The organism is Nonomuraea sp. NPDC059194 (genome assembly GCF_042754765.1).
In the GTDB taxonomy this organism is placed as follows: Bacteria; Actinomycetota; Actinomycetes; order Streptosporangiales; family Streptosporangiaceae; genus Nonomuraea.
Genome location: NZ_JBHZBH010000007.1, coordinates 106,056 through 218,815, shown reverse-complemented (window position 1 = coordinate 218,815; position 112,760 = coordinate 106,056). Strand labels below are relative to the sequence as shown.

The following is a 112,760-nucleotide window of genomic DNA, read 5'->3' as shown; positions in this document are numbered from 1 at the left end:
CGCCTGACGACCTCGGCCGCCGCCTCGGCGAGCGTGCCGGGCCCGGCGAAAGGGTTCCAGTCGAGCGGCGACCTGCCGTAGAAGCCGGGGTCGCGCTCACCCGGCAGCGCGCCCAGGCGCGGCGCGACCACCGTCACGTGGTACGGCCTGCCGGTCTGGGCGGTCGCGAACGCGTTCGGCTGTTCGCGGTAGTCGGGGATGGTCTGGTGGGGCACCTCCACGGTCCTGCCGACCTCGATGATCCGGCGGGCCAGCCACCAGACGCCCTCCTTGTACGCCTCGCGGAAGCGGCGCAGTTTCATGACGCCGTAGATGCCGCTTCTGGCGTACTCCTTGCCGAAGGCCAGGTGCTCGTAGTTGAGAATGCCCGCGCATTCGGGCACCACCGTGTCGTACAGCGGAGCCCACAGCACCGGCAGGATCGCCTCGGAGCCGGGGCCGCAGCGACGGCTGAAGGCGCCCCATTCCTTGCCGCAGTGCTCGCTGTCGAAGTAAGTCATCGAGTAGACCGGCACGAACACCCTGCACGTCGATAACGCCTGGGAGACGTGGGAGGGCCAGATGCCGCCGACGGGCACCTGCCTGTCCATGAAGCCGGGCTGCTCGACGTTGGCGACCGCGCGCACGTCGTCGGACACGTGTTTGAAGAATCGAGCGACCCAGTGGTCGCTCACGTCGTTGCGCCGGTAGCTCAGAAAGAAGTACGGGGATTCGGGCAACCCGCCTCCTTTCTATTTCACGGCAAGCCAATTCACTGCGAAATCCACCGCCGACGCAAGAGGCAGCAGACGACATTCTGCCCGCCCAATGCCGCCTTTCCGGGAGAATCCGGATTTGTCGAGGTCGGCTCCGAGCTCTCCCAGGTGGGCGTCCTGGAGATCGACGTCCTGGTACTCCCACCAGCCTTCCTCCACCACGCACCGGTAGGTCCTGACCGGCGGGTCGGGGCGGCGGTACTCGGCCAGGTGCAGCGCCGTGCACGAGGTGTAGCCGACGCCCATGAGCAGGATCCACGCGTTCGCCGCGTAGAGCCTGGCCAGCGGCGACCGCTCCCCGAGGTGGCAGTCGCGGGCGTGGTCGTCCATCAGCTTGGCGGCCATCGGGCCCAGCGCGGCGAACGAGGTCTGCGGGTGGGCGCTGCGCACGGCGCCCTCGGTGGTCCTGATGTGCTCGGCGAGCCGTCCCATGCCGGTGGAGGGGGTGGTGAGGGGGTCGAAGGGGGGCATCGCCGCGCGGAAGGCGGCGACCTGTGCGCGGGTCATGCCCGCGATCCGCTCCAGGTGCTCGCGGGAGGTGTCGGAGTTGCCGGCCGTCTGCGTGGGCACCACGAGCGTGCCCTCCTGGCCGACCACCTCGCGCAACGCCCACGCCGCCGTCGCCGCCGCGACCTCGCCGACCCTGCTGAGCGAGCTGTGGACGAGCAGCACCTGCCCCGGGGCCACGCCCAGCCGCCTGAGCTGGACGCACAGCTCCCGCCCCGTCATCCGTACCTGCTTCGGTGCGCCGCCCGCGCCGCCTGTGCCGCGCGCTCGGCCTCCTCGGGCACCGGCTCGTCCAGCCACGGTATGACGGCCGCCCGCATGCCCGCCACGAACGCCGCGCCCAGCGGGGTGAGCGTGCCCGCGCCGAGCAGGGTCTCGACGGCCATGGCGGTGTCCGCGCGCCATCGGGCGAAGGCCAGCGGGTCGCGTCCGCGCCAGAAGTCGGTGACGGCCAGGTGCGCGTAGGCGCCCTGCAGCAGCCCCTCCAGCGGGCGCGGGTCGTCGCGCCACGGGGCGTAGAAGAGCCGCGTGTCCCGATCGTCGAACAGGTCGAACAGGTCGAGCACCCCGCCCAGCTTCACGTGCTGGAACTCGTGCATGAGCAGCAGCGCGAGCGTCTCGGGGTCGGGGGGCAGCGTCGTGGCGATCGCGCCGAACGCCTGCCTGGCGGCCGAGCTCGTGGTGCCGGCGGCGGGGTCGAGCGGGGTCAGGGTGGTCAGGCCCGCCCTGATCGCGGGCAGGTAGGCGGGATGCTCGCGCCCGATCACCTCGACGGCCGCGGCGAACCGCTCCTGCCACGCCGCCGCCTGCTCGCCGGTCAGCCGGGAGGCGGGGGTCCACTGGTGGCAGTCGCGGTAGGGGTCGAGGTCCTCCAGCGCCACGTCGACGCCTTCGGCCGTGAGCCGCCGCAGCGGCTCCCACGTCGCCCCCTCCGCCTCGGCGCCGCCGCCTGCGACACGCACCAGGGCGTCGCTCATACCGGTGAGCGCGCCGAGCCCCGGCAGGCAGGCGATGCCGTCGCGGACCTCGACCTCGACCTCGGCCGTGATGCCCGCCCTGACCGCCGCCGCCGCGGCGAGGTTGCCGAGGTGGGCGGGGCCCACCGTACCGGCGATCCTGCCGACCGCCCAGGCCCGCACGTAGGGGTGGTCGAGGACGGCGCCCAGCGCGGCGGGATGCTCCTCGTCGAGCCCGGTCAGCAGCCGCCAGGCGGGGCCGGGCGCGGCGGCCCTCGTCAGCGCCAGCCTGCGCAGGCTGGCCTGCCCGGCGGCCAGCGCCGCCACCGCCTCCGCGCTCCCGTGCCCCGCGGCCAGCTCGCCGAGCTGCCCCGACGTCAACGCGTGCGTACGGCGCAGCCGCGCCCCTGTCGACGCCTCCTCGTCTGTACGGCTCCGCCGCCCCCCAGCCCGCGCTCGCACGTGGGTGATCAGCTTGAGCAGGTCGGCGCAGTAGACGCTGGGGTTGACGAAGCTCCCCTCCCGGTAGCGATGCGGATAGAGCCCGCCGCCGCAACTGTCGACGACCGGGCACCTCCTGCAGCTCTCGGCGAGCCCGTCGATCCCGCGCTGCCGCGCCACGATCCCCGGATGCCGCGCCACCTCGTCGAGGGGCTGGCCGAACACGTCGAGCCCGGTCTCCGGCGCACCGTCGTAGGCCGCCTTCAACGAGTCGACCTGCTCGTAGGCGCCGTCGGTCTCGATGACCACCAGGTCGCTGGGCTCCAGGCCGAGCGCCTCGGTCAGGCTGGGCCCGCCCCGCGACGTCGACTCGATCGAGTCGAACAGCCGCACGGCCATCGGCCTGCCGTCGGCCACCCACCTGTCGAAGACGGCGGTCAGCCAGTCGCCCACCCCGCTGTCCGGGGGCTCGTCCCAGGTGGCGTGCTTGAGCAGGAAGTCGACCCGCGGCGGCGCCTGCTCGACCAGCGCCTCGTAGACGGCGATCGGGTCGTTGGCCACGTCGACCGTGCACAGCAGCCCCGCGTACAGGTGCGGACGCCGCCGCAGCAGAGCCAGGCTGCCGAGCACCCTGGCGTGGCTGCCCCTGCCGTCCGCGTAGCGCCGGTGGCGGTCGTGGGCCGCGCGGTCGCCGTCGAGCGAGACCCCCACCTTGACGCCCTTCTCCTCGAACAGGTCGAGGAAGTCGTCGTCGAGCAGCAGCCCGTTGGTGTGGATGCGCAGGTCGAGACGGCACGCTCCGGCCAGCGCCGCCTCGATCGCCTCGATGACGGCCCGCAGCCTGTCGGGCCCGGCCAGGAGCGGCTCACCGCCGTGGAGCACGACCGTGACCTGGTCGAGGGCGTGGCTCTTGACGTGTTCGGCGATGCGCAGCGCGGTCCAGGCGATCGTCTCCCTCGACATCACCTTGGGCCGTCGTCGCCAGCTCTGGTCGGCGTGCTCGTACACGTAGCAGTGGTCGCAGGCCAGGTCGCACCGGCTGTGGACCTTGATCACGAACTGGCGGAACGGCACCATCGCCGCCTCCCGTCAGATGGAGGAGTTGAACGCCGCCACGGAGACTCTGGGGGTATCGGGGACGACACGGCGCAGCATTCCGGCCAGCTCGGTGTCGCACGGGTCGTCCTCACACAGACTGCTCAGCGGGACGTCACGTACATCCACGACGCCCGAGATCACCGCTGTGGCCTCTTTGTCCATGTCTGATCCATTTCAAAAACCCTGCAGGGATTCAAGGGGAGTCTAATCCTGGCGGCCCCCGCGGCTTCTGATCGCCGGGAGCAAAACTCCTCTCGTGTTTCCGTCTCTGTCTGGGATACGCGGGCTCTGCCTTGGGATACGCGGGAAAGGCGCCGACCGCCTCAGCCGTCTTTCGCCGTGGCGGTGCGCAACTCGGTGAGGTAGCGCTTGACGACCTGCCCGCCGTACCTGGTGGTGATGAGCGAGCCGATGCACGCTAGCAGGTCCGCGCGGGCGGGCAGCGCGCGGTGGTTCGAGTAGGTGGACAGCAGGTCCAGATAGGTCTCGGTGGTGTAGGTCAGCTCCCACTCCCAGCGCTCGAACGCGGGCGCGGCGAAGCCGGGCATCGGTTCCCCGTCGTGCGGGATGGCGGAGGCGGGCGACAGGCGCAGGTCGGGCGGGGTGGCGGGGTCGAACCGCTCGTAGCACTCCTGGACCTCGGCGAAGAACGCCTCGGTGCCGCCCGCCACATGGTGCGTGGCGACGGTGGCGAGCATGCCGCCGGGGCGGAGCGCGGCCCTCGCCTTCGCCACCCTCGTCGCCGGGTCGAGCCAGTGGAAGGCGGTGGCCGCGAACACCACGTCGTACGGCTCGGCAGGCAGCCAGGTCTCGAAGTCGGCGTTGACCACCTCCACGGACGGCATGCGCTCCCGCGCGAGCGCGGCCAGCGAGGGCCCGAGCTCGACCGCGGTGACGCGGCAGCCGCGCGCGAGCAGGCCGCGGGTGGCCTGGCCGGTGCCGCAGCCGATCTCCAGCACGCGCGACCCCACGGGAATGCGTGTGAACAGCTCGGCGGGGTAACCGGGTCTGGCCCTGTCGTAGAGGAGCGCGTCCTCGTCGAAGATTCGCCTCAGCTCCACGCGGCCCACCTCGTCCGATAGCATGTCGTCCATGATCGCGCGTTTCTGGTGGCCCGTCTCCTAGGCGGCTCACGCGCGATGTCCGATGACCGCCCCTCGCGAGGTGGTCATCGACGGCTTGGCCTCCTCGTCACCCACGACCGGAGGCTCCCATGACGACCTGGCCCGCTCTTCTCGGCACGCTGCTCGACGGTGGTTCGCTGCGCGAGCAGGACACCGCCTGGGCCATGGAACAGATCATGGCGGGCGCGGCGACCGACGCGCAGATCGCCGGGCTCGCCCTCGCGTTGCGCGCCAAGGGCGAGACGGTCGAGGAGGTGTCGGGGCTGGCCGCGGCGCTGCTCGGCGGCGCGCCCCGGCTGGAGATCCCCTCGGACGCCGTCGATCTCGTCGGCACCGGCGGCGACCAGGCCCACACCGTGAACATCTCCACGATGGCCGCGATCGTCGCCGCGGCGGCGGGCGCCAGAGTCGTCAAGCACGGCGGCAGGGCGGCCACGTCGTCCTCGGGCGCCGCCGACGTGCTGGAGGCGCTCGGCGTCGTCATCGACCTGTCGCCCGCGGCGGCGGCCAGGGTCGCGGCGGAGGTGGGCATCACGTTTTTGTTCGCCCCGCACTACCACCCGGCCTTCCGGCACACCTCGGGGCCGAGGAGGGAGCTGGGCGTGCCGACGGTGTTCAACTTCCTCGGGCCGCTGGTCAACCCCGCCAGGCCCGCGGCGCAGGCGGTCGGGGTGTTCCATGCCCGGATGGCGCCGGTGATCGCGGGGGTGCTGGCGGCCCGCGGGTGCTCGTCGCTGGTGTTCAGGGGCGACGACGGACTGGACGAGCTGACCACGACGGGCCCTTCCACGATCTGGGACGTCAGGGACGGGGCGGTCACAGAGACTCGCTTCGACCCGCTGTCGCTGGGGATTCCCAGGGCGGATGTGGGCGATCTGAGGGGCGCGGACGCGGCGCACAACGCCAGGGTGGCGCGGGAGGTGCTGGACGGCCGCCGGGGTCCCGTGCGCGACATCGTGTGCCTGAACGCCGCCGCCGCGCTGGTGGCCGCGGGGCGGGAGGGGGTGCCGGGGCTGGCGGCGGCCTACGGCCGGGCGTGCGCCGCGATCGACTCCGGCGCCGCCGCGACCCTCCTGGACCGCTGGGCCACCGCCACTCGGCAGTGATTCCATACATATTTCGGCCAGAAAGTCAAGGATCGGCAAGTGGATCATTACCAATCGGGCTCTGGAACGAGCGAAAAAGCTGATCCCGCAGGTCACCGCAAGCCCCAAAAATACGGGAATTCAGCCGAAATGCCGTAGATCATCACCAGCTGCAAGGGGATGTCAAGCGAGTTGCAGGTGAGATCGTGGACCTTGGACACATGAACAGCACCCCCTTCGCCGCGAGCGTCACTGTGGTGGTCCCCGCACTCAACGAAGCCGACAACCTGCCACATGTCTTCGCGACCCTGCCCACCTGGATCGACGAAGTGATCCTGGTCGACGGCAACTCCACCGACGACACGGTGGCCGTGGCCCGGCGGCTGCGCCCCGATCTGCGGGTGGTGACGCAGACGAGGCGCGGCAAGGGCAACGCGCTCACCGAGGGGTTCGCCGCCGCCAAGGGCGACATCATCGTCATGATCGACGCCGACGGCTCGACCGACGGCCGGGAGATCGCCCTGTTCGTCAAGGCGCTGGTCGACGGCGCGGACTTCGCCAAGGGTTCCCGCTACATCGAGGGCGGCGGCTCGGACGACATCAGCCCGGTCCGCTCCCTCGGCAACCGGGTGCTGACCTTCATCACCAACCGCATGTACGGCACCGGCTACACCGACCTCTGCTACGGCTACAACGCCTTCTGGGCCAAGCACCTGGACGCCATGGCGCTCGATTGCGACGGTTTCGAGATCGAGACGCAGATGAACGTCAGGGCCGCCAAGGCGGGGCTGGACATCCGCGAGGTGCCCAGCCACGAGCGGTCCAGGATCCACGGGGCCAGCAACCTCCACGCCGTCCGCGACGGATGGCGCGTGCTCAAGACGATCTGGCGTGAGCGGGGAAAAGCCGCTCCCGTCCTGAAGGGTGACCTGTTCGACCCGTGCGTCACCCAGTGACCGACGGGTCAGCTCGCCGGTCGCCGGGCGTTCCTCAGCCGGATTCCGCTGAACTCCATCGTGCAGGCCGTGACCTGGTTCCAGAACGGCCAGAGGTTGTCCAGCACACGCAACTGGATCCCGGCCTCCTCGTGCAGCTCGAACAGGTCGGAGACCGGCTCGGGCGGCCCGAGCGGCTCCACCGGCACCTCGGCGACCATGGCGTGCGGGGGCTGGCCTATCGGGACGAAGACGGCGGCCGGCAGCCGGTAGGCGTACAACCGCACGTCCATCATCGACCTGAGCCAGCCGTACTCGATGGCGTGCACGCGCTCGCCGCAGCCGGCGCCGAGGATGCGCTCGGCGTCCTCCGCCCGCGTGGCCGGCCCCTTCCAGGCCATGGCGCGCGGGCACTGGCGCGGAAACCAGTAGTCGGGGCAGCGGTCGGCGTCGACCGCCCACACGTACGGGGCGCTCTGGCGCGAGGTCTTCGCGACGTGGGGGACGAACCTTCTGATCGTCGGATCCTCGGAGAAGTGGAGCACCTGGCCCGCATCTGGTCGCATGAGTCCATCTTTCCGGGGCAGAGGGGGGCGCGTCCCTGAAGAAAGGTGAGCTCAATGATCGTGTTGGGTCTGATCCTGGTCCTGATCGCAGCCGCGGCCATCTACCTGGTCGCGATGGAGCCCGATTCCACCTACACCCTGTTCGGCTACACCTTCGAGCCGTCGCACCTGGAGATGTTCCTGGTCGGCGCGGCGACCGCCGGAGTCCTGCTCCTCGGCCTGTCGATGATCGGCTCGGGTTCGCGCCGGTCGGTCCTGCACCGCCGCAAGCTGCGGGAGGCGCGGGTCCACGCGAACGACCGGGTCGCCAGGCTGGAGGACGAGAAGCGGGCGCTCGAACGCAAGCTGCATGACACCGACAAGAGCACCGACGCCGCCACCGAGCCGCATGCGGTCCCCCGCCAGGCGCCGCACCCCGACGATCACCTGGTCGCGGGTCGCCGTTCGGACGAGCGCTGAACCAGCTTGCCCTCGCGCCACAGCGCGAGGCCGGTGACCAGGGCGCCGAGCCCCTCCCACAGCCCCACCCCGACGAACTCCGCGGGCGCGGCGCCGGTCACCACCAGGGTGGTGAACACCGCGCACGTCAGCAGCCTGAACGGGACGGTCCACCGGAAGAACGGCGTCCAGTCGGAGGCCGCGGCCAGCAGGTAGTAGACCCCCATGTTGACCGCGGCCATCGACGAGGCCGCCAGATACACCTTGGTGTAGTCGCCGGGACCGCGCACCTCGACCACCTGGAACCCCAGCAATCCCAGGAGATCGTCCGGCCTGATCAGCCCGAAAAGCCCCAGGGCGAAGGCCAGGAAGCCGAAGACGGCGATCGTCCAACCGGACATTGATCGGGGCAAGCGCACGGGAAACCTCCCAAAAGGGGTGTGATCTGAGACGATCTCACCATGAAACGGCGCTTCACCCGCCCCGGGCGTCCCATCGCGCTCAAGCTGCTCGTCCTGCTGTCCGTCCCGCTGGTGTCACTGGTCGGGCTCTGGGCGTTCGCGGCCACGCTGACCGGCGGCGACGGGCTGCGCCTTCTGGAGATCAACAACCTGGTCAGCAACCTGGCCGATCCCTCGGAGCAGATCAACATCCAGCTCCAGCGCGAACGGCTGGCCTCGGCCGAGTTCCTCACCTCCGCCAAGCCGTACAGGGAGCTCATCAACCAGCGCAGCAGGACCGACACGGCCGTGTCGGCCTTCCGCAGGCGCGCCAGCCTGCAGGAGAACAAGTCGCCGGAGATGACCGCCCAGCTCAAGGTGCTGAACGGCGAGCTCGACCGCATCCCCGAAGTACGCAGAGGCATCGACGCCCGCTCGATCGACACCATCCAGGTGATCACCACCTACAGCGACATCGTGGACGCCTCCTTCCGCATGTACGACCAGATGATCCTGGTGCCCGACATGGCCCTCTACCGGCTGGCCAGGTCCGTCACCATGCTCGGCGAGGCCAAGGAGCTCCTGTCCAGGGAGCGGGCGATGATCGTGCATTTCCTGGAGGCCCGCGAGGTGGGCCCGGCCGACAGGGCGCTGTTCACCGAGATGTCGGCCACCCGCCGCCTCCTGCACGCCCAGGCACTCACACACCTCGACCCCGAGGTCGCCGCCGCATACCAGCAGCTGACCGGCTCCGCCGGCTACCGCGACTTCATCGCGATCGAGGACGCCATCCGCGGCCAGGCCACCGCCAACGGGCTGCCCGCCACCGCCGGCGCGTGGCTGGCACGCGGCGACAAGCTGGCCGCGGCCGTCGAACGCAACCAGGACGAGGCCGTCCAGAGCCTGGTCGACCGGGTCAACCCGACCGCCACGGCCATCCTGATCAAGATCGGCATCGCCGGCGGCGTCGGCCTGATCGCCGTCGTCGCCTCCGTCGTGCTCTCCCTGCGCTTCCGCGGCAGGCTGGTCCGCGAGCTGGCGGGCCTGCGCGACGCCGCGGCCCACTTCTCCGAGGTACGGCTGGCCGGTGTCGTCGAGCACCTGCGCAAGGGCGGCGCCAAGCCCGAGGTCGAACCGCTCGACACCGGCGCGCAGACCAACGAGGTGCGCGACATCGTCCACGCGTTCAACTCCGTCCAGGCCACGGCGGTCGAGGCGGCCGTCGACCAGGCCGAGCTGCGTGACGGCGTGCGCAGGGTCTTCGTCAGCCTGGCCAGGCGCAACCAGTCGTTGCTGCACCGCCAACTCCGCCAACTGGACGGCATGGAACGGCGCGCCGAGGACCCCGCCATCCTCGCCGACCTGTTCAAGCTCGACCACCTCACCACCCGCATGCGCAGGCACGCCGAGAGCCTGATCATCCTGTCGGACCAGACGCCGGGGCGCGGCTGGCGCAACCCGGTGGCCGCCGTGGACGTGCTCCGCGCCGCCGTGGCCGAGGTCGAGGAGTACGCCAGGGTCGAGGTGGCGCAGCCGCCCGCGCTGGCGATAGCGGGTCCGGTCGTGACCGACGTCGTGCACCTGCTGGCCGAGCTGGTCGAGAACGCCACCCTGTTCTCGCCCCCGCTGACCAGGGTGGACGTGCGGGCGCACCGCGTGGCCGAGGGGCTGCAGGTCGACATCGAGGACCGGGGGCTCGGGCTGCCCGAGGCCGAGCTGGGCCAGCTCAACGCGAGGCTGGCCGAGCCGCCGGAGTTCGACCTGGCCGAGAGCGACAGGATCGGGCTGTTCGTGGTGGCCAGGCTCGCGGCCAGGCACGGGATCAGGGCGCGGCTGCGGCCCTCGCCGTACGGGGGGATCACGGCGTCGGTGACGCTGCCGGCGGCCCTGCTGTCGGATCAGCCCGCGCTGACCGGGGGGAGGTAGCGGCTCCAGCCGCTGGCCCTGGCGGCCGCCGCGGCGGGCACCCGGTCGCCCGCCCACGGCGGGAGCAGCCGCCTGGCCTCCTCCTCGGTGAAGAAGCCGTAGTCGTCGAGCTCCTCCGTCTGCAGGGTGATGGGGGTGTCAGCGGGGATGGTGCCGCAGTCGAACAGGAAGTTGACCAGCGGGTGCGGCCGGGTGTCGAGCGGGCCGACCCACTGGACGACCAGCAGGTCGCCGACGGGTAGCGTGATGCCGAGCTCCTCGACGACCTCGCGGGCGCAGGCCTGCGCGGGGTCCTCGCCCTCGTCGACGTGGCCGCCCGCGAACCCCCAGTGGTCGCGGTAGTTGGGCTTGACCAGCAGTGTCCTGCCCCGCGGGTCGGTGATGTAGGCGCCCGCGCCGGCGAGCACCTTGTTCAGCGACTGCCAGAACTCCATGTCCACGCTCACCCGATCAACCTACCTCCCGCCCAATGGTCCCGGTGATGGGAACATCCTATGAATAAGGTAGGATTTGTCCCCATGACTCGCCGCGCGTTGCTCTTCTGGATGACGGGCGTCCTGGCCTACTTCGTGGCGGTCTTCCACCGCCAGTCCCTCGGTGTCGCCAGCCTGGAGGCCGCGGCCCGCCTGGAACTCGGTGCGTCGGGCCTGGCGACTCTCGCGATGCTCCAGCTCCTCGTCTACGCCGTCATGCAGATCCCCGTGGGCGTGCTGGTCGACCGGCTCGGCTCCAAGCGCATGCTGCTCGTCGGGGCGCTGGTCATGTCGTGCGGCCAGGTCGTCTTCGCCTTCGCAGACGACCTGCTGCTCGGCCTGGCCGCCAGGACGCTGGTGGGCGCGGGCGACGCGATGACGTTCATCAGCGTGATCAGGCTGGTCAACCTCTCCTTCCCGGCCCGCCGCAACCCGGTGATCGTCCAGCTCACCGGCCTTCTCGGCCAGTTCGGCGCGATCGCCTCCACCGTGCCGATCATCGGCTCCCTCCACACGTACGGCTGGACGCCGACCTTCCTCGGCGCCGCCGGGCTCGGCGTGCTGGCCACCATCCTCGTCGCCGCCGTCCTGCGCGACGGACGCCCCTCCGCCGAGCGCCCCGAACCCGGGCTCAAGGCCGCGTGGATGCAGCCGGGCACCAGGCTCGGCATGTGGACCCACGCCGCCACCCAGTGCTCGGCCGCGGCGTTCCTGCTGCTGTGGGGCTACCCGTACCTGGTGCAGGGTCAGGGCCTGGCCCCGGCGACGGCGGGCGTGCTGCTGTCGACGCTGACCGCCGCCGGCATGCTGTGCGGCCCGGTCCTCGGCTACCTGGCGGGCCGCTTCCCGCTGCGCAGGTCGTGGCTGGTGCTGGGCGTCACGGGCGCCACCGCGACCGCGTGGACGGCGGTGCTGCTGTGGCCGGGCGGCACGGCGCCGCTGTGGCTGCTGGTGGTGCTGGTCGTCGTGCTGGCCACGAACGGCCCCGGCTCCATGATCGGCTTCGACTACGCCAGGACGTTCAACCCGGCGGGCCGCATCGGCGCGGCCACCGGCATCGTGAACGGCGGGGGCTTCCTGGCCTCGATGTCGGTGATCGCGCTGATCGGCGTGACGATGGACCTGACCGGCGACTACCACTGGGCGATGGCCGTGCAGTACCCGGTCTGGCTGCTCGGCGTGGTGCAGGTGCTGAGGTACCGGGCCAAGGCCCGCAGGCTGCTAGCCCAGCTCGACGAAGGGCTCGGGGAAGTGGGAGGTGCCCAGCAGCCGGCCCTCCGCGCGCAGTCTGCCGACTAGGTCGAGCCGGGTCTTGGCGGCCAGGTCGGAGTCGCCGTCGTAGACGTAGCGGATCGTCGGGTCGGCGAGCTGCACGGGGTGGTGCAGGACGTCGCCTGCCATGGTGAAGTCGCCCACCTCGACTGCCTGGTGTCCGGGGGTGTGGCCGGGCGTCAGCCGTACGACGACACCGGGGGCGACCTCCGCGTCGCCGTCGACGACGTCCAGCAGCTCCCTGACCGGGTCGAGGACGGAGGCCGCCTCGATCTCGGCGCGCTGGACGATATGGCGCGCGTTGGGAAACACCGGCTGGCCGTCGGCGATCGTGCCGCCGAAGTGGTCGCTGTGCAGGTGGGTGATGATCAGTGTGTCGACGTCGCCGGGCGTGAGCCCCGTGGCGGCCAGTTCGCTCAGGAGCGCTCCTGGGGCGGGGGCCCAACTGGAGGTGGGCCCGATACCGGTGTCGACCAGGGTCACGTGGCCCTTGCGGTCGCGCAGGACGAAGCAGTGGAAGTGGAGGATCCACTCGCCCTCGTCCACCTCCGCGCCGAGGAAGGTTTCGAGGAACGGCAGGCGCAGCGGGGGGCCCATCGGGCCGATGGCATCACACAGCGGGGTGATCTCGACATCGGCCACGATTCTTGACTTATGCGGCATCCGTCAACGCTAGCTGGGGAACGTACTCGTTCTCCAGATCGGCGGCGAAGACGGCGCGGTGGCAGCGCGCGCAGCGGTACATGATCGGACCCTCGTCGAGGGCGGTGTGGCACGTCGGGCACTGGGTCTTTCTCATGACATCCCCCTTGGAACTCGCGACTCCATGAAAGCCTTCACCGATTGCAGCGGCCCTGCAGACCGCTTGACAGATTGCGGAGCGGCGGAATAGAAATCTTGCGCTTCGCGTTTGCCGTGATATCTTGCGAACCAGCGTTGAGCGTCTCCAGCTCCGCTGACTTCCACGAAGGGCCCGTTCTGAGGCCCGCCCCCGTTTTTCACTCACCGCCTGTGTTTTCAGGCGTGCCCTCAAGGAGGGTTTCATCATGTCTGTCCAGACCATCCCCCATCCCCGCACCACCGCACCCGCCCGGCAGGTCACCGGCCTGCTGGAGGTGCGCGACAAGAGCGCGTTCCTGCGCCCCGCCGGCTACCGGCACAGCCCCGACGACGTACGGCTGCCGCTGGACCGAGTCAAGCAACTTGGCCTGCGCGCCGGCGACCAGGTGACCGCCACGGTCGCGGGCGCCAAGCTCGTCTCCGTCGAGCAGGTGAACGGCAGCGCCGCATGGCGTGACCGCCCCCACTTCGCCGATCTGACCCCCATCCATCCCAGCGAGCGCCTGTCCATCGAGACGGAGTCGCTGACCACCAGGGTCGTCGACCTGATCGCGCCCATCGGCAAGGGCCAGCGCGGCCTGATCGTCGCCCCGCCCAAGGCGGGCAAGACCATGGTCCTGCAGGCGCTGGCCGCGGCCGTCTCCCGCAACCACCCCGACGTGCACCTCATGGTCGTCCTGGTCGGCGAACGGCCCGAAGAGGTCACCGAGATGCGCCGGACCATCGCGGGCGAGGTCGCCGCCTCCACCTTCGACCGGCCGGACAAGGAGCACGCCGCGGTCGCCGAGCTGGCGCTCGAACGCGCCAAGCGCCTGGTCGAGCAGGGACGTGACGTCGTCCTGCTGCTCGACTCGCTCACCAGGCTCGGCCGCGCCTACAACAACCTCGCGCCCGCCGGCGGGCGCGTCCTGTCGGGCGGCATCGACGCCGGAGCCATTTACCCGCCCAAGCGGTTCTTCGGCGCCGCCCGCAACGTCCAGGACGGCGGCTCGCTGACCATCCTGGCCACCGCGCTCGTCGAGACGGGCTCGCGCATGGACGACTCGCTGTTCGAGGAGTTCAAGGGCACCGGGAACATGGAACTGCGGCTCAGCCGCGCCCTGGCCGAGCGCCGCCTGTTCCCCGCCGTCGACCTCGAGGCCTCCAGCACGCGCCGCGAGGAGATCCTCCTCCACCCGGACGAGCGGCAGGTGGTGTGGCGGCTGCGCCGCATGCTCGGCGGGCTCGACAAGCAGCAGGGCATGGAACTGCTGGTCGGCCGCCTCCGCGAGACCCCGTCCAACGCCGCCTTCCTCACCCTCGCCGCAGCGTGACCCCCGGACGCGCCCGCGTCGCCGCCAGCATCAGCGCCGCGGAGACCACGTTGAGGTAGTCGCCGTGCCACGCCCACTCCCAGCCGACGGCGAGCGGCACGGCCACGGTCATCACTGCGAGGACGACGGCGAGCACCCTCGCGGCCCCGCGCGGCAGGACGTAACCCACCAGCACGTACGGCACCGCGCCCAGCACGAGCAGAATCTCGAGATCGGCCATCCAGGCCCTGAAGCGCATTCGCTCTCCCCCGGAGAACTGCTGGACCATGCCGTAGATGTCGCCGCTCTCTACGGTTTCCGCGACTCCGCTTTCGGGCCAGGTGAACTCCCGCCAGGCCAGCACCCCGAGCGCCCAGGCCAGGGCGGCGGCCCACAGCCAGCGGTTCACCTTCACGTAGATCTCGGCCTCCTTCGACTCCCCAGGGAAGACCATGATTCACGTCTGCCGTACCGCGCCAGGAGCGGGCCACCGCCATGATGGGGGGATGCTGGCTGACATCGTCGAACACCTCCGCTGCCCGGTCTGCCATGACGGGCTGCGGCTCGGCGCGGAAGGGGTGCGCTGCGGGCGGGGGCACGCGTTCGACGTGGCCAGACAGGGCTACGTGAGCCTGCTGACCGGTTCGCAGGCGCCTGGGACGGCCGACAGTCCCGCGATGGTGGCGGCCAGGGCGGACTTCCTGGCGGCCGGGCACTACGCGCCGCTGGCCCGCGCGCTCGCCGAGACGGTCGGCACCGTGATCCCGCCGACGACAGAACGCCCCGTGGTCGTGGACGCCGGGGCAGGGACGGGCTACTACACCGCGGCCGTGCTCGACGCCGTGCCGACGGCGACCGGCCTGGCGTTCGACATCTCCAAGCACGCGGTGAAGCGGGCGGCGCGGGCGCACGAGCGCGTGGGAGCGTTCGTGGCGGACGTGTGGAAGCCACTGCCGGTCGCCGACGCCGTCGCCGACGTGGTGATGAACGTGTTCGCGCCGCGCAACGGCGCCGAGTTCGCCAGAATCATGCGACCGGGCGGCCACCTCATCGTCGTCACTCCGGCAGGCGACCATCTCAGCCCATTGGTGCGAGAGTTGGGCCTGCTGTCGGTGGACGAGGCGAAGGAGCACCGGGTCGCCGAGAGTCTGAGGGGCTTCGCGGAGACGGACAGGCGGGAGGTGAGGTTCGAGATGGAGCTGACGCGGGAGGATGTGGCCCTGGTGGTGGGCATGGGGCCGAGCGCGTGGCACAAGGACCACGACCACCTCACCCACCAAATCCGGAAATTTCCGGAATGGCGACCCGCAATCGCAAGTTTTCGCCTATCTGTCTTCGCGCATTCAAGGGCCATTCCTTGACGGACATCAGGGACTCGTGTTACAGATGGGGCATTTAGTCCGAAATTCCCTCACATTCCTCAGGTATTTCGACGGCCCAGACGCAATACTGGACGGCAACTGAGGAGGGGGAGGCGGCGGATGAAGGCGGAGGAACGCTGGCAGGCCAGGTTCCGGGCGCCCAGCATGACGCTGCCCGTGTGGGCGCGCCAGGCCCCGAACCGTTCCCTCTACCGCTCGAACGCCTCGGGCGTGTGGGAAATCTACGCGTGGGACCGTACCACCGGCATCACCCGCCAGGTCACCGACCAGCCGTACGGCACCGCCCACGCCGCCCTCGACCCCACAGGAAACTGGATCTACTGGTTCGCCGGCGGCGAGCGCGACGAGCTCGGCGTCTGGATGCGCCAGCGCTTCGTCGGCGGCGAGCACGAGATCATCGCCCCCGACCTGCCGCCCAGCGAGCCTGGCGGCATCGCGCTGTCGGCCACCGGCGTCGCGGCCGTCAGCCTGGCCCGCGCGGGCACGTTCACCGTCCACCTCGTACGGCCAGGCGAGCTCACCCGCCCGCTCTACGAGCACTCCGAGGCCGCCTGGGTCACCGACATGTCGCTCGACGGCGAGCTCATCGCCCTCAACCACAGCGAACACGGCGACTTCCGGCACCCCGCGCTGCGCGTGCTCAAGCAGTGCGGCGACGTCGTCGGCGAACTGCACGACGGCCCCGGCAAGGGCGTGCTCGGCCTGCGCTTCGGCCCCATCTCCGGCGACCGCCGCCTGCTCACCCTGCACGAACGCCGCCAGCGCCACGAGCCGCTGGTCTGGGACCCGAAGACCGGCGAGCAGCGCGAGATCTGGCTGAAGGACCCGGGCGAGCTGACCGCCGAGTGGTACGACGACGGCAGGGCCCTGCTGATCACCAGGGAGGATCGCGCCCGCACCTACCTTCACCGCTACGACCTCGGCGGCGGCGGCCTGACGCTGATCGACACGCCCCACGGCGTGATCGAGGAGGCCAGGCCCAGGCCCGGCGGCCACGTGGAGTACTCCTGGTCGAGCGGCTCCCGCCCGCCGGTGATCAGGTCGAGCAGCGGCCACGTCGTGATGAACGCGATCGGCCCCGCAGCCCCGACCAGCGTCCCCGCGGAGGACATCGACGTCCCAGGGCCCGGCGGTCGCATCCACGCGCTCGTCTCCAGGCCCGAGATCGGCTCGGCCCCCTTCCCCGCCGTCTTCCTCCTGCACAGCGGCCCGCACCTGCACGACTCCGACACCTTCTCCCCCGAGGTCGCCGCCTGGGTCGACGCGGGCTTCGCGGTCGTGCGCGTCAACTACCGGGGATCGAGCGGCTACGGCACGGCCTGGCGTGACGCGCTGCACGGCGAGGTGGGCCACATCGAGCTGGCCGACGTGGCGGCGGTCAGGGAGTGGGTGATCGCCCAGGGCATCGTCGACCAGGACAGGACCGTGCTGGCGGGCACCTCGTGGGGCGGCTACCTCACGCTGCTCGGCCTCGGCCTCCAGCCCAAGCTGTGGGCGGCGGGCATCGCGGCGGCCCCGATCGCCTGCCACGTCACCGCCTACGAGGACCACGTCGAGGGCCTGCGCGCCTACCAGCGCTCGCTGTTCGGCGGCTCCCCCGACGAGCAGCCTGAGCGCTACCGCGACAGCTCGCCGATCACCTACGTCGAGCGGGTCGAGCGGCCGGTGCTGATCCTCGCCGGGGTCAACGACTCGCGCTCGCCGCTGCGGCAGCTCGAGGCGTACGTGAGCCGCCTGGCCGAGCTGGGCCACGAGCACGAGGTCCACTACTACGACGCGGGCCGCGGCGCGCTGGTCGTCGCCGAACGCATCGACCAGATGGCGACCAAGCTCACCTTCATCCGCAAGCACGGGATCACGACCGACACACCGTAAGACGTTGGCCCGTCCGCCAGCTTGCATGTCACCCTCGGCCGCTGCCACCATCGCGCCACTCCCCCAGCCGAAGGGCGCGTATCTGTGCGTACCACCACCGGAACCCCCGGCGTCAGCCGCCTGAAGAAGGACGCCGTCGGTCTCGTCGGCGTCATCTTCATGGCGGTCGCGACCGCCGCCCCCATCACCGCCATGACCGGCAACGTCCCCATCGTCGTCGGGTTCGGCAACGGCCTGGGCGTCCCCGCGGGCTACTTATTCGCCACCGCCGTACTCACCATCTTCTCGGTGGGCTACACGGCGATGTCGAAGCACATCACCGCGGCCGGCGCCTTCTACGGCTACATCTCCCACGGCCTCGGCCAGGTCGTCGGCATGGTGTCGGGCCTGCTGGCCACCATGGCCTACGTGGTCTTCGAGGCCTCGATCATCGGCTTCTTCGCCTACTCGGCCAACGACACGGTCAAGTCCCTGGCCGGGGTGGACGTCCACTGGCTGTGGTTCGCCTTCCTCGGCCTGGCGCTGAACCTGATCCTCACCTACTTCGACATCAACCTGACGGCCAAGGTCCTCGGCGTCTTCCTGATCACCGAGATCCTCATGCTCGGGCTGGTCGCGGTCGTCACGCTCGGCAACGGCGGCGGCCCCGACGGCCTCATGGCGGACACTCTCAACCCCGCCAACGCCTTCCAGACCACGGGCCTGCAGGCGGGCGCGGTCGGTCTCGGCCTGTTCATGTGCTTCTGGTCGTGGGTCGGCTTCGAGTCGACCGCGATGTACGGCGAGGAGTCGCGCGAACCCAAGAAGATCATCCCAATCGCGACGCTGGTCTCGGTGATCGGCATCGGCCTGTTCTACACGTTCGTCTCCTGGATGACGGTCGCGGCCAACGGCGTGAAGGCGCCCGAGATCGCCGCCAAGGAGTTCGCCGGGATCTTCTTCAACCCCACGGAGCAACTGCTCGGCTCGTGGGCCGTCGGCCTGTTCAAGATCCTCATCCTGACCGGGTCGTTCGCCTGCTCGATGGCCTTCCACAACTGCGCCGCCCGCTATCTCTACGCGCTCGGCAGGGAGAACCTCATCCCCGGCACCGGCCGTACCCTCGGCGCCACCCACCCCAGGCACGGCTCGCCGCACATCGCCGGGTTCGCGCAGAGCGCCATCTCGGTGGTGCTGGTCCTGGCCTTCTTCTTCGCCGACATGGACCCCTACGTCCACATCTACACGCTGCTGGCCGTCCTGGGCACGCTGGCGATCCTCATCGTGCAGACCCTCTGCTCGTTCTCCGTCATCGGCTACTTCCACGTCAGGAAGAAGCATCCCGAGACGGCCAACGTCTGGCGCACGCTGCTCGCGCCGCTGGTGGGCGGGCTGGCCATGGCGTACGTGGTGCTGCTGCTGTTCCAGAACCAGGAGGCGGCGGCGGGCGAGGCGGCCAAGAGCACGTTCTTCACCGCGATCCCGTGGATCGTGCTGGGCCTGGCCGTCCTCGGGGCCGCGACCGCCCTCTACCTGAAGGCCCGCAACCCGGACAAGTACGCGCTCATCGGCCGGATCGTGCTGGAAGACACAGTCGAGCGCGACTAGCGGGCGCGCAGGACCAGGATCGCCAGGTCGTCGGCGCTCGGCTCGGGTGCGAAGTCGGCCGCTCCCCTGCGGATGCGCTCGGCGACCGCCCTGGCCGACAGGCCCGCGCACTCGGCCAGCAGCTTGCCCAGGCCGCCGTCGTCGTCGAGCAGGCGCCCGCCGCTGCGCCGCTCGGTGACGCCGTCGGTCACCGCCAGCAGCACGTCGCCCGGGTCGAGGTGGATGGTGTCGGCCTCGAACACCACCTCGGGGAAGACGCCGAGCAGCGACTGCGGGGTGGTGACCGCCTCGACGACGCCGCTCGGCTTGAGCCGCAGCGCCTCGGGGTGCCCGGCGGAGACCAGCCGCACCTCGAGGCCGCTCCCTGCGGGGGTGATGTCGCCGTGGAGCAGCGTGAGGAACCTGGCGCGCTCGCCCTCCTCCAGGATGGCCTGGTTGAGCCGGCCGAGGACGGCGGCCACGCCGTACCCCTCCCTGGCCAGCAGACGCAGCGTGTGGCGGGCCAGGCCGGTGACCGCGGCGGCCTCGGGGCCGGTGCCGCAGACGTCGCCGATCGCGAACCGCCACGACTCGTCGCCCGCCTTGAACAGGTCGTAGAAGTCGCCGCCGACCTCGTTGGCCTCGCCCGCGGGCTCGTAGACGACGCCGTAGTCGAGGCCCGGCACCTCGGGCTCGTTCGGCGGGAGCAGGCTGCGCTGCAGCGCCCTGTTGGCGGCAGCCTGCTGGGCGTACAGGCGGGCGTTGTCCATGGCGAGCGCGGCCCGGCGCGCGATGTCCTCGGCGAACTGGATGCTCTGGTCGGGGAACCTGTCGGGGCGGCCCAGGCACATCGCGCCCAGCGAGCGCCCGCGCGCGGTCAGCGGTACGGCCAGCACCTGGGATTCGGCCAGCTGCAGGCTCGCCGAGGTACTGTCGGGCACGTCGAGCTCGGCCAGCTGGTCGCGCAGCCCGTCGATGCGCGCCTCGTCGGCGTGCCACAGGTAGGCCAGGCGGCGCGGCCCCGACCCGGTGTCGGAGGTGTAGACGGCGCACCACGACGACAGCCTCGGCACGACGATCTGCGCGATGATCGCCGGCACCATGTCGGGATCGAGCGTGCCCGCCAGCAGATCGCTGGCATCGGCCAGGAACCCGAGCCAGTGCGGACCTCTGGCGGTTTCCTCGGCCCACTCTGCTGCCGCTCGGTCCGCCGAGCCAGGTAGCGTGAGCCTTGCCCAATGGACACGGGAATCGCCCGCGAAGGTGATGCCCCATTCCTCGACATCCACGGAGGGGCCCTTCGGGTCCCCGTTGGGAGCGGTCCGCTGCCTGAACTCCACCTGTACGGCGTCGCCGTAGTGCTTCCAGACGATCTCGAAGGGCGCCTCGGCGACCTGGGCGGCCAGCTCATCGGCCAGCTGTTCCGCCGCGAGCAGCACAGAGGAGGCGGCCCAGGCCGTCATCACCTCACGGGTGAACCTTCTCGCGGAGGGTACAGCGGTCTCGCCTGGCGCGAACGTGGCCGCCAGAACCGCCCGGGAAGAAGCAGTCATCGATCCGTGCTTACCACACTTCCCATTGACTTGGGGTAAATCCAAGGACAGGACTACGAGCTTCTCATCGTGACAGACTTGCATCACTCACGGCGGCACCCCGGGAGCGGAGGAGACCCCATGACACCGGCCAGGACCGCGCCTGCTGCGGAAGAGAGGACGTACTCTGAGTCCGACCTCGTCCCTGTTCTCGAGACACTTTTCGCATGGCGCGACGGCGACTTCCGGCGTCGGGTCCCTTACGCGCAACCCGGGATACTGAGCGAGATACGGCTGCTGCTCAACGAGGTGGCCGACCGCAGGGAGCACCTCAGCAACGAGCTGACGCGGGTGCGCAAGGAAGTGGTCAAGGAGGGGCGCTTCGGCGAGCGCCTGACGCCAGGCCCCGGCGTGGGGTCGTGGGCGGAGAACGTCGAGTCCGTCAACGCCCTCATCGACGCGCTGGTCAGCCCCGTGACGGGCGCGGCCGACGTCATCGACGCGGTGGCCAAGGGCGACCTGACCCGCAGAATCGATCTCGACCGCTCGGCCAGGGGCGAGGTCAGGCGGCTCGGCAAGGCCATCAACGGCATGGTCGAGCAGCTCTCGCTGTTCAACAGCGAGGTGACGAGGGTGGCCCGCGAGGCGGGCACCGAGGGCAGGCTGGGCGGCGCCGCCAACGTCAAGGGCATGTCGGGCAGCTGGCGCGACCTGACCGAGGCCGTCAACACCATGTCCTCGCGCGTCTCCGCGCAGGTGCGCGACATCGCCGAGGTGACGACCGCCGTGGCGAAGGGCGACCTGAGCCGCAAGGTGACCGTCGACGCGGTCGGCGAGATGTTCGAGCTGAAGAACACCGTCAACACGATGGTCGACCAGCTGTCCGCCTTCGCCGAGGAGGTCACCCGCGTCGCCCGCGAGGTCGGCACCGAAGGCCAGCTCGGCGGCCAGGCCCAGGTCAGCGGCGTGTCGGGCGTCTGGAAGGACCTCACCGACAACGTCAACTTCATGGCCAACAACCTGACCAACCAGGTACGCCAGATCGCCGCCGTCTCCACCGCCGTCGCCCAGGGCAACCTCACCAAGAAGATCACCGTCGACGCCCAGGGCGAGATCCTCCAGCTCAAGGACACCCTCAACACGATGGTCGACCAGCTGTCGTCCTTCGCCGACGAGGTCACCCGCGTCGCCCGCGAGGTCGGCACCGAGGGCAAGCTGGGCGGCCGGGCCGAGGTGAAGGGCGTGTCGGGCGTCTGGAAGGACCTCACCGACAACGTCAACTCGATGGCCAACAACCTGACCTACCAGGTGCGCAACATCGCCCAGGTCACCACGGCCGTCGCCAACGGCGACCTCACCCGCAAGATCGACGTCGACGCCCAGGGCGAGATCCTGGAGCTCAAGTCGACGATGAACACGATGGTCGACCAGCTGTCGTCCTTCGCCTCCGAGGTGACCCGCGTCGCCCGCGAGGTCGGCACCGAGGGCCAGCTCGGCGGCCAGGCCCAGGTGCGCGGCGTGTCGGGTGTGTGGAAGGACCTCACCGACAACGTCAACTTCATGGCCAACAACCTGACCAACCAGGTGCGCCAGATCGCCGCCGTCTCCACCGCCGTCGCCCAGGGCAACCTCACCAAGAAGATCACTGTCGACGCCCAGGGCGAGATCCTCCAGCTCAAGGACACCCTCAACACGATGGTCGACCAGCTGTCGTCCTTCGCCGACGAGGTGACGCGCGTCGCCCGCGAGGTCGGCACCGAGGGCCAGCTCGGCGGCCAGGCCAGGGTGCAGGGCGTGTCAGGTGTGTGGAAGGACCTCACCGACAACGTCAACTTCATGGCCAACAACCTGACCTACCAGGTGCGCAACATCGCCGAGGTCACCACGGCCGTCGCCAACGGCGACCTGACCCGCAAGATCGACGTCGACGCGCAGGGCGAGATCCTGGCGCTGAAGACCACCATCAACAAGATGGTCGACCAGCTGTCGTCCTTCGCCGACGAGGTCACCCGCGTCGCCCGCGAGGTCGGCACCGAAGGACAGCTCGGTGGCCAGGCTCGCGTCGAGGCCCTCGAAGGCACCTGGAAGCGCCTCACCGAGAGCGTCAACGAGCTGGCCGGCAACCTCACCACGCAGGTGCGCGCCATCGCCACCGTGACGAGCGCCGTCGCCCAGGGCGACCTGACCCGCTCGATCGCCGTCGAGGCGCAGGGCGAGCTGGCCGAGCTCAAGGACAACGTCAACTTCATGGTGGCCAACCTCCGCGAGACCACCCAGGCCAACCAGGAACAGGACTGGCTGAAGTCCAACCTGGCCCGCATCTCGCGCCTCATGCAGGGTCACCGCGACCTCATGGAGGTCGCCAAGCTGATCATGAGCGAGCTGACGCCGCTCGTCTCCGCCCGCTACGGCGCCTTCTACGGCGTCGACGCCGTAGGTGAGGAGCACGACCTCATCCTCATCGGCGGGTACGGCGTGCGGCCCGACCGCGCGCCACGTCAGCGCTTCGCCGTGGGCGAGGGCATCGTCGGCCAGGCCGCGCTGGAGGGCAGGCCGATCGTCCTCGACGACGTGCCGGCCGGGTTCATCACCATCGACAGCGGGCTCAGCCAGTCCACGCCCGCGCAGATCGTGGTGCTGCCGATCCTGTTCGAGAGCCGCGTGCTCGGCGTGCTGGAGCTGGCCTCCTTCACCGCGTTCGGCGAGGTCCACCTCGACTTCCTGACCCAGCTCGTCGAGACCATCGGCGTGACGATGAACACCATCATCGCCAACTCCCGCACCGAAGACCTGCTGGACCAGTCGCAGCGGCTGACCCGCGAGCTGCAGGAGCGCTCCGACGAGCTCCAGCGTCAGCAGGAGGAGCTGCGCCGTTCCAACTCCGAACTGGAGGAGAAGGCGGGGCTGCTGGCCAAGCAGAACCGCGCCATCGAGATCCAGAACTTCCAGATCGAGCAGGCCCGCCGCACCCTGGAGGAGCGCGCCGAACAGCTGGCGGTCTCCTCCCGCTACAAGTCCGAGTTCCTGGCGAACATGTCCCACGAGCTGCGCACCCCGCTCAACAGCCTGCTCGTGCTGGCCAAGCTGCTGACCGAGAACGCCGAGGGCAACCTGACCTCCCAGCAGGTCGAGTTCGCCCGCACGATCCACGGCGCCGGCTCGGCGCTGCTGCAGCTCATCAACGACATGCTCGACCTGTCGAAGGTCGAGGCCGGGCGCATGGACATCCACCCCGCCCAGCTGTCGCTGCCCAAGCTGGTCGACTACGTCGAGGCCGCCTTCGCCCCGCTCGCCCAGGACAAGGGCCTGGCCTTCATCATCGAGGTCGACCCCCGCGTGCCGCAGGAGCTGCGCACCGACGAGCAACGCCTGCAGCAGGTGCTGCGCAACCTGCTGTCCAACGCGGTCAAGTTCACCCCCAAGGGCGAGGTACGGCTGCGCGTCGTGCCCGCCCCGCACGAGGTCGACTACGACGACGACACGCTGCGCTCGGCCAACGACCTGATCGCCTTCCAGGTGGTCGACACCGGCATCGGCATAGCGCCCGACAAGCTGGAGATCATCTTCGAAGCGTTCCGCCAGGCCGACGGCACCACCAGCCGCAAGTACGGCGGCACCGGCCTCGGCCTGTCGATCTGCCGCGAGATCGCCAGGCTCCTCGGCGGCGAGATCCACGTCGACAGCGAGCTCGGCTCGGGCAGCACGTTCACCCTCTATATGCCGACCGACTACGCGGGTCCGCTGGTCGCCCGCGACGGCGGGGCCGCCCGCAGGCAGGTGCTCACCATGCAGGTCGAGCAGCAGCAGAGCCCGATGATCGTGCCCGAGCCGCCGATGCCGCTCGACCTGCCGCTGCCGGAGGTGGTCCAGCCCTCCAACGGCAGCCAGTGGCAGGGCGACGACCCGCTCAACGGAACCAAGATCCTCATCGTCGACGACGACATCCGCAATGTGTTCGCGCTGACCAGCGTGCTCGAACGGCACGGCGCCACGGTCGTCTTCGCCGAGAACGGGCGCGAGGGCATCGAACAACTCGAACGCAACGAGGACGTGGCGCTCGTCCTCATGGACATCATGATGCCGGAGATGGACGGTTGGGCCACGACGTCGGCCATCCGCCGCATGCCGCAGTTCGCCGATCTGCCGATCATCGCGCTGACCGCCAAGGTCATGCGGGGCGACCGGGAGAAGAGCATCGCCTCAGGCGCCTCGGACTACGTGCCCAAGCCGGTCGACGTCGATCAGCTGCTCGAACGGCTGCGCGGCTGGCTCAGCCGCGGGCGGGTGCCCGACTCGGCGGAAGAGGCGTAACACATGGCAGACCGAGCCAAGATCCTTCTGGTCGACGACCGCGAGGAGAACCTGATCGCCCTGGAGGCGATCCTCAGCTCGCTCGACCTGACGCCGGTGCGCGCCAAGTCGGGCGAGGAGGCGCTCAAGGCGTTGCTGGGCACCGAGTTCGCGCTGATCCTGCTCGACGTGCGGATGCCCGGCATGGATGGGTTCGAGACGGCCGCGCACATCAAGCGGCGCGAGCGTACCCGCAACATCCCGATCATCTTCCTGACCGTCGTCGACAGCGCCCCCGACTACGCCTTCCGCGGTTACGCCGCGGGCGCCGTCGACTACCTCACCAAGCCGTTCGACCCGTGGGTGCTCAGGGCGAAGGTGTCGGTGTTCGTCGAGCTCTACAACATGAACAAGCGGCTGACCGAGCAGGCCTCGCTGCTGCGGGAGCGGCTGGCCGGCGAGCTGCCGCCGGGCAACAGCACGGCCCAGGGGGCGGTGCTGCCCGAGCTGTCGCGGCGGCTGACGGCCGTGGAGGAGGAGCTCGACAGGGTGCGCGAGCTGGCCGGCAAGTCGGCCGACCCGTCGCTCGCCGCACCGCTGTCGGACCTGGCCGACCGGGTGTCCCACCTGCGGGCGAGTTTCGACGCCCTCGGGTGAACGACCGGTCCTGCTAGGCGTCGTCCCGATCGACGAGCGGGAACGAGTGGTGCTCGTGGGCGACGACCCAGCGGCCGTTCTCCCTGCGCAGGCCGATCGTCAGCCGCAGGCGGTTGTCCGGGTTGTCGGCGAACTCCTCCTTGGTGCCGCAGCGCAGCAGGGCGTGGGCGAAGGCGACGTCGTCACCGGCCGTGACGTCCAGCGACTCGATGTCGAACGAGGCTCCCGTGCTCTGCCAGGCGAAGAACGGCGGCCAGGTCTCACGGTAGGCGTCCAGGCCGCGGGCGCCCTCGTACGGCGGCGGCACGTCGAACATCACGATGTCCGCCGTGTGGTCGGCGAGGACGCGGTCCAGGTCGCCGCGGCGAACCGCCTCGGCCCAGCCCTCGATCAGCGTGCGGATCTGCTCTTCGTTGGTAGCCATGACGTGAGTCCCTTCTGGTTGCTGTCAGGAGAACAACCTGCGGGGCGCGCCGAACTCATCGCAGTTGCTCCGGCAATCCGAACAGCGCGAAGTCGGCCTCCAGGAACGAGACCACTTCGGCCACCCGCGACCCGCGCAGCACCAGCAGGTCCAGCCCTCCAGGGACATAGGCGCCGCGCTCGCCGTCCCACAGGTACGTGCCGAACGCGAGCTGGCCGTTCGCCGTCGTCGGCAGGAAGCGCCAGCGCCACTTGAGCGGTCCGTCGAGCAGGAAACCCCTGATGCCCTCGTGCCCCTCGAACCAGGCCGTCATCGGCGGCATGGAGAACTTCGCGTCCTCTGTCAGCATCGCCACGATGGCCTCGACGTCGCCGGCCTCCCACGCCTGCTGATACCGATGGACCAGCTCGCGCTGCGCCGGCTCACCCAGCGTTTGCAGCGTCCGCCGCTGGGTGGCCTCGGGCAGCAGCTCGGCGAGCACTCTCCTGGCCCGCTGCAGTGCGCTGTTGACCGCCGCGACCGTCGTCTCCAGGAGCTCGGCCGCCTCACCGGCGGCGAATCCGAGCACGTCACGCAGGAGCAGGACGGCTCGCTGCAGCGCCGACAGATGCTGCAGCGCGGCCACGAACGCCAGCTCCACGCTCTCCTTCGCCACCGTGCGGTCCTCGGGGCTCAGCTCCGCCGTCCAGCTCATCCATCGTTCCGGGTACGGCTCGAGCCACGCGGTCTCCGCCAGCGGGGCGCCCTCAGGGCTCAGATCGGTGGGCAGCTCGCGCCGCCCGCGCCGCTCGATGAGCGTCAGCGACCTGTTCGTGGCGATCTTGTACAGCCATGGCCTGATCGATCCGCGGTCCTCGAACCGGCCCAGGCCACGCCAGGCCCGGTCCAGCGTCTCCTGGACGGCGTCCTCCGCGTCGTGAACGGACCCGAGCATCCGGTAGCAGTGCGCGCGCAGCTCGTCGCGCAACGGCCCGACCAACCGGCCGAACGCGTCACCGTCGCCGGACCGCGCGGCGGCCAGCAGTTCTGCGTCCACGCTGGTCAGCCTAACCAGCGGCCCTTTCAGTTGCCCAAGGCGGCCATGGTCAGGCGCTGAGCCACTGTCAAGGCGCCGTTGCTGCGGAAGGACGAGGTGCCCATCGAGTAGACCGCGCGCAGGGTGAGGTCACGAGTGGCGAACACGCCGCTGCGGTAACCCGGCTCGGAGCCCGTCTTGCCCCACAGCAGCGAGCCGTCGGGCAGCGGCACGTACTTCAGGCCGACGCTGTAGCAGGCCGTACCCTTGGCCGGACCGACGTTGCAGTCGGAGCCGTCGGCGTACGGCAGCGGCTTGCCGTCGGCGCCCTTCGGCACGGCGAACAGCTCGGCCGCCTGCGCCGGACGCAGCAGCCGGCCGTCGAACAGACCGGAGATGAACCGGTCCAGATCGCCCGTGGTGGAGGTCATGCTGGCCGGCAGCCCGCCCTGCACGTTCACGTCGACCAGCTCGCCGTTGCTCCTGTCCAGGTAGCCGGGCAGGTACGGCCGGGGCACGCCCGTGGCACGGCCCGGCACCGTGGGCCTGCTCTGGCGCATCTTCAGCGGCTTCAGGATGCGGACGCTCACCTCGTGCTGGTAGGAATGCCCGGTGATCTCCTCGATGAGCTTGCCGGCCACGCGGTAGCCGAAGGAGTTGTACTCCTGCCGGGTGCCGGGGCGGAAGCGCGGGCCGGGAGCCGGCCGGCCCTCCGGGTGGAGCGTCTGCCGGATCACCTCGTCGAAGGTGACATAGTCAAGACGGCGCTCGATCTCCTCATCCGTGGAGGAGGCCGGGGCGCCCTCCAGGTCGTGGGGCAGGCCGCTGGTGTGGTTGAGCAGCTGCCGCACGCTGATCGGGTCGGTGAACCGCTCCTCCGGCAGCAGCCCGGGCAGGTAGTGCTGCACACTCTGGTCCAGATCGACCCGGCCCTCGGCCGACAGCTGGAGCAGGATCACCGCCTCCATGGGCTTGCTGATGCTGCCGATCTGGAAGTGCGCACCACGGCTGACGCGCTTGCCGGTGACCACGTCCCCGGACGTGCCCAGCCACCTCTGCCCGCCCTTGTGCACCTCGGCCACGACACCGGCGACACCGTCCTCCGGGCGCACCCTGATCGCCTCACGCAGCGCGGCACGGTCCAGGCCCGTGGCAGACCCGGCAGTGGCAGGACCAGCGGGGGCGGTCCCGGCAGCGGCGGGCCCAGCAATGGCGGCCTGCGCCGGGGCGACAACGCCGAGCGCCACAACGGCGGCGGCGGCCAGGGACAGGGCAGAGGAACGACGCATTGGGGGAAACTCCACTCGGAAAGCGGTGATCAAGTCCCTTCGAGTCTGTCGGCCCGGCCCGTCCGCTTCGAGGGGGATCATCCCCGGCCCGACCCCGAACCGACCCTGACCGCGCATCAGGACAACCCCGCCGGACCGCCCCCGGTCGCCCGCCGGTGGACGCTGTGTCCCAGCATCGTCAGCTTCGCCTTCCCCGAAGAGGCGTGCCCCGACGTCGTCATCGTTCAGGGGCGGGGGATGGCGACGGCGGTGTACGAGGTGGTCGGGGTCGGGGTGGTGTTGAAGCGGGCGTTGGGGAGGTACAGCCGGTCCTCGAAGGCGGCCACGGTCGCCGGTACGTCGAACCGGCGATCACTCACCCGCCGCACGACGCGGCCGTCGGTCCCCGCCTCGTTCAGCCGCAGGACGGCCATGGCGCTGCGCCTGTTCTGGACGCCGTTCTCCACCGCGAACAGCGTCCGGCCGTGCAGCAACATGCCGTCGCCATCCGGCAGTGACTCGCCGTGCAGGTTCACCCGGCGGGTCCGGCCGGACGGGTCGACGCGGAACAGTCCGCCGGTGTTCGACTGCACGACGAGCAGGCCCCGGCCGTCCGGAGTCGGCGTGATGCCGTTGGCGTTGAAGCCCTTGCCGTACACCAGATCCCCGGTGAGCGGGATCCGCACCGCGGCGGCGGGCAGCCGTCCGCCGCGCAGTGGCAGCTTGTAGAGCACCGGCTTGGTGGAGTCGGTGAACCACGCGGCGCCCTTGGTGAGGATGACGTCGTTGACGAACGATGGGCCGCTCGCCAGCCGGTAGGAGGCCAGCACCCGGCCGGTGCGGGAGTCGACGACGCGCGCGTCACCGCCCGTGCCGCCCGCCACGAACAGCCGTCCGCGCGGGTCGATCTTCATCCCGAGGGACGGCGTGCCGGGGCCGCGGCTGATGATCGCGCCACGTCCGGTGCGCAGGTCGGCGCGGTAGATGGAGCCGTCGGCCATGGAGCCGATGAAGGCGAACGGACCGGGTCCGATGGCGATGCCCTCGGGCCGGAAGCCGTCGGGCAACGAGATTGACGTCGGAAACTTCCCTGGCGGCCGGTCCGAGGTCGCTCCGGCGGAACCGCCCATGATGATGGCCAGGGTGAGTGCGGCGAGAGTCGCACCGAGGCCTCTGATCGGTCGCATCATCTGATGCCCTCTTTCTAGGTCTGTGCAGGCACCATCGAGTGCCGTTGCTTCTTGGCGCGCCGGAGTGTCCGTCACGCGCATCCGCCCATGCACGGTGCTCACCCGAGTAGCTCGTCGTCATCCAGCAGGGAACGGCTCTCGGAGCACGCTTTCTGGTTGTGCCACGCTCACCGGGTGGCCGGGCGTTACTCGCTGAGGTCTACGGCGAGCTTGTGCCGGGCCGTACCGTCGGCGATGGAGCCGAGTGCGGCGGCGAGGTCCGTGACGGGGTGGCGGACAGGGGTGCGCGGCGTCACGAGCCCCTCGGCGTACCAGCTCAGGCACTGCTCCAAGGCCAGGACGGCGGTCGTGATGTCGCGGCTGGCGTAGCCGGCGATGTCCTCACCGATGATCGCGACGTTCCGAACGAGGACGTCGAGCAGGCTGACCTCCGGGATGGAGCCGCTGGCGAAGCCGGTGGTGACGAGCCGCCCCTCCCAGGCCAGGCCGTCGAGCAGCTCGGCGGTGAGCGCGCCGCCGACGAGATCGAGGGCGAGGTCGGCGCCGCGCCCGCCCGTCAGTTCCCGCATCGCCCGGGCGAGGCCCGTGGGCGGCAGGACGTGGTCGGCCGCGGTCGGCGGCAGCGTGCCGGAGCGGTCGACCGCGATGACCCGCGCACCCGCGGCGCGGGCCACCTGCAGCGCCGCCTCCCCCACGTTGCCGGTCGCCCCGGTGACCACGACCGTCTCGCCCTTCTCCAGCCTGCCGCGGTGCAGCAGCGAGACGTGCGCGGTGGCGTAGGCGACGGGGAAGGCGGCGGCGGTCAGGTCGTCCATGGAGTCGGGAACGGGCAGCACGTGAGCGGCGTCGACGACGAGCCGGTCGGTGTACGCGCCCCAGCTGACCAGCGCCATGACCCGCTGGCCCGGGGCGAGCCCCGGCACGTCGGGCGCGACCTCAGCGACAGTGCCGGCCAGCTCGAAGCCGGGCACGAGCGGGTCGGGCGCGGGGATCTGGAAGTCGCCGGAGAGCTGGACGAGCTCGGCGAAGTTCAGCCCGATGGCGGCGACGTCCACGCGGACCTGTCCCGGCCCCAGTGCGGGGTCAGGCAGGTCGAGCAGCCGGAGCTGCTCGGGGCCGCCGTAGTGGCGGGCGGCAAGGACACGCATGGCAGGTCTCCTCGGTTCGTGATCGGGTGGGTTGATCGCCGCGGCCCTGCCCACGCTAGAGAACCGATAGGAACCGGAAGGTACCTTACGTACCATGGGTGCCTTCAGCCGGCCAGGTGACTTCTTCATTGCGGACTGCCCCGTCAGGCTCGCCGTCGAGATCTTCAGCGACAAATGGTCGATCGTGGTCATCAAGGCCCTCGGCAGCGGCCCGCGCCGCCACGGCGAACTCAGGGCTTTCATCGGTGGCATCAGCTCGAAGGTGCTCACCCAGACCTTGCGCAGGCTCCAGCATCACGGGCTGGTGCGGCGGCAGGCGTTCGCCGAGGCACCCCCGCGCGTCGAATACGCGCTCACCGAGCTCGGGCAGTCGGCGCTGGAGCCGGTCAGCGTGCTCAGCCGTTGGGCCGAGCAGAACGGCGAGGCTGTGCTGGCCGCTCAGGAAAGCGACGATGCGCTCGCTGTTCGGTAACGGGCCTGGCTGAATGAAGGCGAGGGATTCCCACTCCCGACCTTGCGGTCGGGTCTGGTGGTTCGCGGTTCATCGACTCGGGCAAGCCCTAGTCTGGATACGGCGGGCCCGCGTGACTTTCCCCTCCACCGAATGGCTGTCCGGGCGGCACCTCGCCAGTCCCAGCAGCATCGCGCAGACCGCCGCCTGGGCTTCCCTCGCAGGTGCTGCTGAGCGGGCACAACCTTTTGCTTCGCGAGGTGTCATTGCCGGACGGCTGAGAGGATGACGCCGAGTCTCGAGGATGGCTAGACAAGGCTGTGCCCCGGCTGCGTGCGGAGCAGAGGCAAAACCGGGGCTTATGAGTTGACCGTACCACGCTGGTTGGAAGGACGCCACGATGCAGGAAGCCGAAGCCAGGCGGCTGAGGGACATCCTCCCCCCGGTACGCATGGCCGAGTACGAGGCGCGCTGCGCGGGCGATCCCGTGGCCGCTTTGCGCCTGCACTGCTGGAACACCGAGATCAGCGAGGCGTTCTACGGGCCGCTGCAGTACCTGGAAATCTCCATGCGCAGCGTCATGACCAGTCGGCTGGTCACCATGTTCGGGCGCGCGGACTGGTGGGCCCACCCCCGAATCGACCTTACCTACGGAGCCCGCCAGAGGATCCGCGAGGCCGCGCAGCAGATCCAGCGCACCGGCCTGCCCGCCGACCCGCAGCTGATCACAGAAGAGCTGTCGTTCGGCTTCTACGTATCCCTGCTCGGGCGCGGCAACAATTACGACCAGCGGCTGTGGCGGCCAGGCCTGTACCAGGCGTTTCCGCAGTATCGGGGACCTCGACGGGAACTGCATCGCAAGGCCGACTACCTGCGCGTGTTCCGCAACAAGATCGCCCACCACGGGCCGATCCATCACCGCCACCTGGTGGCCGACCACGATGCGATTCTGGAATGCCTCGGCTTCATCGACGGCGGCTTGGCCGCCATGGTCGAGCGGTACAGCAGGGTCAAAGAGATCCTCGCCCGCCGACCGTAAAGGCCCGCTGGTCTGTACGGCCGGAGGAGCCGAATGCACCACGCTCTGGCGGCGCGGTGCAAACGGACGATCGCCTCTCCCGACGTCGCGGCCGTGGAGCAGCAGGCGGGCCGGTCGGCTCATTCCTGCTGCTTATGCGGTGAGCCGGGCTGTGTCGGCCTCCGGGTGGTGAGTGATCAGCTTCCGATCAGCAGTACTTCGCTTTCCTGACGCTGCCGACGGCGGTGGGGGCAGTGATCCTCGCGTTGACTCCGTTACGGATCTCCCGGCACAACGGATCCGGCCCCCACGAGATGTCGAGTGTCACGAGGTCCGTGCTGCCGCAGTTGAGGACATCCGCCCAGGCCTTCCCTTCGCTGTTCTCGCCTTTCGCCGTGATGTGCAGGCCGGTCTTACCGGTGCACGGGGCAGCGCTCGCGCCCGCCGAAGCGGCGGTGATCCCGGTTCCCAGCCCCACGATGGTGAGGGCTCCGACAAGAAGCGTGCCCGCCGTACGCCTTATGATCGACATCTGTCGCCTTTCCTGACTTCATACCTAAGATCACGTTCGGCCGCATTGTAAATGACCGCCGGCCTGTGGTGCGGATGAACGCATTGAGAAGCTGGGCACCGAGGTCCCTGCTACTCAGGCCCGCGGCGGACGGCCGTACCACCTGCAGTTCCTGAGGGGTGAGACGGGCGAAACGGGTCGACGTCCTCGGCGCTGAGGTCAGGCTCTCGCCGTGGCGCGCGGTTCGGCGCCGGCGCGACCGGCCCCCATGTGACGCAGATCACATCCCATAACGTGAACTCGCGTCGGCCGTACGGGCGAAAGCCGACGAACCAATGCGTACGGACGGGAGCACCATGTGATCGCCGAAGAATTCGGCCGAACCGACGACGCCGAGCTGATACGGCGCTCGCAGCGCGACCCGGAGGCCTTCGCCGACCTCTTCGATCGGCACGCGCCTGCGATGCGCCGCTATGTGGCCCGGCGGCTGGGCCCCTCCCTGGCCGACGACATCGTCTCCGACGCCTTCCTGACCGCTTTTCGGCGCCGCGACCGCTACGACGCGAGTCATCCCGACGCGCGGCCTTGGCTGTACGGCATCACCGCCCGGCTCATCAGTCGGCATCGGCGGGTGGAGATCCGGTTCTACCGGGCGCTGATCCGCAGCGGCGTCGACGAGATCGCCGAGCCGTACGCCGAGCGCGTCGACGATCGGGTCGCTGCCCAGCAGGTCGGGCTGGCGACGGCGCTGGCGCAACTCTCACCCGGCGACCGGGAGGTGCTGTTACTCGTGGCCTGGGCCGACATGTCGTACGAGGACGTAGCCCGTGCACTGGACATCCCGGTCGGCACCGTCAGATCCCGCCTGCACCGGGCCAGGGCCAGGACAAGACAGGCGCTCGGCGGATCTGACCCCGCGGCAACCCGAGAGGAGTCTTTCGATGGATGACCTGCGATCGTTGCGCGAGTGGCGCGCTGAGGTCCCCGAACCCGGCCATGAGTGGATCATCTCGGGGCGTAGGCGGCTGCTGACGCGAATCCGGGGGCGAGGGCGGACGCTGGGGCGTCGCCTGCTCGTCGTCGGGGCGCTGGGGGCCACCGCCGCGCTCGCTGTGGCCACCTTGCGGCCGCAACCGCCCGCGCCGGGTCCGGAGAGCACGCCGTCGGTCGTACGGCTCGACTCCAGCGTGGTGCTGGCCCGCGCCGCCGAGGTGGCGGGCAAGCGCAGGAGCGCTCAGGTGCCCCTGCCGACGCAGTGGCACTACACCAAGACCCTGGACAAGCAGCCGAACTCGGACACAATCGAGACCCACGAACACTGGATGCGCTACGACGGAATGCAGGCCGCCAGCTTCGGCGAGGACGGCGAGCTGGTCGTCGGCCCCGAGGGCGATCCCCGGGATCCGGGCGATGACGATCTGACGCCGCAACAGTACGACGCCAAGCTCCGCGAGCTGCCGACCGACCCGAGGAAGCTGCTGGTCAAGGTCACAGGTGACCGCCACTGGATCGTGGGGGCACGCGAGGAGGGCGTTCCCAAGCGCGCCGAACCCGCCAACGCCCGCGCTTTCCGGGTGATCATGCTCTACCTGAGTAGGTACGGCACGATGCCGCCCCGGCTGGAAGCGGCCATGTATCGCGCCCTGGCACTCATTCCCGGCGTCCAGATCGAGCAGGGCGTGACAGACGCCGCAGGTCGTAGCGGCCTGGGCATCTGGCTGGAAAGCGCCATCGACCGATCCGCCCGTGACTACGTCATCCTCGACCCGGGCACCTACCGCTACCTGGGCCAGCAGAGGGTCTGGCTGCGTGACGAGTTTCCGCCCGGCCGCAGCGAGCCCGCTTTCCGCAAGGGCGCGGTGTGGAGCACGACTCTACTGTCGTCAGTGATCGTCGATCGTCCCGGCCAGCGGGGCTGAGTGCTCACCGCAGGGGCGGGAAGCCGACGAAGCATGGCGTTTCCATGTCCTCATCGCCCTACGAGCTTGTCGATCCAGGCGGTCAAGCGGTCCGGGTGCGGGAGGGGCGGAGCCCCTCGCCTGGGCGAAGCCCAAGGGAGCGCTGTCCGAGCGAAGCGAGGGCGATGCCGTTGAAGCGGGGCGTGGGGGCCACGCCCCCACTGGACACAGCCTGAGGCCTCACGCGCGCAGCGCGTCCTGGCCCGAAGTCGATGCCTTTATCGGCGGGCGCGTTCCAGGGCGTCCCAGAAGCCGCGGCGCAGGGCGTGCCGTACCTCGTCGTGGAGCAGGAAGTCGATCGGCAGCGACGACCCCTGCAGCAGCCGCGCCTCCAGGTCGGAGGGCATGCGGGGTTTGCGGGCCAGCACCGCTTCCAGCCACAGCGCCGGGGCGTCGCGGGCGACCGACTCGCCGAAGTCGTGCCCCTCCTTGTGGGCCGCCTTGACCGCGTCGGCCAGGGTCGTCGCACCGCCGGACGCGGGCGCGGCGGCGACGGGCGCGGGCTGGGGGCCGGTGTAGGGGCCGAGCTGCGCGGGCTGGTAGGTGCCGCCGCTGGCGGGCGAGGGGAACTGGCTGGTGCTCTGCATCGGCCCCGTCGGGCTGTGGGAGACGGTCGGCGCGGCGGGGGGCTGCGAGGGGGTGGGCGGCAGGGGCGTGGGCTGCGGAGGGAGGGACGGCTGCTGCGGCACGGAGGACGGCTCCGGCTGGTAGCTCGGGTAGGCGGGCAGCGCGGGCGGGGCCTGGGCCCGGCTGGGCGCGGGCGGCGTCGGGGTGACGGGCGGCAGCGGCTGGCTCTGCGTGGGCGCGTTGGCCAGGTGGGCGGCGTGGTTGCCGGACTGGACCGATGGCAGGGACGGCTGGACCAACGGTGACGTCGGCTGCGCGAGCGGTGTCGGCGACGGGGTCAGCGGCGGGCTCGGGGGCAGCGCGTGGGCGGCCTGGCCGTTGCTCACAGACTGCGCCCCGGCGGAGCCCGCGACAACAGCCCCGACAGAAGCCCCGTTGCCGGCCTCGATGGAGCCGGAGACGAGGGTCACGTAGGGCCGCAGGTGGCCGCCGCCGATCTCGATGAGGTCGTCGCTCTCCTGGCGCAGCGACCGCGACACCGCCCAGCTGCCGTCGGCGGCGATGTGGACGACGGTGACGCGGATGCCGAGGTCCTGCGCGTCGCAGACCACCTGGGCCAGGTCCTCGTCGCCGCTGACGACGACCGCGTCGCAGATCGCGCTGTTGCGGGCCAGCGTCATCAGGTCGCGGTGGACCTGCGCGTCGACGCCTTCGCGGCGGCCCGGCCTGATGCGTGACAGGCGGAGCTTGAGCCCCGGCAGGTCGGCGAGCACGTCGTGCTCGGGCGTGCGCCTGCCCTCGATGGTCGCCTCGTACCAGTAGCAGCGCAGCAGCGGCAGGCCCGTGCGCTCGCGCGACAGGTTGCTCATCAGCTGCAGCAGACCCGGATAGTCCCACGAGACGGCTTCGCGATGGCGGGTCCCATGCACGGCCATCGCGCCGTCGGCCAGCAGATAGCCAGCGTCGACGAACAGCGCGCAGCGATCCACTGACACCGCCCCTTTCTCCAGGCCCGACCTCTACCGGCTCCGCACCGCCAGAGCCGGACTCGGCGGCCCTCTCTCAGGGTAATGAAGCATCTGATCGTTCGAGGGTGAATCCCGGCGAATCGGCGGGACGCCAGTAGATTCACGCAGACCGTACCAGTTTGTCCTGTTCTCGGTCACGAGCGAGCGGGCACGCTGACGGCCGCCACACCGAACAGCACGACGTCGCGTTTTGTGGAGATCTTCAGCGTCGGCCGGTCCGCCAGCGTGGCGGTGAACGAGTCGACGTCCACGCCGAACGTCATCCCCGCCGCGCCGTTCGAGGAGCTGTCGAAGACGTTGCCCGCGTCGCGGTCGCCTCCCGCGGAGACGCCCGCCGACACCCTGTCTCCGCGCAGGTCGGCGTCGCCCTCCCAGGTCACCAGCTCGATGTCGGCGGGGCTGGCCGCCGGGATCAGCCCGCCGAGCGGCAGGTCGAGGCTGGGCTGCTCGCCGCCGACGACGGTGGCCGCGTCGAGGACCACCGCCTGGCTGTACGGCCTGCGCGGGTCGGTCGCGATCACCACCAGGCTCCATCCGGCGTGCTCGGAGACCCCTTCCTGCATCGGCGCGTCGGCCGCCCACCACGTCCCCTTGCGGTTGGAGTCGCTGACCAGCTCTGTCACGTCGGCGAAGGCCTGGTAGCCGGACCCCGAGGGCAGCTCCCGCTCCACGACCCGGTCGGGCAGGATCGTGCGGTATCGCGTGGACCCCGCCGCCCTGAACCTGATCGGGCCCGCCCGCCGCACGCTGCCCGACCAGTAGAGCCCCGCCCAGACGACGCTACCGCCGTCCGGCATCTCGAACCTGGCGCTGCTGGAGGACCTCGTCACGGCCACGCCGTCGGTGTCGAGGGCCCGCATCGGCCACAGGTCGTTGTCACGCCTGCCGTGCTCCCTACGATGCCGCGTCTCGCCGCAGCCTTCGCGCTCGGACGGGCAGGTCAGCAGCGTGTTGCCGACCGCCTTGACGACGACCTTGCCGTCGGTGGCGAACCGCGCGGGCGCCCCCTCGGCCTTCACGCCCGCGCTCGCGCTGGCGTTCACGCTGACCTCGCCCGACGAGATCCGTACGGCGGGGCCCGCCCCCTCGGGCGCGTGGGCGGCCACCTCGACGCGCAGGAAGACGGCCGTCGCCCGGCCCGCGGCCAGCGGGCCCCTGACGCACCTGGCGCCCCGGCCCTCCGGCTCGCACGACCAGCCGTCGACCGTGCCGACGGGCTCGACCGTGCCGACCGCGCCACCCCTGGCCTGGGTCGGGATCAGCGTGACGCCCTCGGGCAGGTCGACGAGCGCGACGAGCTCCTCGCTGGCCGCCTTGCCGTTGTTGCGCAGCCGTACCGCGACGATGCCCGGCTCGGCCTTGACCAGCGCGCCGAGCGGATGGATCGAGGCGCGCAGCCGGGGTTCGCCCGGCCGCTTGGCTGGGGAGGGCGTTTCCACGGGCGGCGGGACCAGCCTGGGCCGGGGTTTCGGCCGGGACCTGGCGGGCTCGGGCTCGGGATCGGGCCGCGCAGGCGACGGCTGCGGGACGACCGTCGGCATCGTTTGGGGCTTGGGCAGCGGCTTGTCGTTGGCGGCCAGCATGAGAACGGCTGCCGCCGCGACCGCCACGGTGATGCCGCCCGCGACCGCGGCCTGCTGGCCCTTGGGCGCGCGCCTGATCCAGCCGAGCGCGTAGAGCAGACCGCCGGTGGTGCCCGCCTTGGCCAGGCCCGCCACGTAGGCCGCGTAGAACGGCCCGACGAACAACGGGCCGACGGTGACACGCAGGCCCTGATTGACGTCGGCCAGCTCGAAGAAGACCGCGCGGCACTCGCCGCAGTCTTCGATGTGCTCGTCGACGGCCCTGCTGTCGCGCCTGGCCAGCCCGCCCCGCACGTAGGCGCCCATCTTGCCGAGCACCGGCCTGCACCCCTGGTGCGGCGTGCCCGCCAGATGCATCTGCAGGTACGCCTGGCGCAGCCCCTCCCTGGCCCGGTAGGCCAGCGCGGCCACGCCGTTGGCCGACAGCCCGAGCATCGGGGCGACGTCGGCGGGCTTGCTGTTCTCCACCTCGGTGTGCCACAACACCAGCCGCCACCGCTCCGGCAGCGACAGGAACGCCCTGGCGACCAGCGACCTCTCCAGGCCGCTGAGCGCGGGATCGACGAACGGCACTCCGGCGTCGAACACCTCGATCTCGTCGGTGGTCACCTGGCGGCTCTCCACGCGGCCCCTGTCGTAGACCGTACGGCGCACGACGGTCAGCAGGTACGGCCTGAAGGCCGCCTCCGGCCCGCCGCCACGCCCGACCAAGTCGATGATCTTGGTGAAGGATTCGGCGACCACGTCCTCGACCACGTCCTCGCCGCTGACCATCTGCCGGGCAAGGGAGCGGGCGGCGCCGACGTGGCGCTCCCAGAGCTCCCCGAAGGCGGTTGCGTTGCCCGTGCGAGCCGATTCGAGGAGGCTCGCATCGCTTTGCGGCGATTCGACACTCATAGTGACCTCACGATTACCTGGAGTTGCCGAAAGAATCATTCCTCATTCCGCGTCATGACTAACCCCGAAGGCTGTCTTTGACTGCGAGGCGTCTTCGAGAGGAGGAGCGGCGCTTTCCGCGCGGCGGATGGAGCGCTGCTTTCCGGCCGGGCGGGGGTGTCGGGCGGGGCTCGGTGGGGTTGTCCTGGCCGGGCGGTGTCGGGACGCTCTGGCGACTTTAAGCTTGGGGGCATGACTGACCGCGAGAACCTGCTGGCCGAGATCCTGAAGAAGGCCGTCGTGCACGGCAAGGTCGTGCTCTCCTCGGGAATGGAGGCCGACTTCTACCTCGACCTGCGGCGGATCACGCTCGACGGGGTGGCCGCGCCTCTCGTCGGCAAGGTCATGCTCGACCTCACGGCCGACCTCGACTACGACGCGGTCGGCGGTCTCACGCTCGGCGCCGACCCGGTCGCCGGGGCGATGCTGCACGCGGCCGCGGCGCGGGGCCGTACCCTCGACGCTTTCGTGGTGCGCAAGGCGCAGAAGGCGCACGGCATGCAGCGCAGGATCGAGGGCCCCGACATCGAGGGCCGCAGGGTCCTCATCGTCGAGGACACCTCCACCACCGGCGGCTCCCCGCTGACCGCGGTCGCCGCGGCGCGCGAGGCGGGCGCCCATGTGGTCGCCGTCGCCACCATCGTCGAGCGGGGCGCGGCGGGCAAGATGGCCGAGGAGGGCATCGAGTATCTCAGCGCGTTCACCCTTGAGGATCTGGGTCTGAACGCGTGACGGAGAACGTCTCGCGCTGACCCGCCTTGCCCGTGGGGCGGGGCGTGCCGTTCACGGTGATGTCGACCGTGCCCGCGTCCTCGACGGCGACGTCGAGTTCGGCGTCGAAGAAGGAGATCTCCTCGCCGCTGGACAGGTCACGGTCGTTGAGAACGTCGCCGCCCGGCACCCGTACGAGCACCAAGGGGCAGGTCTGCGCCCTGCAGACGACGGAGAGCGTCGGCACCCGCTCAGCCGCCGTGGCCGACGCCTTCGGCGTCGCGGACACCACGGGCGCGGGGTCGGCGGCGGACAGCACGCCCATGAGCGCGCGGGCGCCGACGACGACGGCAGCCACCAGCAGGACGGCCCCCAGGCCGATCAGGGCCAGGCGGGCCATCCCCATCGGATCGGATCGATGCCGTCCCACAAGGGGGAGGGTAGCCAACGCACCGGCCGCCCTCCGAGCGGCATCACGGAATGCGGTGGTGTTTGCCCTGCGGCTGGGGGACCTTGTGGCCGCCGTTCCTGCGGCTCTTCACGACCTCGATGATGATCGGGATCACCGAGATCAGCACGATGAGGAAGACGCCGGGCAGGATGTACTTGTCGATCTTGTCGGGGTCGACCTGGTTGCCGAGGAAGTGGCCGATGAACAGCATGCTCTCGACCCACAGCACGCCGCCCACCACGTTCCACAGGAAGAACCGGCGCGCGGGCATCTCCAGCACTCCGGCGACCGGGTTCATGAACGTGCGGACGATCGGCACGAACCGCGCGATGATCACGGCCTTGGCGGGGCCGAACTTCTCGAAGTAGTACTCGGCCTTGTCGACGTGTTCGCGCTTGAACAGCCGCGAATCAGGCTTGTCGAACAGCTTGCGCCCGACCTTCGCGCCGATCAGATGCCCCAGCTGCGCCCCCGCCACCGCGCACAGCGGTGTGCCGATGACCAGCACGGGGAACGACAGCGGCGCGATGCCGATGCCCTTGGCCGCCGCCGCGGAGCTGAAGATGCCCGCAGCTACCAGCAGCGAATCGCCCGGTAGGAAAAAACCGACCAGCAGACCCGTCTCCGCGAAGATGATGGCGAGCACGCCGATGGTCGCGAACGCGCCGAGCATGGTGAGCCACCATTGCGGGTCCACGAGGTCCAGGATCGATTCCACGGGCTGAGCCTACCTGTCAGGCGGCCTCCAACGGGCGCGCGTTGTCACTACCCCAGCGGGTAGGGAGCCAGGAATACTGGGCAAGCGAAGCCGAATACTTTCCAGGGAGATGAGCCATGCCTATCGCGACTCCAGAGGTCTACGCCGAGATGCTCGACCGGGCCAAAGCGGGCGGGTTCGCCTACCCGGCGATCAACGTGACCTCATCGCAGACCCTGAACGCCGCCCTGCGCGGATTCGCCGAGGCCGAGAGCGACGGCATCATCCAGGTGTCCACCGGCGGCGCCGAGTTCCTGTCCGGCACCTCCGTCAAGGACATGGTGACCGGCTCGGTGGCGCTTGCCGAGTACGCGAGGGTAGTGGCCAAGAACTACCCCGTGACCGTGGCGCTGCACACCGACCACTGCCCCAAGGACAAGCTCGACGGCTTCATGCGGCCGCTGATCGAGCTGTCCCTTGAGCGCGGCGGCGACCCCATCTTCAACTCCCACATGTGGGACGGCTCCGCCGTACCGCTGGAGGAGAACCTGTCGATCGCGCGCGAGCTGCTGGAGAAGTGCCACCGCGCGAACATCATCATGGAGATGGAGATCGGCGTCGTCGGCGGCGAGGAGGACGGCGTCGTCGGCGAGATCAACGAGAAGCTGTACACGACCGCCGAGGACGCGCTGGCCACCGCCGAGGCCGTCGGCATCGGCGACCAGGGCCGCTACATGCTCGCCGCGACGTTCGGCAACGTCCACGGCGTCTACAAGCCGGGTCACGTCAAGCTGCGCCCGCCGGTGCTCAAGGAGATCCAGGACGCCGTCGGCGCCAAGTACGGCAAGGACAAGCCGTTCGACCTGGTCTTCCACGGCGGCTCGGGGTCGCTGCTCGAGGAGATCCACGAGGCGATCTCCTACGGCGTGGTGAAGATGAACATCGACACCGACACGCAGTACGCGTTCACCCGGCCGATCGCGGACCACATGTTCCGCAACTACGACGGGGTGCTGAAGGTCGACGGGGACGTCGGCAACAAGAAGGCCTACGACCCCCGCTCGTACGGCAAGTCGGCGGAGGCGGCCATGGCGGCCCGCATCGTCCAGGCCTGCCAGGACCTCAAGTCGGCCGGAACCAAGCTCTGACCGGATCGGCCCTCGGTGGTTGACGCTGAACCCTGACTCGCCGCCCTGGGTCCCAGGGCGGCGAGGTCGGTCTCCCGTCTCCCCGGTGCTGTCAGCCGCGAACCAGGACGGTCTCGTTGTGGTTGTAGCTCAACCCCGATTTGACCTTGTCCTTGGGCGGCTTGGCCATGGCGGCTTCGGCGGCGGTGGTGCCGGACGCCAGAACGAGCGCGAGCACCGCGGCGGCGGTCAGTCGGCGGTCGTTGCCGGTCGCGGCGTGCGAGGTACCGCGCCGCGTTGTAGCCCGCGAACCCCGCACCAATGATCACAATTCGTGATGGCATCACTCGCTCCAAACTCATACGTGCTTGGTGACGATCATGAAGGCCGGGGTTAATACATCGGAATGCGTCCGCTATCGGGGCGCGTTTCAGGCGAGGTCGGCGGGGTTGGTGTTGCCGCCGCACAGGACGACGGCGGCCTTCTCCCCGGGTGAGGGCGTGTAGGCCCCGCTGGCCAGCGCCGCCAGCGGGGCCGCCGATCCGTGCTCCACGCACAGCCGCCGCTCATCCCACAGCGCCTGCCGGGCGCCGATGATGGCCTGGTCATCGACCAGGACCGAACGGACGTCGGCCTGCCGCGCCCAGGCGAAGGCGTCGGGGATGACCTGCAGGGACCCCAGTGATTCGGAGGCCACCGACTCCACGGGCACATCGACGATCTGGCCGGCCTTGAGGGCGGCGTACAGTGCCTGGCAGCCTTCGGGCTCGACGGCGACGACCCGGATGCCGAGGTGGTCGGCCGCGGCGGTGATGCCGGAGAACATGCCACCGGCACCGACCGCGCAGACGATGGTGTCCAGGCCGGAGACCGCCTCGGCGATCTCGAGCGTCAGCGTGCCCGCGCCCGCCGACGACAGCCGCACGTCCGCCTCGTAGGCGTCCACCGCGCCGCTCTGGGCCGCGAAGGCCCGCGAGGCCTCCACCGGGTCGCCCTCGACCAGGCGCACGTCCGCGCCCAGCGCTCGGAGCCGGGCCGCCTTGAGGGGCGGGGCGGCGAGCGGGAGGAAGGAGGTGACGGGGACCCCGTATCGTCCGGCCGCCCAGGCGAATCCGAGGTCGGCGTTGCGGCCCGTCGAAGTGATCAGACCGGCCCCGGGCATCGCGCCGCCCTCGCGCAGCGCCGCGACGTAGTTGGCCGCGCCGCGCGCCTTGAACGAGCCGGTGACCTGCATGAACTCCAGAGCCAGCGCCACCTCGCCGGGCACCGCCGCCGTGACCGTGACCGGCCTGACGACGCCGGCGATCCGCCGGGCCGCGTCCTTGACATCGCCATAAGTAAGCATGATCGGGACACTGTAGGGCATTAGCCGCAAAGCACAATGGCAGGGTCCCGTATGGGACCCTGCCATGCGGCGGTCAGTCGGTGGGGCGCACCAGCGGCCAATCGTTGGGGATCCGGCCGGCGTTGGCCAGGTGGACGCGCAGCGTGGCCAGCGCCACCTCGGCGACCGTCTCGACGACCTGCGCCGGGGTGAGACCACCCGCCGTCGCGGGCTCCCACCGGTGTAGGAGTGAGGAGGCCAGCGCCAGCGCCGCCGCGGCCTGCGGATCGCGGGACTCGCCCCGGCGGGCCCTTGCCGCCTCCTCCTCACTCAGCCCGGCGAGCTTGGTGCCGAGGAAGGTGTGGGCCGACAGGCCGTACTCACTCCCGTAGTGCTGTGCCACCATGAGCGAGATCTGCTGGCGTACGGCGGCGGGCAGGCTGCCGCCCTCCCGCAGGGCGCGACCGAACCCCAGATAGCCGCGCAGGACGGCCGGACTGTTGGCCAGGACCCTGGACAGGTTCGGAGTCAGGCCGCAGGCCTGCTGGGCCGCCGCGAGCAACTCGGCCGTGTCGCCGGTGGCGGTCTCGGGGTCGATCAGAGGCAGTCCGTTCATGTGAGGAATCATGGACCGACCAGTTGATAGGTCTGCGATGTGTTTGCGATACATGCCCTCTTTAGAGGAGTTACGTGCTATTCACCATTCTTGGTCCAGTTGAGATGTCGTACGGCGGGCGCCCCCTGGGGGGGACCGCGCCCCGCCACCGTGCCGTTCTTGGCTACCTGCTCCTGCACGCCGGGACGGTGCTCAGCGCAGACCGGCTCATTTCCGCCATGTGGGGCCTGACACCGCCGGACACCGCGCGGGCACAGATCCACGCCGCGGTGACGGCGATCCGCCGGGCACTGCGGACAGTGTCGATGGCCGAGCGCCTGCAGACCAGACCCTCTGGATATGTGATCGACCCGCTGCCCGGCCAGCTCGACCTGTGGATCTTTGAGAAGGCCGTTTCCGACGCGGCGGCCGAGGAGCCCGCCAAGGCGGTCCCGCTGCTGCGCCAGGCCCTGGCGATGTGGCGCGGCCAGCCGCTGGGCGCCCTCAACGCCGACTACGTCGCCGACGCGCGGGCCCGCCTGGAGGACCGCCGGCTGTCGGCCCTTGAGCGGTTGATGGACCTTGAACTCTCCCTTGGACGCCATCAGGAGATCCTGGACGAGCTGACGGCAGAGCTGGCCGTACACCCCCTGCGCGAGCGGCTGTGCGGCCACCTGATGCTGGCCCTGCATCGCGCCGGCCGCCAGGCCGACGCGCTGTCGGTCGCCAGGGCCTTTCGCGACAGGCTGGTCGAGGAGCAGGGCCTGGACCCCGGACGGGCCTTCACCCTCCTGGAGGAGTCGATCCTCAAGGACGACCCTGGCCTGTACCTGCCCGCCTCCGCACCACAGCGGCCCGCTCCCGCCAAGGCGACCAGAGCCAACTATCTCCCCTTTGACATCCCCGACTTCGCCGGGCGCGAGGGCGAGCTGGACCGGCTCGGCAAGGCCTGCACGGCGGTGACGGTCGCGGCCATCGACGGCATGGCCGGGGTGGGCAAGACCGCGCTGGCCATCCACGCGGCACACCGCCTGGCCGATGCCTATCCCGACGGGCAACTGTTCGTCGATCTGCAGGCGCACACCGCCGACCAGGCGCTCATGGAACCGCTGGCCGCGCTGGAGGTCCTGCTCAGGCAGCTCGGCGTGCCCGCCGAACGGATCCCGCCCAGCCTGACCGCGCGCGCGGAGCTGTGGCGATCAGAGCTGGTCGGGCGGCGCGCGATCGTCGTCCTGGACAACGCCGGCGGCGCCGACCACGTCCGTCCCCTGCTGCCCGGCACGACCGGCAGCCTGATCATGATCACGAGCCGGCGGCGGCTGACCGACCTGGACGGCGTGCAGTCCATGACGGTGGACCTGCTGCCCGCCAGGGACGCGATCGACCTGTTCACCCGGATCGTCGGCGAGCGCTCCAACGCCGAGCCGATCGCCGTCCTGGACGTCCTGCAGCTATGCGGGTTTCTGCCGCTGGCGGTCCGGATCTCGGCCGCGCGACTCTACCACCGGCCGCGCTGGACCGTGGAGTATCTGGCGGGCAGGCTGCGCGACCAGCGGCGGCGGCTCACCGAGCTGTCCACCGCCGACCGCGGCGTGGCCGCCGCCTTCACCATGTCCTACCAGTACCTGAGCCAGGAGCAGCAGCACATGTTCCGGCTGCTCGGGCTGCACCCCGGGCACGACGTCGATCCCCACGTGGCGGCCGCACTGGCCGACCTGCCGCTGGATGAGGCGGAGAACCTGCTGGAAGACCTGCTCGACGCCCACATGCTGCTCCAGCACGAGCCAGGCCGCTACACCTTCCACGGCCTGCTGCGCGAGCACGCCCTGGCCACCGCCGCCGCCACCGAATCGGCCGCAGCCCGCCACGACGCGCTGACCAGGCTCTTCGACCACTACCTCTACACCGCCCGCGTCGCCATGGACCAGCTCTACCCCTACGGCAACGCCCAGCGCCCCGACATCACCCCGCCCACCACCCCGCCGCTCGACCTGCCCGGGCCCGCCTCGGCCGGCGCCTGGCTGGAGGCCGAGCGCGCCAACCTGATCGCCGTCGGCACCTACACGGCCGAGCGGGACTGGCCCGTCCACACCGGGCACCTGGCCTCCATTCTGCGCCCCTACCTGGGCCACGCCCATCACACGGACGCCTTCGCCCTGCACACCCGGGCGCTTGAGGTGGCGCGGCGGAGAGGAGACGGTCCGGGTCAGGCCAAGGCCCTCACCGACCTGGGCTGGGAATGCTGGCGGCTGGGCCGCTACGCCGAAGCCATCGACCACTCCCAGGAGGCGATCAAGATCGGCGGCCAGAGCGGCGACCGCCTGTCGCAGTCGCGCGCCCACAACACGCTGGGCAACGTGTACTGGCGCCAGCGCGAGTACGACACTGCCCGCACCCATCTGGAGATCGCGCTCACCATGTGCCGCGAGATCGGCAACCACGTCGGCGAGGCGCACGTCCTGGGCAACCTCGGCAGCGTCGACAAGCGGCAAGGGCTGCTGGATGCCGCGCACGAGCACCTGACCCAGGCGCTCCACCTGCACCGGCAGCTCGGCAACAGGGGCGGTGAGGCGCTGGTCCTGGACCGGCTCGGCAGCGTCCACCACCGCATGGGCCGCTACGACTCCGCCCGCGAGCACCACGAGCAGGCCAGAGACCTCTACCGCGAACTCGGCTACGCCAGCGACGAGGCCGAGGCGATCAACGGTCTGGGCGAGGTACGGCGGGCAGCCAACGACCCGGTGCGCGCGATCGACGAACACCAGGAAGCCCTGCGGCTGGCCCTGGCCCACAACAACCTGCCCGAACAAGCCCGCGCCCACGACGGCCTGGCCCGCGCCCATCACCAGCAAGGCGAGCGCGCGCAAGCCCGCCACCACGCCACCCAGGCCCTCGGCCTCTACACCGCGCTGGCCGTCCCCGAGGTTACCGACATCGGCGCCCTCCTGCGGGAGCTGGACCCGTGATCAACCCTCATGCGCGCGGCATGGCCGCCTCCGGCAGACGCCCCAGACCCAGGCGTAAACGATCAATGTCGGTCGCACATTGACACTCGCGGCTCAAAATTGGACGTGGGTCATCGTGTACCACGTCGGAGCGAACACCAGCAGGGCCATCACCACGAGGACCGCGAGCGACTTGAGGAGACCGGGAGTGGTCAGGGTCGCCGCCGCGGTGGGCCTGAGCTTCCATCGGCCGACCGTGATGAACGCCGTAACGACGCCCAGGACGAGATTCATGGGGATCAGGTCATACTCGCCGCGCATGAGATGGAAAGCAGCCGCGAGGATCATCGTCAGGGTCAGGCCTGCCGCGGCCAGCAGCGTGAGCTTCGGCTTGACGCCGGTCATCGCGGGGAGGATCAGGCCGATGCCGCCGAGCACCTCGACGACTCCGATGAGGACGATCAGGGGCTGCGGGACGACGGCGTACCAGGCCACGGCCCGGGGTGCAGCCGCGTAGAGGGCGCCGTCGTACAGAAGCACCTTGCCGAAACCGCTGCCGGCGAAGAAGAAGCCCCACAGCACTTGGAATAGCCACAGTGCGCTGTTCAGGTTGAACATCGTTTGACGGGCCTTGCTGGGCAGGCTGGTGCTGACGTGCGTGCTCATTTCCGTTACGCCTTTCATGGTGAGTTCGTGGGGAGTGGCCGTGCACCATGGCTCGGGGTCAGCTCGCCGCCTGCTGGATCAGGGCGGCGATCCTGGCCTCGTCGGCGTCGGTCAGCGTGGTCAGGGCGTAGGCGGTGGGCCACATGGTGCCCTCGTCGAGGTTGGCCACGTCATTGAAGCCGAGCGTGGCGTAGCGGGCCTTGAACTTGGGCGCGGGCTGGAAGAAGCACACGATCTTGCCGTCGCGGGCGTAGGCGGGCATGCCGTACCACAGCTTGGCGGTCAGCGCCGGTGCGGCGGTCTTAACGATGGCATGGATGCGCTCGGCGAGGTGGCGGTCGGGCTCCTCCAGCTCGGCAATCTTGGCCAGGACGTCGGCCTCGGTGTCGGCCTTGGCGCCGCGGCGGGCGCTGGCCTTGAGCTCTGCGGCGTGGGCCTTCATCGCGGCGCGCTCTTCGGTGGTGAAGCCGTCGAAGGTCTTGGTGGCGGTCATCTCGGTGCCCCTTGTTCGCGGTGCCGTCTTGCTGACAACCCCAAGGTTGTCCCACAGGGTTGATACATCCGCGATGCACCACAATTAGATCCGCGATGCGCCCACGATGCGCAGCCGATCCACCGGCATCTCGACCCAGCGGCACATCCGCGACACCGTACCGGCGCCTGGCAGATCGGCGGCAGGTTCCCGGTGATTCCGCTGGTGGGGGCGTCCTCGGTGGCGCAGCTCGAGGAGAGCCTGGCCGCGGTCGACCTGGAGCTGACGGAGGACCAGCGAGTACGGCTGGACGCGGCGCACTAGCCGTTGAGCATTACGCATCACTCCCTATATGGCCTACATTAGGGAGTGATGAGGGAAGATATGTACTCGGTCGAACAGGTGGCGGACCGGCTCGGCCTGCACGTGCGCACCGTGCGCGGCTACATCCGCTCCGGCCGGCTCAAGGCCGTACGGATCGGCAAGCAGTACCGGATCGCCCGTGCCGACCTGGAGGCGCTGATCGGACGACCGCAGCCGGCGCAGGCGGGGCCCGCGCGGGTGGAGGTGTCGAGCATCGTGCAGATCGACGGCGTCGACCGGGGCGCGGCCGACCGGCTCGGCACGCTCGTCATGGCCTACGCGAACACCGCTCACGACCCCGCGCACCCGCTGGGCGTCCAGACGGTCCATGACGAGGAGCGGAGCCGCATGAAGATCGTGATACTGGGCGGCACCGCCGCCACCGCCGACCTGCTGAACCTGCTCGACGGCATCGTCGGCGACGGCAACGGCCTACTCGACGGGCAGATCGGCGGTGCCTGACGTGATGCGGGAGCGGCCCTGGGTGCCGGTGCTGATGTGCGATCCTGCCGCGTCGCCGGTGGCCACCGTGCAGCACGCGCTCGACGCCCGGCTGCGCGCCGCGTGATCGAGATTCCCGCCGGGGAGATCGTTCTGCGGGACGAGGGCACGAAGACGAACTGGAAGGTCGAGGTCGGGGCCTTCCGGCTGGCGCCGTACCCGGTGACCCGCGAGCAGTACCGCGCCGTGTGCGGCGCGGCGGCCGTCAGCTCGGCGGGGCCGCGGACCCCGGTGACCGAGGTCTCCTGGACGGAGGCCGTCCGGTTCTGCAACCTGCTCTCGCAGGCGAGCGGGCTCGAACCCTGCTATTCGATGGGCGACGACCCCGACGCGCAGGACGTGATCTGCGACTGGGCGGCCGACGGCTACCGCCTGCCGTCCGAGGCGGAATGGGAGTACGCCTGCAGGGCCGGGACCTCCGGCGTCCGCTACGGAGAGCTGGACGAGATCGCCTGGCACCGCGGGAACTCCGGCGGCCGGGTGCACGACGTCGGGACCAGGGCGCCGAACGCGTGGGGGCTCCACGACATGATCGGCAACGTGTGGGAGTGGTGCTGGGACGTCTACGATCCCGGCGTCTACGGCCCGTACCGGGTGTTCCGCGGCGGAGGCGCGCATGATCGGCCCAGGGGATGCCGGGCGTCGTGCCGCCGCAAGAGCCACCCGAGCTTCCGCATCGACGACCTCGGCTTCCGGCTCGCTCGATCGCTGTGACCAGGGGGACGCGCCCAGTCCGGCCCCGACGTCTTCGACAGTAGAGTTCACCGATCCTCATACATGACGTAATACTGCGCGGGTACACTCCTGGTATGGCTAAAGGCAGAACGTCAGTGAGCATCGCCCCGTGGATCCTGGAAGCGGTGCGCAAGCACGCAGAAGCGCACAGCATCAGCGTCTCGACCGTTCTGGAACGCGGCGCCCTCCGCGAGATCGCCGCCACCCACAGCTCGGCCGCCCGCGCCGCGGTCTACGGCTCCGGGGCTGTCGCCACCCAGGAAACCGACGAACGGCTCCTCGCCGAGGACGTCCAGCACGTCACCGCCGAGCGCCGCTCAGGCGAGGCCGCGTGAGCCACCGCTTCGGGGAACTGTGGTCCGTCCAGCTTGGCGACCGCGACGAAGTCCGCCTTGTCGTGTCCGGCGACTTTTACCACACGCTCTACAACGACAACGTGCTCACTGCGCACGTCGAGGCGGCGGACATGGCCCACGCCCTGACCGCCTTCGTGGTCGACGTCGGAAACGGCCAGTCCGCGATGATCGACCGCATCTCGACCGTGGCCGTGGTGCGGCTGAAGGGCAAGATCGGGGACTTGCCCGAAGCTCAGCTCCCCGCCCTACGCGGCATGATCTCCACCATCTTCGGCATCACCGGCTGACATCACGCTCCTCAGGCACTGCGACAAAGATCTCCTAGCCACTTCTGCCGCCTGGCGGGTATGACTTGTCCTATGGATAACCTTCTCGCCGGGCCGCCCCCGACTCACCTGCCGGACCTGCCCGAGGCCCGAGAGGCGCTGGAATCCGGCGCTAAGGCGTCCGACGTGGCAGCGCGCTTCCCCGCCTACCCGGCGGCCTGGGCCGCGCTCGCGGACGAGTACTTCGCCAACGGCCACGCCGTGACCTCCTACGCCTTCGCCCGCACCGGCTACCACCGGGGGCTTGACCAGCTCCGCAGGAGCGGCTGGAAGGGTCACGGGCCGGTCCCGTGGGAGCACGAGCCCAACCGCGGCTTCCTGCGCTGCCTCTACGCGCTGTCCAGGGCCGCCCAGGCGATCGGCGAGAAGGAGGAGGCCGAGCGGTGCCTGCAGTTCCTCAAGGACAGCAGCAGCGAGGCCTACGACGCGCTCGCCAAGAGCTAGCTCTTGGGACGTTTGGCCCAACTCGGGTAGTCTCTCCACGCAAGAGCCCCTGTCGCACTTGCGTCAGGGGTTTTCGTTTTGCGCGGGAGAGATAACCATGCCGGCTGTCGTTGTCTTGGGCGCCCAGTGGGGCGATGAGGGCAAGGGTAAGGCCACCGACCTGCTGGGCGGTGCCGTCGACTACGTGGTCCGCTACCAGGGCGGTAACAACGCGGGTCACACGATCGTCATCGGCGACCAGAAATACGCCCTTCACCTCGTGCCCACCGGCATCCTGTCGCCCGACGTGGTTCCCGTGATCGGCAACGGCGTGGTGATCGACCCCGGCGTGCTGCTGTCGGAGCTGGACGGCCTCGCCGAGCGCGGCATCTCCGCCGAACGGCTGCTGATCTCGGCGAACGCCCACCTGATCATGCCCCACCACAAGGCCATCGACAAGGTGACCGAGCGCTACCTCGGCAAGGCGAAGATCGGCACGACGGGGCGCGGCATCGGGCCCGCCTACGGCGACAAGATCTACCGCATGGGCATCCGCGTGCAGGACCTGCTCGACCCCGGCATCCTCGCGCAGAAGATCGAGGCGGTGCTCGGCGAGAAGAACCAGGTGCTGACCAAGGTCTACAACCGGCGCGGCATCGACGGGCAGAAAGTGCTGGAGGAGTACCTCGGCTACGCCGAGCGCCTCAAGCCGCACATCGCCGACACCTCGCTGGTGCTGAAGAAGGCGCTGGACGAGGAGAAGTTCGTGCTGCTGGAAGGCGGCCAGGGCACGCTGCTCGACATCGACCACGGCACCTACCCGTTCGTCACGTCGTCGTCGCCGACCAGCGGCGGGGCGTGCGCGGGCGCGGGCATCCCGCCGAACCGGCTCACCCGGGTGATCGCCATCCTGAAGGCGTACACGACGCGCGTCGGCTCGGGCCCGTTCCCGACGGAGCTGACCGACGAGGTCGGCGACTGGCTGCGCACCACGGGCGGCGAGTACGGCGTCACGACCGGACGCAACCGCCGCTGCGGCTGGTTCGACGCGGTCATCGCGCGTTACGCCACGCGGATCAACGGGGTCACCGACTTCTTCCTCACCAAGCTGGACGTGCTGTCGGGGCTGGAGCGGATCCCGGTGTGCGTGGCGTACGACGTCGACGGGGTGCGCCACGACGAGATCCCGATGACGCAGACGGAGTTCCACCACGCGAAGCCGATCTACGAGGAGTTCCCCGGCTGGCAGGAGGACATCTCGAAGGCCAAGACCTTCGAGGACCTGCCGCCGAACGCGCAGGCTTACGTGCGGACGCTGGAGGAGCTGAGCGAGTCGCGCATCTCCGCGATCGGCGTCGGCCCCGGCCGCGACCAGACGATCCAGCTCCACTCCCTGGTCTGACCGCCGGGCCGCCGTCCGGCGCGGGCGCTGACGTCCTCCATCCCGTACGGCAAGCCGTGCCAAGCCCACCGTGGTCACCGCGGTGGGCTTTCCCGTGCGGTAGCCGTACAGGGAGAAAGAAGCGGAGAGATCAGGACAAACAGCTACCGGCGTGGCAGGTGCGCCATCGCGGCGGGCGGGCGGTAGGGTCCCCCGTGTGCATGTCGAAATTCACGGTCACCGGGGTGCCAGAGGTCTCTGGCCCGAGAACACCCTGCCCGGGTTGAGCCATGCCATGGAGCTCGGCGTCCATGCGCTGGAGCTCGATGTCGCGCTCACCGCCGACCGGCGCCTGGTGCTCACCCACGATCTCACCGTCTCCGCGGTGACGAGCGCCGACACGCGGCCGCTGACCGCGCAGGACCCGATGTTCCCCTACGTGGGCAAGCCCATCAACGCCCTCACGCACGCCCAGCTGCGCATGCTGGACGTGGGCGTACGGCTGCCGCGGCACCCCGACGACAGGTTCGCGCTCACCCAGAAGCCCATGCCGGAGACCCGCATGCCGACGCTGGGCGCGGTGCTCGGGCTGGTGAACGCCTACGACGCCGCCTCGGTGCGGCTGCACATCGAGCTGAAGTCCGACCCGACCAGGCCGGAGCTGACGTCGGATCCGCTGGAGTTCACCGAGGCGGTCGTGGCCGAGCTCGACAGGCACGGCAGGCTCGGCAACGCGGCCATCCTCAGTTTCGACTGGCGCATCATCGGACACGCGGCCAGGCTGGCGCCCGACACGCGGCGGTTCGCGCTGATCGAGCGCGCCAGCCTCCACTGGCACGACGACCTCGGCGACGACATCCCCGCCGCGGCGCGCGCCGCCGGGGGCACGACGCTGTCGCCTGAGCACGTGATGGTGGACGAGGCGCTGATGGCGCAGGCGGCCGCGGCCGAGCTGCCCGTCGCGGTGTGGACGGTGAACGACGCGGAGCGGGCCGGACGGATGCTCGACCTGGGCGTGGCGGGCATCGTCACCGACTACCCGGACCGGATGCGGCAGGTGTGGGAGGAGCGCGGGCTCCCCCTCCCCCGGCCCGTCGGCCCCCTCAAGCCAGTCGGCGTCTGACCTCCGCCCTGCGCCCATCGCATCCGGAGAGCCACGCCTGCGCGGCCGGTGACTCGCGACGCCATAGATCCACGGGCTCGCCCCCGTCTAAGGGGTCGGGAACTGCTTCGGATTGAATGTTCATAAGCATCCTTTGCTGTCCATGAGCGATGTACGATCTCGCCTTGTGAACCTGACGGAGTGGGCGCGAGCACAGGGGATCGCCCCTCGTACCGCCTACCGTTGGTTCCGTGAGGGCACGTTGCCGGTCCCCGCGGAACGCGTGGGGCCGCGCACGATCCTGGTCAACATCGACGCGAACACCTCACCGTCTGTGACCGGTGGCCTGGGCTTGTACGCCCGCGTGTCCTCACACGACCAGAAAGCCGACTTGGAACGCCAGCTCGTCCGGTTGTCTCAGTGGGCGGCAAAGGCCGGGTACCGGGTGGTGCGGATCGAATCCGAGATCTCCTCCGGGATGAACGGCGGCCGCACGAAGGCCCGGCGCCTGCTGGCCGATCCACAGGTGACCACCGTGGCGGTGGAGCACAAGGACCGGCTCGGCCGGATGGACGTGGAGCTGGTCGAGGCCGCGCTGTCGGCGACCGGCCGTCGTCTGGTGGCGCTGGACGAGGGCGAGGTCGAAGACGATCTGGTGCGGGACATGGTCGAGGTACTGACGTCGTTGTGTGCCCGTCTGTACGGCCGCCGATCGGCGAAGAGCCGCGCCCGCAAGGCCCTGCAAGCTGCGGCGGCCGATGACTGAGCCGAACAACAAGCAACTGCGCGCCATCGACGCGCCGTTCGTCGCGCTCGGGCCGTCCGGGGTGGCGATACGCGACCGGCTCAAGCACCTCACGCCCGAGGACGAGACAGTCCTCCGGCTGGTAGGTGATCATCTGGGCTCTCTGGCGTCCCGTGATCTCAAGGCCCGTTGTGCGGATGGTCTGGAGCACTCCGCGGACACGTGGGCGGCCCGTAAGCGGGCCTTGACCGCCGAGTCCTCCTCCCGGTGGGCCGGTTCGATCACCAAGGCGAGCCACGATCAGTGGGCGCTGTCGCGCCGCTGCCAGCTCGCGCACATCGATAGCCTCGAAGCTGGTGTCCGTACGCTGAGGCACCGGCTCTCCCAGCCCATCGGACAGAAGGGAACCAAGCGGGCGCCGGGCGGATACCGCTCCGAGCACGAGTGGTTCATGAAGTCGCGCCGTCTGGCAGCGCTTGAGTGCCGGCTGGAGCGGGAGCGGGCTGAGCGTGAGGCCGGTATCGTGCACGTGGTGCGCGGCGGTCGCCGTCTGCTGGGCACCCGGCACAACCTCGCGAAAGCCCAGCTCAGTGAGCAGGAGTGGCGGCAGCGGTGGGAGGCGGAGCGCTGGTTTCTGGCCGCGGACGGTGAGTCGGGCAAGCGGTACGGCAACGAAACCCTCCGCGTCACCCCCGAAGGCGAAGTGTCGATCAAGCTGCCCGCTCCGCTCGCCCACCTGGCCAACGCCCGCAACGGCCGCTACGTCCTGTCCGCCCGTGTCGCCTTCGCGCACCGGGGCGAGGAGTGGGCCGACCGGATCAGCGCGAACCGTGCTGTGGCCTACCGCATCCACTACGACGTTCCCCGTGGTCGCTGGTACCTCACCGCGTCCTGGCAACGCCCGGTCGTGACGACGATCCCGCTGGAGGCGGCCCGCGCCAAGGGCATGGTCGGTGTCGATACGAACGCCGACCACTTCGCGGCCTACCGGCTCGACGCCTGCGGCAACCCGGTCGGCGACCCGCACCGCTTCTTCTACGACCTGTCCGGCACCGCCCCCCATCGGGACGCGCAGATCCGGCACGCCATCACCCGGCTCCTGCACTGGGCCAAACAGTGTGGTGTGGCCGCGATCGGTATCGAGGACCTGGACTTCACCGCCGAGAAGACCCGCGAGAAGCACGGCCGTAACAAGCGGTTCCGGCAGCTCATCTCCGGCATCCCCACCGGCAGGCTCAAGGCGCGGCTGGTGTCGATGGCAGCCGAGATGAATGTGTCCATCGTGGCCGTGGACCCGGCCTACACCTCGCAGTGGGGCGACGAGCACTGGCGCCGGCCGTTGACCAGCAGGACCAGGAAGATGTCCCGTCACGATGCCGCGAGCGTCGCGATCGGGCGACGCGCCCTCGGGCATCCGATCCGGCGACGGACGACACCGCCCCAGCATCACCAGAGCGATGGTGCTGGGCATCGGACCGTCCAGGCCGATCGTGGTGCCCGGGGGCGTGAGGAAACCCGCCGCCCCGTCACGGAACGTGCACCTGATGCACATAGCCAGACAGGGAACATCCAAGGAACGCGGGCGACCAGCGCATCCACCACCGTTCGGGATGCGCGCAGTGCCGGGCAGCGGGTCCAAGACCCACTCCTGATCACTGACGAGGAACGGTGAGACCCGAGGAGACCCCACCAGCGCGACTTCACCGAGTTCGTCGTCGCGCGCTCCGACAGCCTCATCAGCTCGCCTACGTCCTGACCGGCGACCAGCACACCGCCGAGGGCCTGCTGCAAACAGCGTTGGCCAAGACCGCGACCCACCGGCGGGGGATCCGCGACAGTCCCGAGGCGTACGTGCGCCGGGTCATGTACCGCGAGCAGGTCGGCCGCTGGCGAAGTCCGCGCTGGGGCCGCGAACGGGTAGTCCATACGCCGCCCGACCAGGTCACCGGCGACCGGACCCGCGAGGTGGAGACCCGCCTCACCCGCCGGTCACCGTCACCGCCTACGGGCCGGGGGACGAGGTCCTCGGGCAGGTGAAGGACGAGGCGTTCGGCCCGCTGGGCCGCGAAAGCGAGAGCTGACACCCTGTCGCTCCCCTCGGGCCGCGACGTCGTTTCACACGGCGCGGCAGGGTCGTCGTGGCCCTGCCGCGTTCGGTGGTGGAGGGCGCCTGCGAGGGATCAGAGCCAGCCGTTACGGCGGAAGCCGCGATACAGCAGCGTGCAGGCCGTGATCATGACGCCGATCACCACTGGATACCCCCACGCCTGCCGCAGCTCCGGCATCACGTCGAAGTTCATGCCGTAGATGCCCGCGATCATCGTGGGCACGCTGATGATCGCCACCCACGACGAGATCTTGCGCATGTCCTCGTTCGCGAGGGTGTTGGAGCGGGCGAGCGCCGCCTGCAGGATCGAGTTGGAGAGCTCGTTGGACGACTCGACCTGCTCGCACACCCTGGCCAGGTGGTCGCTGACGTCCCGGAAGTATTCGCGCATCTCGCTGGGGATGACACGGCGCTGGGGCAGCGAGGCCATGGGTGCCTGCAGCGGGGTGACGGCGCGCTTCATCTCCAGCATCTCCCGCTTGAGCTGGTAGATGCGGTTGATGTCGCGGGAGCTGACGTCGGCGAAGACGGTGGCCTCGACCTCTTCGAGTTCGAGCTGCATGAGGTCGGCGACCTGGAGGTAGCGGTCGACGACGTGGTCGGAGATCGCGTGCAGTACGCCGGTGGGGCCGCGGTTGATCAGCTTGGGCTTGTCCTCGAGCTTCTCGCGCACCTCGGTGAGGGGGCAGTGCCGCCCGTGCCGTACGGTCACCACGAAGTCGGCGCCGAGGAACACCATGATCTCGCCGGTGGCGATGATCTCGCTGGTCGCGGTGAGCTCGTCGTGGTCGAGGTAGGCGATGGTCTTCAGCACCATGAACAGCGAGTCGCCGTAACGCTCGATCTTGGGACGCTGGTGGGCCTTGACCGCGTCCTCGACCGACAGGGGGTGCAGGCCGAACACCTCGGCCAGCCACTCGACCTCGGGCGCCTCGGGCTCGTGGAGGCCGACCCAGACGAAGGCCTTGGCGCCGTCGTTGTCGAGGTTGTGCTGGCGGACGAGCTGGAGCGACTCGACGATGCCGTCGGCGCAGATCTTCTTGCCGTTGATGTAGGCGCCGTACTCGACGATGGAGTCGACCGGCGGAATGCATTCACCCATGGGCCTGCTCAGCTGACGAGCGGTGTGCACGGGCACGGGGTGACGGTTGATGCGACGGAAAATGGTGGACGAGCGCATGGCAGTCCCTTCCCGCCCGACCTGGCACGGTCCACGCGTGACGAAAGATCACCTCAATCTGGAGATGCGTGGAGGCACGATCAGGCTGCCGAATTGGAGTGGTCGGGGGTGCGCACGATGATCGTGCGCGGGCGAGTACTGCTGGGATCACCAGGATTCATCCCGGACCACCTCCAATCACCAAGAAGCCGCAAAGCCGACCCAACCTACCACGGGCCGGTGAACCTCCCACACTTTACTGGTTGAAGCGTCTACCGATCACGTAGAAGCTGACAAAGATTCGTCCCGGTTCCGGCACATCCGCTTCCATGCATCGGACCCTCGGCTGAGCCGTGCGGCTCGCCCGATGGCGGGCGTTCTCCGGGGGCTCCCCTGAGGCGGGACGGGTGCCGCGCCCGCAGGCGCAGCGGGTGGCGCGCACGCGGGTGAGAGCGGCGGCACGCGAGCTGGGACAATGAGCGGGTGCGCGTTCTTGTGATTGGATCCGGCGGGCGGGAACACGCCCTGTGCCGCTCGCTCAAACTCGACCCCCAGGTTTCCGAGCTCCACTGTGCGCCCGGCAACGCCGGCATCGCGGAGGTCGCGAGCCTGCACGACATCGTCCCCACCGACCCGTTGCAGGTCGCCGAGCTGGCCGAGAAGCTGGGCGCCGACCTGGTCGTCGTCGGCCCCGAGGCGCCGCTGGTGGCGGGCGTGGCCGACGCGGTGCGGGCGGCCGGGATCCCGTGCTTCGGCCCAGGGCGCGAGGCGGCGATGATCGAGGGGTCGAAGGCGTTCGCCAAGGACATCATGAACGCCGCGGGCGTTCCCACCGCCAGGTCGTACACCTGCGCGACGCCGGAGGAGGCCCGGCGGGCGCTGGAGGAGTTCGGCGGCCCGTACGTGGTCAAGGACGACGGGCTCGCGGCAGGCAAGGGCGTGGTCGTCACCGGCGACCTGGAGCAGGCGCTGGACCACGCGCGGGCGTGCGAGCGGGTGGTGATCGAGGAGTTCCTCGACGGTCCCGAGGTGTCGCTGTTCGCGCTGTGCGACGGCGCGACGGCGGTGGCGCTGCAGCCCGCTCAGGACTTCAAGCGCGCCTACGACGGCGACGAGGGCCCGAACACCGGCGGCATGGGCGCCTACACGCCGCTGCCGTGGGCGCCGGAGGGCCTGTCGGAGCAGGTGATGCGCGAGGTCGTGCACCCGACGGTGGACGAGCTGGCGCGGCGCGGCCTGCCGTACAACGGGGTGCTGTATGTGGGTCTGGCGCTGACCTCGAAGGGGCCGAAGGTCATCGAGTTCAACGCGCGGTTCGGCGACCCGGAGACGCAGGTGGTGCTCGACCGCCTGGAGACTCCGCTGGCGGGCGTGCTGATGGCGTGCGCGACGGGCACGCTGGGCGAGCAGCCGCCGCTGGCCTACCGCGAGGGTTCGGCGGTGGCCGTCGTGGTCGCGGCGGAGAACTACCCGGCCGACCCGGTGAAGGGCGACGAGATCACCGGCCTGGAGCCGACCGAGCACGCCTACGTCCTGCACGCCGGCACGGCGGTGAAGGACGGGCGCACGGTGTCCGCGGGCGGCAGGGTGCTGGCCGTCGTCGGCACCGGCCCCGACCAGGAGAGCGCCAGGAACAACGCCTACGAGCTGGTCGGCAGGGTACGGCTGCGCGGCTCCCACCACAGGACGGACATCGCCCGATGAAGCACCTCCACTCCGGCAAGGTTCGCGACCTCTACGAGACCGACGAGGGCCTGCTGCTGATGGTCGCCTCCGACCGGCTGTCGGCCTACGACTTCGTGCTCCAGCCCGACATCCCCGACAAGGGGGCGATCCTCACGCAGCTTTCGATGTGGTGGTTCGAGCAGCTGAAGGACGTCGTCCCCAACCATCTGGCCGGGGTCGCGCCCGATTCGCGCAGCATGCTGTGCAAGCCGCTGCGGATGGTGCCGGTGGAGTGCGTGGCGCGCGGTTACCTGGCGGGCGGCGGCCTGGGCGAGTACCGCCGCGACGGCGCCGTCTCCGGCGTCGAGCTGCCGCAGGGCCTCCAGGACGGCTCGCGGCTGCCCGAGCCGATCTTCACCCCGTCCACGAAGGCGCCGCTCGGCGAGCACGACGAGCCGATCTCCTTCGACGAGGTGATCGCGAAGGTGGGCGAGGAGACCGCGCACGAGCTTCGCCGGATCACGCTCGCCGTCTACACCAGGGGCGCGGAGATCGCCCGCGAGCGCGGCATCATCCTGGCCGACACCAAGATCGAGCTTGGTTGGGATTCCAACGGAGTTCTGACGCTCGGCGACGAGGCCCTCACCCCTGACTCCTCGCGCTTCTGGCCGCTCGACGCGTGGGAGCCGGGTCACGCGCAGCCCTCATTCGATAAGCAATATGTCCGTGATTGGCTGACATCGCCGGAATCTGGATGGGACAAATCCTCCGGCGAAGCACCGCCTCGTCTTCCCGACGAAGTGGTCGAGCGGACCCGCCAGCGCTATGTCGAGGCGTACGAACGCCTCACCGGACACTCCTTTACCGGGTAGTCACGGGGCGAATCGGCCGGGTCAGGCGTCCGCAACGGCTACTGTGGGCGCGTCCGAATCACTTTCAGCTAGATCTTTTTACCGAGGAGAGCGGAGCGAATGGTCCGTTACCGCGTGCGCGGTGGCAACGCACTGCGTGGAACCGCGTTCATCCAGGGCGCGAAGAACGCCGTGCTGCCCATGATCGGGGCCGCTCTGCTCGCGGCCAAGGGCCGTACGGTCCTGCGCAACGTCCCGATCATCGAGGACGTACGGCGGGCGGTCGAATTGGCCCAGGTCATCGGCGCGCACGTGGAGCTCCACGAGGCCGAGCGCACGCTGGTCATCGACGCCTCCAGGCTGACCAGCCCGATACTGCCCGCCGAGATCGCCAGGCGCTTCCGCGGTTCGGTGCTGTTCACCCCCGCGCTGCTCCACCGGCTCGGCGAGGCCGTGGTCGAGGGCGTCGGCGGCTGCAACCTGGGCAGCCGCAACCTCGACTTCCACTACCTCGGCTACAAGCGCCTCGGCGCGATCGTCGACGAGAGCGAGACCGTCATCCACGTCAAGTCCTCAGGGCTGACGGGCGCGACCCTCTACCTCGACACCCCCTCCCACACCGGCACCGAGAACCTCATCATGGCCGCCGCCCTGGCCAGCGGCACCACCGTGATCGAGAACGCCGCGCTCGAGCCCGAGGTGCTCGACGTCATCGACATGCTCACCAAGATGGGCGCGAAGATCAGCGGCGGCGGCACCGGGTTCATCACCGTCGAGGGCGTCACCGAACTGCACGCGGTCGAGCACACCGTGATGCCCGACCGGCTCGACGCGGGCGTGTTCGCCATGGCCGCGGCCATCACCGGCGGCGAGCTGAACCTCGTCGGCCACGGCCTCGACCTGGGCGTGGTCCGCTACAAGCTGGAGCAGATGGGCGTGGAGTTCGCCACGCAGGGCGCGGTGCTCAACGTCCGCTGCCACAACAGCCCGCTGAAGCCGATCAACGTCATCACCGACACCTATCCCGGCTTCGCCACGGACCTGCAGTCGCCGATGATGACCGTGGCGTGCTTCGCCGACGGCATCAGCTACATCCACGAGCGCATCTTCGACGGCCGGTTCGCGCTGGCCGGAGAGCTCAACAAGATGGGCGCCGACGTCAGGGTCAAGGACAACGCCGCCACCGTCCACGGCCACACCGCGCTCACCGGCACCGAGGTGACGGCGCACGATCTCCGTTCGGGAATCGCGCTCGTTCTGGCGGGCCTGGCGGCCGAAGGAGAGACCGTCATCGAGTCGGGCTATCTGATCGATCGCGGGCATGCCCATCTGGCCGAGCGAATGCGCGCGTTGGGCGCGGATATTATCCGCGAGGTTTCTCCCGGCTGAGCTGGCGAAACTCTTTCCAGAGCGACTTTCTGGAAAATTTGGGCGTGACATTATGGCCCTCGCGAGCGATCGTTCCAAAAGAGAGCACTGCAATGGACGGCAGGATGGGACGAACATTGGTCGAGCGGACCGAAGAGCCACCCCGAGTATCACGCCCGGGCGCCATGACACCGGATCTGACGATCGGTGTGGTCGGACCTCACGATCTGGTCGAGCGCGTGATGCTGATGGGTCATGCCGCGGCGCCTCTGCCCTGCCGCCTCGTGGCCGCCGCCTACCGCGACGAGCAGGAGGCGGCGGACAAGGTCACCAGGCTCGGACCGGGGGTTGACGCGTGTCTTTTCGCCAGCCCGGTCCCCTACGACCTGGCAAGGCGGTCAGGAGTGCTGACCATGCCGGCGACGTATGTCCAGCTCGGCGGTGCCGCGCTGGTCGCGGCGCTGGCGAAGGCGGCCATCGACCCGCGGCTCGACCCGCAACGGGTGAGCATCGACGTGGTGTCACGCGCCGACGTTGAGGAGGCCTACACCGATCTGGGCATCCCGGCGACGGACGTGCACAGCCGCGACGAACCGGGCGCGACGGGCACCATCGCGGCATACCACGAGAGGCTGGCCCGGCAGGGCACGACGACGGGGGCGCTGACGTGCCTTCCGGCGGTCGCGGACCGGCTGCACACGGCGGGCGTGCCCGTCATCAGGATCAGACCCACATCGGCGGCCGTGCGGACGGCGCTGCACACCGCGGCGCTGCTCGGCGCCCACCACAGATTGGAGGAGTCACAACTCACGGTCGTTCTGGTCGAGGTGCCGACGCTGCGGGAGCCGGTGCGCAGGGCCGCGCCCCGCTACTGGCGCGACGAGCTGCGCCTGTCGCTGCACCGGCTGCTGGTCCAGGAGGCCAACAGGATCAACGCCACCGTGTGGCCCATCGACGACCACAGCTACCTGGTCACCGCCACGCGCGGATCGATCGCGTCCGCGACCGACGGCTTCAGGGTGCTGCCGTTCGCCGCCAGGATCCGCGACGAGCTCGGCCTGGCCGTCGAGGTCGGCGTGGGCATGGGCCGTACGACACATGACGCCGAATCCCACGCGCGCGCCGCGCTGGCCCGCTCGCAGGCGGGCAAGCAGGCGCAGGGGTTCGCGGTCGATCGCGAGGGGCGGGCGCTGATCCCGGCGCCGCGGATGCCTCCTCAGGGATCGACGCCGCTCAAGCCGAAGGGCATCGAGGTGCTCGCCAGGCTGGCGGCGAAACTGGAGGGCGGCGACACGGTTGTGGACGCCGAGGGGGCGGGAAAGATGCTCGGGGTCACCCCGCGCACCGCTCGGCGGTTGCTGCGCACGCTGGTTGACGAGGGACTCGCGTGGCCGCTTCCGCCGAACCGCACGCCCCAGCCTGGCCGCCCGCGCCAGCTGTACCGGTTGATCGTGGAGAAGCTCGGCCCACGCTGACCTTCTCCACCGGTCCGTCGCCCCTCCTTCCCCTTCCGGGGCGACGGACCACCCTTTGAGGCTCATTTTGTACGGCAAGGCCCAGCCCCGCGCCTACCTTTGGCGCGGGGCCGGCGTCTCTCCAGGGATACGCTCACCGGGAGTGCGGGGCTGGGGTTTCCAACGGAAGGCCAGGTCGCCCAAGTTCGATAGCGCGTCCATGCCGGAGGGCCGATAGCGCGTCCAGGCATCTTGTCCGGTAGCGCGTCTCTTCTCTTGTTCGGTAGCGCGTCCCTCTAACCGGGGGGCTGGCCGTACCGGATCATATGGCGGGTCTTATTGTCAGTAGCTATGGGACAGAACGCCACTGACAATCGGCTGCTCGTCTGGGTGGCGTTGGCCATCGTCTACGTGGTGTGGGGGTCGACCTACCTCGGCATCGCGATCGCCGTGGAGACCATTCCGCCCATGCTGAGCGGCGCCCTTCGGTTCGTGACGGCGGGCATCCTGCTGGGCGGGTTCCTGCTGGCCAAGAACGGGACAGCGGCGTTCAGGATGACCCGCAGGGAGTTCGTCGGCGCGGCCGTCGTCGGGGTGCTGCTGCTGACACTGGGCAACGGGTTGCTGGCCGTGGCCGAGTTGCACATCTCCACCGGTTTGGCGGCCCTGCTCGTCGCGTCCGTGCCGTTGTGGCTGGTGGTGTTCAGGTTCGTGGTGCGGGACCGGCCCAAGACACTCACCCTGGCGGGCGTGCTGGTCGGGCTTGCCGGTGTGGCGGCGCTGTCGCTGACCGGCGCGCAGGGGGCGAACTCGACGTCGGGCGTCATCGTGGTGCTGATCGGGTCGCTGTCGTGGGCGGTGGGCTCGTTCCTGTCGAGCAGGATCTCGATGCCGTCGAACCCGTTCGCCGCCAGCACGGTCGAGATGCTGGTCGGCGGCGCGGGGCTGGTGGTGCTCGGCGCGGGCCTCGGCGAGCGGTTCGACCTGGCGGCGGTCTCCGGCCGGTCGTGGGCGGGGCTGGCGTACCTGATCCTGGTGGGGTCGCTGGTCGGGTTCACCTCGTTCGTGTGGCTGCTGGGCAACGCGCCCATCTCCCTGGTGTCGACCTACGCCTACGTCAACCCCGCCGTGGCCGTCGCGCTCGGCGCGCTGGTGCTGAGCGAGCCGGTGACCGCCCAGATCCTGGGCGGCGGGCTGGTCATCCTCATCGGTGTCGCGCTGGTCATCTCAACCGAGCGGAAGCGTCCGCAGAGCGTCGCCGAACGCGTCGACAGTGGCGGCGATGTCCGCCTCGGTGTGAGCGGTGGACAGGAACCATAGCCCTCGCGGCACCATGTTGACGCCCCGCTCCAGCAGCGCGGCGTGCAGCAGCGCCATCCTCGCCCGGTCGGTGCGGGCGAAGTCGCGGTAGTCCCGCACCGACTCCTGCTCGGTGAGGTAGGTCTGGAAGACCGGCCCGGGGCCGTCCACGAGCATCGCGACGCCCGCCTTGGCCGCGGCCTCGCGCAGGCCCTCCATGAGCGCCCTGCCGCGGTCGTAGAGGGTGCCGTAGACCTCGTCCCTGCGCTCGTCGAGAATGCGCAGCGTGGCCTCGGCGGCGGCGATGGCGACGGGCTGGGAGTTGAAGGTGCCCGCGTGCGCGACCCTGCCGGTCGAGATCGTGTCCATCACCTCGGCGCGGCCCGCCAGCGCGGAGACCTGCATGCCGCCCGCCATCGCCTTGCCGAAGACCGACAGGTCGGGCGTGACGCCGAGGTACTCCTGCGCGCCGCCCGGGGCCAGGCGGAAGCCGGTGATGATCTCGTCGAAGATCAGCAGGCTGCCGTGGCTGTCACACAGCTCGCGTACGGCCCGCAGGTAGCCGGGGTCGGGCACGATGGCGCCCGTGTTGCACAGGACGGGTTCGGCGACGACGCCCGCGATCTCGCCCTTGTGCTGCTCCATGAGGCGGGCCAGGGCGTCCAGGTCGTTCCACGGGGCGACGACGAGGTCGGCGGCCGGAGGCTGGCCCGCCGTACCCGGGACGGCGAAGGGGGCATCGGCGGGCCCGGCGGCGTCCACGGAGGGGTGGACGCTGTAGAGGACCGGGTCGAGCCAGCCGTGGTAGTGCCCCTCGAACTTGAGGATCTTCGGGCGGCCCGTGTGGCCGCGGGCCAGCCGCCAGGCGGCGTGCGCGGCCTCGGAGCCGACGGTGTTGAAGCGGACCCGCTCGGCCGACGGCACCATCGAGCACAGCCGTTCGGCCACGCGCGCCTCCGCGGCGTGCTGGGCCGAGTAGACGATGCCGCGCGCCACCTGCGCGGTGACGGCCTCCACCACCTCGGGCGGGCAGTGGCCGAGCAGGGCGGGCCCCTGGCCGAGGACGTAGTCGAGGTAGACGTTGCCGTCCACGTCCCACAGGCGCGCGCCCTGCGCCCTGTCGACGTAGAGGGGCACGCCTGCCGAACGGCGGGCGTCGCTGGAGACGCCGCCCGCGATGAAGCGCTTGGCGTGGGCGTAGAGGTCGCGGCTGACGTCCAGAGAGCGGGTCATGGCGACCATCAAAAGGCGGCCGTTCCTCCGGCGACAAGCAGGAGGGCAAGAAGTGGGTCGTCAGCGCAAATTTCGGTGCTTGTGAGCCTCTGGGAGCGCTGATGGGCTTGCCGCATGTTCCTTGGACGCATCAGGCGGAGCGCCTCCGCCCCCGTCGAGCTGGTGGCCCTGCGCGGCGGAGCGCTGGTCAGCCTGTCAGACCTCGGCACCGACGACCCCGTGGCCCTGCTGAACTCCCACGGCCTCGACCGCCTCACCGAGGAGGTGTCCAGGCGCAGGCCCGTCCTCGACGAGGCCGAGGTGCTGTTCGAGCCGCCGGTGGCCACCTGCACGAAGATCTGCTGCCTGGCGCTGAACTACGTCGCGCACGCCGAGGAGAGCGGCATGGAGGTGCCGCCCGAGCCCGTGCTGTTCTTCAAGCCGCCGTCCGCGCTGACCGGGCACAACCAGCCGGTCGTCGCCCCCGCGCGGACCCGGCACCTGGAGCACGAGGTGGAGCTGGCGGTGGTGATCGGCAAGGTCACCAAGGGCCTGCCCGCCGAACGCTGGCGGGAGGCGGTGGCCGGATACACGGTGCTCAACGACATGACCGCGCGGGACCTGCAACTGGCCAACATCTCCCGGAACGTGCCGTGGGACCAGTCCAAGGGGTTCGACACGTTCGCGCCCGCCGGGCCGTACCTCGCGACGGTGGACGAGGTGCCTGACCCGCAGTCGCTGGAACTCACACTGGAGGTGGACGGCGAGGTCAGGCAGCGCGCCAACACCAAGCAGATGGTGTTCGGCATCCCCCGGCTGATCGCCGACCTGTCGGACGGGATGACGCTGCTGCCGGGCGACCTCATCGCGACCGGCACTGTCGCGGGGATCGCCCCGCTCGCTCACGGTGACACGATGCGGGCCACGGTCGCGGGTGTCGGCACGCTCGTGAATACGGTCAGATTTCGGTCCGCCTAAAGTGGTGGCATGAGCTATGCCGTCGCCGCGCTGGTGGACATCGATGACTTCGTCGCCTCCTCGCAGGTGCAGGGGCAGGTGTGGGCGCGCCGCCAGCTCGAACGCGCCGACCGGGCCGTATGGGCCGCCGCCTCGGGGCGTCCCGGGGTGAGCTGCCGTCCGCAGCCGCCTGAGGAGTGGCTGATGCTGCTGACCGGAGCCGACCCCGACGCGCTGATGTCGGAGGCGGCGGCGCTGGCCGAGGAGGTACGGGCCCGCATCGTGCGGGAGACGGCCTGGACGGCCACGGTCAGCCTCGGCCTGCCCAGCCTGGCGCACGGGGAGGCGGAGAGGGAGGCGCGGCGGGCCAACGACTACAAGCTCGTGCTCGGCGGCGACCGGGTGATCGCCCCGCTGACTGCGCCTCCCGCTGATCGGCCCAGTGGCGGGCCCGGTGGTGGGCTCGGTGGCGGGCACGCCGCACGGGGGGCGCCTGCGGGGCGGGTCGCGCCTGTCGTGCGGATCGAGGACGAGCTTGCCAGGCGGGTGCGGGCGGGCGACCGTAACGGCGCGGCGGGGCTGCTGGCCGGATGGGTGGACAGGTGCGCGGCCGAGCGCGACGCCGACCCCAGGACGCTGCGCAACTGGCTCATCGGCCAGCTCCTGTTCGTCGTCGACACCGTCAACAGCTCCCGCCTGGCCGACGGGTCGACCGACTGGGTGGAGGCGTGCGCCCGGCTGCCGATCGAGGACATCGTCACGGTCGGCGACATCCACGAGCGCTCCTACCTGCACATCTGGCTGCGGGACACGCTGGCCAGGCTGATGCCGCCGCCCGCGCGCACCGACATCCTGGCGATGGCCGAGGCGTACCTGGCCGAACACTACGCCGACCCGCGCCTGCGGCTCGCGACCGTCGCGGAGGCGGTGTGCGCGAGCCCGTTCTACATCTCCCACCTGTTCGCCGAGGAGCGGCGCACGACGTTCCTGCGGCACCTGACGGCGCTGCGGCTGCGGCACGCCAGACGGCTGCTGACGACCTCGACGCTGCCCATCGACGTGGTCGCGGCGCGGTCCGGGTATCCGAGCGCGAAGGCGCTGCGCGGCGCCTTCCGCAGGCACGTCGGCTGTTCACCCACCGAGTACCGGCGCGCCGGTATCCGTCACTGAGAGGTGCCGCATGGATCTGGCGATCGACGGCGGGCAGACGGGCCTGCGGCTCGGACTGGCGTCGTCAGGGCGGGTGCTGGAGACGCGCGAGGTGGCGGGCCTGTCGTACGCCGAGGGCTCACCGGCCGCGGCCATCATCGAACGGATCGGGACAGGCTGGGGCGACCTCGACACCGTCTGTCTCGGCCTGACGACGCTCGTCGACTCCCCTGCCACCCTGACAGCGCGGCTGCTCGGGATCGCCAGGCGGGTGCTGCTCACGACCGACGTGGTCACCTCGCACGCGGGGGCGTTCGCGGGCGCCGACGGAGTCGTCCTGGCCGCCGGAACCGGCGCGATCGCCCTCGGCGTCCGTTCGGGGGTGGTCCAGGTGGACGGTTGGGGGCACCTCTACGGCGACGCGGGCAGCGGCTTCTGGATCGGCTCCAGGGGCATGGACGCCGCCTTCAGAGGCCACGACGGCCGCGCCGAGCCCGGACCGCTCACCCGCAGGGCCCGCGAGGTCTTCGGCGACCTGAACGGACTGCCCCGGCGGCTCTACCTGTCCTCCGACGCGGTGGCACGGATCGCCCGCTTCGCCGTCCACGTCTTCGAGCTCGCCGCCCACGACCCCACCGCCCGCGCCATCGTCACGTCCGCGGGGGCCGAGCTGGCCGGGACCGTCGCCGCGGCCGCCCGAGGCTTTCCCGACGGTACGGCGGTGCCCGTCGCGTGGACGGGCCGCCTGTTACGCGACCAGACGCTCAGGGACGCGTTCTCGGCCGAACTCGCCCGACGGCTCCCCCACGCCCACGTCACGCCCGCCGCGGGCGACAGCCTCGCGGGCGCCGCGTTCCTGGCCGCCGCTCCCGACCTCGGCCCCTACCGCTCCCTCGTCACGGAGGCCCACCGATGAACCCCCCACACCCCGAACCCGCACCCACCAACCCATCCGATCCTGAGTCCACACCCACCCAACCGACCCACCCCCAAGCCAAACGCGACCAACCGACCCACCCTCGCGCCACACCCACCCGACCGATGGCGGTGGGGTATGGGGAGGCGGCGCTCGTGGTGCCGGAGGGGACGCCGATGGGCGGGTACGTCGACAGGCCGGGCCCGTCCACGGGGGTGCTCGATCCGCTTCAGGTCAGCGCCGTCACCTGGAGTGCGGGCGGGCGCAGGTTCGCGCTGGTCGTCGCCGACGTCATCTGCGTCAACGACGATCTCGTCCAGCGGGTCAGGCGGGAGGCGGGGTGCGAACTGTGGCTGGCCGCCAGCCACACCCACGCGGGACCCGAGACGGGTTGCGTGCCGGGCGGTGGGCCCACGCCGGGTCCGTGGGCGGAGGCGATCGCCGCCGCGTGCCGCTCCGCCGTACAGGCTGCTGTGGCGGGGGAACGGCCGTGCGAGGGTGGCGCGCACCGGGGCGAGCTGCGCGGGGTGGGCGCGGACAGGAGCAGGCCGGACGCCGAGGCGGTGGTGCCGCTCGACGTGATCGCCGTGAGGGACGGCGGGCTGGTCGGGGTCGTGGTGGTGTTGCCGGTTCACCCGACGGTGCTGCCCGCGTCCAACCGGATGGTCAGCGCCGACCTGGTGGGGGCGGTGCGCAGGCGGCTGAGGGAGCGGCTCGGCGGCCAGGTGTGGGTGGTGGTGGCCACGGGCGCGGCGGGCGACATCAGCACCCGTCACACCCGGCGCGGGCAGGACGCGGCCGAGCTGGACCGCTTGGGCGACGTGGTGGCGGCCCGCTGCATCGAGTTGCTGGCGGAGCCCGCGACCCCCGCCTGGCCCTCCGCGGCTCCGGCCCCGCACTCATCCCGGTCCCTGTCCCCGTCAGAGGCTCCCATCGACACCGATGCCGACGTTGCCGGGATGGCTCCGGTGGAGGTCGCGTGGGTGGGGCGGCGGTTGGCGCTCCGGCGAGCCACCGTGGCCGTCGACGTCGACTCGCTGGTGGCCGACGTCGAGCGCGCCGCCGCAGACCCCGTGGCGGCGCGGCTGGCCAGGAGCAGGCTGGAGGGCGTGCGAGCCCGCACCAGCGCGACCGGCCCGATCGGGGTCGAGGTGAGTGTCGCCAGGCTGGGCGATCTCCTGCTCGTCGGCCTGCCGGGCGAGCCGTTCCTCGCCGTCGCCGCGAGCATCGCCGACAGCGGCGCGGGACAGCCCACGGTGGTCCTCGGGTACGTCAACGGCTACCCCGGCTACCTGCCCACCGCCGACGCCTACGCGCGGCCCGAGTACGAGGTGCTGGCCAGCCAGGTCGCGCCGGGCAGCGCCGAACTGCTCGCGGCAACCGCGCGCGACCTGCTGGCGGAGGTCAGTTCTTGACCAGCCGGTACGGCTGCCGCGGCCGTCCCGCCTGGGTGCCCTTGACGGGCGGCATCGGCCACGCCAGCCCCTCCTCCGCCAGGCTCTGCAGCACCCGGCGGGCGCTGCGCGGCGCGATGGCCAGCACGTCGGCCACGATCTCGGCGTCGACGACGAGCGCCTCTGGCCCGTCGCCGAGCCCTTCGACCAGCCGTTCGAGGAGCTTGGCCGCCTTGGTGGTGATGACGGGCTCGGTCTCGGCCCGCCTGCGCTGGCGCTGCGGCAGCGACAGCACGACGCCGTCGCCGCCGACCAGGTAGGCGGCCGCGGCCCCCACGCCGCGCGCCTTGTCGACGGCGACCATGGCGTTGGCGTCGGCGTCGCGGGCGGTGGTGCCGAGCCCGATGCCGACCTCGACGGCCACGCCCGCGTCGGTGCGGATCCTGTCCATGAAGGGGGCGACGCGGAAGCCGTCGGTGGCCTGGGCGAGCGCGCCGACGGTGGCGGTGACGACGTAGCTGTTCTCGTCGCGTGGCACGACGGTGGCGCCCATCACGCGGGCGTCGGCCAGCAATGACTGGTGCAGCGACAGCTTGAGCTCCTGCTGCCAGTAGTTGCCAGGGCCCGAGTAGCTGGGCCTGGCGGAGGCGGCCAGTTCGACCACGACGATGGCGATCTGCGACTCCTCCAGCCTGCTGCCGGTCCCGAGCAGCGCGGCGGTGTTGAGGGCCAGGCGCAGCGTGTGGGAGGTCGGCCGCATGCGCAGCACCGGCACGCCCGCGGCGGTCAGCTTCGTGGCCACGCTCCTGACCGTGGTCAGCGCGGCGGTGGTGGCGCCCTGGCGGTAGAGCTGCTCGTGGAAGGCGGCGAAGCCGCGCGCCGACTCGGGCTGGTCGTACTCCGACAGGTGGACGCCCTCGGTGCCGACGCCGATCTCGCCGTAGGCCTCGGCGACGTCGGCGGCGGGCAGCGAGTCGATGCTGACCCTGGCGGGGTCGATGCCGTGGGTGATGACGCCGCGCAGCAGGCTGGCGTAGAGGCTGGCCCCGCTCATCGGCACGAACGTGGCGGGAACCGGCAGCTCGCCCGCCTGCCTGGCCAGGTCGTGTTGGAGCGGTCCGGTGAACAGGGCGACGTCGATGCTGTCGGCGATCCTGGAGAACTTCTCGTAGGTCTCGTGCTCGCCCGCGTGGGGGGCGCCGACGAGCCGCCAGTCGGCGGCGCCGGGCAGGTCGGCGCCGATCATCATGATCTGCTCGACCAGGTCGGTGGGGCCCACGACCCCGATCGCCACCCTGGATCGCGCCTCGGCACGCAACCGATCCATGATCGTGATCACTCCAGTCCGGATCGCCACTGAAGCAGGCGGGTCATCGTTCCGCCGAGCACCGCCGCCCGATCCTCCTCAGCGAGGCCACTGAAGATTACCCGTCCCAGCGACATCCGCAGATCGATGAAGGGAAAGTCGGAGCCGTAGACGACGCGGTCCGCGCCCACCTCTCTCACCATTGTGGCGATGTCGGCGCCGGTGTTGAAGGAGCCGCACACCTCCAGCACCACCCCGGGCCGCCGCCGCGCCACCTCGATCGCCGCGTCGAACCCCGCGGGCGTGGCCCCCGCGTGGCCCGCGAGGATCACCGCGTCCGGGTGGCGCGCGGCCACCTCGTCCACCATCGGCAGGTCGTTGTACGGCGAGCCCTCGTAGGTGTGCGTCAGCACCGGGCAGCCGGTCCGCTGCGCGAACTCCCACACCGGCGCGTAGCGGCTGCCGGTGAGCGGGTAGTCGTGCAGGTCGGGATGGACCTTGATGCCGCCGAAGCGCGGGTCGCCGCCCCAGGTGGCCAGCTCCCGTACCGGGTCCTGCCACGGGTTGACGGTCAGGTAGCCGGTGAACCTGCCGGGCGCGGCGGCCACGATCGCCGCGGTCTGCGCGTTGCCCTCGGCGGCGTCGAGCTGGATGGCCAGGTGGCTGGAGATGACCGCGTGGGACACCCCGCACCTGTCCATGACCCGCGCCATCCCGTCGGGTCCCGCGTCGGGGATGAAGAACAGGCTGTACGGCCCGGCGTGGGCGTGCGCGTCCACGATCGGCAGCGCGCGCTGCGGTTCGCGCTTCCACAGCGCGGTGGTGAGAGCGTTCACGCGACCCTCGCTTCGTCGTGGAGCAGGCCGCGCAGGTTGCCCCATCCGATGGCGGCCACGGCGTCGTCGTCGAGTTCGGACCACAGCAACCTGGTCACGGCCTCGGCGGAGTCCCTGGCGGGCGCTCCGGTGCCGAAGACGACGCGGTGCGTGCCGTACCGCTCGACGAGCCATTCGAGGCCGCGGTGGGAGGAGAGGTTGGCCAGCCCCAGGTGGACGTTGGCGGTGCGGGCCAGGACGCCCGCGGCCTGCCTGAGCACGCGGTAGCCGAGGCCGCCGACGACGACGGGCAGGCGCGGGTGGGCGCGCGCGACCGCCTCGATGGCGGGCCAGCCGAGCTGCGCGGCGTCGAGCAGCAACGGGAGCGCGGCCTCCTCCAGCGCGTGGAGCATCGGGGCGGCGTCGCGGCCCGCCAGGTCGTAGCCATGGTCGGCGGGGTAGGCGCGGACGGCGGCGACGCCCGCGCCGACGGCGGCGGACACGAACGCGTCCGGTGTGCCGGTCTCGCCGCAGGTGTCGGGCAGCAGCACCCAGCACGGCCGCAGCCTGGGCTCGTCCTGGACCAGGTCGAGCAGGCGGCGGTTGCCCGTGGCGGGGTCGTGCAGCCAGGACAGGGTGTGGCTCACGACGGCCTCGGCGATGCCGAAGCGGTCCATTCTGGCCAGCGCCTCGGCGACCGTCCCCTCACCGACGTCCCTGCGCGGGTGCCGGCCGAGCATCGCGTCAGCGTCGATCAGCATGGACCATCCATCCGTCGGGGATCGCGGGGGGCTCGTCGCGGAAGGGGAAGAGGCCGACGGTGAACCCGCCGTCGCGGCGGCGCAGGCCGAGCGAGTGGATCCGCCCGTATTCGGCGGTCCTGGTGACGGGGTCGGGGATGCGCGCGGGACCGTTCCCGAACAGGACCTCGTCGGGCTCCTCCAGCGGGACGACGAGCAGGCCGGGGCCTCGCTCGGTGCGGTAGCCGGGGCCGTGCCGTACCCATGGGGACAGGCCGTGCACCTGCCAGATCGCCTCCGCCTCGATCCGGTCGGTGACCACCCAGTAGCCCTCGTCGCGCACGAAGACGATCCTGCGGTCGTGGCGGGCGGTGTAGCCGTGGTGGTGTCCGGCGAAGACGTCGAGGGTCTCGCTGGTGGAGAACAGGTCGCAGCCAGCCATGCGGTCCTCGGTGTAGTCCTGGCCGGGCACGAGCAGCGTGTTGTGCGCCCTGGTGGCCTGGTACCAGTCGTAGTAGCCGGGGTCGTCGTAGGACGGCGGGCCGCCGGCCTCCCACGCCAGCGGCACGCCCCATCCGGTGATCACGAAGTCGAGCGCGGCGTGGTGGCTGTGCGGTTCGAGCTCGTGGCCCACGTACGGGCCGTAGTTGATCACGGTGTGGAAGTCTTCGGAGCGGAAGACGGCGTAGCCGCTGGCTTCCAGGTTGACCGAAGCCTTGGCGGGCTCGACGTCCTGCGGCCAGACGACGCCGCTGTCCTGCAGGTGCGGCACCCACCCTCCCGAGGTCATGAGCGCGCCGAGCCAGTCGTGCATGGCCGGGTAGCGCGGGTGGGTCGCGAGGCTTGGTTCGACGGCGGCGGCCCGCTTGAGCGCTTCGAGGCACATGACGTGGTAGCCGGGCGAGCGCTCGTGGTGTCCGCCGTCGGCGCGCACGTCGCGCTCCAGGTGTTCGGCGATGCGCGCCGTGGCGATCTCGGCCCACTGCGGGGCCTCCGGCAGGTCGGCGAACACCCTGGCGGTGTGCAGCAGCTCGCAGACGGTGGCGAACTGCCAGTTGCCGTGCCGGAACTCGTCGTGCTCCTCGGCCGCCCACCTGGCACCCCCGAGGACGGTCTTCATCATCTCCTTCCAGCACTCCTCGCCGACGGCCTGCCCGAGTACGGCCAGCGCGTGCGTGACGTACATGGAGCGGGCGCAGACGCCGAGCGAGTACCAGACCACGTCGAGGCCCGGCCAGTCGCCCTCGACCAGGTCGCGACTGGCGTACCACTGGCGGAACAGGCGCTCCCACCCGGCGGCGTAGCGCGGGTCGCCGCTCTCGGCGTAGGCGGCCACCAGCGGGGTCATCCAGCGCAGGTAGTGGAAGCCGTACAGCTGGGACTTGCCGTGCCCCTTGTCGAGGAAGTCGACCTCGGCCTCGAGCAGTTCGTCGGCCCCGTCGGCGGGCATGCCGACGGGGATGGGCGCGCGCCACCGCCACGCCCTGCCGTCGCCGCCCAGCGCGGCGAACAGGTCCTCGTCGGGGATGTGCCGCATCCGCGTGGGATGCACGTGCGGCGCTTTCTCCACTGACATCAGAGCTTCACCGGTGCTCCCGTGCGGGCCGACTCGTGGGCGGCGGCGAGGACGGCGGTCACGTGCCGGGAGCTCTCGACGGTGATCAAGGGCGGGGTCCCGGTGCGGGCGCAGTCGACGAAGTGGTGGATGGCGTCGCGGTAGGCGCCCGCGGGGACGCCGTGGACGACGCGCTGCAGCATGTTGCGCGGGTAGGTGTAGGCCTGCTCGGTGGCGAGCTGGATGTTCTCCTTCTGCCTGTCGAGCTGGATGACGCCCGACTCTCCGACCACGGTGACGTAGCTGTCGACCATGGTCGGGAAGGTGTTCGGGTAGATCCACGCCGACTCGAAGGTGGCCATCGCTCCCCTGCCGAAGCGGGCCTGGATCTGCATCGCGTCGGGCGTCTCGATGCCCATGCCGCGCAGCTTGCCGTACCTGGCGGTGGCGAAGACCTCGACCACCTGGTCGTCGTAGAGCCAGGTGAGCAGGTCGATGTCGTGGCTGGACAGGAACCAGGCGCAGGTGGTCCGGTCGGCCCAGCCGATCATCTCGGTGGGCACGTGGATGGTGTCGTCCTTGCGGGCGTAGCCGACGACGGGCTCGCCGACCAGCGGCATCTGCTGCTTGGCCTGGGCGTAGGCGGGCACCCAGCGGTGGTTGAACAGGCACATCGCGGTCACGCCCGCCTGCCTGATCGCGGCGACCGCGCGGTCGGCGTCCTCGACGGTGGTCGTGAACGGCTTCTCGACCAGGATGTGCACGCCCGCCTCGGCCGCGGCCACCATCACGTCGGCGTGGAGGTGGTCGGGGGTGGTGACGGAGACGGCGTCGACCGTGCCGGAGGCGAGCAGGTCGCGGTAGTCGGCGTAGACGGTCGCGTCGCCCAGGGGCCTGCGGGAGACGGCGGTGAGCTCGACGTCGGGATGGGCGGCGAACACCTCGGCGTGGCCGCGACCCATGATCCCGGCGCCGATGATTCCTACCCGGAGCTTAGGCAAGTGTGTCATTCCATCGCTTCTCTGCCGCGTCGAGCGCCTCCTTGGCGCTCTTGGTACCCGTGAGGAAGGCCCTGACCTCCTCCAGGAGGTGCTCGCCGAGCTCGGCGTCCTTGGTGGTGCCGAGCGGCTTGTACTCCAGCTCGGACAGCGCCCTCGCGTTCACCTGACGGGCCACCGACATCGGGTCCTCACCGCTCGCCTCGGTGAAGAAGGGGGCCTTGGTCGTGGAGACGGTGGAGGGGTAGATCGGCACGATCTTGCAGAAGGCCAGCTGGTTGGCACCGTTGGTGAAGAACTTGATGAACTCGGCGGCGGCCTTCTTGTGCTTGGAGGCCTTGGGGATGGAGAAGGCTTGCTGGGCCAGGAGCAGGAAGCCGCCGGTGCTCATCCGCACCCCCTCGGTGACCGCGAGGTCCTGGTAGACGTCGGGCGCGTTCTTCTGCACGTTGAGCAGTTCGGCGGCGTAGCTCATCGCCTTGAAGGCGACCTGGCCGTTCTCCAGGCTCTGCGGCAGGCTGCGGACGTCCTTGGAGATGGCTCCCGGCGCGATGCCGTGCCCGTCGTAGCTCTTCTTGAACTTGTCCAGTACGACGACCGCCTCGGGCGTGTTGAACGCCGCCTTCTTCTTGTCGGGCGACAGCAGCTCAATGCCGTAGTAGCGGAGCAGGTTGACGTCGGGGATCGAGTTCATCCCGTTGACCTTGGCCTTGGCGTAGACCTCGTCGGCCAGGGCGAGCGCCTCGTCGAAGTTCGCCGGCGGCTTGGCCGGGTCGAAGCCCGCCTTGCTCACCAGGGACTTGCGGTACACGGCCACCGGGGCGCCGCCGTTGTACCAGGGCACGGCGTACAGCTTGCCGTCCATGCGCAGCGGCTCGACCAGGTTGGGCTGGAAGTCGGCCAGGTCGGCCTGGGTGAACAGGTCGTCGAGCGGGGTCAGCGACGGGGTGAACCGGCCGAGCTCGATCGAGCTGACGTTGACGGCGTCGGGCACGTCGCCGCTTGCCACGGCGGCCAGCAGCTTGGTCGCGCTCTCCTGGCCGGGCACGTCGACCCAGGTGATGGCGACCTTCGGGTGCTGCTTCTTGTACTCGGCGATCAGCCCCTCGATGTAGGCGCTGTAGTTCTTCTTCAGGTTGATCGTCCAGAACTCGACCTCGCCCTCGAACGGCTGGTCGGCGGCGGCGGTGTCGCCTCCGGAGGATGTGCCGGCAACGCAGCCGGTGAGGAGCATGGATAGCGCGAGCGCGCCCGCCGTTAAGACACTTCTGGTCATGACGACGAACCTCCTGAAGTTATGGCCGTCCATAAGTTGAACTTTCGGCAGAATGACACTCGCAGCGGATTGCGTCAATCCCCTGGACCCTTGACGGCCCTCATACCCCAGAATACGCTGCACGAAATTCTGGCCGCCGTAATACGCACTTTAGGACCCCTATGACCGTCGGCAGGATCCCTGGGCAGCGGTGGTACACGCCGTACCTGTTCGCGTTACCCGCGCTGGCCCTGTTCGGCGTGTTCTTCGTCTGGCCCGCGGTCACCGCGATCCAGCTGTCCTTCATGGAGTACGACGCGATCTCGCCGCCCGTGTTCGTCGGCCTGGACAACTTCGTCAGGCTCCTGGACGACCCGCGGTTCTGGAAGGCGACGCTCAACTCCGTGCTCTTCCTCGTCGGGCTGTTCCCGCTGCTCGTCGTGGCGCCCCTGCTGCTGGCCGTCCTGGTGAACCAGCGGCTGCCGGGGATCAGGACGTTCAGGATGCTCTACTACCTGCCGGTCGTGACCTCGATGGTCGCGGTGGCGATCGCGTGGGAGTACGTCTTCCACCAGCAGGGCGTGCTGAACTGGATCCTCACCGGCGCGGGACTGCTCGACCAGCCCATCCAGTATCTGCTCGACCCGTTCTGGGCGCTGCCCGCACTCATCCTGGTCGAGGGCTGGAAGAGCATGGGCTTCTACATGATGATCTACCTGGCCGGGCTGCAGACCATCGACAGCACCCTCTACGAGGCGGCCAGGGTCGACGGCGCCTCGGCCTGGGACCGGCTGCGCCGTATCACGGTGCCGCTCATGATCCCCTACATCGCGGTCGCGTTCACCATGGAGATGCTCGACGCGATGCAGGCCTTCACCTCGGTGTACGTGATGACCAGGGGCGGGCCGCAGGACGCGACCCTCACGCTCGGCTACTACATCTGGTCGCTCGGCTTCGAGAGCTACGAGATGGGCTACGCCAGCGCCGTCGGCCTCGTGCTCTGGGCGGTGCTGATCGGCATGGCGATGCTCAACTACCGCATGACCAGGGGGCGTACATGAGAAAAGCCGGAATGTACGTCCTGCTCACCGCGATCGCCCTGGTCTTCGTCGGGCCGTTCCTGATCCTGCTGTCGGCCGGGCTCAAACCGTCGAGCCAGCCCGTCTTCTCCTTCCCGCCCGACATCATCCCCCGGCCACCGGTGCTCGACTGGGTGAAGGAGGCCTGGACGGTCATCCCGTACCCGACCTACCTGGTCAACTCGCTCATCTACGTGGGCGTGATGGTGCCGGCCTACGTGCTGGTCTCCGCGCTGTGCGCCTACCCGCTGGCGCGGATGAGCTTCCGCGGCAACACCCTCATCTTCCTGGCGATCCTGTCGACGATGTTCCTGCCGGGCGAGGTCATGCTCATCCCGCGCTTCCTCGTCGTCTCGCAGCTCGGCCTGGCCGACACCTTCGCCGGGGTGATCCTTCCCGGGCTGCTCTCGGCGTTCGGGATCTTCCTGCTCCGCCAGACCTTCGCCGGGGTGCCCCGCGAGATCGTGGACGCCGCCCGCACCGACGGCTGCCACGAGCTGCGCATCTTCTGGCACGTCATGCTGCCCGCCGCCCGGCCGACACTGGCGATCCTCGGCATTCTCGGCTTCGTCTCGGTCTGGAACAGCTTCATCTGGCCACTGGTGGTGCTCAAGGACTCGGCGAAGTACCCGATCGCCCTCGGCATCGCCTATCTGTCCGGGGTCACCGGCAGCGACGTCCGGTCCCAGGCCGCCGGAACGATGATCTCCATCATTCCGGTGGTCGTCGTATTCATGATCATGCAACGGCATGTCCTCGAGGGCATGCGCGGAGCGGTGAAGGGCTGATCACATGTTGACTCGCAGGCAGTTCGGTATGGGCGCGCTCGCCGTCGGCGCCCTCGGTTTCACCAGTTCGTCGGCCTACGACTACACCTCGCGCGAGACGTTCGACCTGTTCGACAAGCTCTTCCACGAGAGCGGCAGGGGCGGACAGCCCACCGACACCAACGAGCACGGCGGCCTCGCGTGGGGCCAGTCGTACATCCTGGCCGGATTCATCAGGATGTACGAGGCGTACAAGGACACCCACTACCTCGACCGGCTCATCACCAACATCGATCTCGTGCTGGCCAACCGCGACTCGGTGCGCGGGGTCAAGGACCATCGGGGGCTCTCGCTTCCCGCGTGGCGGGCCATGGCGCCCTACACCGTGGGCGTCGTCACTCTCAAGGACGCGGACGGCACGCCGCTGCTGGAGGTGCGGACGGCGCTGTCCTACGCCGACAACGCGGTGGCGACCGTCAGCTCCGGCGCTTCCGAGGGCCGTTTCGCCCTGGAGGTGAAGAACACCAGGTCCAACCTGGTGGCCACGTTCCCCGACCTGTCGCTCGACCCGTCCGCGCCCGACTACGCGGTGCGCCGGATCCTCGACGCGTATCCGACGCCGACGCTGGTGACCGCCCGCGAGCTCAGGCCCACGCCCTCGGCGAACGCGGCGCCCGTGCCCGGAGCCACCCCGTTCGCCTCGCAGCCGGTCGTGTTCACCGTGCACACCGGGATGATCACCTATCCGATGGCGTCGTTCGCGAAGACCGTCTTCAGGAGTCCGCGGCTGCTGGCCGTACCGAAATATCGGCACAAGGCGGTGGAGTACCTCAAGGCGGCGCGCGACGCGGCGGCCGTCCACGACGACGAGTGGCGCCAGACCGACGACGGCCACGGGTACTTCGTCTGGAACAAGGGCACGCCGCTCGGCTACGACGGCACCGAGCAGCCCACCAACCAGAGCCTGGCGCTCGGCCAGACCTACGCCGAACTGGCCGCCGCCACCGGCGACCCGTTCTACCGGGACCGCGCCAGGCGGATGGCGCGCACGTTCGCCCGCGAGCTGACGGCGGACGCCGACGACGCCTACGTCTGGACGTACTGGCCCGCGTTCGGCAAGGCCTACCACGGGTTCGCCAAGAGCGACGGCGTCTCCGAGTACACGCCGTCGAGCAATCCCGTGCAGGGCATCGAGGACCTCAGCCACGGCGCAATCGACGTGGAGTTCGCCGCGGCCGTCTTCCGCAACCGTCTCTTCTACCAGGGGCAGGACATGGCGCGCTTCGCGCGCACCTACAGCAGGAACCTGGCGACCACGGGCGCCGACGGCCTCCCCACCGCCTTCCAGCGGGTGAACGGCACCGGCAGCACCACCAGCGCGGGGCAGTACCTGCAGGCACCCCGGTGGATGGCGGTCGCGCAGTGGGACGAGACGGTGTTCGGCCACTCCCGCTCGATCTACGACGCCCGCGCCGTGGAGCCGCAGCAGGGCTCCTACCTGGCCTGCGTCGCCTACCTCAACTGGCACGCCCGCAGGGGGTCGTGATGTTACTCAAGCTGGTCGCCGCCGCCTCTCTCCTGCTTACCTTCACCCCCGCTTCCCACTTGCCGGCCACGCCCGCCACCCCCGCCTCCCTCCCTGTGACGGCCGCCCCCGCCGCCGCCGAAAGTGGGTGGCTCACGAAGTACCGGGCGCTGGAGGCGCAGATCGGGCACACCGCCTACAACAACCCCGACAGCGCGAACCTGGCGTGGGGCGAGAGCTACATCATGCGCAGCTACCTCGACGTCTACGCCGCCACGGGGGACACCGCCTGGCTCGACAAGCTCGTCACCCACGCCGACACGGTGATCGCCGACGCCGACGACATCGACGGCGACGGCTTCCTCGGCTGGAGCACCGGCCGGTACTCGCCGCCCGAGCTGGCCAATTCGAGCTTCGAGACGGCTGCGAGCGGCGACACCACCCTGCCCGCCTCCTGGACCAGGTTCCAGGACACCGGCAGCCACATCTACCGGACCACGGACGTGCCCAGCGGCACGGGCAGCCGGTCGGTCCGCGTCGTCTCCGACCAGACGAAGTGGAAGAAGCTCCGCCAGAAGATCGGCTCCAGCTACGCGGGCGGGACCAAGCACCTCCTGCGGGCGTGGGGCAAGCGGACCGGCTCGGTCGTCGGGCGGGTCGTGCTGCGCGACGGGTCCACGACGCTGTGCATGCTGGAGTTCGCCTCGACCGCGTGGCAGTTCAAGGAGACGACCTGCGACGTTCCGGCCGGGCGGGCGCCGGAGGTGTGGCTGGAGCACGCGTCGTACACGGTGAGCGGGTCGGCGTACTTCGATGATGTACGGCTGAGCGGGATCTTCCCGTACATCGTGCACGACGGAATGATCGGCATCCCCATCGCGGAGTTCGTCCGGCTCGTCGCCAAAACCCCCGCCCTGGCCGGATATAACGCGAAAGCGGCGACATACCGGGCTTTCCTGGAGAACGAGCTCGTCCCCCGATGGGAGCACAGTGCCTACCTCGGCAACACCTGGAACGGCACGTCCTACCAGCAACCGCCTGACGTCGACACCTTCAGCCACACCAGGGCGTATGACGACCTGCCGTTCAACATGTCGCTGGCCTTCGCGAACCTGCTGAACGTCCTGCACGAGGTCAACGGCGACCCCGCCTACCTGGATCGGGCGACCAGGATCGCGCAGTGGACCAAGAGCCATCTGACCAGCTCGTCCGGGGCGTACGTGTGGAAGTACGCGACGTACGCCTCCCAGAAGGAGGACCTGTCGCACGGGAACGTGGACCTGTCGGCCATCGTGGAGAACCACCGGCGCGGGCAGGTGTTCACCGCGGCCGACATGACGGCGTTCACGAAGACGTTCAAGGACAACATGTGGAACGGGTCGACGAGCGCGCCGGTCTTCAGCCTTTACGTGGACGGGACCGGGGTGGCCAACGGGGTCGACTACTTCCTGCACTCGTGGCTGGAGCTCGCGGAGTTCGACCGGCAGGTGTACACGCTGGCGGCCACGAAGTACGCGAACTTCACACCGACGAACGCCTCGCATCTGATCACGTTGTCCCGCCTGCTGCGCCTGGAGTGACGTCCCCTTCGAGGGGAAAATGCGTTGCGCCTGCTCCGACCTGGCAGGCATGCTCGTACCCACGCAGCCACGCTGGACTTGGAGAGATCATGCGACGTCACCGCCGAATGCACACGCCCTGGGAGGCTCACAGCTGACGTCGGTAGCGTCGACCTCGTGAGCCGTCTCTGACCGGGCAGGTCGGGGGCGGTTCTGTCGTTTCCAGGGCGGGTGAGGGCGCTGGTGTGCTCGACGGTTTCATAAGCCGTTATGGGCGGGTTCGATTCCCGCACCCGCTACCGGGTCTCTGTGGCGCAGTGGAGAGCGCGCCTGCTTGCGGAGCAGGAGGACGTTGGTTCGAATCCAACCAGAGACACTGCGGCCCGAAACTGTCGCCGTCGCCGCCTATGCTCCGAGCTTCGGCGGTGGAAAGGGTGGCCTGATGGCTCGGTTGGTTCGTGGTCTGGACGACGAGGTATGGCTGGAGTTCGGGTTGGCGATCTTATGCGAGCCCGACCACAGCCTCGTCCTCGACGGCGACGCTGACGACGACCTCGTCCGGGTCCGCCTGGAGGCGTGGGACGCGGAACCGCCCGCCCCCGACGCACCCTGGATCCCGGTCGTGAACACCACCATCATGGGCGGCACCGGCTCAGTGAGCGTGGCCTCCATGGACGAGGAAGCGACCCAGAGCCTGCTTATCGGCCCACCGCATTTCCTGTACGGCGTCGCCGCGCACACCCTCCCGCCGGCGCAGCCGCCGGACTTCACCTCGGAGGAGACCTGGAACGAGCGCGAACTGGCCCGGTGGCTGATCCGGTTCTGGCCGATCAGGGATGCCTTCGATCCGGTACGGCACGCGCGTCCCGACGGCGGAGCGCGTCGCGAGCCGCGTGAGGTGGAGGTGCCGGTCTCCCGCGCGGACGACTGGCTCCAGGCGCGGATCTCGCGACGGGAGGCGGCTATGGAGGAGTACCTCGCCCACACGGGGGTGACCATGGCCGACTATCTGGCCGCCCACGGGCTCGCCCCGGATCTGCCCTTCGACCAGGCGAGGGCCGCGATGATGGAGCGAGAGCTACCCGGCGTGGCGGCGCGCCAGGGTTGGCCTGACTGGTGGACGGAGCTGGTCCGGAAATATCCGGAGATCGGCGATCATTGGGATTGCCTGTCGGAGGACGACCCGGAGTGGAACCCTGATAGGCGCGAGGAGTCGGCCCGCGCTCTGGCGGCGCACCGCCGTACCGAAGAGATCCTCAACCCGGACCTCCGCAACACCTTCAGCGTCGACATCCCTGCCTACGAGCCGCAGCCGGGCGCCACCTACCGGGGCTGGCGCTGGGACTACGCGAGCCGCCCCGCCGACGAGACCTTCGGCGTCGACCGGCAGGTCGTCTTCCACGACGTCATGAGCGGAAAGGTGCTCGTCACGGGCATCGTGACGGTCATCGGGACAGAGAGGCGGCAGTTCAGGGTTCGTAATGCCGAACCCGCGGAGGCCGCTCGGTTCCGTTGCGCCGAGGCAACGTGGCGGGAATGACCGGCCCAATGCCCTGACCACGTGCTCCGCCTGCCGCTTGGAATCCGATGACCGACGAACTGCCCTGCCACTGCATCATCTGTGTCGATCACGATGTCGACCTCGACGACTTCGACCGGCGGACCATCGGCCTGGTGCAGGAGCATGGCTGGGTCGCCCAGGCGGTTGCCGCCGACGACTCGGGCCCCGGATGGGCCTACACCGTCGGCCTGTGGCACACCCTTCGCTCTCCCGAGATCGCCATCTTCGGCATCGACGACCTGGCGACCATGCAGCACTGTCTCAACGGCCTGGGGGATGCCATCAGGGAGGGCCGCACTCTCGTCGTCGACCAGGAGCGCGACGACGTGATCGAGGGCTTGCCGGTCACGATCAAGGCGGTCCACCGCAGCTGGCACGAGCCGTTGTTCGGGCAGGCGCTGTACTTCTACCAGCACTCGCCCGTGCCGTTCATGGAGGTCGTCTGGCCCGACCGCAGCGGCCTGTTCCCCTGGCAGGACGGGTGCGCGGCCGGCGTTCGTGACCGGCAGCCCCAGCTGTGGATTCCCAAGCCGAACCACCCCGCGGGCGTGTGGGCCGATCTTCCCTGACCGACGCATCCACCGCTCACCGCCTCCAGAGGGGAGAGGCCTTACTTTCGTCAGGGGCAGTTCTGGACGGTCGGCCGATCCGCGACGGGCCCGCGGCTTCGTAGGTTTCTCACATTCCCCCTCACCTGGAGAAACCATGAAGACCCTGCTGATCGGCCTCTCGGCGGCCTTGATGTTCACCGTGGCGCCGACCGCCGCCTCACCGGCACCTGAAGGCGGGATGACACCTGCCGCCATCGACGCCTACCTCGGCGAGGCGCTGGAATCTACCGGCCTGCCCGGCATGTCCGTCGTCGTGACGCACCGCGGGAGGGTGGTACACGCGGCCGGATACGGCAACGACTCCCACGGCGATCCGGTCACCAAGGACACCCCGATGCGGGTGGCCTCCGTCAGCAAGTCGTTCACCGCGATGGCCGTCATGACGCTCGTCGAGCAAGGCAAGATCAAGCTGGATCGGCCGGTGGCCGGACAGCTGCCCGGGTTCGTGATGGCCGACCCACGGGCGGCGACGATCACCGTACGCCAGTTGCTGAACCAGACCTCCGGCCTGTCGGACACCACGGTCGACATCGGCGCCCTGGAGAGCGCGACCTCTCTCGCCGACTACACCTCCCGCCTGGCCACCGCCGAGCTCGCCGCCGACCCCGGCACCCGCTGGGCGTACTGCAACGTCAACTACAACCTCGCCGCCAGGCTTGTCGAGACCGCGAGCGGCCTGCGGTTCGGCGACTACCTGAGGAAACACGTCTTCCGCCCGCTCGGCATGAGGACCAGCGCGGTCAGCGACGAGGTCGTCAAGCCCGCCGACGGCCACAACTCGATCTTCGGCGCCTGGCTGTCGCGCCCAGAGCTGCCCGCGTTCCTGGACGAGAGCGGGAGCGGTGGAGTCATCACCACAGCCGCCGACATGGGCAGATGGCTGATCCTCCAGACGGGCGACGGCGGCCCGCTCGTCAAGCGGGAGAGCCTGCGGACCATGCACACGCCTGTCAAGATCCGCGACTACGGCATGGGCTGGGGCCTCGACCGCGACACCGGCCTGCTCACCCACTCCGGCAACCTGTTCACCTACAACGCCGTCGAGGCCATCTCCCCCACGACCGGGTACGGCTTCGCCGTCATGGCGAACAGCGCCGCCCTGACCGACGACACCTACGCCATCATGCGGGGACTCACCGCCATGAGCGAGGGCAGGACCCCCGAGCAGCTCGGAGGCGACCGGCAGTGGTTCGAGCTGGTACTGGCCGCGATCACCCTGGCGGCCGCGTGCCTGGGGGTCATGGGCGTGCTGCGGGCACGGCGCTGGGCCGCCGGAAGGGCAGGCAAGCCCTGGTGGCGTGTCGCGCTGCGCATGACGCCTGTCCTGCTGCCGGTCGCGGTGCTGGCCGCCTACCCCGACCTGATCTCGTTCCTCATGAACGGCCGGACCGTCACCTGGGCTCAGCTCACCTACTTCGCCGCGCCCATGTCGATCATGCTGGTGGTGGCAGCGGTCGCCGGAGCTCTGACAGCGATCATGCGCCTGGTACGGCTGCGATAGCGGGAGCCGGGGCGGTCACGACTTCAGGAAGTCGGCCGCCGCCTGGAGGAAGGCGTCGTTCGCCTCCGGGGTCCCGATCGAGATCCGGGCGCCCTCTCCCGCGAACGGCCGCACCGCCACGCCCTCGACCGCGCAGGCCGCCGCGAAGTCCATCGTCCGCTCGCCGACGCGCAGCCAGACGAAGTTCGCCTCGGTCGGCGGCACCGTCCAGCCCTGCTCGATGAGCGCCTCGCGGACCCTGGTGCGCTCCTTGACGACGGCGTCCACCCGCTCCAGCAGCTCCTTCTCCGCGGCGGGCGCCAGCGACGCGACGGCGGCCAGCTGGGCCAGGTGGTTGACGGCGAACGGGATGATCGTCTTGCGGATCGCCGCGGCCACCGGCTCGTGCCCGATCAGGTAGCCGACGCGCAGCCCGGCCAGGCCGTACGCCTTGGAGAAGGTGCGCAGGACGCAGACGTTCGGCCGGTCGCGGTAGAGGTCGAGGCCGTCGGGGACGTCGGCGTCGCGGACGTACTCGCGGTAGGCCTCGTCGAGCACCACCAGCACGTCGGAGGGCACCTTGTCGAGGAACGCCTCGAGCTCGGCCCGCCTGATCGAGGTGCCCGTGGGGTTGTTCGGGTTGCACACGAAGATCATGCGGGTGCGGTCGGTGATGGCCGCGGCCATCGCGTCGAGGTCGTGGTCCTCGCCGTCCAGCGGAACCTGCACCGCGGTCACTCCCGCGAGGTTCGCCAGCAGCGGGTACGCCTCGAAGGAGCGCCACGCGTAGATCACCTCGACGCCCGGCTCGCCGAACGTCTCGAACAGCTGCTGGGCCACGGTCACCGAGCCCGCGCCGAGGGCCACGTGCTCGGGCGGCACGCCGTACCTGGCCGCGATCGTCTCGGTCAGCTTGATCGCGCCGGGGTCGGGGTAGCGGTTGATCTGCCTCGCGCCCTCGGCGATCGCCTCGACCACCGACGGGAGCGGATCGTAGGGCGACTCGTTGGAGGAGAGCTTGTACGACCGGCCGTCGGCGGTCACCACGGCCTTGCCCGCCTTGTAGGGCGGCATTGTGTCCAGAATCGCACGATAACGAGGCATGGCCCCATGGTAGTCGGCGGCCGGAACAGTCTTACCGACGTGAATGTCGGCGACGCCTACGTCGCCGACATCCATGTCGGATACTGTGGAAGCATGTACTTCGTCGGAAGGCATGAACAGCTCGCCAGACTGCGGGAATGGTGGGAGGACCCTTATCCTCGTCCCGCTCTCGTATGGGGACGCAGGAGAGTCGGCAAGACCGCGCTGCTCCGCGAATTCGCCAGTGACAAACGCACGGTCTTCCACACCGGCGGGGGCAGGACACCCCATCGCGAGTTGGAGGAGCTGTCGTTCAGGGCGGCGGCGTCGCTGACGTCGGCCACCCGCGATCTACGGTCCCGCCCTTACCGCACCTGGGACGAGGCACTGGACAGCCTCGCGAGAGAGGCGGACAAGGAGCCGCTGCTGCTCATCTTGGATGAGTTCCCCGAGTTGATCAGGAGCGCAGCCGAGATCGAGGGTGTGCTCCGAGCATTCCTCGACCATGCCCACGGTCATTCGCACCTTCGCATCATCCTGTGCGGCTCGGCCGTGCGGACCATGCGCGCGATCCAGGAGTACCGCGCGCCGCTCTACGGCCGGTTCGACCTGACCATGCAGTTGCATCCGTTCAGGCCACACGAAGCGGCCGCGATGCTTCCTGAGCTCAACCCGGCGCGACGTGCCCTGGTCTACGGCATTCTGGGCGGCATGCCGCTCTACCTCTCCTGGTGGCGGTCCGAACTGTCGGTCGAGCGGAACCTCGCCAGGCTCGCCTGCCATCCCGACGCCAAGATGATCAGAGAGGGTGATCTCGTCCTGGCGACGGAGGCGGGGCAGGGTGTCCATCTCGCCGCGACGTTGCAGGCGATCGCCGAGGGCCACACCAAGCACAACGAGATCGCGGACGCCATCAGGGCCGACCCCACGAGGACGCTCAACGACCTGCTTGCGCTGCGGCTGGTGGAACGGGTTCAGCCGGTCACCGAGACCGCTCGCAGCAGGCGCAGGATCTATCGCATCGCCGACAACTTCCTCGCCTTCTACCTCGGGCCGCTGTCCAGGGTGCTTCCCGAGATCGACCGCGGGCTCGGTGAGACCGTGCTGCCCGCCCTCGTCGCGTCGCTCGACGATCATCTGGGCGGCGCGTGGGAGGAGGCGTTCCGTGATCATCTGAGGTTGCGGGCCGCCGAGTTGGCCCCCGACGTGGTCGCCATCGGCCCGTGGTGGCGGGCCGACGGGCAGCACGAGATCGACGCGGTGGCGCTCGCCGGCCGGTCGCGGCGGCCGATCGTGGCGGGTGAGGCGAAGTGGGCGAAGAAGGTCAACGGCGCCAAGCTCGTCACCGGTCTGGCGGCGAAGGCCGCGCGGCTGACCGACGACCTCTCCGGCCTGCGCTACGCGGTCGCCGCGAGGGAGGAGATCGTCCACGCTCCCGACGGCACCTTCTGTGTGACCGCGGACGACGTTTTCGCGCCGGTCATTCCTTGAGGGAGCGCAGCATCGGCGGGTGGAGGAGTTCGGCGGGGCCGCGGCGGTAGAGCTTGGCGGGGCGGCCGCCGTCGCGGGTGGTGGTGGAGCCGGTCTCCACCAGGAATCCTTCCGCCTTGGTGACCTTGCGGTGGAAGTTGCGCGGGTCGAGGACGCGCCCCCAGACGATCTCGTAGACGCGCCGCAGGTCGGCCACCGTGAACTCGGGCGGGCAGAAGGCCGCCCCCAGCGGGGTGTACTCCAGCTTGGCGCGGGCCCGTTCGATCCCGTCGAGCATGATGCGCCGATGGTCGAAGGCCATGGCGGTCAGTTCGGCGACGGGCACCCACGCCATGTGGGCCTTCTCCGAGGCGGGCAGGTCGGGGGCGAGCCCCAGGTAGGCGACGGAAAGCACGCGCTGGCGCGGGTCGCGGTCGGGGTAACCGTACGTCTGGAGTTGCTCCAGGTGGACCGGCGCGCCGGGCAGGCCCGCGCGTTCGGCGAGGATACGGCGGGCGGCGTCGGGCAGGTCCTCGTCGAGCTGGATGAACCCGCCGGACAGCGACCATCGGCGCAGGAACGGCGGGTTGTCGCGCCGCCACACCAGCGCCGAGAGCGCATGGCAACGGACGGTGAGCACGACAAGATCCACACTCACCGGGACGCTGGGGACCATGCCAGGCACGTTACACGCTGACGCGCACGTGCAGCGGCTCCGTGGCCTGCAGGCCGGAAGGTGAGCGGACCCCGACCGTGACCCAGACGCCGAGCGGGACCTGCGACCAGTCGAAGGGCATCCAGGCGACCGAGATACGGTCGGCCATGGGCTCGCTGGGGGCGTCGGTGGCGCTGATCAGCAGCTCGGCCGAGCCTCCTGGCCAGGTCAGGGAGACGGTGCCGCCGGGCTCCAGGTTGTAGCCGCGAATCTCGACGCCGTCCTCCTCGTTCGGCGACGTCCTGACCGCGTCGACCGCGATGGGACGCAGGTGGTCGGCCATGACCTGGTCCTTGAGCGGGGTGTCGCCGCAGGTGAAGAAGTCGCTCCACATGTAGGAGACGACCTTCTGGACGTACCGTCCTGTCATGGCGACGGCGGCGTCGAGGCGCTTCTTGTCGGTCGCGCCGCGGGAGCCCTGGGGCTGGCACGGCGTGACGGCGGAGGGCTCGAACGATTCGACGTTCGCCCACAGCTCCACCTCGACGCCGTCCTCGATCAACTGCTCGCGGGCCAGGGCCATCTCGCGGTAGTAGTCGCGGGTGGAGCCGTGGTAGGCGGTGTCGTAGGTGGCCTCGCCGACGAGGGGGCGCAGGCGCGGGTCGACCTCGTCGTCGCGCTGGTCCGGCCAGAACAGGCCGACCTTGCCGGTGCCCCTGCTGTCCTGCGGGGCGATGATGCCGACGCCCGACTTGGCCAGCACCCTGAAGCCCTCGGCGACCTGCTTGGGGGTCTGGCCGAAGCCCACCCGCTTGCGGGCGTCCATGTAGGGGCTGACCAGGATCGGCTTGCCCGGCAGCTCCTGCTCGATGATGGTGTGCTGCTCGGAGTAGACCCGCAGCGTCGGGTTGGTCGCCATGGTGGCGCTCATCTGCAGCTCGAAGGGCTGGTAGAAGCCGCCGAGCGAGGCCCTGCCCGTGAAGCGGTCGCCGTAGTCCTGCAGGATCCTGCGCGTCAGCGTGACGAGCACGCCGAGATGCTTCTCGCTGGCCCTGGTGGACACGTCGGAGTCGCGGGGCGCCATCGGCAGCGAGGGGAAGACCTGCACGCCGAAGCGGTCGCCGAGGTCGAGCAGCTCGGTGAGGCTGTCCTTCTTGTCCGTGCGCGCGCCGGAGATCAGGATCAGGTCGTAGGTCCGCCCGGCCTTGCTGAAGTCGCAGGTGGCGTCGTCGGAGCCGTCGGGCGGGGCGATGAGGCGGTAGAAGACGCGTTTGTCCCGTTCGATGGCGCGTTCCATCTGCGGGCAGCGGAACAGGCCGGGGCCGAACACCTCGTCGGTCCGGTACACGAAGGTGCGGCCGATCCGGTTGCCGGGGTTGGCCTGCTTGAGGTCGTTCTCGGCTTCCTCCCAGCAGCCGTCGCAGTCGGCGTAGCGGGGGTCGGCCTCGCCGTTCCTGGTCATGATCCGGCCGTCCTTGACCGGGCGGTACTGCAGGCCGTGCCCGATCCTGATGACGGTGTCGCCGCCGGCGGCGTGGATCTCCTCCAGCTGGTGCCGCCACGTGCACGGGTTGCTCGACGGGGTGATCCAGTAGCCAGTGATCGCGTACGGCTTGACGTCCTGCAGGTCGAAGGTGCCGCAGGGGTCGGTGAACTCCTTGGCGGTCGGCTGCGGCAGCGCCTTCTTCGACGTGGTGGGGGCGGCCGAGACCCGGGCGCCGGTCGCGGACGGCTCGTCGTCGGGCAGGACGATCACCACCGCAGCGATGGCGGCGAGAATCGCGGCACCGAGGAGCACAGTGAGCCAGCGCACAGTCAGGAACCTACCGCCCTCGTGATCTGTAGAGGATAAACCGCTACTTCTTGACGCCGGCCCAGGATTCGAGCTGGGTGACGAACCTGCGCGCCGAGTTCGGCCAGTGGTGGTTGGCGCGGGCGGCGGCGTAGCCGCGGGCGCCCATCGCGTGCCGTTCGCGCTGGTCGTCGCGGAGCGACAGGACGGCCTGGGCGACGGCCTTCGGGTCCTCCCACGGCACGACGATCCCGCTCTCGTACCGCTCGACCAGCTCCACCGCGCGCGGCGAGGGCGTCGTTATCACCGGGATGCCGTGCGCCATGTACTCCACGATCTTCGTCGGCATGGAGTGGCGGTAGTTGGGCTCGTCGTGCAGCAGCGACAGGCCCGCCAGCGCGCCGTCGAGCCGCTTGAGCGCCTCGTCGTTCGGCATGAAGTCGCGCCACTCCAGCACGCCCTCGGCCACCGCCTGGTTGAGCGCGGGCCGCGACTGCGGGTCGGCGTAGCCGATCAGTTCGACCGCCACCCGGTACGGCTGCAGCAGCCTGCCGACCTCGATCGCCTCCTGGACGCCGCGCGCCCTGGACAGCCAGCCGAGGTAGACGACCCTGTCGTCGCCCGGCGGGGTCACCGTGTCGGGTACCCACGTCTCGTTGGGGACGATGAGGTGGGCGTGCTTGAACCTGCCCGCGTAGGCGGTCTCGGCCAGCAGCAGGTGCAGCCTGCGCTCGGCCGTACTCTCCAGCAGGCGGGCCAGGAAGCGCGCGGGCGGGCGCAACAGCGACGGCAGCCACGGCTTGAGCGACAGCGTCGCGGGGGTGTCCTCGTGCACGTCCCAGACCACGGGCGGCCTGCGGCGCACACCCCAGACGGAGAACAGCAGCTCGGGGTCGTGAATGAGGACCAGGTCGACCTTGTCGCGCAGGCGTTTGAACACCTTGCGCGCTGCCAGCACGGCGCGCAGCCGCTTGCGCTGGGCCGCCCTGGGCAGGTCGACGCCGTTCACCCACGGCCTGGCGACCACGCCGTGGGCGGAGAAGGACGCCGCATACGTGACCTCATGACCGGCATCCACGAGGGCGCGGATCTGCCGGTGCAGGATCCGGGCGTCCTCGGGGTTATGCACCACCGTCATGACGAGCACGTGCACTGCGCGCAGCCCCCTGTCGCTACAGCCGCTCGACGCGTTCACCCTCGGCGAGCACGCCTCGGGTGTCCAGCACGAGCCTGGCCATTTCCTCGACCATGTCGAGGTCGAAGGCGGCGTGCTGCTGCAGCAGCAGCGTCACGTCCGCGTTCACAACGGCCTCGGCCAGGTCCTCCTCACGCGGCACCTCGGTGCCGTCCACCGACCACTTCTTGACGTGCGGGTCCACGAACGTGAGCTCCGCGCCCAGCTCCAGCAGCGCCCGGGCGACTGGCAGGGCGGGGGTCTCGCGCTCGTCGGCGATGTCCGGCTTGTAGGTGACGCCGAGCAGCACCACCTTCGAGCCGTTCACGGCCTTCTTGTGCCGGTTGAGCAGCCGCTGCACGCGGTTGACCACGTACGACGGCATCCGCTCGTTGATCTCCTGCGCCAGCTCGACGAACCTGAACGGGTAGCCGAGCTTGCGCACCGTGTACGACAGGTAGCCGGGGTCCACGGGGATGCAGTGCCCGCCGACGCCGGGTCCGGGAAGGAACTTCTGGAAGCCGAACGGCTTGGTCGCCGCGGCCTCGATCGCCTCCCACAGGTCGACGCCCAGCTCGTCGCAGAAGATCGCCATCTCGTTGACGAGGGCGATGTTGACGTGCCGGTAGGTGTTCTCCAGCAGCTTGGCCATCTCGGCCTCGCGGGTGCCGCTGACGGGCACGATCTGCTCGATGAACTGGCCGTAGAAGGCGGCGGCCCGGTCGCGGCAGGTGTCGGTGAAGCCGCCGACGACCTTGGGCGTGTTGCGCAGGCCGTACTTGGGGTTGCCCGGGTCGATGCGCTCGGGCGAGAAGGCGAGCTGGAAGTCGACGCCGGCGACGAGCCCGGAGGTCTCCAGCAGCGGCCTGGCCACCCCGTCGGTGGTGCCGGGGTACGTCGTGGACTCCAGGACGACGAGCGCGCCCTTCTGGAGGTTGCGCGCGACGGACTTGGTGGCGCCCTCGACGGCCGACAGGTCGGGACGGTGGTCCTCGTCCAGCGGAGTGGGCACGCAGATGACGATCGTGTCGCTGGTGGCCAGCACCGACTCGTCGGCCGTCGCGCGGAAGCCGTTGGCCAGCATGTGCTCGAGGTCGGCGTCGGTCAGGTCGTCGATGTAGGACTGGCCGGCGTTGAGCGCGTCGATCTTGCGGGGGTCGACGTCCACGCCGACGACCCGCAGCCCTGCCGCGACGGCCTCCTTGGCCAGCGGCATGCCGACGTAACCCAGGCCGATTACCGCCAGGTCGAAATCAGTCACGACATCGCCTTAGAACACTTCATGGTCGCAAAGGTTATCTCAAGTCCACCTAGCTCACGCCTAATGCGACTGAACCCGTCACAACAGACAGCGAACTTGTAGGTCATCAGTCGGCTAGTGATCGGTAAAGGTCACGATAAGTCTCGGCAACGCGGCTCCAGGTCCGTTTTGCCGCCACTTCCGCCTTTCCAGCCTCACCCATCTCGGCCCGCCTGGCGGGATCCTGCCGCAGCTCGGACAGCGCCTTGGCGAGCGCCTCCGGATCGCCGGGCGGGACGAGCTGACCGGCCCCGTCGGAGCCGACGAGCTCGGACAGCGCGGGCAGATCGCTGAGCACGACGGGCTTTCCGAGCGCCATCGCCTCCACGGGTTTCAATGGCGTAACGAGTCTGCAGACGCGCAGGTCCTCCCGCGGACAGCAGAAGATGTCGATCGCCGCCTGCGCCTGCAGCGCCTCGTCGGGACCGACCCGGCCGGGCAGGATCGCCGACCTGAGGCCGAGCTCCTCCACCAGCTCCAGCAGGTTGTCCCGCTCGGTGCCGTCGCCGACGATCAGGACCCTGATGTCGTTCCTGAGCAGCGCGCCCGCCCTCAGCAGGGTCGCGAAGCCCTCGTAGGCCACGATGCTGGAGACCGAGCCGACCACGATCTCGTCGTCGCCGATGCCCATCGACCTGCGGAAGGCCGCGCCGTCGTAGTCGGCGGTCAGCAGCGAGTCGTCCACCGCGTTGGGCGCCAGGCGGATCTTCTCGCGCGGCACGCCGCGCTCGACGATCTCCTGTGCCATCGTCTCGGCCAGCGTGACCACCGCGTCGGCCTCGCGCATCAGGAACGCCTCGCGCTCGCGCTGGAGGACCTGCCGCTGGCTGCCGATGCGGATCGGGTCACGGGAGGCCCAGGTCTCCTCCAGGAAGCCGCGCACCTCGTAGACAAACGGCGTGCCCGTGCGCTCGCGTACGGCGTGCGCCATCGACCCGTTGCGGTGGTCGGTGGCCGCGTGCAGCACCTGCGGCTTCAGCTTGGTGACCAGCTCGGTGACACGCTCGGCGCCCAGGATGATCCGCCCGCGCGTCTCGAACGGCATCTCCTGCCTGCCGTCCGGCAGCAGCCGGTGGTACGGAATGCCGTCCAGCTCCTCGAAGGGCGTGGCGTCCGCGTGCCCCTGCAGCATCGGCCAGCCCCAGCTGGTCACGACGTGCGGGTCGAGGCCCTTCTCCTTCTGCGCGGTCACGATCCGGTGCGTGCGCACCGTGTAACCCGCCTGCGTGTACGGCAGGGCGTTGGTGACCATGTGCAGCACCCGGCCCGCCACGCGCTCGCCGATCGCCACCTTGGGACGCGGCGGGATCGGGTCGGGGCTGATCGCGGCCAGCTCACCGCGATAGTACGCGGCCCTGCGGCTCACGAAGGGGTACTTGGTGTGCGGCTCCAGGACCGCTGCCGCCTCGGCGACCCGGCCCGCGTCCCAGTACGCCTTCGCCTCGTTCCACGGCGCCTTGACCACGCGCATGCCCACCTTGCGGACCACGCGCCGTACCTTGCGGGCGGCCGGCCAGGCGACCTTGCCCACGACGGGACGCAGCCTCGGGGGGAGCGCGTCCGCGGCCGCCTGCGCGACCCTGACGGGGTCGGATTTCACCTTCGCGAAGACGACACGGGAAACGATGACGGGGTGCTGGATGAAGCCTTTGAGAAGTCCACCGACTCCGGCCCTGGCCGACTTGGCGGAAACCTTTGGTCTGGCGTCGGATACCACGCGGTGACCGTACCATAGGCAACGTTTTTCCCCTTCCGTTATGAAAGGCGAGGTAGATGAGGGAGAACCCCCTGGTCCTCCATGTCCTCGGCGCCCGTCCCAACTTCGTGAAGGCCGCCCCCGTGGTCCGCGGACTGGACGAACTGGGCGTGCGGCAGGGCATCATCCACACCGGTCAGCACTACGACGCGCTGATGTCCGACGTGTTCTTCGCCGACCTCGGTCTCCCCTCCCCGGTGGCCAACCTCGGAGTCGGCTCGGGCACGCACGCCAAGCAGACCGCGGCCCTCCTCGTCGGCCTCGAAGAGGTCTTCATGACGCAGGAACCCGACCTGGTCATCGTCTACGGCGACGTCAACTCCACGCTGGCCGCCATCCTCGTCTGCGCCAAGCTCGGCGTCCCGACCGCCCACGTCGAGGCGGGGCTGCGCTCCTTCGACCGCGGGATGCCGGAGGAGGTCAACAGGATCGTCACCGACTCGCTGTCGGACCTGCTGTTCGCCACCTCGCCCGAGGCGCTGTCGTACCTGGCCGCCGAGGGCGTGCCCGCCGCCAAGACCCACCTGGTCGGCAACCCGATGATCGACAGCCTCTTCGCGGCGCTGCCCTCGCTCGACCCCGCCCCCGTCGTCGAGCGGCTCGGCATTCCTTCCCGTTATGCCGTGGCCACGCTGCACCGCCCGGCGAACGTCGACAGCCCCGAGGCCGCCCTCGAACTCGTCTCCGCCGTCCTCGAGGTCGCCGCGCAGATCCCGCTCGTGGTGCCGATGCACCCGCGTGGGCGCGCCCGGCTGGCCTCGGTCGGGCTCGTCGACGGGCCGAACGTCACGGTCGTCGACCCGCTCGGATACGTCGACTTCCTCTCGCTCGTACGGGGCGCGGCGCTGGTCGTCACCGACTCGGGCGGCGTGCAGGAGGAGACGACGATGCTCGGCGTGCCGTGCCTGACCGTCAGGCCCAACACCGAGCGGCCGATCACCGTCACCCACGGCACCAACAAGCTCGTCACGCCCGCGGGACTGCCCGCCGCCGCGTCCAAGGCGCTGTCCGACGGGGCCACGACTCCGGCAGGAGAGCTGCCCGTGCTGTGGGACGGCGCCGCCGGGCCGAGAATCGCCCGAGTGGTCGCTTCTTGGCTGAAAGGGGAAAACCTTTCGCCTGCCTCACGAAACGGGCGGCTGTAGCCGTACCATGACAGACCTCATTTGACGTTAGGGCGAGCGGATGTCTTCAGAAGAGCCGACCTTCCAGCGACTCGGGCCGATCAACTGGCTCCCTGAGGAGCGCAAGCTCGTCGAGAGGTACGAGGCGGAGATCAGGGAGCTGCGGCGGCGGCTGGAGATCGCCGAGGCGCGCGCCGAGTACTCCACCTGGAAGCTCCAGGCCACCCAGGCCAAGCGCTCGTTCAAGCTGGGTGAGGCGCTGACGTCGAAGAGTCCCGGCAAGGTCGTGGCGGCCGTCCGCTCGCACGAGAAGGCGCCCGCCGCGCCGACGCCGGTCTCGGAGGTCACCGAGGCGGCGGGCAAGCGGTCTCCCCTGGTCGAGGTGCCGACGATCAAGTGGCCGACCGGGCCGGTCAACCGGCCCGACCTGAAGGTCGCGGTCATCCTGGACGACTTCTCCAGGATGGCCTTCCGCTACGAGTGGGACCAGATCGAGTTCGGGCTGCGCGACTGGCCGGAGATCTTCGCGGACAAGCGGCCCGACCTGCTGTTCTGCGAGTCGGCCTGGCACGGCAACCAGGGCCGCTGGCGCTACCAGATGACCGGCACCAACGCCCCCAAGCAGGAGTTGCGGGACCTGGTCGAGTGGTGCCGCGCCGAGGGCATCCCCACGGTCTTCTGGAACAAGGAGGACCCGCCCAACTTCGACTTCTTCATCGACACCGCCAGCCTGTTCGACTACGTGTTCACCTGCGACGGCGACATGGTCCCGAAATATCATGAAGTTCTGGGACATGACCGGGTTGACGTCCTGCAGTTCGCCGCCCAGCCCCGCGTGCACAACCCCATCCAGCAGAAGCAGGGCCGCCTGCACGACGTGGTCTTCGCGGGCATGTACTTCCGCGACAAGCACCCCGAACGCCGCGAGCAGATGGAAACCGTGATCGACCCGATCAGGGAACTCGGCCTGCACATCTTCGCGCGCAACGGCTCCGTCGACGACAAGTACGCCTGGCCGGAGAAGTACGAGCCGCACATCGTCGGCGAACTCCCCTACGACCAGATGCTCGCGGCCTACCGCATGTACAAGGTCTTCCTCAACGTCAACTCGGTGCTCGACTCGCCCACCATGTGCGCGCGCCGCGTCTTCGAGCTGTCGGCCTGCGCCACCCCCGTCGTCTCCGGCTGGTCGCGCGCCATCGAGGAGACCTTCGGCCCGCTCGTGCCCATCGCCCGCGAGCCCATCGAGTCGTTCAACCAGGTGCTCCACCTGATCAACAGCCCCGAGCTGCGCGCCCGCATGGGCCACCTCGCCATGCGCGAGGTGTTCGACAAGCACCTGTTCTCCCACCGCGTCGACCAGATCCTCGGCTTCATGGGCCGCCCCACCGAGTCGCGCTCCCGCTCCATCTCCGTCGTACTGCCCACCAACAGGGCCGCGCAGATCGAGCACGCCATCAGCTCGGTCGCCAAGCAGCGCCACCGGCCGCTCCAGCTCGTCATGGTGCTGCACGGCCTCGACATCGACCCCGTCGTCGTCGCCGACAAGGCGCGCATGGCCGGCATCTCCGACGTCGTCGTCCTGCCCGCCTCGGCCGAGCTGTCCCTGGGCGCGTGCATGAACCTGGGCATCGCCGCCGCCGACGGCGAGCTCATCGCCAAGATGGACGACGACAACCTGTACGGCGAGCACTACCTGTCCGACCTGGTGCGGGCCTTCGACTACTCCGAGGCCGAACTCGTCGGCAAGGGCGCCCACTACACCTACTTCGAGGGCACCAACACGACCATGCTGCGCCTGCCCGGACTCGAACACCGGTACACGTGGCTGGTGCAGGGCGGAACGTTCCTCGGCAAGGCGGACATGTTCCGCTCGTACGGCTTCGCGGACATCACCCGCGGCGAGGACACCCACCTGGTGCGCCGCCTGAAAGAGGACAAGGTCAAGATCTACTCGGCCGACCGGTTCAACTTCGTGTACTGGCGCAGCGCGGACTCGGCCATGCACACGTGGCAGGCCGACGACATCAAGCTGAACAGGGTCGCGCAGTTCTCCTTCGTCGGCCACCCCGAGTCCCACGTCATGCTCTAACAGCATCGGCCTTAGCCCTTGGCGCGCTCCGCGCGTGACGGGCTCCGGGCTGTGTCGACGGGGGAGAGCTCCCCTGCGTGGGCTGGCTTGGCTCGACCCGCCACACACCTTGGCGCACGTGAACAGTTGCCGGTCGAGATCGGCGGCCCTGCTCGATCCGCTGCACACTGGGAACCCAGCCACGCAGACGTGAGCTGTCGATCTAAGCTGACTTCATGACGCGCCACAGACTCCAGTCGATCACGGTCGAGGGGTACACCTCGATCCGTTCGGCACAGGTCGAACCGCGCGGCCTCAACGTGCTCGTCGGTGCCAACGGCGCGGGCAAGAGCAATTTCATCGCCGCGCTCGCCCTGCTCGGCAGGATCGTCGACGGCGAGCTCAACCTCTTCGTAGGTCAGGCCGGTGGCGCCTCGGCACTGCTCCATGGCGGGCCCAAAGGAGATGCGAGCATCAGGCTCAGGCTGGATCTCGGCTCCGCCGGCTACGAGGCCGTCCTCATCCCCGCCGCAGGCGACGAGCTCATCTTCGGAGAGGAGCGCGTCTGGTTTCCCGGCGAAGACTCCACAGCGCCTCTGGAAATATCGGTACTCGGTCGTGGGCATCGGGAAACCCGGCTGGCCGCCGTTGCGGAACGAAACGCGATCAACGGCCCCATGGACATCATGAACATCCTGCGCGGCTGCCGCGTCTTCCATTTCCACGACACCAGTCGCAACGCACCCGTCAAGCAAACCGGGTACGCATCCGACAACCTCGCCCTGCACCCGGACGCGGGAAACCTGGCCGCCGTTCTGCTCCGGCTGAGAGAAACCGATACCGCCGCCTACCGCCGGATCGTCCGTACCATCCGACAGGTAGCTCCGTTCTTCCGCGACTTCGTCCTCGTCGAGGAGAACGACCGCCTCCGGCTTCGCTGGCAGCAGGAGGCCTCCGACGTCGTCTTCCCCGCCAACGCGCTATCCGACGGAACGCTGCGGTTCATCTGCCTGACCACCCTGCTCAGCATGCCGGACCTGCCCCATCTCGTCGTGCTCGACGAACCGGAACTCGGGCTACACCCCTACGCCATCGTGCAGCTTGCCGAGATGCTGCGCGCGGCCAGTCACGACAGCCAGGTCCTCATCGCCACCCAGTCAGTGACCCTGATGAACCAGTTCGCACTGGATGACCTCATCATCGTCGAACGTGCCAGAGGGGCTTCGGTCTTCGACCGTCCGGACCCGGCGCGGCTGCAGGACTGGTTGGCCGACTACTCTCTGGGCGACCTCTGGGAGAAGAACCTGCTCGGCGGCAGGCCACAGGTCGAGTCCGGGTGACCTGAGTGCGCAGACTGCACATCCTCCGGTTCGATGAGGAGCGATGGCGAGCCGCGGCGGGCGCGGGTGGCGGTGCTCGGTGGGCTGGAAAGGCCCCCGTTTCGGGGCCTCTCCAGCATGGTCATCGTTCGTCCGGTGGCCTGAAGATCACTTTGTCGTCGACATAGCAATCGCAGTTGCCGCAGCCTGGGACCACGTCGGTTCTCCCCTCACCTGGGTTGCCTCGACCGTACGACAGTCGATCGCCTCCTTGGCTGACCGGGAAGGTCAGAGTCGCGTTCTCTCCACTTCCCGCTCGGCTGCTCGCGTGCCGGATCCTCGGACGCCACGACGTCATCGGCGGGAGGGGGCACGAGGCGGCAGGCCCAGCCAGCCCAGAGGGCAGCGATCTGGGTCAGTCCTGGCGCCACTCGGGTGCCAGGATGGAATGCACGACGGAGTCTCGCCATCGGCCCCGAACCTTGATGTGGCCTCGGATGCGGCCTTCCTCGACCATGCCGAGCCTGCTCATCACACTCGCGGAGGGCTGGTTGTCAGGGCTGCGCGCGCCCCAGACCCGGTACAGGCCTAGCTCGTCCAAACCGAGCTTCAGCAGGAGCCGCACTGTCTCACCGCCCAGGCCTTGACCCCACAGGTCCGCGCGCAGGGCGAAACCGATCTGTCCGCTGGACTGTGCCGGATGCTGAGTGTCGATGGCCAGCCGCGCGAATGCGGCCAGTTGCCCGGAGGGCAGAGCCGCGGCAAGTGAGTACTCGACGCGTGGCTCAACCTGGGCGGCATCGGTCACGCTGGCGATGGTGGCCTTCACCTGGTCGCGGGAGCGTGGCTCGAAGCTCATGTGCTCGACGACCTGCGGATCGCCGTAGATGCCGGTGAGGGGATCCACGTCGTCGGGCGTGAACTCGCGCAGGCTGAGCCTGGGGGAAGTGATCATGACGGGATACATGTCTGCTGACCCTAGCGGCCGCGAGGCAGCAGGGCTCTGGCCGAGACCTGCCCGTACGTCTCGATCTCCTGCTGGAGCGCTCGCGCTGCGGCGACACCGCGGAAGTCGGGAGTACACAGGGCAGCGTGGACGCGCATCACGCTGACGACGATGCCGCCGATGCGCTGGTCCACCGGTAGATCCAGGACAGGTCTGAGGGCTTCCATCGCGCCGTCGAGGTCGCCCATGGCGGCTCTGGCGAGCGCTTGGTCGGCGCGCGCTCCTGCTTCGTCGCTGTAGGAGCGCTCCTCCGGCGCGGCCTCGCTGTAGGCCGTCAACGCTTCGCCTGCGACGCGTTCGGCCTCCTGCTCATCACCGGGGAGCCACACGCGGGTGTCAGCGGCGTAGTAGAGCTGGCGAGGCCGAGAGAACGTCATGATGCCGCCGAGCTCATCCAGCTCATCATGCTCGACCTGGTCGCGTGCCGCGTCGGCCCGCTCGATCGCGGCGATCGCCTGATCACCATTGCCGAGCACCGCCCAGACTCGAGCCTCCTGCGCTGGCAGCCACACCGCGGTCGTCCCGCGGGCCTGGTCGGCGTACTCGGCGCCCGCCTGGGCGTACCGGACGGCTTCGTGCGGCCAGCCCGCCCAGTAGGCGACCATCGATTGCAGGCCCTTGGTCCAGGCGCGCAGTCCATCGTGGCCGGCCTGGTCAGCGCACACGAAGGATGCGCGGGCCTGGGTCATGGCGGCGTGCGGGTCGCCGAGGTCATGAGACGCCTTGGCGAGCATGCCGCTGAGGACCCCGGCGAGCAGGTACATCTCGGCGGCTTCCGCCGGCCGCTGCCTGCCCTCCAGCAGCCGGAAGGCGACGTCCTGCAGGTCGATCAGGTCCCCCAGCAGCACCGGTAGGGATTGTTGAGGGTAGGCCAGCGCGAGGCGGACGACCTCGGCGCGAAGCTGGTCCAGCGTTTCCGGGCCGATGTTGCTGCCCTCGGCGAGCGCAGCAAACCGCAGTGCTCTGCGTGCGGCCATTTCTACCTCCCTTTGCAGGCTGTCGGATGCTGGTATCTGTACCAGTGGCCGTGCCCTTGCTGTTGACGTCGAGCTCTCCGCGGCCGGGACGGCTGGGGAGACGGTGAATCCGGCGTTGCATCGGATCAGGACATCCCGCTCCGCGGGGTCAAGCCGCTCCAGCGCCTCGGGATCGAGCAGCCGTAACGGTGTCGTCCTGTAGAGGCTGGCCAGCGTGATGAGCTGCGCTGCCTGCGGTGCGCGAGACCCTGCAGCGGGGAACAGCTCCAGCCGCGACAGCATGGGCTGGTCGATCACCGTGGTCGGCGCTTGGTGCCGCCACCGGTCCACCACTTCGGGCTGGCTCAGTCCGAGCGCCATCCGGAAAGCTGCCATACGAGTACACCGGCACAGGTGCCGGATCTCGTCGGCGATCTCCTCCTGCCCGCGGCCCTGATTCTCCATCCGGGCGCGCAACCGGTTGACGTCCCTCTTGCTCCATCCGCTCATCACGAGGCTCCCTGGAATGAGGCGCTGGTGGCAGAGTCCTTGCTGCGACGGCCCTTCGGCAACCGCCCAAATCGATCAGCGGCCTTTCGCGTGACATAGAACCGCCATCACGCGACGCATAGGAGCAGGTCAGGGGGCTAGCAGAGCGCATAAAAAGCATGTCGCCACAACCGGTGACCGAAGCGCCACGCAGAGCTTTACTGAGCTCAGACCTTCCGCGACGGCTCGGGGCGATCGCCTCTCGCCCCCATCACCCCCCGAGGCCCCTATGCCCCCCAGACAGTTGTTCCCCTCTGCCGCGCGCTCGGCCGCTCAGATAGCCGGAGTCGGGAGCCACCAGCGTGCGATCCCGTGGCCTCGAGATGTCCCGTCTCTTGAGGCCACGGGCTCCACCTGCGCGCCGGACCACAGCATGGCGCGGCCACTGATTGTGACGCGGAAGGCGTGGCTCGTATGGGAGCGGCGTTGGGCGCGGACCTACTGCGCGTGGCACATGGCTGATCCCCGGATCTGCACGGTCGTGGAGCCGGCGAACCTCACCGAGCTGTGGCAGCTCATGGCCACCGCCGAACTGGAACTCTGGCGGGCCTCGGTCCCCACTTCGATACGGCGGCCCACACCCGTAGGCCAAGCCGTGCAGGCCCGCCAGACCTCACCTCGCGATCCCGGGGCACCGCGGCGCACCCGAAAGGCCAGCAGGCCGGATCGGGCTTCCCGGCGCCGTGGCTGCCATCACAGGTCCGAGCATGCACGGTCAGCCTCATGAACTCCGTCATGATGCGGGCGATGTGGGGCACGGAGCCGTTCCGCGACACGCTGCGGTCAGCCCCCACCGACACGCCTTCTCCGCCACCACCCGAGGTGGCGGCCGCTGGGACCGCACATTCATCCAGGCGAAGGGCCCTACGATGACCGCTGAACTTCTCCCCGCACACGCAGCGACCACGCTGAGACCGGTGGAGTTCCTCGAGCTGGACCTGACCAACCGCTGCCAGCTCAAATGCAGCCACTGCTACGCCCAGTCCGGCCCCAGCGAGGGGCACGGCATCATGACGACCACCGATTGGGAGCGGCTCCTCGACTCCGCGCCGGCGGCGGGCATCCGCAAGGTCCAGTTCATCGGTGGCGAGCCCACCATGCACCCCGACTTCGCGCGGCTGCTCGGCCGCGCGATCGGCAACAGCCTGAAAGTCGAGGTGTTCACCAACTTCTTCCACATCACCACACACCCGTGGAGGCTGTTCTCGCAGCCAGGCGTCGGCCTGGCCACCTCCTACTACAGCGACGACCCCGCCGAGCACGATCGGGTCACCGGCCGCGCCGGGAGCCACTCCCGTACGCGCGCCGGGATCATCGAGGCGCTCAGCCGTGGCCTGCCGCTCCGGGTGGGGATCATCGATCTCGGCGACGGGCAGCGCGTCGAGCAGGCCCGGGCCGAACTCGACGCGCTCGGCGTCACCCGGATCCGCGTCGACCGGGTGCGCAGAGTCGGCCGCGCCGCCGACCGCACCCAGACGGCGCCGAACGTTGGCGAGCTGTGCGGCCGGTGCGGCGACGGCCGCGCGTCCGTGTCTGGCGCCGGTGACGTCCGCATGTGCGTGCTGGCAAGGTTCCTGCCCTCGGCGGGCAACGTCCGCGAGCAGAGCCTCGTCGACATCTTCGGCGGCGCCAAGTGGCGGGACCTGCGCGCCCAGGTTCCCCGGCAGCGCCCGACCTCGGCATGTAATCCGGACAACGACAGCAACGACTGCTCCCCGGCGGAAACCATCAGCGACCCGCCTCACGCCGTCCTGGCCAACACCCCGGCCTGGCAGGACGCCTGCAACCCGGACAGCGACGGCAACGACTGCTCGCCCGCCGAGACCATCTCGGACCCGCCGCTGGCGCTGCTGCCTGCCGTCATCAGCCGCCGCGGTGATGCTCGCGGTGGTGCGGTGGCGGAGGCTGGTACGGCGAGAGCAGACTGCTGACCATGGACTGGATCCCCCACGCGGACGCGCTCGCCGACCGCGTCTCCCGCCCCGGCTCGCCATGGCGGCTGGTGGTCGCTGCCACGCCCCGGCACGGTTTCGTCCCCCGGTGGTGGAAAGCCGGCGGCGGGACGTGGGCGTTGCAGAAAGGGTCCAGCGATCCGGAGGCGTGGCTGGCCACCGCATACAGCGACCGCACCCTCGTCACCCAGGTCGGCCCGCTGCACGCCGACCACGCCACGCAGGAAGACAAGCCGGTCGGCAAGCCCACCTCGTCGTCCACGTTGCCGAGCCTGGTCGTGCAGATGTACGAGCACGCCGCCATCGAGCCCACCTCGACCGTGCTGGACGTGGGTACCGGCTCCGGGTACGGCACGGCCGTGCTGTGCGAACGGGTGGGCGTCGACCGCGTCACCTCCATCGACGTGGACGCCTACTTGGTGAAGGCCGCCACCGAGCGGCTCGACGAGATCGGCCTCCGGCCGCGGATGCTCGTCGGCGACGCCACCGGCCCGCTACCGGGTCCGGTGGATCGGATCGTGGCCATGGTGTCGGTACGGCCGGTGCCGCCGTCGTGGCTGGAGGCGCTTCCCGTAGGCGGCAGGCTGGCGACGACCATCACCAACACGTCGATGATCCTCACCGCGACGAAGACTAAGGACGGGAGCGCGGTCGGCCGGATCGAACGGGACTGGGCGATGTTCATGGCGACCCGCGCGGGACGGGACTATCCGCCCCGCCATCACGCCCTCGTGGACAAGGCCCGCACGGAGGATGGTGAGGACATCCACATCGGCCGGTTCCCGGCGCTGGACGTGGTCGAGGCGTGGGAGGTGCGGTCGATGCTGGAGCTGTCGGCGCCGGACATCGAGCACCACTTCGACGACGACGGGTACACCCGTACCGCGATCATGGTTCACCCGGACGGGTCATGGGCGCGAGCTGTGCAGGAAGGCCGCTCGTTCCCCACGGTGCATCAGGGCGGCCCGCGCCGCCTGGGGAACCTCCTGGACGAAGTGCGTGACTACTGGCTGCAGCACGGCCAACTCCCGCTGCACGGCGCGCTCGCCCGCGTCGCTCCGGACGGGTCCATTCACCTCCGGCGCGGCCGGTGGACCGCCACCATCAGCGCGTAGCAAGGTAGCCGCAGCCCAGCGCTCCCGGTTCAGGGAGGGAGCGCTGGGCTTACTCACGTCCTGCGTCGGACGCCACGACGTCATCGGCGGAAGGGGGCATGATGTCGTTCTCGGCGCCCCAGCCGGTCAAGCGGACGTCGACGATGTACGAAAAGCGGCGGGCAGAGCCGCCGGAATGCTGTCCCTTCCACGAACCCCGGAGCCGGCGCACGAGCTGATCCTCACCGAGCCAGAGCCGCCAGGAGACCTTCGTGCGCACATCCGTGCGCACATCGAATCCTGAGAACGATCCGGGGGCGGCCCTTTCGAGCCGGCCGACGGTGATCTCGCCCTGGCAGAGGGTGGTTCGAGTGCCCTCGTAGACGCCTGCGGGCCGCTTGACCCGGGTGGTGGCCAGCACCGCCTTCAGCATGACCGGATCGGCGAGCTTGATCCAGTCGGCGTCCAGCGAAGGCTGGATCTTCTTGTCCTCGTTGAGTGTCCAGTGCTTGCCCTTGCGGGTGGCCGAGTCCCGGACGTACTCGCGGCCACCGAAAACGATCTTCCGTATGGGGCGTGTCAGATACTTGAGATCGGAGCGATACATCAGATCGGTGGCGACGATCTTGCCTGTGCCGAACTCGGCGGTGCCCTTGGTCCAGAAGTGGACCCGCTTCCGACCCTTCATGGCGGTGAAGCTCTTCGACATCGTCACGCCGCGGTTCTCGACGAGCTGGCGCTTGAGCGTGTCTGCCGGAAGGAGCCGGGCGTCCGCGGTGGCGCTGAATCCGGCGACCCCGACAGGGACGGTCACCATGAGGGCGAACGTGGCTCTCCATGCCTTCCATCGCCTCATCCGCGGCCCCTTCCCGTTCGTGCCCCGCCGCGCGGCGAGCGCTGCGGCGTGATCTTCTCATTCTGGTGTCTCGCTCTCATCACGGCGGCGGCCCTCCGGCCCTACGGACGGGGCGCGGTGGTCCGAGACGTGGTCGTGATCTTCTCTTGGAAGGATCCAACCCCTTTCATCCAGCGTAAGGATCTTCGATGAAGCGAGTGCTGGCCCTGGCCGCTGTCGCCGTGCTCGTTCCGGGCGCCCCTGCGCAGGCGGCGCCCAAGGACCCTGTCAGGGCCCTGGAGGGGCAGTTCGCCGACGGCAGGGGCGTGAAGTTCACCGATACCGCGACCCTCTACCTGGGTGGGAACCGCAAGGTCACAGCCCGCCGTACGGGTGCCTTCCGGTTCGGCGCGTCAGGGACGGTTGCCGCCGATCTGACGGGGAGGCTCATGGGCAGTGTCACCGACGTCGCCATGGACCTGCCTGAGGGCTCCGCGGGCCTGAGCAAGCCCGAGCGCGTCATCAGCATGGGGAAGACCTCCTACATCTCGGGCGGGTTCGTCGGCGAGTTCATGCCTGAGGGCAAGACGTGGCTCAAGCGAACGAACGACCGGCTGCTCGGAATCACGAGTGGGTACACCCAGCTCGTGAACGTCACCGAGCCGAAGACGCTGAAGGCGCTGCTGGCCACGGGCAAGCCGTCCCGTGGCGCCCACAGCGGAGAGATCACGTTCGGGGAGCTGTACAGGATCTCGCCGTGGTTCCGCCACTCGCTGCCTGTGAAGCGCTCGCCGGAGGCGGTCGTGACCTGGAAGCTGCAGGTCGGCTCCGACGGGCTGGCCCAGCGGCTGACGACCTCCTACCCGGCGACCGCGATCGGCTACCACGTCTCAGGCCTGACGATGAGAGTCGACACCCGGTTCACCGGGTGGGGCGCGAAGGTTTCGGTCAAGGCGCCGCCGAGCGGCCGGGTGACGGCCAAGCTCGACACCAGTGACGGTGACATCCCCACGATCCCGCTGGTCACCGAGACCGAGTGATGCCCGGGCCCGGTGTACGCCCCGGGCCCTTTCCTGAGCGCCCAGGCGTCCTTGTGCGCGGGCCTTCTCGGGCACCCCGGTACGCGGAAGATTCTCGGGCGACCCGGTCGTGTACGGCGCACTCCCGGCGGGCACGGCCTACCTCACCCCGCAGTGCCGGGAAAGACGAGGCCCAGCTCGTAGGCGAGGACGGCCGCCTGGGTGCGGTCGCGGGCCCCGAGCTTGTCCAGGACGTTGCGGACGTGCGTCTTGGCCGTTTCTCGTCACGCCCCTGCCTGCTGGGGGTTGACCCGCTCCCCCTGCTGGGCGTTCGCCCGCTCTCCTCACCGGGCGTTCTTCCAGTCGCATTCTCCATTGGCTGCGCCGCAGGTCGACCTGATCACTTCGCGGCGACCGCGAACTCGCGCAAGAGCGCATCAACGTAGATGCTGCCATCTACCAACTAGTTGGTTGACATCCAACTAGTTGGTTGCCTACGGTGCCGTTCATGACAACGTTCGTCCGTACGGCACCGCCACCCGCACCCCAGGCGATCTCACCGGCCCCCACGCTGGTGGTCTTCACGTTGACCGCGATCATGTCGGCCGGGCAGCTCTACTCCGTGATCCCCCTCCTCGCCGACATGGCCGCCGACTGGAGATCAACGCCCGACGGGCTGAGCTGGCTGGTGACGGCGTTCGGCATCGGCTACGCCGCGGGGTTCCTCGCCTTCGGCCCGCTGTCGGACCGGTACGGGCGACGCCGGATGATCGGTATCGGCCTGCCGCTCGCGGCGATCGTCACCGCGCTGGTGGCGCTCAGCCCCGGCCAGGAGGTCGCGCTCGGCCTGCGCGTCCTCCAGGGACTGGTGGTGGCGATCTTCCCGCCCGCCGCCCTGTCCTACCTGGCCGAACGTCTGGAGCCCCGCCACCGCATGGTCGGCATCACCGTCGTGACCAGCGGGTTCCTCGCGGCCGCCGTCCTGTTCCAGATCGCGGCCCAGGCACTGGTCGGCGTGGTCGGCTGGCGCGGCCTGTTCGTCGGCTCGGCGGTCCTGTTCGCCGCCGCGGCGGTGGCCACCCGCCTGATCATGCGGCCGGACGAGACGCGCGACCGCGCGGGCTCCCTGACGGCCGCCTACCGGGCGATCCCGGCCCTGCTGGGCAACCCCGCGCTGGTGCTGCGGTGCCTGGCGACCGTCACCGTGCTGCTCACCTTCGTGGCCGCCTACACGGGACTGCAGATCAACGGCACCCCTGACCTGCTGGCACTGCGCGCCGGAGGCCTGCCGTCGCTGCTGCTGATCCCCCTGCTCATGCCGTGGCTGGCGCGTGTTCCCGCGATCCCCCGCGCCCTCGCGGCCTTCGCCCTCGGCTCGCTGTCGCTCGCGCTCGTCGCCGTGACCGGCCCCGGCACGGTCGGCCTGACTCTTCTTCTTGCTGTGTACGTCGCCGCCGTCGCCCTGGTCACGCCCTCGCTCAACGTGTCGATCGTCGCGCTGGCCGGGCAGGCGCGCGGCGCCGCGCTGGCATTGTTCACCTTCGCCCTGTTCCTCGGCGGCAGCCTCGGCCCCCAACTGGCCGCCGCCTTCCCCGGCCTCACACCGCTCATGTACGGCCTGGCCGCGGCGCTGCTCGCCGGCGCGCTGGCCGTGTACGTCTCGACCCGCAAGAAGATCTCGGCCCGAAAGGAGGACGCGTGAGGGCGTGAGGGCGTGGGCGAGGCGCCCGCCCCGCCGTACGCGAGGATCCGGCGAGGCCCGGGAACCGGAAAGCAGCACCGCCCAACGGAGAGGGCGGTGCTGCTTTCTCCTGTGGCCGGGAAGGAGCCGGGGCGCAACGCTTCCCCGTGCCACGGCTGATCCCGACGATCCGATGCGCGCTGTCGGCCGCTGATGTCTTGCCACGCTCAAAGGGGCAGGCAGCCGTCATGATCTTTTGCGCACGGATCGCCAGCCTAGGTGATCAGCCGTCACTCCACTACCAAAACCCCCAAATCGGGTCACCCCCAGGCGCCGGCCACCTGCTTGGTGGAGGCGTTGAGCCGGTTCCAGAGGTTGACGGTGGCGATCCCGAGGATCAGCGCGGCCAACTGCTGCTCGTCGTAGTGCTTGGCCGCCTCCTCGTAGACCTCGTCGGACACCGGCTCGGGCCGGTCGCTGAGCCGGGTGGCGGCCTCGGCGAGGGCCAGGGCGGCGCGCTCGGCGTCGGTGAAGTAGGGCGCATCCCGCCATCCGGCCACCGACCAGAGGCGCTCGTCGCTCTCGCCGCCCTTCTTCAGCGCACGGGCGTGCATGTCGACGCAGACGCTGCAGCCGTTGATCTGGCTCGCCCGCAGGTTCACGAGTTCGAGCAGCTGCTTCGGCACGCCCGCCTGCTCCACGGTCGCGCCCACGGCCTGAAGGGCCTTCAGCGCGCCGGGAACCACCATCGCCGGGTTGCCCATACGTGCTTCCATAATCATTAGCCTCCGCGTCGGCCTGGTTCGTGCCTTCGCTGATATGACGATCCCGGGCCGAGGAGTGTGACAGCTCTCTGGAGGAAAAAGGAGATAAACCATACGATCTTGAGGCGCCATCCCATCAGCGAAGGAGCCCCAGCATGTCCGGCGAGCACGCCCCTCACCCACGGTCGGACCTGGCCGCCAGGATCAAGCCCGACATCCCCCACGCGGCCCGCATCTGGAACTACTGGATGGGGGGCAAGGACAACTTCGAGGCCGACCGCGCCGCCGGTGACGCCGTGGCCAAGGTCTACCCCGACATCGTCACCATGGCCATGCAGTCGAGGCTGTTCCTGCGCCGCGCCGTGTCCTACCTGGCCGCCGAGGCGGGCATCGACCAGTTCCTCGACATCGGCACCGGCCTGCCCACGATGCAGAACACCCACGAGATCGCCCAGGCGATCACACCCGCCTCGCGCATCGTGTACGTGGACAACGACCCGCTGGTCCTGACGCACGCTCGCGCGCTGCTGGTCAACACCACCCCCGAGGGGGTGACCACGTACGTCGACGGCGACTACCACGAGCCCGAGCTGATCATCTCGGATGCCCGGAACGTGCTCGACTTCACCAGGCCGATCGCGGTCATGTTCATGGGCGTCCTCGGCTACGTCGCCGACCTGGACGAGGTGCGCTCCATCGTGTCGCGGGTGATGGCGGAGGTGCCCTCGGGCAGCCACCTGGTGCTGTGGGACGGGACCAACACCGGCACGGAGGTCAGCGAGGGCAGCGACAAGCTCGCCGAGTCGGGGGCCGTGCCGTACTACCTGCGCACGCTGGACGAGCTCGCCGGATGCTTCGCGGGCCTGGAGCTGGTGGAGCCGGGCCTGGCGCCCATCTCGCACTGGCGGCTGCCGGACGACGCCGACGAGGTGCAGCGGATCGACGCCTACGGCGCGGTGGCCCGCAAGCCGTAACGGAAACCCCGGCGGGCGCAGCAGCGCCCGCCGGGGGAAACGCGCTCAGGAGGCGCGGGAGTCGGTCCACTCGGCGCGCACGACGGCGAAGCTGCTGCCCACCATGCCCGGCTCCAGGCCGGCCTGCATGCCGCCCGGCTTCACCACGACGCTCTCGCGGCCGAGCGCCGTCCCCGTCTCCTCGTCGATGACCAGCCGGTCCTGTACGGTCCCCGGGTTGTCGTCGGCCAGGTTGACCCGCGATTCCTGCTCGAAGGCGATGGCCGTGCCCGACCGGCCCTCCGCGTCGGTGACCTCGCCGACGGCTGTCACGGACGGCAGCGCGGCGAGCATGCGGAAGGCGGCCCCGCGCACCTTGGCGCTGACCGGCATGTCGGTGATGAGCCCCGCGGTCACCTGGAACAGCCACGCGTCCTCTGCCATGGGCGCGTCGGACTCGGTGCTCTTACCCTCGTAGTGGCGCAGCAGCCACGCCTTGAGCTTCACCTCGTCGTCCGGCAGACCCTTCAGGTCGGCGAGGGTGACGTTGCGGCCGAGCCAGAACACCTCCTTGCCCGCCTGGTGGCCGGTGTGCGGCTTGCCAGGGGCGATCGTGACCCGCATCCCCCGAGGCTTGCCGGGAACGGGGATCTCGACCTCGGACGGAGATCCGGCCGCCGCCCACTTCGCCCTGTCCTCGTCGGTGGCGGGCTCGGCGCCGAGATGCTGGGAGCGCGACCACACGCCGTTCGCGCTGACCCACATCTCGTCGCGCTGCTTGACGGCCATCACGTAGCCGCCCGCCGCCGTGAACAGGTGCCTGCCCATCGTTCGGGTGTGCCAGAACTCGCCCGAGGTCGCGGGCTGCCGCTCGGCCTGGGTGGCGGCGACCAGGAGCACCTGCTGTGCGGTGAGCTCGCCGGGAGCGCTGGACTCAACGGCAGACGGCGCGCGCGGAGCCGTACCCGCTCCGGTGCCCGCGGTGAGGACGGCGACGGCAGTGACGGCAGCGGCGGCGGCGCCCGCGAGGCTGAGCCCCCACATCAGCCTCGGCTTGGCGCGGCGCTTGACCGGCGTGCCATGGGACATGGCGTAGGCGAGCTCGGACCGCCTGGTCCGCTCGTCGGTCGGGGTGTCGCCGAGGTGTGCCGGGCGGGCGGCGCGCAGCTCGTCGATCGGGTTCATGACCACTCCTCCTTGAGGCCGAGCCTGGACATGGCGGGAGCGGCGGGCTGCTCCATCTCGTGTTGCAGGCGCTTGCGCGCGCGGTGGAGGCGCACCTTGAAGGCGGGCACCGAGCAGCCGACGACCTTGGCGGCGTCGCGGGTGGACAGCCCCTGCCAGGCGATGAGGATGAGCAGCTCGCGCTCGTCCTGGGTGAGCCTGGCCATGGCCCTGAGGACGCCGAGGCGCTCGGCCACCTGGTCGGCGATGTCGCCCGAGATCCACTCGCGTAGCTCCTGCCGGAGCCCCTCGCGCTTGATCTCGTCCCTGATGTTGTCGCGCAGCACGTTCCTGGCGATCCCCAGCAGGTACGGCAGCGCGTTGCCCGGTACCTGGTCGAGCTTGCGCCAGGCGATGGCGAACGTCTCGCTCACCACCTCGTCGGCGACCTGCCTTCCCGCGCGGGCGACCACGTAGGCCCACACGCGCTGGCGGCATTCGTCGTAGATGGTGGTGAACCGTTCTCGCTCATCCGTCACCGCCCAACTCCCTCATGTCTCGGGTTTGCTGACACAGGGAAGTGGTCCGAGAGAGCCGATGGTTACAGGGCATATTCCTTGAGCTTGATGGAGTTGGCCGCCTTGGTGGTCAACTTGTCGAAGAAGCCGACAAGGAAACTCGAGGTCAGGACCTTGTAGATACGGTTGCGGCGGCGGACGTTCTTGGGCGCGAAGAAGCCTCCCGCGCCGTCGGCGATCCGCTGGCAGGCCTTGGCGTAGCCGCGGATCTGCTCCTCGTAGCGGGCGAAGGCGACCGTGTGGTCGCCGCCCGCCGCGGCCAGCTCGCCCGCGAGCACGTAGGAGGCGATGAGGGACATGCCGGCGCCCATGCCGCCCATGGTGGCGCCGTATCCGGCGTCGCCGATGAGCGCGACGCGGCCCTTGGTGTAGTGGTCCATGTGGATCTGGCTGATCGAGTCGAAGTAGAAGTAGCCCGAGTCTTCCAGGTGGGACAGCAGCTTGGGCAGCTCCCAGCCCGCCTCTTCGTACGCCCTGGCCAGCAGCCGCTTCTGGGTGGCGATGTCGCGGTGGTGGTAGTCGAGGGGGTCGGAGGCGAAGATGCACCCGACCGTGACAGTGTTCTGGTCGTGCTCGGCGGCGGCGACGAGCGCGCCGCGCCCCGGCTCGCTGTACATGAGCGCCTTGCCGCTGACGCCGAGGTGGTTGGGCGCCTCGAACAGGCCGACGTAGTACCCGGACGGCTTCAGGAAGCGCGACTCCTCGCCGAAGGCGAGCCTGCGCACGTTGGAGTGGAGCCCGTCGGCGCCGATGACCAGGTCGAACCGGCCCGTCCTGCCGCTGTCGAAGACCACGTCGACGCCGTCGGCGGTCTCGGTCATGGCGGCGATGGAGTCGTCGAACACGTACTGCGCCCTGTCCTTGGTCAGGTCGTGGAGCAGGTGCGCGAGGTCCCCGCGGGTGATCTCGACGTTGCCGCCGGTGAAGGAGGCGGGCAGGCGCAGCTGCTCTTTTCCGTCGGCGTCGATGATGACGAGAGGGCCGCCCTCGGTCTGGCGGCGGCGGACCTCCTCCAGGATGCCCATGCGCTCCAGCATCGTCATGTGCGCCTCACCGCGGAAGTCGACGGCCTGGCCGCCCTCCCGCAGGGCGGGGGCCCGCTCGACGACGGTGACGGCGTAGCCGTACCTGAGGAGCCAGTGGGCCATGGCGGGCCCCGCGAGGCTGGCGCCGGAGATCAGGACGTGCTTGGTGGTGTTCGTCATGGGAGAAGGCTCGCGGGGGCCGCTGACGAGCCACGCACCGCCCACGCACCGCGCCAGTCAGCCATTCATGGCGAGCGTCAGCCTTTCGTATGCTTCGCGGCTTTGGTCGGTTAGACCGTCATATTTCACTTTTCGTGCGACTACGAGGAGGCTCATCACGACCGTTCCCGCCCTGATCACCACCGAGCCCACCTCCAGGCTCTGGCCGCCGCCGGTGACGGCCGTGACATAGGCGCGCGACTGGTCGCCGAGCGGCGGCAGGTCGATCCTCCTGGTGACGTAGCTGACCGTCGATCCCTCCACGACCGCCCGGTAGGAGGCGCAGGCCGGGGGAAGCTCTGCCGGAAAGGCCGAGGGCAGGTCCACCAGCGCCTGGGTGACGGAGCCTTCATCGGAGCTGTAGGCCACGACGGCGGCGGGCGCGGTGCGCATCTCGGGGCGGTCGAGGTCCAGCCCGGGCGCGCACGAGGCGCCCTGCCGTACGGCGGCGGCGCCCTTCCTGGTGGCGTGGAGCGTGCCGTACGGACCGGATTCGGGACCGTAGGCGACGCGCATGCCCGGCGGGGCGGGGAGCAGGGCAGCGCCGAGATCACGGATCGGGGCGGGGCGCGGCGGGGGCGGGCTCACCCCGCATCCGGCAATCACCAAAAATGTCACACAAATCCCGGAAAATGCTTTCAACTTGCTTTCTCCATTTCCCTGACCCCCCTCCTTTCTAGAGCACCGGAAAACCCTTCCGAAGAGTTCGGGGAATACGCGTAAAATGTTCGCCGGAAAGCCGCGCGTCATGAGACCGCCTTTTCTTTCCCTCGTGATGATCAAGGCATGGAGATCGATCCGCGCCGGGCGCGCGAACTCGGCATGGGCCGCCGCATCACGCGCCGCGACTTCTTCGACGGCGTGGCCATGGCGGTGGGAGCCGCCGCCCTGGGATCCCTGGCCGGCTGCGGGCTGGAGACCGCCACTCCAGGCCAGATCGGCACCGGCAGCCTGGCCGTCCCCGAGGAGGTG

103 protein-coding genes, 2 tRNA genes and 1 pseudogene (2 of these 106 cut by a window edge) are annotated in these 112,760 nt (G+C 69.9%); 56 read left to right on the top strand and 50 right to left on the bottom strand.

Features of this window, described 5'->3' with window-relative positions:
- The 5 genes from ACFXJ8_RS12915 to ACFXJ8_RS12895 form a co-directional block, all read right to left on the bottom strand.
- A protein-coding gene (locus tag ACFXJ8_RS12915; protein ID WP_379644040.1) for a TIR-like protein FxsC crosses the window boundary here: on the bottom strand, positions 1–719 show its 5' portion. The gene continues 379 nt to the left of window position 1, outside the view; 719 of the gene's 1,098 nt are visible here — the first part of the coding sequence; it begins with the start codon at positions 717–719; the stop codon falls past the left edge of the window.
- 12 nt (positions 720–731) lie between these two features.
- The gene (locus ACFXJ8_RS12910; protein WP_379644039.1) at positions 732–1,484 is read right to left on the bottom strand and encodes an aminoglycoside N(3)-acetyltransferase; all 753 of its coding nucleotides are present in this window, start codon (positions 1,482–1,484) and stop codon (positions 732–734) included.
- Positions 1,481–3,736, bottom strand: a complete 2,256-nt coding sequence (locus ACFXJ8_RS12905) for an FxsB family cyclophane-forming radical SAM/SPASM peptide maturase (RefSeq protein ID WP_379644038.1) — start codon at positions 3,734–3,736, stop codon at positions 1,481–1,483. Before ACFXJ8_RS12905 ends, ACFXJ8_RS12910 begins: the two co-directional genes overlap by 4 nt.
- Positions 3,737–3,748: 12 nt before the next feature.
- The gene (locus ACFXJ8_RS12900) at positions 3,749–3,919 is read right to left on the bottom strand and encodes a hypothetical protein (protein ID WP_379644037.1); all 171 of its coding nucleotides are present in this window, start codon (positions 3,917–3,919) and stop codon (positions 3,749–3,751) included.
- Positions 3,920–4,080: 161 nt separating this feature from the next.
- Positions 4,081–4,818, bottom strand: coding sequence for a class I SAM-dependent methyltransferase (locus tag ACFXJ8_RS12895; RefSeq protein ID WP_379644036.1), 738 nt, complete (start codon positions 4,816–4,818; stop codon positions 4,081–4,083).
- Between the two features lie 152 nt (positions 4,819–4,970).
- On the opposite strand from ACFXJ8_RS12895, the gene trpD reads away from it, so the two are divergent.
- A complete protein-coding gene (trpD, locus tag ACFXJ8_RS12890; protein ID WP_379644035.1) occupies positions 4,971–5,987 on the top strand; it encodes an anthranilate phosphoribosyltransferase in 1,017 nt (338 codons plus the stop codon).
- Between the two features lie 200 nt (positions 5,988–6,187).
- A complete protein-coding gene (locus ACFXJ8_RS12885; RefSeq protein ID WP_379644034.1) occupies positions 6,188–6,922 on the top strand; it encodes a glycosyltransferase family 2 protein in 735 nt (244 codons plus the stop codon).
- A gap of 8 nt (positions 6,923–6,930) precedes the next feature.
- On the opposite strand, the gene ACFXJ8_RS12880 is transcribed toward ACFXJ8_RS12885, so the two are convergent.
- On the bottom strand, positions 6,931–7,467 hold the full coding sequence (locus tag ACFXJ8_RS12880; RefSeq protein WP_379644033.1) for a DUF6886 family protein: 537 nt from the start codon (positions 7,465–7,467) through the stop codon (positions 6,931–6,933).
- A gap of 54 nt (positions 7,468–7,521) precedes the next feature.
- Between ACFXJ8_RS12880 and ACFXJ8_RS12875 the strand changes: the two genes are divergently transcribed.
- Positions 7,522–7,926 (top strand): hypothetical protein, encoded by a 405-nt coding sequence (locus ACFXJ8_RS12875; RefSeq protein WP_379644032.1) that lies wholly within the window; start codon positions 7,522–7,524, stop codon positions 7,924–7,926.
- Here ACFXJ8_RS12875 and ACFXJ8_RS12870 read toward each other — a convergent pair.
- Positions 7,890–8,306 (bottom strand): hypothetical protein, encoded by a 417-nt coding sequence (locus ACFXJ8_RS12870; protein WP_379644031.1) that lies wholly within the window; start codon positions 8,304–8,306, stop codon positions 7,890–7,892. The genes ACFXJ8_RS12875 and ACFXJ8_RS12870 overlap by 37 nt on opposite strands.
- A gap of 60 nt (positions 8,307–8,366) precedes the next feature.
- Here ACFXJ8_RS12870 and ACFXJ8_RS12865 point away from each other — a divergent pair, with 60 nt between their 5' ends.
- Positions 8,367–10,271: a nitrate- and nitrite sensing domain-containing protein gene (locus ACFXJ8_RS12865; protein ID WP_379644030.1), complete on the top strand. Its 1,905-nt coding sequence runs from the start codon at positions 8,367–8,369 to the stop codon at positions 10,269–10,271.
- On the opposite strand, the gene ACFXJ8_RS12860 is transcribed toward ACFXJ8_RS12865, so the two are convergent.
- Positions 10,244–10,717 (bottom strand): NUDIX domain-containing protein, encoded by a 474-nt coding sequence (locus ACFXJ8_RS12860; RefSeq protein WP_379644029.1) that lies wholly within the window; start codon positions 10,715–10,717, stop codon positions 10,244–10,246. The two genes, ACFXJ8_RS12865 and ACFXJ8_RS12860, sit on opposite strands and share 28 nt — an antisense overlap.
- A gap of 72 nt (positions 10,718–10,789) precedes the next feature.
- Here ACFXJ8_RS12860 and ACFXJ8_RS12855 point away from each other — a divergent pair, with 72 nt between their 5' ends.
- A complete protein-coding gene (locus ACFXJ8_RS12855) occupies positions 10,790–12,043 on the top strand; it encodes a nitrate/nitrite transporter (RefSeq protein WP_379644028.1) in 1,254 nt (417 codons plus the stop codon).
- On the opposite strand, the gene ACFXJ8_RS12850 is transcribed toward ACFXJ8_RS12855, so the two are convergent.
- The gene (locus ACFXJ8_RS12850; protein ID WP_379644027.1) at positions 11,966–12,679 is read right to left on the bottom strand and encodes an MBL fold metallo-hydrolase; all 714 of its coding nucleotides are present in this window, start codon (positions 12,677–12,679) and stop codon (positions 11,966–11,968) included. The two genes, ACFXJ8_RS12855 and ACFXJ8_RS12850, sit on opposite strands and share 78 nt — an antisense overlap.
- On the bottom strand, positions 12,669–12,815 hold the full coding sequence (locus ACFXJ8_RS12845; RefSeq protein WP_379644026.1) for a hypothetical protein: 147 nt from the start codon (positions 12,813–12,815) through the stop codon (positions 12,669–12,671). Before ACFXJ8_RS12845 ends, ACFXJ8_RS12850 begins: the two co-directional genes overlap by 11 nt.
- A gap of 247 nt (positions 12,816–13,062) precedes the next feature.
- Here ACFXJ8_RS12845 and rho point away from each other — a divergent pair, with 247 nt between their 5' ends.
- Positions 13,063–14,169 (top strand): transcription termination factor Rho, encoded by a 1,107-nt coding sequence (rho, locus tag ACFXJ8_RS12840; protein WP_379644025.1) that lies wholly within the window; start codon positions 13,063–13,065, stop codon positions 14,167–14,169.
- Here rho and ACFXJ8_RS12835 read toward each other — a convergent pair.
- Entirely contained in the window at positions 14,150–14,602 is a 453-nt protein-coding gene (locus ACFXJ8_RS12835; RefSeq protein ID WP_379644024.1) for a hypothetical protein, read from the bottom strand. The genes rho and ACFXJ8_RS12835 overlap by 20 nt on opposite strands.
- Before the next feature lie 52 nt (positions 14,603–14,654).
- Between ACFXJ8_RS12835 and ACFXJ8_RS12830 the strand changes: the two genes are divergently transcribed.
- From ACFXJ8_RS12830 to ACFXJ8_RS12820, 3 genes are all read left to right on the top strand, one after another.
- Positions 14,655–15,509: a putative RNA methyltransferase gene (locus ACFXJ8_RS12830; protein WP_379644023.1), complete on the top strand. Its 855-nt coding sequence runs from the start codon at positions 14,655–14,657 to the stop codon at positions 15,507–15,509.
- Positions 15,510–15,629: 120 nt separating this feature from the next.
- Positions 15,630–17,405, top strand: coding sequence for a prolyl oligopeptidase family serine peptidase (locus ACFXJ8_RS12825; protein WP_379644022.1), 1,776 nt, complete (start codon positions 15,630–15,632; stop codon positions 17,403–17,405).
- Positions 17,406–17,489: 84 nt separating this feature from the next.
- Positions 17,490–18,992, top strand: coding sequence for an APC family permease (locus tag ACFXJ8_RS12820; RefSeq protein WP_379644021.1), 1,503 nt, complete (start codon positions 17,490–17,492; stop codon positions 18,990–18,992).
- Here ACFXJ8_RS12820 and ACFXJ8_RS12815 read toward each other — a convergent pair.
- Complete coding sequence (locus ACFXJ8_RS12815) at positions 18,989–20,524, bottom strand: PP2C family protein-serine/threonine phosphatase (protein WP_379644020.1); 1,536 nt, start codon at positions 20,522–20,524, stop codon at positions 18,989–18,991. The genes ACFXJ8_RS12820 and ACFXJ8_RS12815 overlap by 4 nt on opposite strands.
- 120 nt (positions 20,525–20,644) lie before the next feature.
- On the opposite strand from ACFXJ8_RS12815, the gene ACFXJ8_RS12810 reads away from it, so the two are divergent.
- Together ACFXJ8_RS12810 and ACFXJ8_RS12805 are read left to right on the top strand one after the other, a co-directional pair.
- On the top strand, positions 20,645–24,814 hold the full coding sequence (locus ACFXJ8_RS12810; RefSeq protein ID WP_379644019.1) for a HAMP domain-containing protein: 4,170 nt from the start codon (positions 20,645–20,647) through the stop codon (positions 24,812–24,814).
- A gap of 3 nt (positions 24,815–24,817) precedes the next feature.
- On the top strand, positions 24,818–25,450 hold the full coding sequence (locus ACFXJ8_RS12805) for a two-component system response regulator (protein WP_379644018.1): 633 nt from the start codon (positions 24,818–24,820) through the stop codon (positions 25,448–25,450).
- Positions 25,451–25,463: 13 nt separating this feature from the next.
- Here ACFXJ8_RS12805 and ACFXJ8_RS12800 read toward each other — a convergent pair whose 3' ends face one another.
- The 5 genes from ACFXJ8_RS12800 to ACFXJ8_RS12780 form a co-directional block, all read right to left on the bottom strand.
- Positions 25,464–25,874 carry a nuclear transport factor 2 family protein gene (locus tag ACFXJ8_RS12800; RefSeq protein ID WP_379644017.1) on the bottom strand — a complete coding sequence of 137 codons (411 nt, stop codon included), beginning with the start codon at positions 25,872–25,874 and terminating at the stop codon, positions 25,464–25,466.
- 55 nt (positions 25,875–25,929) lie between these two features.
- Positions 25,930–26,910, bottom strand: coding sequence for a sigma-70 family RNA polymerase sigma factor (locus ACFXJ8_RS12795; protein ID WP_379644016.1), 981 nt, complete (start codon positions 26,908–26,910; stop codon positions 25,930–25,932).
- 26 nt (positions 26,911–26,936) lie between these two features.
- Positions 26,937–28,178, bottom strand: a complete 1,242-nt coding sequence (locus ACFXJ8_RS12790) for a serine hydrolase domain-containing protein (RefSeq protein ID WP_379644015.1) — start codon at positions 28,176–28,178, stop codon at positions 26,937–26,939.
- 224 nt (positions 28,179–28,402) lie between these two features.
- Positions 28,403–29,347, bottom strand: a complete 945-nt coding sequence (locus tag ACFXJ8_RS12785) for a superoxide dismutase (RefSeq protein WP_379644014.1) — start codon at positions 29,345–29,347, stop codon at positions 28,403–28,405.
- Positions 29,348–29,532: 185 nt separating this feature from the next.
- The gene (locus ACFXJ8_RS12780; protein WP_379644013.1) at positions 29,533–30,495 is read right to left on the bottom strand and encodes an NADPH:quinone oxidoreductase family protein; all 963 of its coding nucleotides are present in this window, start codon (positions 30,493–30,495) and stop codon (positions 29,533–29,535) included.
- Positions 30,496–30,589: 94 nt separating this feature from the next.
- On the opposite strand from ACFXJ8_RS12780, the gene ACFXJ8_RS12775 reads away from it, so the two are divergent.
- Both ACFXJ8_RS12775 and ACFXJ8_RS12770 read left to right on the top strand, forming a co-directional pair.
- On the top strand, positions 30,590–30,967 hold the full coding sequence (locus tag ACFXJ8_RS12775; RefSeq protein ID WP_379644012.1) for a winged helix-turn-helix transcriptional regulator: 378 nt from the start codon (positions 30,590–30,592) through the stop codon (positions 30,965–30,967).
- 379 nt (positions 30,968–31,346) lie between these two features.
- A complete protein-coding gene (locus tag ACFXJ8_RS12770; protein WP_379644011.1) occupies positions 31,347–31,985 on the top strand; it encodes a hypothetical protein in 639 nt (212 codons plus the stop codon).
- Positions 31,986–32,172: 187 nt separating this feature from the next.
- On the opposite strand, the gene ACFXJ8_RS12765 is transcribed toward ACFXJ8_RS12770, so the two are convergent.
- Positions 32,173–32,496, bottom strand: a complete 324-nt coding sequence (locus ACFXJ8_RS12765; RefSeq protein WP_379644010.1) for a hypothetical protein — start codon at positions 32,494–32,496, stop codon at positions 32,173–32,175.
- A gap of 337 nt (positions 32,497–32,833) precedes the next feature.
- Between ACFXJ8_RS12765 and ACFXJ8_RS12760 the strand changes: the two genes are divergently transcribed.
- Together ACFXJ8_RS12760 and ACFXJ8_RS12755 are read left to right on the top strand one after the other, a co-directional pair.
- Positions 32,834–33,424 carry an RNA polymerase sigma factor gene (locus ACFXJ8_RS12760; RefSeq protein ID WP_379644009.1) on the top strand — a complete coding sequence of 197 codons (591 nt, stop codon included), beginning with the start codon at positions 32,834–32,836 and terminating at the stop codon, positions 33,422–33,424.
- Positions 33,417–34,394 (top strand): CU044_5270 family protein, encoded by a 978-nt coding sequence (locus ACFXJ8_RS12755; RefSeq protein ID WP_379644008.1) that lies wholly within the window; start codon positions 33,417–33,419, stop codon positions 34,392–34,394. Before ACFXJ8_RS12760 ends, ACFXJ8_RS12755 begins: the two co-directional genes overlap by 8 nt.
- 257 nt (positions 34,395–34,651) lie before the next feature.
- Here the strand turns inward: ACFXJ8_RS12755 and ACFXJ8_RS12750 are convergent, their stop codons facing one another.
- Complete coding sequence (locus ACFXJ8_RS12750; protein WP_379644064.1) at positions 34,652–35,989, bottom strand: NYN domain-containing protein; 1,338 nt, start codon at positions 35,987–35,989, stop codon at positions 34,652–34,654.
- 173 nt (positions 35,990–36,162) lie between these two features.
- Positions 36,163–38,508: a sigma-70 family RNA polymerase sigma factor gene (locus ACFXJ8_RS12745; RefSeq protein WP_379644007.1), complete on the bottom strand. Its 2,346-nt coding sequence runs from the start codon at positions 38,506–38,508 to the stop codon at positions 36,163–36,165.
- 231 nt (positions 38,509–38,739) lie between these two features.
- On the opposite strand from ACFXJ8_RS12745, the gene ACFXJ8_RS12740 reads away from it, so the two are divergent.
- The gene (locus tag ACFXJ8_RS12740; protein ID WP_379644006.1) at positions 38,740–39,279 is read left to right on the top strand and encodes an orotate phosphoribosyltransferase; all 540 of its coding nucleotides are present in this window, start codon (positions 38,740–38,742) and stop codon (positions 39,277–39,279) included.
- On the opposite strand, the gene ACFXJ8_RS12735 is transcribed toward ACFXJ8_RS12740, so the two are convergent.
- Complete coding sequence (locus ACFXJ8_RS12735) at positions 39,248–39,688, bottom strand: hypothetical protein (RefSeq protein ID WP_379644005.1); 441 nt, start codon at positions 39,686–39,688, stop codon at positions 39,248–39,250. The genes ACFXJ8_RS12740 and ACFXJ8_RS12735 overlap by 32 nt on opposite strands.
- A 43-nt stretch (positions 39,689–39,731) precedes the next feature.
- The gene (locus ACFXJ8_RS12730) at positions 39,732–40,427 is read right to left on the bottom strand and encodes a DedA family protein (protein WP_379644004.1); all 696 of its coding nucleotides are present in this window, start codon (positions 40,425–40,427) and stop codon (positions 39,732–39,734) included.
- A 116-nt stretch (positions 40,428–40,543) separates the two neighbouring features.
- Between ACFXJ8_RS12730 and fbaA the strand changes: the two genes are divergently transcribed.
- Complete coding sequence (fbaA, locus tag ACFXJ8_RS12725) at positions 40,544–41,554, top strand: class II fructose-bisphosphate aldolase (RefSeq protein WP_379644003.1); 1,011 nt, start codon at positions 40,544–40,546, stop codon at positions 41,552–41,554.
- Between the two features lie 91 nt (positions 41,555–41,645).
- Here fbaA and ACFXJ8_RS12720 read toward each other — a convergent pair whose 3' ends face one another.
- The 3 genes from ACFXJ8_RS12720 to ACFXJ8_RS12710 form a co-directional block, all read right to left on the bottom strand.
- On the bottom strand, positions 41,646–41,852 hold the full coding sequence (locus ACFXJ8_RS12720) for a hypothetical protein (RefSeq protein ID WP_379644002.1): 207 nt from the start codon (positions 41,850–41,852) through the stop codon (positions 41,646–41,648).
- A gap of 111 nt (positions 41,853–41,963) precedes the next feature.
- Entirely contained in the window at positions 41,964–42,878 is a 915-nt protein-coding gene (locus tag ACFXJ8_RS12715; RefSeq protein ID WP_379644001.1) for a pyridoxal-phosphate dependent enzyme, read from the bottom strand.
- A 73-nt stretch (positions 42,879–42,951) separates the two neighbouring features.
- Complete coding sequence (locus tag ACFXJ8_RS12710; RefSeq protein ID WP_379644000.1) at positions 42,952–43,473, bottom strand: carboxymuconolactone decarboxylase family protein; 522 nt, start codon at positions 43,471–43,473, stop codon at positions 42,952–42,954.
- A 104-nt stretch (positions 43,474–43,577) separates the two neighbouring features.
- On the opposite strand from ACFXJ8_RS12710, the gene ACFXJ8_RS12705 reads away from it, so the two are divergent.
- Entirely contained in the window at positions 43,578–46,418 is a 2,841-nt protein-coding gene (locus ACFXJ8_RS12705) for a tetratricopeptide repeat protein (protein WP_379644063.1), read from the top strand.
- Between the two features lie 93 nt (positions 46,419–46,511).
- On the opposite strand, the gene ACFXJ8_RS12700 is transcribed toward ACFXJ8_RS12705, so the two are convergent.
- Positions 46,512–47,063, bottom strand: coding sequence for a DoxX family protein (locus ACFXJ8_RS12700; protein WP_379643999.1), 552 nt, complete (start codon positions 47,061–47,063; stop codon positions 46,512–46,514).
- A gap of 58 nt (positions 47,064–47,121) precedes the next feature.
- Positions 47,122–47,556 (bottom strand): iron chaperone, encoded by a 435-nt coding sequence (locus ACFXJ8_RS12695; RefSeq protein WP_379643998.1) that lies wholly within the window; start codon positions 47,554–47,556, stop codon positions 47,122–47,124.
- Between the two features lie 351 nt (positions 47,557–47,907).
- Here ACFXJ8_RS12695 and ACFXJ8_RS12690 point away from each other — a divergent pair, with 351 nt between their 5' ends.
- The 10 genes from ACFXJ8_RS12690 to ACFXJ8_RS12645 all read left to right on the top strand — a co-directional run bounded on the left by ACFXJ8_RS12690 (position 47,908) and on the right by ACFXJ8_RS12645 (position 55,504).
- Entirely contained in the window at positions 47,908–48,360 is a 453-nt protein-coding gene (locus ACFXJ8_RS12690; RefSeq protein WP_379643997.1) for a helix-turn-helix domain-containing protein, read from the top strand.
- 102 nt (positions 48,361–48,462) lie between these two features.
- Positions 48,463–49,113, top strand: coding sequence for a formylglycine-generating enzyme family protein (locus ACFXJ8_RS12685; protein WP_379643996.1), 651 nt, complete (start codon positions 48,463–48,465; stop codon positions 49,111–49,113).
- 95 nt (positions 49,114–49,208) lie between these two features.
- Positions 49,209–49,469, top strand: coding sequence for a hypothetical protein (locus ACFXJ8_RS12680; RefSeq protein WP_379643995.1), 261 nt, complete (start codon positions 49,209–49,211; stop codon positions 49,467–49,469).
- A complete protein-coding gene (locus ACFXJ8_RS12675) occupies positions 49,466–49,777 on the top strand; it encodes a hypothetical protein (protein WP_379643994.1) in 312 nt (103 codons plus the stop codon). Before ACFXJ8_RS12680 ends, ACFXJ8_RS12675 begins: the two co-directional genes overlap by 4 nt.
- A gap of 72 nt (positions 49,778–49,849) precedes the next feature.
- A complete protein-coding gene (locus ACFXJ8_RS12670) occupies positions 49,850–50,260 on the top strand; it encodes a DUF3151 domain-containing protein (RefSeq protein ID WP_379643993.1) in 411 nt (136 codons plus the stop codon).
- A 97-nt stretch (positions 50,261–50,357) separates the two neighbouring features.
- Entirely contained in the window at positions 50,358–51,641 is a 1,284-nt protein-coding gene (locus ACFXJ8_RS12665; protein WP_379643992.1) for an adenylosuccinate synthase, read from the top strand.
- 151 nt (positions 51,642–51,792) lie between these two features.
- Positions 51,793–52,743 carry a glycerophosphodiester phosphodiesterase family protein gene (locus ACFXJ8_RS12660; RefSeq protein ID WP_379643991.1) on the top strand — a complete coding sequence of 317 codons (951 nt, stop codon included), beginning with the start codon at positions 51,793–51,795 and terminating at the stop codon, positions 52,741–52,743.
- A gap of 166 nt (positions 52,744–52,909) precedes the next feature.
- Complete coding sequence (locus ACFXJ8_RS12655) at positions 52,910–53,488, top strand: IS607 family transposase (RefSeq protein WP_379643990.1); 579 nt, start codon at positions 52,910–52,912, stop codon at positions 53,486–53,488.
- A complete protein-coding gene (locus ACFXJ8_RS12650) occupies positions 53,481–55,139 on the top strand; it encodes an IS200/IS605 family accessory protein TnpB-related protein (RefSeq protein WP_379643989.1) in 1,659 nt (552 codons plus the stop codon). Before ACFXJ8_RS12655 ends, ACFXJ8_RS12650 begins: the two co-directional genes overlap by 8 nt.
- Positions 55,136–55,504 (top strand): hypothetical protein, encoded by a 369-nt coding sequence (locus ACFXJ8_RS12645; protein WP_379643988.1) that lies wholly within the window; start codon positions 55,136–55,138, stop codon positions 55,502–55,504. Before ACFXJ8_RS12650 ends, ACFXJ8_RS12645 begins: the two co-directional genes overlap by 4 nt.
- Positions 55,505–55,647: 143 nt before the next feature.
- Here ACFXJ8_RS12645 and corA read toward each other — a convergent pair whose 3' ends face one another.
- Positions 55,648–56,676, bottom strand: a complete 1,029-nt coding sequence (corA, locus tag ACFXJ8_RS12640) for a magnesium/cobalt transporter CorA (protein WP_379643987.1) — start codon at positions 56,674–56,676, stop codon at positions 55,648–55,650.
- Positions 56,677–57,216: 540 nt separating this feature from the next.
- On the opposite strand from corA, the gene purD reads away from it, so the two are divergent.
- From purD to ACFXJ8_RS12615, 5 genes are all read left to right on the top strand, one after another.
- Positions 57,217–58,437, top strand: a complete 1,221-nt coding sequence (purD, locus tag ACFXJ8_RS12635) for a phosphoribosylamine--glycine ligase (protein ID WP_379643986.1) — start codon at positions 57,217–57,219, stop codon at positions 58,435–58,437.
- A complete protein-coding gene (locus ACFXJ8_RS12630) occupies positions 58,434–59,270 on the top strand; it encodes a phosphoribosylaminoimidazolesuccinocarboxamide synthase (protein WP_379643985.1) in 837 nt (278 codons plus the stop codon). Before purD ends, ACFXJ8_RS12630 begins: the two co-directional genes overlap by 4 nt.
- A gap of 99 nt (positions 59,271–59,369) precedes the next feature.
- Positions 59,370–60,638, top strand: coding sequence for a UDP-N-acetylglucosamine 1-carboxyvinyltransferase (murA, locus tag ACFXJ8_RS12625; RefSeq protein WP_379643984.1), 1,269 nt, complete (start codon positions 59,370–59,372; stop codon positions 60,636–60,638).
- Positions 60,639–60,802: 164 nt separating this feature from the next.
- Positions 60,803–62,092 carry a transcriptional regulator gene (locus ACFXJ8_RS12620; RefSeq protein WP_379643983.1) on the top strand — a complete coding sequence of 430 codons (1,290 nt, stop codon included), beginning with the start codon at positions 60,803–60,805 and terminating at the stop codon, positions 62,090–62,092.
- 330 nt (positions 62,093–62,422) lie between these two features.
- Complete coding sequence (locus tag ACFXJ8_RS12615) at positions 62,423–63,391, top strand: EamA family transporter (protein ID WP_379643982.1); 969 nt, start codon at positions 62,423–62,425, stop codon at positions 63,389–63,391.
- Here ACFXJ8_RS12615 and ACFXJ8_RS12610 read toward each other — a convergent pair.
- Positions 63,299–64,603, bottom strand: coding sequence for an aspartate aminotransferase family protein (locus tag ACFXJ8_RS12610; RefSeq protein WP_379643981.1), 1,305 nt, complete (start codon positions 64,601–64,603; stop codon positions 63,299–63,301). The genes ACFXJ8_RS12615 and ACFXJ8_RS12610 overlap by 93 nt on opposite strands.
- Positions 64,604–64,717: 114 nt before the next feature.
- Between ACFXJ8_RS12610 and ACFXJ8_RS12605 the strand changes: the two genes are divergently transcribed.
- From ACFXJ8_RS12605 to ACFXJ8_RS12590, 4 genes are all read left to right on the top strand, one after another.
- On the top strand, positions 64,718–65,560 hold the full coding sequence (locus ACFXJ8_RS12605; protein ID WP_379643980.1) for a fumarylacetoacetate hydrolase family protein: 843 nt from the start codon (positions 64,718–64,720) through the stop codon (positions 65,558–65,560).
- Between the two features lie 9 nt (positions 65,561–65,569).
- Positions 65,570–66,709 carry a helix-turn-helix domain-containing protein gene (locus ACFXJ8_RS12600; RefSeq protein WP_379643979.1) on the top strand — a complete coding sequence of 380 codons (1,140 nt, stop codon included), beginning with the start codon at positions 65,570–65,572 and terminating at the stop codon, positions 66,707–66,709.
- Between the two features lie 10 nt (positions 66,710–66,719).
- Complete coding sequence (locus ACFXJ8_RS12595) at positions 66,720–67,604, top strand: BadF/BadG/BcrA/BcrD ATPase family protein (protein WP_379643978.1); 885 nt, start codon at positions 66,720–66,722, stop codon at positions 67,602–67,604.
- 125 nt (positions 67,605–67,729) lie between these two features.
- Positions 67,730–69,019, top strand: a complete 1,290-nt coding sequence (locus tag ACFXJ8_RS12590) for a hypothetical protein (RefSeq protein ID WP_379643977.1) — start codon at positions 67,730–67,732, stop codon at positions 69,017–69,019.
- On the opposite strand, the gene ACFXJ8_RS12585 is transcribed toward ACFXJ8_RS12590, so the two are convergent.
- Genes ACFXJ8_RS12585 through ACFXJ8_RS12560 form a run of 6 tightly spaced genes read right to left on the bottom strand, consistent with a single transcriptional unit; the run spans position 69,009 to position 75,688 of the window.
- The gene (locus ACFXJ8_RS12585; RefSeq protein WP_379643976.1) at positions 69,009–70,325 is read right to left on the bottom strand and encodes a GTP cyclohydrolase IIa; all 1,317 of its coding nucleotides are present in this window, start codon (positions 70,323–70,325) and stop codon (positions 69,009–69,011) included. The genes ACFXJ8_RS12590 and ACFXJ8_RS12585 overlap by 11 nt on opposite strands.
- Before the next feature lie 8 nt (positions 70,326–70,333).
- The gene (locus tag ACFXJ8_RS12580) at positions 70,334–71,140 is read right to left on the bottom strand and encodes an amidohydrolase family protein (protein ID WP_379643975.1); all 807 of its coding nucleotides are present in this window, start codon (positions 71,138–71,140) and stop codon (positions 70,334–70,336) included.
- A complete protein-coding gene (locus ACFXJ8_RS12575) occupies positions 71,137–71,880 on the bottom strand; it encodes an amidohydrolase family protein (protein ID WP_379643974.1) in 744 nt (247 codons plus the stop codon). The genes ACFXJ8_RS12580 and ACFXJ8_RS12575 overlap by 4 nt, the downstream gene beginning before the upstream one ends.
- Positions 71,864–73,435: a heparinase II/III family protein gene (locus ACFXJ8_RS12570; RefSeq protein ID WP_379643973.1), complete on the bottom strand. Its 1,572-nt coding sequence runs from the start codon at positions 73,433–73,435 to the stop codon at positions 71,864–71,866. Before ACFXJ8_RS12570 ends, ACFXJ8_RS12575 begins: the two co-directional genes overlap by 17 nt.
- Positions 73,435–74,424, bottom strand: a complete 990-nt coding sequence (locus tag ACFXJ8_RS12565) for a Gfo/Idh/MocA family protein (RefSeq protein ID WP_379643972.1) — start codon at positions 74,422–74,424, stop codon at positions 73,435–73,437. Before ACFXJ8_RS12565 ends, ACFXJ8_RS12570 begins: the two co-directional genes overlap by 1 nt.
- Positions 74,408–75,688: an ABC transporter substrate-binding protein gene (locus ACFXJ8_RS12560; RefSeq protein WP_379643971.1), complete on the bottom strand. Its 1,281-nt coding sequence runs from the start codon at positions 75,686–75,688 to the stop codon at positions 74,408–74,410. The genes ACFXJ8_RS12565 and ACFXJ8_RS12560 overlap by 17 nt, the downstream gene beginning before the upstream one ends.
- Before the next feature lie 161 nt (positions 75,689–75,849).
- On the opposite strand from ACFXJ8_RS12560, the gene ACFXJ8_RS12555 reads away from it, so the two are divergent.
- The 9 genes from ACFXJ8_RS12555 (at position 75,850) to ACFXJ8_RS12515 (ending at position 84,270) form a co-directional block, all read left to right on the top strand.
- Positions 75,850–76,728, top strand: coding sequence for a carbohydrate ABC transporter permease (locus ACFXJ8_RS12555; RefSeq protein WP_379643970.1), 879 nt, complete (start codon positions 75,850–75,852; stop codon positions 76,726–76,728).
- A complete protein-coding gene (locus tag ACFXJ8_RS12550; RefSeq protein WP_379643969.1) occupies positions 76,725–77,534 on the top strand; it encodes a carbohydrate ABC transporter permease in 810 nt (269 codons plus the stop codon). The genes ACFXJ8_RS12555 and ACFXJ8_RS12550 overlap by 4 nt, the downstream gene beginning before the upstream one ends.
- 4 nt (positions 77,535–77,538) lie before the next feature.
- A complete protein-coding gene (locus ACFXJ8_RS12545) occupies positions 77,539–79,059 on the top strand; it encodes a hypothetical protein (RefSeq protein WP_379643968.1) in 1,521 nt (506 codons plus the stop codon).
- A complete protein-coding gene (locus ACFXJ8_RS12540; protein WP_379643967.1) occupies positions 79,059–80,618 on the top strand; it encodes a hypothetical protein in 1,560 nt (519 codons plus the stop codon). The genes ACFXJ8_RS12545 and ACFXJ8_RS12540 overlap by 1 nt, the downstream gene beginning before the upstream one ends.
- Before the next feature lie 205 nt (positions 80,619–80,823).
- Positions 80,824–80,896: transfer RNA gene (locus ACFXJ8_RS12535), tRNA-Met, on the top strand.
- A 4-nt stretch (positions 80,897–80,900) separates the two neighbouring features.
- Positions 80,901–80,973: transfer RNA gene (locus ACFXJ8_RS12530), tRNA-Arg, on the top strand.
- A gap of 66 nt (positions 80,974–81,039) precedes the next feature.
- A complete protein-coding gene (locus tag ACFXJ8_RS12525) occupies positions 81,040–82,137 on the top strand; it encodes a hypothetical protein (protein WP_379643966.1) in 1,098 nt (365 codons plus the stop codon).
- 47 nt (positions 82,138–82,184) lie between these two features.
- The gene (locus ACFXJ8_RS12520) at positions 82,185–82,727 is read left to right on the top strand and encodes a DUF4262 domain-containing protein (protein WP_379643965.1); all 543 of its coding nucleotides are present in this window, start codon (positions 82,185–82,187) and stop codon (positions 82,725–82,727) included.
- A 136-nt stretch (positions 82,728–82,863) separates the two neighbouring features.
- Positions 82,864–84,270 carry a serine hydrolase domain-containing protein gene (locus ACFXJ8_RS12515; protein ID WP_379643964.1) on the top strand — a complete coding sequence of 469 codons (1,407 nt, stop codon included), beginning with the start codon at positions 82,864–82,866 and terminating at the stop codon, positions 84,268–84,270.
- Positions 84,271–84,285: 15 nt separating this feature from the next.
- Here the strand turns inward: ACFXJ8_RS12515 and hisC are convergent, their stop codons facing one another.
- Positions 84,286–85,353, bottom strand: a complete 1,068-nt coding sequence (hisC, locus tag ACFXJ8_RS12510) for a histidinol-phosphate transaminase (RefSeq protein WP_379643963.1) — start codon at positions 85,351–85,353, stop codon at positions 84,286–84,288.
- A 93-nt stretch (positions 85,354–85,446) separates the two neighbouring features.
- On the opposite strand from hisC, the gene ACFXJ8_RS12505 reads away from it, so the two are divergent.
- Complete coding sequence (locus ACFXJ8_RS12505) at positions 85,447–86,823, top strand: ATP-binding protein (RefSeq protein WP_379643962.1); 1,377 nt, start codon at positions 85,447–85,449, stop codon at positions 86,821–86,823.
- On the opposite strand, the gene ACFXJ8_RS12500 is transcribed toward ACFXJ8_RS12505, so the two are convergent.
- The 5 genes from ACFXJ8_RS12500 to ACFXJ8_RS12480 form a co-directional block, all read right to left on the bottom strand.
- Positions 86,813–87,478, bottom strand: coding sequence for an NUDIX domain-containing protein (locus ACFXJ8_RS12500; protein WP_379643961.1), 666 nt, complete (start codon positions 87,476–87,478; stop codon positions 86,813–86,815). The genes ACFXJ8_RS12505 and ACFXJ8_RS12500 overlap by 11 nt on opposite strands.
- A 10-nt stretch (positions 87,479–87,488) precedes the next feature.
- A complete protein-coding gene (locus ACFXJ8_RS12495; protein ID WP_379643960.1) occupies positions 87,489–89,270 on the bottom strand; it encodes a DUF4434 domain-containing protein in 1,782 nt (593 codons plus the stop codon).
- Between the two features lie 43 nt (positions 89,271–89,313).
- The gene (locus ACFXJ8_RS12490; RefSeq protein ID WP_379643959.1) at positions 89,314–90,402 is read right to left on the bottom strand and encodes a glycosyltransferase; all 1,089 of its coding nucleotides are present in this window, start codon (positions 90,400–90,402) and stop codon (positions 89,314–89,316) included.
- A gap of 19 nt (positions 90,403–90,421) precedes the next feature.
- Positions 90,422–91,684, bottom strand: coding sequence for a nucleotide sugar dehydrogenase (locus ACFXJ8_RS12485; protein WP_379643958.1), 1,263 nt, complete (start codon positions 91,682–91,684; stop codon positions 90,422–90,424).
- Between the two features lie 106 nt (positions 91,685–91,790).
- Positions 91,791–93,323 (bottom strand): glycosyltransferase family 4 protein, encoded by a 1,533-nt coding sequence (locus tag ACFXJ8_RS12480; RefSeq protein ID WP_379643957.1) that lies wholly within the window; start codon positions 93,321–93,323, stop codon positions 91,791–91,793.
- Between the two features lie 173 nt (positions 93,324–93,496).
- Here ACFXJ8_RS12480 and wecB point away from each other — a divergent pair, with 173 nt between their 5' ends.
- From wecB to ACFXJ8_RS12465, 3 genes are all read left to right on the top strand, one after another.
- Entirely contained in the window at positions 93,497–94,624 is a 1,128-nt protein-coding gene (wecB, locus tag ACFXJ8_RS12475) for a non-hydrolyzing UDP-N-acetylglucosamine 2-epimerase (RefSeq protein WP_379643956.1), read from the top strand.
- 40 nt (positions 94,625–94,664) lie between these two features.
- The gene (locus tag ACFXJ8_RS12470; RefSeq protein WP_379643955.1) at positions 94,665–96,695 is read left to right on the top strand and encodes a glycosyltransferase; all 2,031 of its coding nucleotides are present in this window, start codon (positions 94,665–94,667) and stop codon (positions 96,693–96,695) included.
- A 215-nt stretch (positions 96,696–96,910) separates the two neighbouring features.
- Positions 96,911–98,014: an AAA family ATPase gene (locus ACFXJ8_RS12465; protein ID WP_379643954.1), complete on the top strand. Its 1,104-nt coding sequence runs from the start codon at positions 96,911–96,913 to the stop codon at positions 98,012–98,014.
- 394 nt (positions 98,015–98,408) lie between these two features.
- Here ACFXJ8_RS12465 and ACFXJ8_RS12460 read toward each other — a convergent pair whose 3' ends face one another.
- On the bottom strand, positions 98,409–98,960 hold the full coding sequence (locus ACFXJ8_RS12460; protein WP_379643953.1) for a GNAT family N-acetyltransferase: 552 nt from the start codon (positions 98,958–98,960) through the stop codon (positions 98,409–98,411).
- Positions 98,961–98,971: 11 nt separating this feature from the next.
- Complete coding sequence (locus ACFXJ8_RS12455; protein ID WP_379643952.1) at positions 98,972–100,432, bottom strand: hypothetical protein; 1,461 nt, start codon at positions 100,430–100,432, stop codon at positions 98,972–98,974.
- A gap of 989 nt (positions 100,433–101,421) precedes the next feature.
- On the opposite strand from ACFXJ8_RS12455, the gene ACFXJ8_RS12450 reads away from it, so the two are divergent.
- On the top strand, positions 101,422–102,435 hold the full coding sequence (locus ACFXJ8_RS12450; RefSeq protein ID WP_379643951.1) for a radical SAM/SPASM domain-containing protein: 1,014 nt from the start codon (positions 101,422–101,424) through the stop codon (positions 102,433–102,435).
- Between the two features lie 2 nt (positions 102,436–102,437).
- The gene (locus ACFXJ8_RS12445) at positions 102,438–103,571 is read left to right on the top strand and encodes a methyltransferase domain-containing protein (protein WP_379643950.1); all 1,134 of its coding nucleotides are present in this window, start codon (positions 102,438–102,440) and stop codon (positions 103,569–103,571) included.
- Positions 103,572–103,620: 49 nt separating this feature from the next.
- On the opposite strand, the gene ACFXJ8_RS12440 is transcribed toward ACFXJ8_RS12445, so the two are convergent.
- Positions 103,621–104,367, bottom strand: coding sequence for a hypothetical protein (locus tag ACFXJ8_RS12440; RefSeq protein ID WP_379643949.1), 747 nt, complete (start codon positions 104,365–104,367; stop codon positions 103,621–103,623).
- 227 nt (positions 104,368–104,594) lie between these two features.
- Between ACFXJ8_RS12440 and ACFXJ8_RS12435 the strand changes: the two genes are divergently transcribed.
- Positions 104,595–105,425, top strand: coding sequence for a hypothetical protein (locus ACFXJ8_RS12435; protein ID WP_379643948.1), 831 nt, complete (start codon positions 104,595–104,597; stop codon positions 105,423–105,425).
- 143 nt (positions 105,426–105,568) lie between these two features.
- On the opposite strand, the pseudogene ACFXJ8_RS12430 reads toward ACFXJ8_RS12435, so the two are convergent.
- A pseudogene (locus ACFXJ8_RS12430) lies at positions 105,569–105,673 on the bottom strand (DNA-binding response regulator); the annotation flags it as partial.
- A 239-nt stretch (positions 105,674–105,912) separates the two neighbouring features.
- On the opposite strand from ACFXJ8_RS12430, the gene ACFXJ8_RS12425 reads away from it, so the two are divergent.
- Positions 105,913–107,106, top strand: coding sequence for an MFS transporter (locus ACFXJ8_RS12425; RefSeq protein ID WP_379643947.1), 1,194 nt, complete (start codon positions 105,913–105,915; stop codon positions 107,104–107,106).
- Between the two features lie 299 nt (positions 107,107–107,405).
- On the opposite strand, the gene ACFXJ8_RS12420 is transcribed toward ACFXJ8_RS12425, so the two are convergent.
- Positions 107,406–107,861: a carboxymuconolactone decarboxylase family protein gene (locus tag ACFXJ8_RS12420; RefSeq protein WP_379643946.1), complete on the bottom strand. Its 456-nt coding sequence runs from the start codon at positions 107,859–107,861 to the stop codon at positions 107,406–107,408.
- A gap of 143 nt (positions 107,862–108,004) precedes the next feature.
- Between ACFXJ8_RS12420 and ACFXJ8_RS12415 the strand changes: the two genes are divergently transcribed.
- Complete coding sequence (locus ACFXJ8_RS12415) at positions 108,005–108,823, top strand: SAM-dependent methyltransferase (RefSeq protein ID WP_379643945.1); 819 nt, start codon at positions 108,005–108,007, stop codon at positions 108,821–108,823.
- Positions 108,824–108,868: 45 nt separating this feature from the next.
- Here the strand turns inward: ACFXJ8_RS12415 and ACFXJ8_RS12410 are convergent, their stop codons facing one another.
- The 4 genes from ACFXJ8_RS12410 to ACFXJ8_RS12395 all read right to left on the bottom strand — a co-directional run bounded on the left by ACFXJ8_RS12410 (position 108,869) and on the right by ACFXJ8_RS12395 (position 112,376).
- Positions 108,869–109,987, bottom strand: a complete 1,119-nt coding sequence (locus ACFXJ8_RS12410) for a CU044_5270 family protein (RefSeq protein ID WP_379643944.1) — start codon at positions 109,985–109,987, stop codon at positions 108,869–108,871.
- A complete protein-coding gene (locus tag ACFXJ8_RS12405; RefSeq protein ID WP_379643943.1) occupies positions 109,984–110,505 on the bottom strand; it encodes an RNA polymerase sigma factor in 522 nt (173 codons plus the stop codon). Before ACFXJ8_RS12405 ends, ACFXJ8_RS12410 begins: the two co-directional genes overlap by 4 nt.
- A gap of 62 nt (positions 110,506–110,567) precedes the next feature.
- Complete coding sequence (locus tag ACFXJ8_RS12400) at positions 110,568–111,749, bottom strand: FAD-dependent monooxygenase (RefSeq protein WP_379643942.1); 1,182 nt, start codon at positions 111,747–111,749, stop codon at positions 110,568–110,570.
- Between the two features lie 57 nt (positions 111,750–111,806).
- Positions 111,807–112,376, bottom strand: a complete 570-nt coding sequence (locus ACFXJ8_RS12395) for a hypothetical protein (RefSeq protein WP_379643941.1) — start codon at positions 112,374–112,376, stop codon at positions 111,807–111,809.
- Between the two features lie 198 nt (positions 112,377–112,574).
- Here ACFXJ8_RS12395 and ACFXJ8_RS12390 point away from each other — a divergent pair, with 198 nt between their 5' ends.
- On the top strand, positions 112,575–112,760 hold the beginning of the coding sequence (locus ACFXJ8_RS12390) for an NAD(P)-binding protein (protein ID WP_379643940.1). The gene runs 1,779 nt beyond the window's last position; only the first 186 of its 1,965 coding nucleotides appear in the window; the start codon lies at positions 112,575–112,577; the stop codon falls past the right edge of the window.

Coding starts and splice junctions, on each gene's coding strand:
- ACFXJ8_RS12715 (WP_379644001.1), bottom strand. CDS start 42,878: ATGCTTACTTATGGCGATGTCAAGGACGCGGCCCGGCGGATCGCCGGC.
- ACFXJ8_RS12850 (WP_379644027.1), bottom strand. CDS start 12,679: ATGCCGCATAAGTCAAGAATCGTGGCCGATGTCGAGATCACCCCGCTG.
- ACFXJ8_RS12810 (WP_379644019.1), top strand. CDS start 20,645: ATGACACCGGCCAGGACCGCGCCTGCTGCGGAAGAGAGGACGTACTCT.
- wecB (WP_379643956.1), top strand. CDS start 93,497: ATGAGGGAGAACCCCCTGGTCCTCCATGTCCTCGGCGCCCGTCCCAAC.
- ACFXJ8_RS12470 (WP_379643955.1), top strand. CDS start 94,665: ATGTCTTCAGAAGAGCCGACCTTCCAGCGACTCGGGCCGATCAACTGG.
- ACFXJ8_RS12905 (WP_379644038.1), bottom strand. CDS start 3,736: ATGGTGCCGTTCCGCCAGTTCGTGATCAAGGTCCACAGCCGGTGCGAC.
- ACFXJ8_RS12755 (WP_379644008.1), top strand. CDS start 33,417: ATGGATGACCTGCGATCGTTGCGCGAGTGGCGCGCTGAGGTCCCCGAA.
- ACFXJ8_RS12560 (WP_379643971.1), bottom strand. CDS start 75,688: ATGACCAGAAGTGTCTTAACGGCGGGCGCGCTCGCGCTATCCATGCTC.
- ACFXJ8_RS12780 (WP_379644013.1), bottom strand. CDS start 30,495: ATGCGTGTCCTTGCCGCCCGCCACTACGGCGGCCCCGAGCAGCTCCGG.
- ACFXJ8_RS12620 (WP_379643983.1), top strand. CDS start 60,803: ATGACACCGGATCTGACGATCGGTGTGGTCGGACCTCACGATCTGGTC.
- ACFXJ8_RS12770 (WP_379644011.1), top strand. CDS start 31,347: ATGCAGGAAGCCGAAGCCAGGCGGCTGAGGGACATCCTCCCCCCGGTA.
- ACFXJ8_RS12815 (WP_379644020.1), bottom strand. CDS start 20,524: ATGACTGCTTCTTCCCGGGCGGTTCTGGCGGCCACGTTCGCGCCAGGC.
- ACFXJ8_RS12550 (WP_379643969.1), top strand. CDS start 76,725: ATGAGAAAAGCCGGAATGTACGTCCTGCTCACCGCGATCGCCCTGGTC.
- ACFXJ8_RS12830 (WP_379644023.1), top strand. CDS start 14,655: ATGCTGGCTGACATCGTCGAACACCTCCGCTGCCCGGTCTGCCATGAC.
- ACFXJ8_RS12900 (WP_379644037.1), bottom strand. CDS start 3,919: ATGGACAAAGAGGCCACAGCGGTGATCTCGGGCGTCGTGGATGTACGT.
- ACFXJ8_RS12765 (WP_379644010.1), bottom strand. CDS start 32,496: ATGTCGATCATAAGGCGTACGGCGGGCACGCTTCTTGTCGGAGCCCTC.
- ACFXJ8_RS12505 (WP_379643962.1), top strand. CDS start 85,447: ATGTACTTCGTCGGAAGGCATGAACAGCTCGCCAGACTGCGGGAATGG.
- ACFXJ8_RS12870 (WP_379644031.1), bottom strand. CDS start 8,306: ATGTCCGGTTGGACGATCGCCGTCTTCGGCTTCCTGGCCTTCGCCCTG.
- ACFXJ8_RS12525 (WP_379643966.1), top strand. CDS start 81,040: ATGGCTCGGTTGGTTCGTGGTCTGGACGACGAGGTATGGCTGGAGTTC.
- ACFXJ8_RS12665 (WP_379643992.1), top strand. CDS start 50,358: ATGCCGGCTGTCGTTGTCTTGGGCGCCCAGTGGGGCGATGAGGGCAAG.
- ACFXJ8_RS12875 (WP_379644032.1), top strand. CDS start 7,522: ATGATCGTGTTGGGTCTGATCCTGGTCCTGATCGCAGCCGCGGCCATC.
- ACFXJ8_RS12700 (WP_379643999.1), bottom strand. CDS start 47,063: ATGAGCACGCACGTCAGCACCAGCCTGCCCAGCAAGGCCCGTCAAACG.
- ACFXJ8_RS12415 (WP_379643945.1), top strand. CDS start 108,005: ATGTCCGGCGAGCACGCCCCTCACCCACGGTCGGACCTGGCCGCCAGG.
- ACFXJ8_RS12615 (WP_379643982.1), top strand. CDS start 62,423: ATGGGACAGAACGCCACTGACAATCGGCTGCTCGTCTGGGTGGCGTTG.
- rho (WP_379644025.1), top strand. CDS start 13,063: ATGTCTGTCCAGACCATCCCCCATCCCCGCACCACCGCACCCGCCCGG.
- ACFXJ8_RS12575 (WP_379643974.1), bottom strand. CDS start 71,880: ATGCTGATCGACGCTGACGCGATGCTCGGCCGGCACCCGCGCAGGGAC.
- ACFXJ8_RS12880 (WP_379644033.1), bottom strand. CDS start 7,467: ATGCGACCAGATGCGGGCCAGGTGCTCCACTTCTCCGAGGATCCGACG.
- ACFXJ8_RS12440 (WP_379643949.1), bottom strand. CDS start 104,367: ATGGTGACCGTCCCTGTCGGGGTCGCCGGATTCAGCGCCACCGCGGAC.
- murA (WP_379643984.1), top strand. CDS start 59,370: ATGGTCCGTTACCGCGTGCGCGGTGGCAACGCACTGCGTGGAACCGCG.
- ACFXJ8_RS12885 (WP_379644034.1), top strand. CDS start 6,188: ATGAACAGCACCCCCTTCGCCGCGAGCGTCACTGTGGTGGTCCCCGCA.
- ACFXJ8_RS12630 (WP_379643985.1), top strand. CDS start 58,434: ATGAAGCACCTCCACTCCGGCAAGGTTCGCGACCTCTACGAGACCGAC.
- ACFXJ8_RS12825 (WP_379644022.1), top strand. CDS start 15,630: ATGAAGGCGGAGGAACGCTGGCAGGCCAGGTTCCGGGCGCCCAGCATG.
- ACFXJ8_RS12650 (WP_379643989.1), top strand. CDS start 53,481: ATGACTGAGCCGAACAACAAGCAACTGCGCGCCATCGACGCGCCGTTC.
- ACFXJ8_RS12605 (WP_379643980.1), top strand. CDS start 64,718: ATGTTCCTTGGACGCATCAGGCGGAGCGCCTCCGCCCCCGTCGAGCTG.
- ACFXJ8_RS12590 (WP_379643977.1), top strand. CDS start 67,730: ATGGCGGTGGGGTATGGGGAGGCGGCGCTCGTGGTGCCGGAGGGGACG.
- ACFXJ8_RS12845 (WP_379644026.1), bottom strand. CDS start 12,815: ATGAGAAAGACCCAGTGCCCGACGTGCCACACCGCCCTCGACGAGGGT.
- ACFXJ8_RS12680 (WP_379643995.1), top strand. CDS start 49,209: ATGGCTAAAGGCAGAACGTCAGTGAGCATCGCCCCGTGGATCCTGGAA.
- ACFXJ8_RS12435 (WP_379643948.1), top strand. CDS start 104,595: ATGAAGCGAGTGCTGGCCCTGGCCGCTGTCGCCGTGCTCGTTCCGGGC.
- ACFXJ8_RS12775 (WP_379644012.1), top strand. CDS start 30,590: ATGGGTGCCTTCAGCCGGCCAGGTGACTTCTTCATTGCGGACTGCCCC.
- ACFXJ8_RS12670 (WP_379643993.1), top strand. CDS start 49,850: ATGGATAACCTTCTCGCCGGGCCGCCCCCGACTCACCTGCCGGACCTG.
- ACFXJ8_RS12425 (WP_379643947.1), top strand. CDS start 105,913: ATGACAACGTTCGTCCGTACGGCACCGCCACCCGCACCCCAGGCGATC.
- ACFXJ8_RS12500 (WP_379643961.1), bottom strand. CDS start 87,478: ATGGTCCCCAGCGTCCCGGTGAGTGTGGATCTTGTCGTGCTCACCGTC.
- ACFXJ8_RS12570 (WP_379643973.1), bottom strand. CDS start 73,435: ATGTCAGTGGAGAAAGCGCCGCACGTGCATCCCACGCGGATGCGGCAC.
- hisC (WP_379643963.1), bottom strand. CDS start 85,353: ATGCCTCGTTATCGTGCGATTCTGGACACAATGCCGCCCTACAAGGCG.
- ACFXJ8_RS12740 (WP_379644006.1), top strand. CDS start 38,740: ATGACTGACCGCGAGAACCTGCTGGCCGAGATCCTGAAGAAGGCCGTC.
- ACFXJ8_RS12545 (WP_379643968.1), top strand. CDS start 77,539: ATGTTGACTCGCAGGCAGTTCGGTATGGGCGCGCTCGCCGTCGGCGCC.
- ACFXJ8_RS12585 (WP_379643976.1), bottom strand. CDS start 70,325: ATGGATCGGTTGCGTGCCGAGGCGCGATCCAGGGTGGCGATCGGGGTC.
- ACFXJ8_RS12610 (WP_379643981.1), bottom strand. CDS start 64,603: ATGACCCGCTCTCTGGACGTCAGCCGCGACCTCTACGCCCACGCCAAG.
- ACFXJ8_RS12595 (WP_379643978.1), top strand. CDS start 66,720: ATGGATCTGGCGATCGACGGCGGGCAGACGGGCCTGCGGCTCGGACTG.
- ACFXJ8_RS12540 (WP_379643967.1), top strand. CDS start 79,059: ATGTTACTCAAGCTGGTCGCCGCCGCCTCTCTCCTGCTTACCTTCACC.
- ACFXJ8_RS12565 (WP_379643972.1), bottom strand. CDS start 74,424: ATGACACACTTGCCTAAGCTCCGGGTAGGAATCATCGGCGCCGGGATC.
- ACFXJ8_RS12695 (WP_379643998.1), bottom strand. CDS start 47,556: ATGACCGCCACCAAGACCTTCGACGGCTTCACCACCGAAGAGCGCGCC.
- ACFXJ8_RS12555 (WP_379643970.1), top strand. CDS start 75,850: ATGACCGTCGGCAGGATCCCTGGGCAGCGGTGGTACACGCCGTACCTG.
- ACFXJ8_RS12600 (WP_379643979.1), top strand. CDS start 65,570: ATGAGCTATGCCGTCGCCGCGCTGGTGGACATCGATGACTTCGTCGCC.
- ACFXJ8_RS12445 (WP_379643950.1), top strand. CDS start 102,438: ATGGACTGGATCCCCCACGCGGACGCGCTCGCCGACCGCGTCTCCCGC.
- ACFXJ8_RS12910 (WP_379644039.1), bottom strand. CDS start 1,484: ATGACGGGGCGGGAGCTGTGCGTCCAGCTCAGGCGGCTGGGCGTGGCC.
- ACFXJ8_RS12865 (WP_379644030.1), top strand. CDS start 8,367: ATGAAACGGCGCTTCACCCGCCCCGGGCGTCCCATCGCGCTCAAGCTG.
- ACFXJ8_RS12710 (WP_379644000.1), bottom strand. CDS start 43,473: ATGAACGGACTGCCTCTGATCGACCCCGAGACCGCCACCGGCGACACG.
- ACFXJ8_RS12400 (WP_379643942.1), bottom strand. CDS start 111,749: ATGACGAACACCACCAAGCACGTCCTGATCTCCGGCGCCAGCCTCGCG.
- ACFXJ8_RS12515 (WP_379643964.1), top strand. CDS start 82,864: ATGAAGACCCTGCTGATCGGCCTCTCGGCGGCCTTGATGTTCACCGTG.
- fbaA (WP_379644003.1), top strand. CDS start 40,544: ATGCCTATCGCGACTCCAGAGGTCTACGCCGAGATGCTCGACCGGGCC.
- ACFXJ8_RS12690 (WP_379643997.1), top strand. CDS start 47,908: ATGAGGGAAGATATGTACTCGGTCGAACAGGTGGCGGACCGGCTCGGC.
- trpD (WP_379644035.1), top strand. CDS start 4,971: ATGACGACCTGGCCCGCTCTTCTCGGCACGCTGCTCGACGGTGGTTCG.
- corA (WP_379643987.1), bottom strand. CDS start 56,676: ATGGGTGAATGCATTCCGCCGGTCGACTCCATCGTCGAGTACGGCGCC.
- ACFXJ8_RS12705 (WP_379644063.1), top strand. CDS start 43,578: ATGTCGTACGGCGGGCGCCCCCTGGGGGGGACCGCGCCCCGCCACCGT.
- ACFXJ8_RS12800 (WP_379644017.1), bottom strand. CDS start 25,874: ATGGCTACCAACGAAGAGCAGATCCGCACGCTGATCGAGGGCTGGGCC.
- ACFXJ8_RS12745 (WP_379644007.1), bottom strand. CDS start 38,508: ATGAGTGTCGAATCGCCGCAAAGCGATGCGAGCCTCCTCGAATCGGCT.
- ACFXJ8_RS12855 (WP_379644028.1), top strand. CDS start 10,790: ATGACTCGCCGCGCGTTGCTCTTCTGGATGACGGGCGTCCTGGCCTAC.
- ACFXJ8_RS12460 (WP_379643953.1), bottom strand. CDS start 98,960: ATGTATCCCGTCATGATCACTTCCCCCAGGCTCAGCCTGCGCGAGTTC.
- ACFXJ8_RS12465 (WP_379643954.1), top strand. CDS start 96,911: ATGACGCGCCACAGACTCCAGTCGATCACGGTCGAGGGGTACACCTCG.
- ACFXJ8_RS12790 (WP_379644015.1), bottom strand. CDS start 28,178: ATGCGTCGTTCCTCTGCCCTGTCCCTGGCCGCCGCCGCCGTTGTGGCG.
- ACFXJ8_RS12420 (WP_379643946.1), bottom strand. CDS start 107,861: ATGGAAGCACGTATGGGCAACCCGGCGATGGTGGTTCCCGGCGCGCTG.
- ACFXJ8_RS12520 (WP_379643965.1), top strand. CDS start 82,185: ATGACCGACGAACTGCCCTGCCACTGCATCATCTGTGTCGATCACGAT.
- ACFXJ8_RS12805 (WP_379644018.1), top strand. CDS start 24,818: ATGGCAGACCGAGCCAAGATCCTTCTGGTCGACGACCGCGAGGAGAAC.
- ACFXJ8_RS12410 (WP_379643944.1), bottom strand. CDS start 109,987: ATGAACCCGATCGACGAGCTGCGCGCCGCCCGCCCGGCACACCTCGGC.
- ACFXJ8_RS12785 (WP_379644014.1), bottom strand. CDS start 29,347: ATGATGCGACCGATCAGAGGCCTCGGTGCGACTCTCGCCGCACTCACC.
- ACFXJ8_RS12835 (WP_379644024.1), bottom strand. CDS start 14,602: ATGGTCTTCCCTGGGGAGTCGAAGGAGGCCGAGATCTACGTGAAGGTG.